At 60.5% G+C, this 104,145-nt stretch carries 91 protein-coding genes and 4 tRNA genes (1 of these 95 running past the window's edge); 22 read left to right on the top strand and 73 right to left on the bottom strand.

Features of this window, described 5'->3' with window-relative positions; genetic code table 11:
* Positions 1-264: 264 nt before the first annotated feature.
* The 3 genes from ACRCJM_RS04670 to ACRCJM_RS04660 all read right to left on the bottom strand — a co-directional run bounded on the left by ACRCJM_RS04670 (position 265) and on the right by ACRCJM_RS04660 (position 2,105).
* Positions 265-564 carry a hypothetical protein gene (locus ACRCJM_RS04670; protein WP_431463981.1) on the bottom strand — a complete coding sequence of 100 codons (300 nt, stop codon included), beginning with the start codon at positions 562-564 and terminating at the stop codon, positions 265-267.
* A gap of 58 nt (positions 565-622) precedes the next feature.
* Positions 623-820 (bottom strand): hypothetical protein, encoded by a 198-nt coding sequence (locus tag ACRCJM_RS04665; RefSeq protein ID WP_431463980.1) that lies wholly within the window; start codon positions 818-820, stop codon positions 623-625.
* Between the two features lie 415 nt (positions 821-1,235).
* A complete protein-coding gene (locus tag ACRCJM_RS04660; RefSeq protein WP_431463979.1) occupies positions 1,236-2,105 on the bottom strand; it encodes a Nif3-like dinuclear metal center hexameric protein in 870 nt (289 codons plus the stop codon).
* A 66-nt stretch (positions 2,106-2,171) separates the two neighbouring features.
* Here ACRCJM_RS04660 and msrA point away from each other — a divergent pair, with 66 nt between their 5' ends.
* From msrA to epsC, 3 genes are all read left to right on the top strand, one after another.
* Positions 2,172-2,696: a peptide-methionine (S)-S-oxide reductase MsrA gene (gene msrA, locus ACRCJM_RS04655; protein WP_431463978.1), complete on the top strand. Its 525-nt coding sequence runs from the start codon at positions 2,172-2,174 to the stop codon at positions 2,694-2,696.
* A 68-nt stretch (positions 2,697-2,764) separates the two neighbouring features.
* Positions 2,765-3,700, top strand: coding sequence for a cysteine synthase A (gene cysK / locus ACRCJM_RS04650; RefSeq protein ID WP_431463977.1), 936 nt, complete (start codon positions 2,765-2,767; stop codon positions 3,698-3,700).
* 206 nt (positions 3,701-3,906) lie between these two features.
* Positions 3,907-4,491 (top strand): serine O-acetyltransferase EpsC, encoded by a 585-nt coding sequence (epsC, locus tag ACRCJM_RS04645; protein ID WP_431463976.1) that lies wholly within the window; start codon positions 3,907-3,909, stop codon positions 4,489-4,491.
* A 35-nt stretch (positions 4,492-4,526) separates the two neighbouring features.
* Here epsC and ACRCJM_RS04640 read toward each other — a convergent pair whose 3' ends face one another.
* The 6 genes from ACRCJM_RS04640 to ACRCJM_RS04615 all read right to left on the bottom strand — a co-directional run bounded on the left by ACRCJM_RS04640 (position 4,527) and on the right by ACRCJM_RS04615 (position 9,027).
* Complete coding sequence (locus ACRCJM_RS04640) at positions 4,527-5,384, bottom strand: glycosyltransferase family 2 protein (RefSeq protein WP_431463975.1); 858 nt, start codon at positions 5,382-5,384, stop codon at positions 4,527-4,529.
* 93 nt (positions 5,385-5,477) lie between these two features.
* Complete coding sequence (gndA, locus tag ACRCJM_RS04635) at positions 5,478-6,956, bottom strand: NADP-dependent phosphogluconate dehydrogenase (protein WP_431463974.1); 1,479 nt, start codon at positions 6,954-6,956, stop codon at positions 5,478-5,480.
* Between the two features lie 105 nt (positions 6,957-7,061).
* Positions 7,062-7,247: a hypothetical protein gene (locus ACRCJM_RS04630; RefSeq protein ID WP_431463973.1), complete on the bottom strand. Its 186-nt coding sequence runs from the start codon at positions 7,245-7,247 to the stop codon at positions 7,062-7,064.
* Between the two features lie 153 nt (positions 7,248-7,400).
* Positions 7,401-8,078, bottom strand: coding sequence for a hypothetical protein (locus tag ACRCJM_RS04625; protein WP_431463972.1), 678 nt, complete (start codon positions 8,076-8,078; stop codon positions 7,401-7,403).
* A 195-nt stretch (positions 8,079-8,273) separates the two neighbouring features.
* Positions 8,274-8,346, bottom strand: a tRNA-Val gene (locus tag ACRCJM_RS04620).
* A 264-nt stretch (positions 8,347-8,610) separates the two neighbouring features.
* Positions 8,611-9,027, bottom strand: a complete 417-nt coding sequence (locus ACRCJM_RS04615) for a DUF3052 domain-containing protein (protein WP_237186112.1) — start codon at positions 9,025-9,027, stop codon at positions 8,611-8,613.
* A 389-nt stretch (positions 9,028-9,416) separates the two neighbouring features.
* Between ACRCJM_RS04615 and aceE the strand changes: the two genes are divergently transcribed.
* The 5 genes from aceE to fabF all read left to right on the top strand — a co-directional run bounded on the left by aceE (position 9,417) and on the right by fabF (position 16,255).
* Positions 9,417-12,158: a pyruvate dehydrogenase (acetyl-transferring), homodimeric type gene (gene aceE / locus ACRCJM_RS04610; protein ID WP_237186111.1), complete on the top strand. Its 2,742-nt coding sequence runs from the start codon at positions 9,417-9,419 to the stop codon at positions 12,156-12,158.
* Positions 12,159-12,456: 298 nt separating this feature from the next.
* Positions 12,457-13,368: an ACP S-malonyltransferase gene (locus tag ACRCJM_RS04605; protein WP_431463971.1), complete on the top strand. Its 912-nt coding sequence runs from the start codon at positions 12,457-12,459 to the stop codon at positions 13,366-13,368.
* Between the two features lie 23 nt (positions 13,369-13,391).
* Complete coding sequence (locus ACRCJM_RS04600; RefSeq protein WP_431463970.1) at positions 13,392-14,417, top strand: beta-ketoacyl-ACP synthase III; 1,026 nt, start codon at positions 13,392-13,394, stop codon at positions 14,415-14,417.
* 234 nt (positions 14,418-14,651) lie between these two features.
* A complete protein-coding gene (locus ACRCJM_RS04595; protein WP_185174557.1) occupies positions 14,652-14,891 on the top strand; it encodes an acyl carrier protein in 240 nt (79 codons plus the stop codon).
* 92 nt (positions 14,892-14,983) lie between these two features.
* Positions 14,984-16,255 carry a beta-ketoacyl-ACP synthase II gene (gene fabF / locus ACRCJM_RS04590; RefSeq protein ID WP_237205793.1) on the top strand — a complete coding sequence of 424 codons (1,272 nt, stop codon included), beginning with the start codon at positions 14,984-14,986 and terminating at the stop codon, positions 16,253-16,255.
* A 100-nt stretch (positions 16,256-16,355) separates the two neighbouring features.
* Here fabF and ACRCJM_RS04585 read toward each other — a convergent pair whose 3' ends face one another.
* The 32 genes from ACRCJM_RS04585 to ftsY form a co-directional block, all read right to left on the bottom strand.
* The gene (locus ACRCJM_RS04585; RefSeq protein WP_237205794.1) at positions 16,356-16,907 is read right to left on the bottom strand and encodes a DUF3145 family protein; all 552 of its coding nucleotides are present in this window, start codon (positions 16,905-16,907) and stop codon (positions 16,356-16,358) included.
* A 32-nt stretch (positions 16,908-16,939) separates the two neighbouring features.
* Positions 16,940-17,935 (bottom strand): tyrosine recombinase XerC, encoded by a 996-nt coding sequence (locus tag ACRCJM_RS04580; protein WP_431463969.1) that lies wholly within the window; start codon positions 17,933-17,935, stop codon positions 16,940-16,942.
* A 43-nt stretch (positions 17,936-17,978) separates the two neighbouring features.
* Positions 17,979-19,223, bottom strand: coding sequence for a DNA-processing protein DprA (gene dprA / locus ACRCJM_RS04575; protein WP_431463968.1), 1,245 nt, complete (start codon positions 19,221-19,223; stop codon positions 17,979-17,981).
* The gene (locus ACRCJM_RS04570; protein ID WP_431463967.1) at positions 19,220-20,770 is read right to left on the bottom strand and encodes a YifB family Mg chelatase-like AAA ATPase; all 1,551 of its coding nucleotides are present in this window, start codon (positions 20,768-20,770) and stop codon (positions 19,220-19,222) included. Before ACRCJM_RS04570 ends, dprA begins: the two co-directional genes overlap by 4 nt.
* A gap of 2 nt (positions 20,771-20,772) precedes the next feature.
* Positions 20,773-21,189: a YraN family protein gene (locus ACRCJM_RS04565; RefSeq protein ID WP_431463966.1), complete on the bottom strand. Its 417-nt coding sequence runs from the start codon at positions 21,187-21,189 to the stop codon at positions 20,773-20,775.
* Between the two features lie 281 nt (positions 21,190-21,470).
* A complete protein-coding gene (locus ACRCJM_RS04560) occupies positions 21,471-21,806 on the bottom strand; it encodes a DUF2469 family protein (protein WP_185174550.1) in 336 nt (111 codons plus the stop codon).
* The gene (locus ACRCJM_RS04555; RefSeq protein WP_431463965.1) at positions 21,803-22,585 is read right to left on the bottom strand and encodes a ribonuclease HII; all 783 of its coding nucleotides are present in this window, start codon (positions 22,583-22,585) and stop codon (positions 21,803-21,805) included. Before ACRCJM_RS04555 ends, ACRCJM_RS04560 begins: the two co-directional genes overlap by 4 nt.
* Before the next feature lie 4 nt (positions 22,586-22,589).
* Positions 22,590-23,327, bottom strand: a complete 738-nt coding sequence (gene lepB, locus ACRCJM_RS04550; RefSeq protein WP_431463964.1) for a signal peptidase I — start codon at positions 23,325-23,327, stop codon at positions 22,590-22,592.
* A 50-nt stretch (positions 23,328-23,377) separates the two neighbouring features.
* Complete coding sequence (gene lepB, locus ACRCJM_RS04545) at positions 23,378-24,034, bottom strand: signal peptidase I (RefSeq protein WP_431463963.1); 657 nt, start codon at positions 24,032-24,034, stop codon at positions 23,378-23,380.
* A gap of 23 nt (positions 24,035-24,057) precedes the next feature.
* Entirely contained in the window at positions 24,058-24,405 is a 348-nt protein-coding gene (gene rplS, locus ACRCJM_RS04540) for a 50S ribosomal protein L19 (RefSeq protein ID WP_135011098.1), read from the bottom strand.
* Between the two features lie 289 nt (positions 24,406-24,694).
* Positions 24,695-25,519: a tRNA (guanosine(37)-N1)-methyltransferase TrmD gene (gene trmD, locus ACRCJM_RS04535; RefSeq protein ID WP_431463962.1), complete on the bottom strand. Its 825-nt coding sequence runs from the start codon at positions 25,517-25,519 to the stop codon at positions 24,695-24,697.
* 5 nt (positions 25,520-25,524) lie between these two features.
* The gene (rimM, locus tag ACRCJM_RS04530; RefSeq protein ID WP_431463961.1) at positions 25,525-26,142 is read right to left on the bottom strand and encodes a ribosome maturation factor RimM; all 618 of its coding nucleotides are present in this window, start codon (positions 26,140-26,142) and stop codon (positions 25,525-25,527) included.
* Between the two features lie 121 nt (positions 26,143-26,263).
* Positions 26,264-26,452: a hypothetical protein gene (locus ACRCJM_RS04525; RefSeq protein ID WP_237194130.1), complete on the bottom strand. Its 189-nt coding sequence runs from the start codon at positions 26,450-26,452 to the stop codon at positions 26,264-26,266.
* A complete protein-coding gene (locus ACRCJM_RS04520; RefSeq protein WP_237194132.1) occupies positions 26,433-26,720 on the bottom strand; it encodes a hypothetical protein in 288 nt (95 codons plus the stop codon). Before ACRCJM_RS04520 ends, ACRCJM_RS04525 begins: the two co-directional genes overlap by 20 nt.
* 207 nt (positions 26,721-26,927) lie before the next feature.
* Positions 26,928-27,170 carry an RNA-binding protein gene (locus ACRCJM_RS04515; RefSeq protein WP_135011094.1) on the bottom strand — a complete coding sequence of 81 codons (243 nt, stop codon included), beginning with the start codon at positions 27,168-27,170 and terminating at the stop codon, positions 26,928-26,930.
* A 2-nt stretch (positions 27,171-27,172) separates the two neighbouring features.
* Positions 27,173-27,601, bottom strand: coding sequence for a 30S ribosomal protein S16 (gene rpsP / locus ACRCJM_RS04510; RefSeq protein ID WP_185174544.1), 429 nt, complete (start codon positions 27,599-27,601; stop codon positions 27,173-27,175).
* Positions 27,602-27,847: 246 nt separating this feature from the next.
* Positions 27,848-29,029 (bottom strand): ABC transporter permease, encoded by a 1,182-nt coding sequence (locus tag ACRCJM_RS04505; protein ID WP_431463960.1) that lies wholly within the window; start codon positions 29,027-29,029, stop codon positions 27,848-27,850.
* Positions 29,026-29,943, bottom strand: a complete 918-nt coding sequence (locus ACRCJM_RS04500) for an ABC transporter ATP-binding protein (RefSeq protein WP_431463959.1) — start codon at positions 29,941-29,943, stop codon at positions 29,026-29,028. The genes ACRCJM_RS04505 and ACRCJM_RS04500 overlap by 4 nt, the downstream gene beginning before the upstream one ends.
* Positions 29,944-30,060: 117 nt before the next feature.
* Entirely contained in the window at positions 30,061-30,783 is a 723-nt protein-coding gene (locus tag ACRCJM_RS04495) for a response regulator (protein ID WP_431463958.1), read from the bottom strand.
* Positions 30,780-32,171, bottom strand: coding sequence for a histidine kinase (locus ACRCJM_RS04490; protein ID WP_431463957.1), 1,392 nt, complete (start codon positions 32,169-32,171; stop codon positions 30,780-30,782). The genes ACRCJM_RS04495 and ACRCJM_RS04490 overlap by 4 nt, the downstream gene beginning before the upstream one ends.
* Positions 32,172-32,227: 56 nt before the next feature.
* Complete coding sequence (locus tag ACRCJM_RS04485) at positions 32,228-34,165, bottom strand: hypothetical protein (protein ID WP_431463956.1); 1,938 nt, start codon at positions 34,163-34,165, stop codon at positions 32,228-32,230.
* Between the two features lie 72 nt (positions 34,166-34,237).
* Entirely contained in the window at positions 34,238-34,732 is a 495-nt protein-coding gene (locus tag ACRCJM_RS04480) for an NUDIX domain-containing protein (protein ID WP_431463955.1), read from the bottom strand.
* 175 nt (positions 34,733-34,907) lie between these two features.
* Complete coding sequence (gene ffh, locus ACRCJM_RS04475; RefSeq protein WP_237186088.1) at positions 34,908-36,482, bottom strand: signal recognition particle protein; 1,575 nt, start codon at positions 36,480-36,482, stop codon at positions 34,908-34,910.
* A gap of 215 nt (positions 36,483-36,697) precedes the next feature.
* On the bottom strand, positions 36,698-38,413 hold the full coding sequence (locus ACRCJM_RS04470; protein WP_431463954.1) for an ABC transporter family substrate-binding protein: 1,716 nt from the start codon (positions 38,411-38,413) through the stop codon (positions 36,698-36,700).
* A gap of 337 nt (positions 38,414-38,750) precedes the next feature.
* Positions 38,751-40,466, bottom strand: coding sequence for an ABC transporter family substrate-binding protein (locus ACRCJM_RS04465; RefSeq protein WP_431463953.1), 1,716 nt, complete (start codon positions 40,464-40,466; stop codon positions 38,751-38,753).
* Between the two features lie 75 nt (positions 40,467-40,541).
* Complete coding sequence (locus ACRCJM_RS04460) at positions 40,542-42,617, bottom strand: dipeptide ABC transporter ATP-binding protein (protein WP_431463952.1); 2,076 nt, start codon at positions 42,615-42,617, stop codon at positions 40,542-40,544.
* Positions 42,618-43,592, bottom strand: coding sequence for an ABC transporter permease (locus ACRCJM_RS04455; protein ID WP_237186084.1), 975 nt, complete (start codon positions 43,590-43,592; stop codon positions 42,618-42,620).
* Positions 43,589-44,575, bottom strand: coding sequence for an ABC transporter permease (locus ACRCJM_RS04450; RefSeq protein ID WP_237186083.1), 987 nt, complete (start codon positions 44,573-44,575; stop codon positions 43,589-43,591). Before ACRCJM_RS04450 ends, ACRCJM_RS04455 begins: the two co-directional genes overlap by 4 nt.
* Before the next feature lie 428 nt (positions 44,576-45,003).
* On the bottom strand, positions 45,004-45,834 hold the full coding sequence (locus tag ACRCJM_RS04445) for an exodeoxyribonuclease III (RefSeq protein ID WP_431463951.1): 831 nt from the start codon (positions 45,832-45,834) through the stop codon (positions 45,004-45,006).
* Between the two features lie 143 nt (positions 45,835-45,977).
* A complete protein-coding gene (locus ACRCJM_RS04440; protein ID WP_431463950.1) occupies positions 45,978-46,316 on the bottom strand; it encodes a P-II family nitrogen regulator in 339 nt (112 codons plus the stop codon).
* Positions 46,317-46,330: 14 nt separating this feature from the next.
* On the bottom strand, positions 46,331-47,587 hold the full coding sequence (locus ACRCJM_RS04435) for an ammonium transporter (protein WP_431463949.1): 1,257 nt from the start codon (positions 47,585-47,587) through the stop codon (positions 46,331-46,333).
* 285 nt (positions 47,588-47,872) lie between these two features.
* Positions 47,873-48,976: a signal recognition particle-docking protein FtsY gene (ftsY, locus tag ACRCJM_RS04430; protein ID WP_237236124.1), complete on the bottom strand. Its 1,104-nt coding sequence runs from the start codon at positions 48,974-48,976 to the stop codon at positions 47,873-47,875.
* A 155-nt stretch (positions 48,977-49,131) separates the two neighbouring features.
* Between ftsY and ACRCJM_RS04425 the strand changes: the two genes are divergently transcribed.
* Positions 49,132-50,490 (top strand): MFS transporter, encoded by a 1,359-nt coding sequence (locus ACRCJM_RS04425; protein ID WP_431463948.1) that lies wholly within the window; start codon positions 49,132-49,134, stop codon positions 50,488-50,490.
* Positions 50,491-50,496: 6 nt separating this feature from the next.
* Here ACRCJM_RS04425 and smc read toward each other — a convergent pair whose 3' ends face one another.
* Entirely contained in the window at positions 50,497-53,973 is a 3,477-nt protein-coding gene (gene smc / locus ACRCJM_RS04420; protein ID WP_431463947.1) for a chromosome segregation protein SMC, read from the bottom strand.
* A gap of 200 nt (positions 53,974-54,173) precedes the next feature.
* Between smc and ACRCJM_RS04415 the strand changes: the two genes are divergently transcribed.
* The 3 genes from ACRCJM_RS04415 to ACRCJM_RS04405 are packed head-to-tail and all read left to right on the top strand — an operon-like array spanning position 54,174 to position 58,992.
* Positions 54,174-55,205: a 3-oxoacyl-ACP synthase III gene (locus ACRCJM_RS04415; RefSeq protein WP_431463946.1), complete on the top strand. Its 1,032-nt coding sequence runs from the start codon at positions 54,174-54,176 to the stop codon at positions 55,203-55,205.
* Between the two features lie 8 nt (positions 55,206-55,213).
* The gene (locus ACRCJM_RS04410) at positions 55,214-57,931 is read left to right on the top strand and encodes an alpha/beta fold hydrolase (protein WP_431463945.1); all 2,718 of its coding nucleotides are present in this window, start codon (positions 55,214-55,216) and stop codon (positions 57,929-57,931) included.
* Entirely contained in the window at positions 57,925-58,992 is a 1,068-nt protein-coding gene (locus ACRCJM_RS04405; RefSeq protein WP_431463944.1) for an NAD-dependent epimerase/dehydratase family protein, read from the top strand. The genes ACRCJM_RS04410 and ACRCJM_RS04405 overlap by 7 nt, the downstream gene beginning before the upstream one ends.
* A gap of 139 nt (positions 58,993-59,131) precedes the next feature.
* On the opposite strand, the gene mutM is transcribed toward ACRCJM_RS04405, so the two are convergent.
* The gene (mutM, locus tag ACRCJM_RS04400) at positions 59,132-60,085 is read right to left on the bottom strand and encodes a bifunctional DNA-formamidopyrimidine glycosylase/DNA-(apurinic or apyrimidinic site) lyase (protein ID WP_431463943.1); all 954 of its coding nucleotides are present in this window, start codon (positions 60,083-60,085) and stop codon (positions 59,132-59,134) included.
* Positions 60,086-60,250: 165 nt separating this feature from the next.
* Here mutM and ACRCJM_RS04395 point away from each other — a divergent pair, with 165 nt between their 5' ends.
* Positions 60,251-61,759 (top strand): amino acid permease, encoded by a 1,509-nt coding sequence (locus ACRCJM_RS04395; RefSeq protein ID WP_431463942.1) that lies wholly within the window; start codon positions 60,251-60,253, stop codon positions 61,757-61,759.
* Positions 61,760-61,860: 101 nt separating this feature from the next.
* Here the strand turns inward: ACRCJM_RS04395 and rnc are convergent, their stop codons facing one another.
* From rnc to coaD, 4 genes are all read right to left on the bottom strand, one after another.
* Positions 61,861-62,544: a ribonuclease III gene (gene rnc, locus ACRCJM_RS04390; protein ID WP_431463941.1), complete on the bottom strand. Its 684-nt coding sequence runs from the start codon at positions 62,542-62,544 to the stop codon at positions 61,861-61,863.
* A gap of 10 nt (positions 62,545-62,554) precedes the next feature.
* Complete coding sequence (gene rpmF / locus ACRCJM_RS04385) at positions 62,555-62,758, bottom strand: 50S ribosomal protein L32 (RefSeq protein ID WP_135011069.1); 204 nt, start codon at positions 62,756-62,758, stop codon at positions 62,555-62,557.
* A gap of 33 nt (positions 62,759-62,791) precedes the next feature.
* Positions 62,792-63,274, bottom strand: a complete 483-nt coding sequence (locus ACRCJM_RS04380; protein WP_185174525.1) for a YceD family protein — start codon at positions 63,272-63,274, stop codon at positions 62,792-62,794.
* Positions 63,275-63,443: 169 nt separating this feature from the next.
* Positions 63,444-63,920: a pantetheine-phosphate adenylyltransferase gene (gene coaD, locus ACRCJM_RS04375; RefSeq protein ID WP_135011067.1), complete on the bottom strand. Its 477-nt coding sequence runs from the start codon at positions 63,918-63,920 to the stop codon at positions 63,444-63,446.
* 155 nt (positions 63,921-64,075) lie between these two features.
* Between coaD and ACRCJM_RS04370 the strand changes: the two genes are divergently transcribed.
* Complete coding sequence (locus tag ACRCJM_RS04370) at positions 64,076-65,293, top strand: aminotransferase class I/II-fold pyridoxal phosphate-dependent enzyme (RefSeq protein WP_431463940.1); 1,218 nt, start codon at positions 64,076-64,078, stop codon at positions 65,291-65,293.
* A gap of 3 nt (positions 65,294-65,296) precedes the next feature.
* On the opposite strand, the gene ACRCJM_RS04365 is transcribed toward ACRCJM_RS04370, so the two are convergent.
* From ACRCJM_RS04365 to ACRCJM_RS04340, 6 genes are all read right to left on the bottom strand, one after another.
* The gene (locus ACRCJM_RS04365; protein WP_431463939.1) at positions 65,297-65,914 is read right to left on the bottom strand and encodes an LURP-one-related/scramblase family protein; all 618 of its coding nucleotides are present in this window, start codon (positions 65,912-65,914) and stop codon (positions 65,297-65,299) included.
* A 14-nt stretch (positions 65,915-65,928) separates the two neighbouring features.
* Positions 65,929-66,489, bottom strand: a complete 561-nt coding sequence (gene rsmD, locus ACRCJM_RS04360; RefSeq protein WP_431463938.1) for a 16S rRNA (guanine(966)-N(2))-methyltransferase RsmD — start codon at positions 66,487-66,489, stop codon at positions 65,929-65,931.
* 206 nt (positions 66,490-66,695) lie between these two features.
* On the bottom strand, positions 66,696-69,260 hold the full coding sequence (locus ACRCJM_RS04355; RefSeq protein WP_431463937.1) for an ATP-dependent DNA helicase RecG: 2,565 nt from the start codon (positions 69,258-69,260) through the stop codon (positions 66,696-66,698).
* Positions 69,260-70,231, bottom strand: a complete 972-nt coding sequence (locus ACRCJM_RS04350) for a DAK2 domain-containing protein (RefSeq protein ID WP_431463936.1) — start codon at positions 70,229-70,231, stop codon at positions 69,260-69,262. Before ACRCJM_RS04350 ends, ACRCJM_RS04355 begins: the two co-directional genes overlap by 1 nt.
* Positions 70,212-71,252, bottom strand: coding sequence for a thiamine-phosphate kinase (gene thiL / locus ACRCJM_RS04345; RefSeq protein WP_431463935.1), 1,041 nt, complete (start codon positions 71,250-71,252; stop codon positions 70,212-70,214). The genes ACRCJM_RS04350 and thiL overlap by 20 nt, the downstream gene beginning before the upstream one ends.
* 7 nt (positions 71,253-71,259) lie before the next feature.
* Positions 71,260-72,255, bottom strand: a complete 996-nt coding sequence (locus ACRCJM_RS04340; protein WP_431463934.1) for a hypothetical protein — start codon at positions 72,253-72,255, stop codon at positions 71,260-71,262.
* A gap of 149 nt (positions 72,256-72,404) precedes the next feature.
* On the opposite strand from ACRCJM_RS04340, the gene ACRCJM_RS04335 reads away from it, so the two are divergent.
* Entirely contained in the window at positions 72,405-72,932 is a 528-nt protein-coding gene (locus tag ACRCJM_RS04335) for a DUF3515 family protein (RefSeq protein ID WP_237204476.1), read from the top strand.
* A gap of 104 nt (positions 72,933-73,036) precedes the next feature.
* Here ACRCJM_RS04335 and ACRCJM_RS04330 read toward each other — a convergent pair whose 3' ends face one another.
* From ACRCJM_RS04330 to leuC, 6 genes are all read right to left on the bottom strand, one after another.
* Positions 73,037-74,164 carry a D-alanine--D-alanine ligase family protein gene (locus ACRCJM_RS04330; protein ID WP_431463933.1) on the bottom strand — a complete coding sequence of 376 codons (1,128 nt, stop codon included), beginning with the start codon at positions 74,162-74,164 and terminating at the stop codon, positions 73,037-73,039.
* Between the two features lie 40 nt (positions 74,165-74,204).
* The gene (locus ACRCJM_RS04325) at positions 74,205-75,293 is read right to left on the bottom strand and encodes an NAD(P)H-dependent glycerol-3-phosphate dehydrogenase (protein ID WP_431463932.1); all 1,089 of its coding nucleotides are present in this window, start codon (positions 75,291-75,293) and stop codon (positions 74,205-74,207) included.
* Between the two features lie 22 nt (positions 75,294-75,315).
* Positions 75,316-76,089 carry a lysophospholipid acyltransferase family protein gene (locus ACRCJM_RS04320; protein WP_431463931.1) on the bottom strand — a complete coding sequence of 258 codons (774 nt, stop codon included), beginning with the start codon at positions 76,087-76,089 and terminating at the stop codon, positions 75,316-75,318.
* 1 nt (position 76,090) lies between these two features.
* A complete protein-coding gene (gene murA, locus ACRCJM_RS04315) occupies positions 76,091-77,413 on the bottom strand; it encodes a UDP-N-acetylglucosamine 1-carboxyvinyltransferase (RefSeq protein WP_431463930.1) in 1,323 nt (440 codons plus the stop codon).
* A 219-nt stretch (positions 77,414-77,632) separates the two neighbouring features.
* On the bottom strand, positions 77,633-78,226 hold the full coding sequence (gene leuD / locus ACRCJM_RS04310; protein WP_237185921.1) for a 3-isopropylmalate dehydratase small subunit: 594 nt from the start codon (positions 78,224-78,226) through the stop codon (positions 77,633-77,635).
* A 47-nt stretch (positions 78,227-78,273) separates the two neighbouring features.
* A complete protein-coding gene (leuC, locus tag ACRCJM_RS04305) occupies positions 78,274-79,695 on the bottom strand; it encodes a 3-isopropylmalate dehydratase large subunit (RefSeq protein WP_431463929.1) in 1,422 nt (473 codons plus the stop codon).
* A gap of 219 nt (positions 79,696-79,914) precedes the next feature.
* Between leuC and ACRCJM_RS04300 the strand changes: the two genes are divergently transcribed.
* Positions 79,915-80,631 carry an IclR family transcriptional regulator gene (locus ACRCJM_RS04300; protein ID WP_135013841.1) on the top strand — a complete coding sequence of 239 codons (717 nt, stop codon included), beginning with the start codon at positions 79,915-79,917 and terminating at the stop codon, positions 80,629-80,631.
* Positions 80,632-80,698: 67 nt separating this feature from the next.
* On the opposite strand, the gene ACRCJM_RS04295 is transcribed toward ACRCJM_RS04300, so the two are convergent.
* The 7 genes from ACRCJM_RS04295 to ACRCJM_RS04265 form a co-directional block, all read right to left on the bottom strand.
* On the bottom strand, positions 80,699-82,414 hold the full coding sequence (locus ACRCJM_RS04295; protein ID WP_431463928.1) for a dynamin family protein: 1,716 nt from the start codon (positions 82,412-82,414) through the stop codon (positions 80,699-80,701).
* Positions 82,415-82,429: 15 nt separating this feature from the next.
* Entirely contained in the window at positions 82,430-84,223 is a 1,794-nt protein-coding gene (locus ACRCJM_RS04290) for a dynamin family protein (RefSeq protein WP_431463927.1), read from the bottom strand.
* A 107-nt stretch (positions 84,224-84,330) separates the two neighbouring features.
* Positions 84,331-84,403 (bottom strand) — tRNA-Glu (locus tag ACRCJM_RS04285).
* A 244-nt stretch (positions 84,404-84,647) separates the two neighbouring features.
* Positions 84,648-84,720, bottom strand: a tRNA-Glu gene (locus ACRCJM_RS04280).
* Between the two features lie 25 nt (positions 84,721-84,745).
* Positions 84,746-84,817 (bottom strand) — tRNA-Gln (locus ACRCJM_RS04275).
* 309 nt (positions 84,818-85,126) lie between these two features.
* On the bottom strand, positions 85,127-86,641 hold the full coding sequence (gene gltX, locus ACRCJM_RS04270) for a glutamate--tRNA ligase (protein ID WP_431463926.1): 1,515 nt from the start codon (positions 86,639-86,641) through the stop codon (positions 85,127-85,129).
* Between the two features lie 96 nt (positions 86,642-86,737).
* Positions 86,738-87,514 (bottom strand): fumarylacetoacetate hydrolase family protein, encoded by a 777-nt coding sequence (locus ACRCJM_RS04265; RefSeq protein ID WP_237185915.1) that lies wholly within the window; start codon positions 87,512-87,514, stop codon positions 86,738-86,740.
* 270 nt (positions 87,515-87,784) lie between these two features.
* Here ACRCJM_RS04265 and ACRCJM_RS04260 point away from each other — a divergent pair, with 270 nt between their 5' ends.
* Positions 87,785-89,467: an ATP-binding cassette domain-containing protein gene (locus ACRCJM_RS04260; protein WP_431463925.1), complete on the top strand. Its 1,683-nt coding sequence runs from the start codon at positions 87,785-87,787 to the stop codon at positions 89,465-89,467.
* 86 nt (positions 89,468-89,553) lie between these two features.
* Here the strand turns inward: ACRCJM_RS04260 and ACRCJM_RS04255 are convergent, their stop codons facing one another.
* The 4 genes from ACRCJM_RS04255 to thrC form a co-directional block, all read right to left on the bottom strand.
* Positions 89,554-90,651 (bottom strand): branched-chain amino acid aminotransferase, encoded by a 1,098-nt coding sequence (locus ACRCJM_RS04255; RefSeq protein ID WP_431463924.1) that lies wholly within the window; start codon positions 90,649-90,651, stop codon positions 89,554-89,556.
* 113 nt (positions 90,652-90,764) lie between these two features.
* Positions 90,765-91,823, bottom strand: coding sequence for a 3-isopropylmalate dehydrogenase (locus tag ACRCJM_RS04250; protein ID WP_431463923.1), 1,059 nt, complete (start codon positions 91,821-91,823; stop codon positions 90,765-90,767).
* Between the two features lie 65 nt (positions 91,824-91,888).
* Complete coding sequence (locus ACRCJM_RS04245) at positions 91,889-92,239, bottom strand: hypothetical protein (protein ID WP_431463922.1); 351 nt, start codon at positions 92,237-92,239, stop codon at positions 91,889-91,891.
* Positions 92,240-92,335: 96 nt separating this feature from the next.
* A complete protein-coding gene (gene thrC, locus ACRCJM_RS04240; RefSeq protein ID WP_431463921.1) occupies positions 92,336-93,763 on the bottom strand; it encodes a threonine synthase in 1,428 nt (475 codons plus the stop codon).
* 123 nt (positions 93,764-93,886) lie between these two features.
* Between thrC and ACRCJM_RS04235 the strand changes: the two genes are divergently transcribed.
* The 4 genes from ACRCJM_RS04235 (at position 93,887) to ACRCJM_RS04220 (ending at position 99,371) form a co-directional block, all read left to right on the top strand.
* Complete coding sequence (locus ACRCJM_RS04235; protein ID WP_431463920.1) at positions 93,887-95,134, top strand: sensor histidine kinase; 1,248 nt, start codon at positions 93,887-93,889, stop codon at positions 95,132-95,134.
* Positions 95,135-95,245: 111 nt separating this feature from the next.
* A complete protein-coding gene (locus ACRCJM_RS04230) occupies positions 95,246-95,872 on the top strand; it encodes a response regulator (RefSeq protein WP_431463985.1) in 627 nt (208 codons plus the stop codon).
* Between the two features lie 156 nt (positions 95,873-96,028).
* Positions 96,029-96,778 carry an ABC transporter ATP-binding protein gene (locus ACRCJM_RS04225; protein WP_431463919.1) on the top strand — a complete coding sequence of 250 codons (750 nt, stop codon included), beginning with the start codon at positions 96,029-96,031 and terminating at the stop codon, positions 96,776-96,778.
* Position 96,779: 1 nt separating this feature from the next.
* Complete coding sequence (locus ACRCJM_RS04220) at positions 96,780-99,371, top strand: FtsX-like permease family protein (RefSeq protein WP_431463918.1); 2,592 nt, start codon at positions 96,780-96,782, stop codon at positions 99,369-99,371.
* Positions 99,372-99,423: 52 nt separating this feature from the next.
* On the opposite strand, the gene ACRCJM_RS04215 is transcribed toward ACRCJM_RS04220, so the two are convergent.
* Positions 99,424-100,239 carry a hypothetical protein gene (locus ACRCJM_RS04215; RefSeq protein ID WP_431463917.1) on the bottom strand — a complete coding sequence of 272 codons (816 nt, stop codon included), beginning with the start codon at positions 100,237-100,239 and terminating at the stop codon, positions 99,424-99,426.
* A 219-nt stretch (positions 100,240-100,458) separates the two neighbouring features.
* On the opposite strand from ACRCJM_RS04215, the gene ACRCJM_RS04210 reads away from it, so the two are divergent.
* The gene (locus ACRCJM_RS04210) at positions 100,459-101,526 is read left to right on the top strand and encodes a hypothetical protein (RefSeq protein WP_431463916.1); all 1,068 of its coding nucleotides are present in this window, start codon (positions 100,459-100,461) and stop codon (positions 101,524-101,526) included.
* 98 nt (positions 101,527-101,624) lie between these two features.
* Here the strand turns inward: ACRCJM_RS04210 and metG are convergent, their stop codons facing one another.
* Positions 101,625-103,166 carry a methionine--tRNA ligase gene (gene metG, locus ACRCJM_RS04205; RefSeq protein ID WP_431463915.1) on the bottom strand — a complete coding sequence of 514 codons (1,542 nt, stop codon included), beginning with the start codon at positions 103,164-103,166 and terminating at the stop codon, positions 101,625-101,627.
* Positions 103,167-103,242: 76 nt separating this feature from the next.
* On the bottom strand, positions 103,243-104,145 hold the 3' portion of the coding sequence (serA, locus tag ACRCJM_RS04200; RefSeq protein ID WP_431463914.1) for a phosphoglycerate dehydrogenase. The gene runs 693 nt beyond the window's last position; only the last 903 of its 1,596 coding nucleotides appear in the window; the start codon falls outside the window, past its right edge — the gene reads right to left on this strand; it ends in the stop codon at positions 103,243-103,245.

Genomic DNA, 104,145 nt, shown 5'->3' with positions numbered 1-104,145 from the left:
AACTCCTAAGAAATTAATAACCAACTAGATTTTCTACTCTCAACATTTGTGCAAACAGGAAGATTTCCATTCGGATATAATGAGGCTTATTCATAAGGGGTGCCGCAGGCTCACGCTCGCTACCGCTCCTCTCACCCAGTTCGCTTCGACCACAAGGGCGGTTCACGCCAGCAGCCGAGCCAGCAGCTTCACTGTAAGCCTGCTCCACCTACCCTATTGAATAAACTTCAATGATATCCAACCGAAATTTTATTTTATTGAAATTTAAACGAGGTCATCAAAACTTATTCCACATCCCGAAATAAAATCGTCCAAGTCACTCTGAAATCGATCTTCCTCGGGACCTTCTCCAAAATCTGAAAAATTTACACCATAATCCTGCCAAAATGTGGAAACACGATAACCTCGTTGCTCGCTATCCCACTCAATATCTGCAGACCAAGCCACCTCCCCTTCCAAAATTTTAGCGCCATCTACACCTTCTGCAGTCGCACCTTCAAATGGAACTTCAATACAGTATTGGTAAACCTTTGAAAATTCAAAATAATCACCTTTATAAGACACCACAAAACCTTTCACTTGAAAAATAAAATTGTAATATATTTAATTTATCTGATTGAATTTAAAGGAAATCACCACAGCTCAAACAAACTTCCTCCCCTTCCTCATAGATATTTCCGCAACAATACTTAGCAAAACCATCCACAGAACCCGCAAGCTCTTCCTCACAATCCCAACAAATCTCCCTCCCACTACCATCGCAAGCATAGACAATATCTTCTACACCCATTCCACAAATTTCACATTTTTCCATCTCCATTTTGTCCTCCAAATAAATTTATAATATATTTAATCAGTATCGATTATTAGAATAGTTAACTTACCAGCACCCAATCGCTCAGATACTGGAACATTGATCACTTTCAACGGCTGGTACAGAAAATCTCCCAGCAAGTCAAAAATACAATATATTTAAAGTAATAATAAAATTTTGCATAACCAGCAATTAGTTTACTGCCTCGGTGTATTTTTATCAAAACCTGGTCGTTCACTCAGATGAGATGTTGGTTGCAACAGCAACTAGGAATATACAAACCCAATGGTAAGCGAATGTGCATCACATTAGATTTACCAAAAATAAGTGGAGAGAATCTATAAGCAAATGCAAGTATTAGGAATCAATTTGAATAAGCAATCCCTTGTCAATCTTAAGCTGTTGATACTGATCCCATAACCTACCCGGTTGAAACAGTGAAGTCCCAGGGGTCGGTGTTGAGGGTTGAGACGTAGGTGTCGATAGCGAAGCCCTGGTCTTCAAGCTTTTCGGTAAGTAGTCGGGCTGCTCCGTCCATCCAGAGCCATTCGCTGGCATAGTGGGAGCAGTCAATCAGAGCCGGGGTGCCACCGCTGATGAGGGCCTGTTCCCTAGCTTCTGAGGCCGGGTGGTGGCGTAGGTCAGCGGTGATATAGACATCCGCACCAGATGCACGAGCTTCACCGAAGAGGGAGTCACCGGCGCCGGTGCAGAGGGCAATTTTTTGGACCTTTTGGTCAGATCGACCGGCGATGCGTAGCCCGCCGGCTGTTGCAGGTAGGAAGTCAGCAATCATTTCTGCCAGTTCCTTGAGGCTGACGGGGGCAGGTAGGCTGCCGACGCGCCCAATGCCGACGCAGGCGTCCTTACCTTCAATCTGGGTGGACTCTTCATCTGCCAGAATCTCGGTATCGGTGATACCCAGCTTGTTCATAAAGGCCTCGTTGGTGCCGTGCGGGGCTGAGTCCACGTTGGTGTGAGCCCCCAGCAAGCCGCACCTTCCCTCAATGAGGGTGTGAACAATCTCGCCCTTGTAGTCGGTGTCAGGCAGGAAAGAGGCACCGCGCATGAGCAGGGGGTGGTGGGTGATGAGTAGCCCTGCGCCTTTTTCTACAGCTTCGCGGGCAGTTGCCACGGTGGCGTCCACGGCAAACCCAAGGGTGGTCACAGGAGCGTCAGCCCGTCCAACTACCAGGCCAGCAGCATCCCATTTCTCGGCAAGATCGGGTGGGAAAATCTCGTGGAAGGCACGGGTTACGTCGCTTAGGGTGGGTGTTTTCAGTTCAGTCATGCCCTCTATTGTGTCATGCGCTCTTGCACTGGGAATAAGAGTTACCCCTGCCGGGTTACAGGAAGTATGCAAAGTTTTGTCGTTGGCGGCGGGTGCTTCTGGTGCATCGACGCCGTATACCGCCAGTTTGAAGGAATAACCGCTAGCATCTGTGGCTACACCGGTGGGCACGTCGATAACCCCACTTACCGGGAGGTCTGTTCAGGTAGCACCGGCCACGTTGAGGTGGTCAAGGTCGAGTTCGATGAGACCGTCATTCCGGCCGAAACCGTGCTCGATATCTTCTTCACTTCGCACGACCCCACCAGCTGGGATCGTCAGGGAGCGGACATCGGCCCCCAGTACCGCTCGGCCCTCTACTACGAGAACGAGGAGCAGAAGAATCTCTTTGAAGCAGCCATTGGCAGGGCACAGAAGCTGTGGGATCAGCCCATCGTCACGGTGGTAGAACCCCTGGGCACTTTCTACGAGGCTGAGGCGTACCATCAGAACTACTACGCCCTGAACCCCTACCAGGGCTACTGTATGGCCGTCATCAATCCCAAGCTGGCTAAGACAAGGCAACATTACGCCAGGTTTCTTAGAAGTTAAGCCCCTCCCCCTTTGTTACGTACACTAGAGGGCGAACCATCAAACTCCTCCACCTGAAAGGTGCACTCATGTCAAAGATGTACAACAACATCACCGAGGTTGTCGGCCGCACCCCTATCGTCCGTCTCAACCGCCTGGATGCAGACCTGCCCGGCAACGTCGCAGTCAAGCTGGAATTCTACAACCCCGCCAACTCCGTTAAGGACCGTATTGGCGTAGCCATCATCGATGCCGCTGAGAAGTCAGGTGCCCTCAAGCCCGGTGGCACCATCGTTGAGGGCACCTCTGGCAACACCGGTATTGCCCTGGCCATGGTGGGTGCAGCCCGAGGTTACAAGGTCATCCTGACCATGCCCGAAACCATGAGCAACGAGCGTCGTGTCATGCTGCGCGCCTACGGGGCAGAGATCGTGCTGACCCCCGGTTCTGAGGGTATGCGCGGCGCTGTAGAGAAGGCCAAGGAAATCGTAGCTTCTACCGAGAACGCTATTCTGGCCTCCCAGTTCTCCAACGAAGCTAACCCCGAAATTCACTACAAGACCACCGGCCCCGAGGTCTGGGAGGCAACCGAGGGCAAGGTTGATATCTTCGTAGCCGGTGTTGGCACTGGCGGCACCGTTTCCGGTGCTGGCAAGTACCTCAAGGAACAGAACTCTGACATCAAGGTCATTGCTGTTGAGCCCAAGGACTCACCCCTGCTGACCGAGGGCAAGGCTGGCCCCCACAAGATTCAGGGTCTGGGCGCTAACTTCGTTCCCGATACTCTGAACCGCGACATCTACGATGCCGTTACCGACGTCGCTATCGACGACGCCGTTGCTACTGCCCGCAAGCTGGGCGCCGAAGAGGGTATCCTGGGCGGTATCTCCTCCGGTGCAGCCGTTTGGGCAGCCCTGGAAGAGGCTAAGAAGAGCGAAAACGCAGGCAAGCTGATCGTCGCTGTTGTTCCTGACTTCGGCGAGCGCTACATCTCAACCCTGCTCTACGAAGACATCCGCGGCTAAAGATTTAGCTCCGAGATAAGATTGGGCACCCCGTTGCTTGCTAGCGGGGTGCCCACCTTTTTGTGGGGCAGGAGCCCCGGTGCGGACGTCTACCCCGGCTTTCCAGATTTTATGTGGGTGAGTTGGAATTTTGTTCTGGTGGTGACTGTTATAGAGTTCAGCAAGAGCGTTGTTAGCGCTCCCCTGCCGAGATGTTGAGGAGAAGCATGAGTTTCCGAGCGCGCCTGCGTGAAGACTTAGACACTGTCAAAGCCCACGACCCCGCAGCCCGCGGTGATCTGGAAATCATGATTAACTATTCGGGCATGCACGCTATCTGGGCGCACCGTTTGGCCCATAAGCTCTGGCAGAAGGAATCTACCCGCACCCTTGCGCGAACCCTCAGCCAGTTTGCCCGTTTTATGACGGGGGTTGAGATTCACCCGGGTGCGACCATTGGTCGCCGTTTCTTCATTGACCACGGCATGGGTGTGGTGATTGGTGAGACCGCTGACATCGGTGAGGACGTCATGCTCTACCACGGGGTTACCCTGGGTGGGCGTTCCCTTGAAAAGGGCAAGCGCCACCCCACCATTGGTGACCGGGTAACGATCGGTGCAGGTGCAAAAGTGCTGGGGCCGGTGCACATCGGCGCAGACTCAGCAATTGGTGGTAATTCAGTGGTGGTGCACGACCACCCCGAGGACTCTATCATTACCGGCATCCCTGCCCGCTCGCGTCCGCGCACCCCCGACAACAAAAAACCCTTGGTTGACGCCGTCGAGTACGTGGACCCGACCATGTGGATTTAAAAAAGCCCCAGCCTGTGTGAGAGGCTGGGACTTTTTTATTCTCCCCATTTTTTGGTAATTAATTGCCGAGAAACAGAATTATCATGGCGATACTTCTGATATTTCTTATTCCAAGGGGTACGAGCATGGAAGGCAATTATCTCAGGGTCTTGAACGAATACAAGCTTTCCACTTGCACGGGAGAAGAAATCACGGTGTTCGTTGAGTCTAAGTTCATCGTCCCAGCCACCAATAGAACGGATTGACTCAGTACGTGCTAGAAAATCATTAGACGTCATTAACCGGAAGGGAAGGCCATGAACTAGCTGCCCGGGTTCGTGTATCGGGTCAGCGGATTTAGCGTATAGGGTATCAGCCTTTGAACCATAAATATGTGTGCGGAAGGTAGGTACCTCAATCAAGGTGCAGGCGACTGCATCCACATCAGGATGAGCTTCTAAGTATTCGTAGGCCTTCTGCCAGTTGCTGGCACGAGTGTGCACAGCATCATCATCTGTAAATAGAACGTATTTAGTCTTGACGTGGTCTAGAGCCGCGTTACGCCCCCGCGAAATACCCACGTTGAAGGGCAGCTTCACGACCTGAACAGCCGGGTCTGTTGTTGACCAATGTTTTTCGGAGTCATCTGCTACCACTACACGCCCAGCAAACGTTGTTTGACGAATACCAGAAAGACAGCGATTCATAGTTTTAGGCCGCAAAAAGGTCTTTACCGCAAAGGTCACGTTCTCATTGAAATCTGCGCTGATGGGGGTTTCTTTACGGAACGCAAAACGAGCGGTTAGGCTGTAATACTTTACGATAACCCCTACGACCAGACCATAACCAAAGGTGGTGAATAGGTTCCCCTGATCGCTAATTAGCACTTTCTTAATCTTTGAACCAAACGGCATCAAGTTTCTCAATTCTCTTAGACAAAATATGCTTTGCACCCTGAACAGTGAAGTATCAGGGCACAGAGCATATCGGTTGTAGGCTCTTGTCGCCTAGTGAGTGTGGGAGTCCTCAGCGTTGATTTCGCTGCGGTCGCCGCTCCACTCGGTGTGCCACATGCCCTCGGAGTCGATTCGACCGTAGGTGTGGGCACCGAAGAAGTCACGCTGGCCCTGAATCAGGGCAGCGGGCAGGCGCTTGCGGCGCAGACCGTCGTAGTAGCTCAGGGATGAGGCGAAGACGGGGACGGGCACGCCCTCAGCGGTTGCCTTGGCAACCACACGACGCCAGGAGGGAACGAGTTCTTCCATGAGCTTCTTGAAGCCGGGAGCCAGCAGCATGTTGGCGGGGGTTTCGTTCTTGTAGGCTTCCATGATTTCACCCAGCAGTTCTGCACGGATAATGCAGCCTGCGCGCCAGAGACCTGCGATGACGTCGAGCTTGAGGTCCCAACCGTACTCGTCGCCAGCCTTAGCCAGCATGTCCAGGCCCTGGGCGTAGGAAACCAGCTTGGAGGCGAAGAGGGCCTTGCGGACGTCCTCAATGAACTCTTCATCGCCGTTAGCAACGGCGGTGGTTGCGATGAGGCCTGCGGGTAGCTCTTCCTGGGCCTGTTTGCGGGCATCAGAGTTGCTAGAAGACAGGGCACGGGCAAATACTGACTCCGCAATACCGGAGACTGGTGCCCCCAGATCCAGGGCTGCCTGGACAGTCCAGCGGCCGGTACCCTTCTGGCCGGCCTCATCGACGATCACGTCGACCAGGGGCTTGCCGGTCTTAGCATCGACCTGGGCCAGAACCTCAGCGGTGATTTCAATGAGGTAGGAGTTGAGGTCGGTGGTGTTCCACTGCTTGAAGATTTCAGCCTGGGCTGCGGGCTCAAGCCCAGCAACGGTGCGCAGCAGGTCGTAGGCCTCGCCGATGACCTGCATGTCTGCGTACTCGATACCGTTGTGGACCATCTTAACGAAGTGGCCAGCGCCGTCGGTTGAGATCCAGGCGCAGCAGGGATCGCCGTTGGGTGCTTTGGCTGAAATCTTTTCGAGCAGGGGGCCGAGGGATTCGTAGGACTTAGCAGAACCGCCGGGCATGATGGAGGGGCCGTTGAGGGCGCCCTCTTCACCGCCGGAGACGCCGATACCTACGAAGTGCAGGCCCTTTCCTGCCAGGGCACGCTCGCGGCGGATGGTATCGGGGAAGTGGGAGTTACCGCCGTCGATGATGACATCGCCTTCATCGAGCAGGGGTTCGAGCTGCTCAATGACAGCATCAACGGGGCCGCCTGCCTTAACCATGATGAGGATGCGGCGGGGAGCTTCGAGAGAGTCAACCAGTTCCTGCAGGGTCTCGGTGCGGATGAAGTCGCCTTCATCGCCGTGGGCTTCGAGCAGGGCGTCGGTTTTTTCAACGGAGCGGTTGTGCAGGGCTACGGTGTAGCCGTTACGGGCCAGGTTGCGGGCCAGGTTTGCACCCATGACGGCTAGGCCGGTTACACCAATTTGTGCCTTACGAGCAGTATTGTTTTCAGTCATGTCTTTAAGACTACGCTGGTCTGCTCTGTTTATGCTTCAGCACCGGGTGAGATGAAGCAAACTCTCATATTCTGGGAGGCTGAAAGCAGCCGGTGGTGGTCTTTGCTATGAATCGTAGGTATCGGTGAAGAGTACCCACACTGCTACAGCTCCGATGATCAGAGCTACACAGGCGAAGATTGACCAGAGCGTCACCAGGGCCCCCTGCGTGATGAAAAAGATGGATATGAGCAGCCAGGTTACCGACAGGAATACGGCGGTAAAGTTGCGAGGTTTAAAGTTACGGTTCATCAAGAGCGCTACTCCTTCTCGGTATTGACGCATCGCGACCATTAGTTCAGCTATTATCCCTCACAGACTACTTCATGGTTTGGGGTCGAACAGAAAAGGGAAGAGCCCGGCAAGGAGCTCTCCCCTCTTCAATGTAGGTCGTACAAATTGACCTTATGAAGTTTTAGTAGACGGTGCAACGGTAGACGAGGTCGTGCTGGCTACGCCGTTAACTGAATAGGTCGCGATGTAACCGGTGTAGAGGCCTGCTATCTCGCTGGGAATCATCGCGTTACCACCGTCTGTGAATTTGCCAGCGATATTGGTGGAAATATCGGTACCTGAGACTGCCTGTGAAGTGGTTTCAGGCCCTACAGTGATGGTGGTTGGCCCTGCCTTATAAGTTGCAGCGTAGATCAGGTAATCAGCTGAGGACAGCACGTTACCGTTGGATAGGGCTACTGTTGCCTGAGCTGAAAGAGCCATCGGGTCCCAGACGGTCGCAACCGGACCGTAGTTAATATTGACTGAATCGATGGTGTAGGCATCATTGCGGGGAATCAGCACATAGTAGGTCAGGGCTGTGAGGACGGCGGTGGTATCGGCACCGGTGGTCTGGTACAGGCGGAAGCCGGTAGAGCCATCTGTCATAGGTGACTGGGTGGTTTGGCCAGTGAAGTTCACCAAATCTGTTGAGTCCACGCTCTGGAAGCCAAAGGAGTCTACAGACCCTTGAGCAACCACACTGGTGATTGGTGTTGAAGCTGCATACGCAGGGATAGCTGCAGTAGCGAGGACGGCAGGTGCCGCCCAGGCAGTCCCCTCAAGTAGAGCACGGCGTGAGGTAGTCACGATAGGTTTCCCCTCTAAAGGTATGTGTGTGAGTCAAACTGAAGTTTTCAGTCTACCTATCGGCGCCTTCTGCCGGTGCGACTTTCACCCTGATAAGAAGCCCACATATAAGCCCACATTTTCTCTCGCCCCACCCGACCTACAGCTAGTCGTAGAAAAACAAAAAGCCCCACACCGAGGTGTGGGGCTTATCTGTGGGTCCTACCGGGATCGAACCGATGACATCCACGGTGTAAACGTGGCGCTCTACCAGCTGAGCTAAAGACCCTTGTTGTCCCTTCCGCGTTATCTCTCGCGGCGACATGTAATACTTTACGCAGACCCAAACGGTCTTGCAAATCGAAACCGCCCCTCAGGGTGCAAAAAGCCCGATTTTCTGACTATTTTACACAGACAAATATCAGAAAATGCCGGCTTGACAAGCACTTATATTTTTTCAAAAAATTTCTAATTTTTTTCTGAACCACCGCTCTCCATGGCTAAAACCCATGAAAAAGGGCCCCCTGTCTACCCTGACAGAAGGCCCTCACACTTATTTCCCCTGTTTCATGACCAGGCGAAAAGCAGCCCAATCCTGAGCTAGCGACTCAGATGTGGTCACATGCAGCCCCGCCAGCGGGGCAGCTTCTTGAATCTCCACCGGAGGAATATGCCCATCCCGACCAGACTTGGGGGTCAGCAGCCATACCACCCCACCCTCGTCAAGAGTAGCTAGCACATCCATCAGACCATCGACCAGGTCGCCGTCCTCAGCACGCCACCACAGCAGGATGCCATCGACAACTTCTTGGTCATCCTCATCAAGAAGCTCTGTTCCCAGAAAATCCTCCAAGGCATCGCGCAGGTCGAAGTCGACGTCCTCATCGTAGCCAAACTCCTGCATCAGGCTGCCAACAGGCAATCCTAGCTTCTGACCAACAGTCTCTTTAGCAGCACCGGTGGCGCTCACGTACATCCTCCAAGATTCAAATGACAATGGCGGGCTAGCAATTCAACAAAGCCCCGCACACCCACCTTCACCGCTTCCATTACGAAAGTAAACGAGACCGGGCATGCCTTTAGTTCCTACTGAACACGCTTCATGCCCCCAAATCAACAGAACACGACCAAAATAGGCCAGCTAATTTCACCCTCAGAAAAAGTAGGGGCAAGTGACGGCTATTTCACACCCCCAAACTCCTGAAACCACAACCTTAAAAGAAGCAATTTGTGACAACATAGAAGGGAAGTTGTCTTAGCGCCTGCCCACCGGCCGCGCAAGGCATACACCCAAGGCTCACCGGGCACATAGGCTGCCGCTGGTGAACACATACCCCTACAACAAAGAGAGGTTGACTAGTGGGACCCTCAGAAACGAACGATCACGTTTTGAGTGCACTGACCAACAGCTTCACCGACATCGACCCCGAAGAGACCAACGAGTGGATTGAGTCCTTCGACGACCTGGTAGAAGCCCACGGCACCGAACGTGCACAGTTCATCGTGCGCTCACTTATGCAGCGCGCAGGCCAGAAGTCGATCACCGTACCTATGGTGACCACCACTGACTACGTCAACACCATTCCTGTCGACCAGGAACCCGAATACCCCGGCGACGAGCAGATTGAACGCCGCTACCGCGCCATGCTCCGCTGGAACGCTGCCATGATGGTACAGCGTGCCCAGAAAGCCACCATCGGCGTAGGTGGCCACATTTCCTCCTACGCAGGTGTAGCCACCCTCTACGAAGTAGGTTTCAACCACTTCTTCCGTGGCCGCAACCACCCCGGTGGCGGCGACCAGATTTTCTTCCAGGGCCACTCCTCCCCCGGTAACTATGCACGTGCCTTCCTGGAAGGTCGCATCACCGAAGAGCAGCTCGATGGCTTCCGCCAGGAAAAGACCAAGCAGGGCACCCATCTGCCCTCCTACCCCCACCCCCGCAACCTGCCTGATTTCTGGCAGTTCCCCACGGTATCCATGGGTCTTGGTCCCCTCAACGCTATCCACCAGGCTCAGTTCAACAAATACCTGCACAACCGCGGTATCAAGGACACCTCAGACCAGCATGTCTGGGCCTTCCTGGGCGACGGCGAAATGGACGAGCCCGAGTCACGCGGTGCCCTGCAGCTAGCTGCCAACGACAAGCTCGACAACCTCACCTTCGTTGTTAACTGCAACCTGCAGCGTCTGGACGGCCCCGTCCGCGGTAACGGCAAGATTGTTCAGGAACTTGAAGCCTTCTTCCGCGGCGCAGGCTGGAACGTCATCAAGGTCCTCTGGGGCCGCGAATGGGATTCCCTGCTCGAAAAGGATAAGTCCGGCGAGCTCGTCCGCATCATGAACGAAACCCGCGACGGTGACTACCAGACCTACAAGGCTGAGTCCGGCGGCTTTATCCGTGAACACTTCTTCGGTCAGACCCCTGAAACCAAGGAACTCGTTGCGGACATGACCGACGACGAGATCTGGGCCATGAAGCGCGGCGCCCACGACTACCACAAGGTTTACTCAGCCTTCAAGGCAGCTGTTGAGCACAAGGGCCAGCCCACCGTCGTCCTTGCTCAGTCTGTTAAGGGCTACGGCCTGGGTGCTTCCTTCGAGGCTCGCAACGCCACCCACCAGATGAAGAAACTGTCGATGGAAGACCTGAAGCAGTTCCGCGACCACCTGCGCATCCCCATCTCCGACGAGGAGCTGGAGAAGGACCTCTACAACCCGCCCTACTACCACCCCGGTAAGGACTCCGAAGAGTACAAGTACCTCATGGCCCGCCGTGAGGAACTGGGCGGCTTCGTCCCCTCCCGCAAGAATGTTCAGCCCAAGATTACCCTGCCTTCAGACAAGGCCTACAAGGGTGCATTCAAGGGCACCGGTAAGCAGATGGCTGCAACCACCATGACCTTTGTGCGCCTGCTCAAGGACCTCATGCGCGAGAAGGACTTCGGCCACCGTATCGTGCCCATCATCCCCGATGAGGCTCGTACTTTCGGCATGGACTCCTACTTCCCCACCGCCAAGATTTACAACCCCAACGGCCAGAACTACCTGGCTGTTGACCGTGAACTCATGCTGGCCTACAAGGAATCACCCGAGGGCAAGATCATTCACGTAGGTATCAACGAGGCCGGTGGCACCTCAGCCTTCACCGCCGTAGGTACTTCCTACGACACCCATGGCGAGCCCATGATTCCCGTCTACATCTTCTACTCGATGTTCGGTTTCCAGCGCACCGGCGACTCCTTCTGGGCTGCTGCTGACCAGCTGACCCGTGGCTTCATCATGGGTGCAACCGCAGGTCGCACCACCCTGACCGGTGAAGGCCTGCAGCACGCAGACGGCCACTCACCGATCCTGGCCGGCACCAACCCCGCAGTGATTCACTACGACCCTGCCTACGGTTACGAAATCGGTCACATCGTCAAGCGCGGCATCGAGCACATGTACGGTGACAAGGACGAAGACCACAACGTCATGTACTACATCACCGTCTACAACGAGCCCATTCAGCACCCCGCTGAACCCGAAAACCTCGACGTTGACGGCCTGATTGGTGGTATCTACCGCCTGCACGAGGCAAAGAATGACGGCCCCCGTGCCCAGCTTCTGGCCTCAGGCGTTGCAGTTCCCTGGGCTGAAAAGGCCCAGCAGATTCTTGCCGAAGACTGGGGAGTCTCAGCAGATGTTTGGTCAGTTACCTCCTGGACCAACCTGCGCCGCGACGGCCTTGAGACCGAACGTGAGCTGCTGAACAACCCCTCAGCTAGCCCCCGCACCCCCTTCGTTGCCCAGCAGCTTGAGGGTGCCACCGGTCCCATCGTTGCCGTGTCTGACTACCAGACCGACCTGATGGACGGTATCCGCCAGTTCGTTCCCAACGAATTTGCAACCCTGGGTGCAGATGGCTTCGGTTTCTCTGACACCCGTGCCGGTGCCCGCCGCTTCTTCAAGATCGACGCCGAGTCCATCGTCGTCCGTACCCTGCAGATGCTGGCTAAGCGAGGCGAGGTCCCCGCAGACGCACCTGCTAAGGCCTTCGAGAAGTACGACCTGAACAACATCAATGCAGGCACCTCAGGTACCGCCGGTGGCGACGCCTAAGCCCCTGTGCTGATTAGTTCCTAGCTCACAGCGAGTCATAGATTCGCGCTGAGTGTAAGGGCGGCCCCCACGATCATCGTGGGGGCCGCTTTTTGTTCTGGGCAGTCTTTGGGCTAGTCAGTCTTACCCTCTAGCTTTCTTGGGCCGAAGCCCTTAGCTGTGAGTTTTCTTGGCTTTTGAGATTGAACAGCTGTGCCGTCCCAGCTGGCCTGCCAACAGGAGTAGGATAGTTATTTGAACAAAGCGCTAGAAACTTTCAAGTTCTAGGTCTCACACTCTATTTTCAAGGCGGTTACGCGTGATAGCACTGGTGTGCCCCGGCCAGGGGTCGCAGAAGCCCGGGTTCCTCTCAAGCTGGTTAGACCTCGACGGGGTACGCCCCCACCTCGAGCGGCTCTCTGAGGCTGTAGAGCTCGACTTGGTTCATTACGGCACCGAGGCCGATGAGGAAACCATCAAGGACACCGCTATTGCCCAGCCCCTGATTGTGGCAGCTGGTCTTGTCACCGGTCGCCTAGCCCAGAAGACCCTGGAGGGCCAGAAGCTTGTTTTTGCCGGTCACTCAGTGGGTGAGATTACCGCTTCAGCCCTAGCCGGTGTGCTCACCGAAGAGGACGCCATGCGGTTTATCAAGGTGCGGGCCGACGGCATGGCTCAGGCAGCTGCCGCTACCCCCACCGGCATGGCCGCTGTGCTCGGCGGAGTTGAGGACGACGTCCGCGCCGCTATCGCCGAAGCCAACCTCACCGCCGCTAACTCGAACGGCGGCGGGCAGATTGTAGCCGCGGGTTCCCTCGACGCTCTTGCAGCTTTCGCCGAGAACCCGCCCGCCAAGACCCGCGTGATTCCGCTGAAGGTAGCCGGTGCCTTCCATACCGACTACATGGCGGCAGCCCAGGGGCCCCTGGCAGACTTTGCGGCAGGCCTCTCCCCCGCAGAACCGACTGCTGAGCTGCTCTCAAACTTCGATGGCCAGCCCGTTGCCTCGGGGACAGCGGCTCTTGAATCGCTGGTTGCCCAGGTGATCCGCCCCGTCCGCTGGGACCTGTGTATGGCCACCCTCGCGGAGCGGGAAGTTACCCGCCTGGTTGAGGTTGCTCCCGCAGGCACCCTCGTAGGTCTGGCCAAGCGCGGTATGCGCGGCACACCGGCGTCCGCTATCAACACCCCCGACGACCTTGCCGCCCTAGCCCAGGCTCTTCAGGCCTAAAGTTTTCCCGAAAGGACTTCACGATGCCTACTCTCAAGCAGGTTGAGCCCAACCGCTACTCCCGTATTCTGGGCTACGGGGCTGCCCGCCCCGACCTGATCGTCACCAACGACGATATTGCCGGCCCGATTGACTCCTCAGATGAATGGATCGTTCAGCGCACCGGCATTAAGACCCGCCACCGTGCCTCAGAAAAGATTTCTGTAACAGATCTTGCTGTGGGGGCTGCTAAGGACGCCCTGACCGCCTCAGGTGTGCAGGGTGAAGAGCTGGATGCCGTCATCGTCGCCACCATCTCCCACCCCTACGCAACCCCCGCCCTCGCGACCCTGGTAGCTGAAGCTGTGGGGTCCAAGGCTCCCGCTTACGATATCTCAGCAGCCTGCGCAGGCTTCTGCTACGGCATCGCCCAGGCGGACGCCCTGGTACGCTCCGGTACCGCCCAGAAGGTTCTGGTCATCGGCGTTGAAAAGCTCTCAGACTTCATCGACAACACCGAACGCACCATTTCCTTCCTGCTCGGTGACGGTGCTGGTGCGGCGGTCGTAGGTGCCTCCGATGAGCCCGGCATCGGCCCCACTATCTGGGGTTCAGACGGCGAGCGCTGGGGCGCTGTGGGCATGACCCATTCCATGCTTGAGATCCGCAACCGTGATTTTGTGGCTAACCCGGTGCAGGAGGGCGAGAAGATTTGGCCGACCCTGCGTCAGGACGGCCAGACGGTCTTCCGTTGGGCTGTCTGGGAGATGGCTAAGGTTGCTCAGAAGGCTCTCGATGCTGCCGGTATTACCGCAGATGACCTGGGGGCGCTGGTGACCCACCAGGCCAATATGCGCATTATCGACCAGATGGTGAAAACCCTGAAGCTGCCCGAGAGCGTTGTGGTGGCCCGCGATATCGAGTGTGCGGGTAACACCTCTGCTGCCTCTGTTCCGCTAGCTGCCCACCAGCTGCTCCAGGATAACCCCGATCTTTCTGGCAAGTTTGCCCTGCAGATTGGTTTCGGTGCGGGTCTGGCCTACGCGGCCCAGGTTGTTGTGCTCCCCTAATCTGCCCTGTGCCGGGTCGGCGGGGCGGGCGTCCGCACCGTATTTTGACAAAATGTTAGATTTATTTCAAAAATTAGGTGGCGTCACAGCTTAGCTTTGTGCGGGCTAAGGGCTACACTCAATTTTGGAAGCTAAAGTGGGCTCTGCCCGCTTATCCCTCAACCGCTGCGCACCCCTGCGCGGTGAGTTACATCAGTGGCCCCACGCCACTCATACTAAGACGAAGGAGCCATCATGGCAGATCAGAACGAAATCCTCGCAGGTCTTGCAGAAATCGTGAACGAAGAGACCGGTGTAGAGGTTGAGGACGTCCAGCTCGAGAAGTCCTTCACCGAGGACCTGGACATCGACTCCATCTCAATGATGACCATCGTTGTGAACGCTGAGGAAAAGTTCGGCGTTACCATTCCCGACGAAGAGGTCAAGAACCTGAAGACCGTCGGCGACGCTGTTAACTTCATCGCTAACGCCTAAGTCGCGTTGACCAGGTTGGGCACGGTCTGATCGTGCCCAACCTGCTTTTTATTCTTTACCCCAACCCAAGACTGTATTCGAAGGAATCAAGCATGACTCGTAAAGTTGTGGTCACCGGCCTCGGCGCCACCACCCCCATCGGTGGGGATGTTCCGACGACCTGGGAAAATGCGCTTGCAGGTGTCTCAGGCATCACCACTATTGAAGAGCCCTGGGTTGAGGAATTCGACCTGCCGGTTTCGATTGCTGGCCGTGTGGCTGTAGACGCTGTTGAGTCGGGCCGCCTGACCAAGGTTGAGGCTAAGCGCCTGGACCCCTCGGGCCAGCTGGCTTTGGTTGCGGCGCGCGAGGCCTGGGAGGACGCCGGTTTTAGCGGCCCTGACGCTGAGGCTGCTGAAGAGTGCGATCCGCTGCGGACCGCGGTTGCTTTTGGTACCGGTATCGGTGGTGTGTGGACTCTGCTTGATGCCTGGGATACTCTGCGCGAGAAGGGCCCGCGCCGTATGCTGCCCATGACGGTTCCCATGCTGATGCCCAACTCAAATGCTGCTGCCGTCTCGATGAACCTGAAGGCCCGTGGCGCTGCCCAGACCGTGGTGTCCGCCTGCGCTTCGTCGACCGAAGCTCTCGAGCTCGGCCTGATGCTGATTCGCTCGGGTAAGGCCGATGTGGTGATTGCCGGTGGTTCTGAGGCTGCAATCCACCCCATGACGATTGGCGCCTTTGCAAAGATGCAGGCCCTATCGACCCGCAACGATGACCCTGCTGGTGCTTCCCGCCCCTACGATACCGACCGCGACGGTTTTGTGATGGGTGAGGGCGGTGCTGCGCTAATTCTTGAATCTGAGGAGCATGCGCTGGCCCGCGGTGCCCGTATCTACGCGGAGCTGGCTGGCACCGGCGTCTCAGCGGACGCCCACCACATCACCGCTCCCGACCCGGATGCTCTGGGTGCTACCCGCGCCCTGCAGGAAGCTCTGACCGATGGCGGTATTTCTCCTGAGCAGGTAGTGCACGTCAATGCGCACGCAACCTCTACTCCCGTGGGTGATATCCCCGAGTCCCTGGCTTTGCGTGAGGTCTTCGGGGAGCACACCGGCAAGGTGGCTGTATCTGCAACCAAGTCAATGACCGGTCACCTGCTCGGCGGTGCCGGTGCTCTTGAAGCTGTACTGACTGTTCTTGCGGTTTACCACCGTAAGGCTCCCTGCACCATTAACCTGGAGAACAAGGACCCCGAGATTGACCTCGATGTTGTCACCAAGGCTCGGGACCTTCCTGCCGGTGAGATTGTTGCTGTCTCGAACTCCTTCGGCTTTGGTGGTCACAACGCTGTAGCGGCTTTCCGTAGCGTCAGCAACTAACACCGTGCTGGTCTAGCTTGTGAGAGAGGGCCCTTCTACGCGAACTCTAGTTCGGGCAGAAGGGCCCTTTTCTGTGCTCTGGGGCGGGGGTGCTCTTGCCTTAGGCCCGGAGCCTGACGGTGGCGCTGGCCGATGAGGCGTTAGGACGCAGGGGCTCAAGTTCGTCGTCCCAGGGCTGGCCAACGGCCGCAGAGAACTGCCGGTAGAGTTCATCGAAATTACCGGCTGCCTTTTCGAAGGCGTAGCGGATGCGGTCTTCGGTTACGGTGAAGTTGCCCTGTAGGTCTACCGGTAGGGTACAGATGCCGAGTTCGGGGGTGTGCATGATGCGTAAGGCATCGGAGGATGCGGTGCGGCGCTCGGTGACTTCAAAATAGCTGTCCTTGAAGTGACGGAGGGTGGAAGCGATGAGGGCTGCTCCCCCGCTGTTGCCCTGCCAGCTGATATCTGCACGGTGGTAGCCCGGTTTCTGGGGTTGGGCTTGCCAGGTGGGGGTCAGCCGGTGGGCAGTGAGATTTTCAAGAGCCCAGGTCACGTGGCTTGTGAGGGCTGAGGGGACAGCCAGCAGAAAGATAAAGCCACCGGTAGGGTTGCCGGTTGTCTCTGATGGAAGGGGGACGGGCTGGCCGGTCTTTTCTGCTGGTGAAAACATGGTCTTCCCATCCTATACCTTCTGCCTTACCTTTAGGCCCGGGGGTGAGCCCTGCTATAGGCCTGGGCAAGGCGGTCTACCGAGACGTGAGTGTAGACCTGGGTGGTTGCTAAAGAACTGTGCCCAAGAAACTCTTGGACGGCTCTGATATCTGCTCCCCCATCGACCATGTGGGTTGCAGCTGTATGGCGGAAGACGTGGGCGCCTGTGGCTTCGGTATCGCCCAAAGTACCCAGCAGGGTGGTAAGGTCTTGGCGAATCTGCCGGGGGTTGGCGCGTTTACCCTGGGGGCCGATGAAGAGGGCGTGTTGAGCCGGGGCGCTTTTAGCTTCTTCTATCTCTGGAAGCCACTGCGGGCGTCCTGCCACAACCCACCGGTTGAGGGCCTGCATAGCCTGAGCCCCGAAGGGCACGACCCGCTCTTTATTGCCCTTACCCAGCACGCGCAGGGTTCGCTGGTGACGGTCAATGCTTGCTAGGTCGAGACCGGTGAGCTCTGAGATGCGCAACCCGCTGGCATAGAGTAGCTCCACTACCGCCTGAAGTCGCAGGAGTCGGGCGTCCCGCGGGGTCTGCTCTAGAGCTGCTGTGAGGGTTGTGGTGAGGGCCTGCATCTGGCCTTCGCTGAGTACCGAGGGCAGGTGGTTGCTCTTCTTGGGGGTCGTGAGTTTGAGTGCCGGGTTGGCTTGGATGAGTTCTTCTTCCTCCGCCCAGGTGAAGAAGGTCCGCAAGGACGAAGTCCGCCGGGCCATAGAGCTCCGGGCAGCTTGTTTGCGGTGATGGTAGGCTAGCCAGCCTCGAATGACTTCAAGGGTGATGTGGGATAGATGGGTGGTACCGTGTCTGCGGGCGTGGGCAAAGAAATCGGTGAGGTCAGAGACGTAGGCCCGAATTGTTTGAGGTGAGCGGTGGAGCTCGTAGGTGAGGTAGCGTTCAAAAGCTTCAAGGGCTCGTACGAACTCTCGGTCTTCGTCGACCGTGGAGGCCCCGATTTTGAGGGTGGTGGGTAGCTGGTCTGCAGGGTGCACCGTACCGCTCCTTCCTACCGGTGACTGAGGTCAGGTCTTCATTCTATCCCCCGGAGCTTTCCGCCGATGGTTTGGTTTTTCGCCAGCCCATGCCTTCCTGCTCTGCAAGGTTGAGTCGGTTGAGTTGAGATAGGGCAATCATGACCGTTCGGGTAGGTAGCGCAAGGTCAGCACTGAGCTGTTCGACAGTAGCCGGAGTGCGGAGAGGCAGTACGTCCCACACCCGTCTTTGAGTTTCTGTGAGCGAATCCAGGAGCTGCTGGTGGGCAGAAGGGGCAGAGAAAAGGCTGGCAGGCTCTGCTCCAAGTTCCGTGGTCCTGTCTTCCAGTATGTGGCGGGTATCGGTGACAAGCTGGGCCAGGCCGTCGCGAATGAGCCGGTGGCAGCCTTCTGAGGTTGGTGAAAAGATAGGGCCGGGTACAGCATAGAGTGGGCGCCCTAGTTCCAGGGCATGGTGGGCTGTGTTGAGCGCGCCGCTGCGCCAGCGGGCTTCGATAACTATGCTGGCCCCGGTGAGAGCGGCGATGAGCCGATTACGCTGGAGGAACCTGTAACGGGTGGGATTCTGCCCCAGGGGAACCTCGCTCAGCAGCAGGCCCCGTTCAATAATCTCGTGCAGCAGGCGTTCATTGGGCTTGGGGTAAAGACGGTCAAGACCTCCCGCCATCAATGCTACGGTGGGCAGGGAAGATGTTGCTGTAGCGAGTGCAGCTCGATGGGCGGTGGCATCTACGCCAAAGGCCCCACCTGAGACCACCGTATAGCCCCGGTTTGCTAGTTCACCGGCCAGGTGGCTGGTTGCTGAGTTACCGTAGGAGCTGACATCGCGGGACCCCACGACCGCATAACTCTTTTCGGTGGTGAGCTGGGCCAGTAGCTGGCGGTCTCCCCTGCCCCAGAGGCCGACCGGAGTTTTTTCTGCGAGGTCATTCAAGGCCTGTGGCCAGTCTGGGTCTTCGGGTATACACAGCCAGCTGCCGCTGGCCCGGGCTAAAGCCATATCCTGTTGGACGCTGATACCTGCCCGCCTGCTCTTCCACCGCTGCGTCCGTTCACCGATGGCACTAGCGAGGGCAGGTGCCGCAGAGACATCGTGTGCTCCTGCTTCCTCAAGGTGGCGGGCTAGAAGACGCGGGGTGAGTTCCTGACGGCCGGTGAGGTAGTCTGCGGCACGGACCGGTCCCACAAGCCGAAGCAGGGTGTAGGTGGCGACGTCCTCGGGGTCGGTAATGCGCAGGATCTCGGTGCGGGCTCTACGAATATCGTGGTGGGGGTCGTGATGTGTCATGTCTGGTAGCTTTCAGTGGCGTGGTTGCGGAAGTAGAGGGCAAGGTCAAGGTGGTCTCGGCTGGGGCTGGTGGCTCCATCTAAGTCGGCTAAGGTCCAGGCTGTCCGTAGCACTCGGTCATAGCCGCGGGCTGTGAGGGTGCCGTGGTCCAGGGCGGTGGAGAGGGACGAGGTCAGTTGGGCTGAAAGCTTGAGAGGGCCTCGCAGAATCTTGCCGTTCGTCTCAGCATTGGTGGTCACGCCCAGCGGGCTCAGTCTTTCCGCCTGGGCTTTGCGGGCTTGACTGACTCGGTAACGGATTTCCTCTGAGCTTTCGTTGGTGCCGCTTGTAGCGAGGTCGGCGGCCGTTACTTTAGGAACACTGATATGAAGATCGATACGGTCAAGCAGGGGCCCCGATAGCCGGCTGAAGTAGGACCTTCGCTCTCGACTGGTACAGGTGCAGTCTAGACCGCGACCCACGTTATAGCCGCAGGGGCAGGGGTTGGCAGCTAGTACGAGTTGAAACCTAGCCGGGTACCGGGCTGAAGCAGCTGAGCGACTAATAATGACTTCGCCGCTTTCGAGGGGCTGGCGCAGAGAATCTAAAACGCTGCGCTTAAATTCCGGGGCTTCATCGAGAAAAAGGACGCCCCGGTGCGCCTTTGAGATGCACCCCGGCTTGGGCAGCCCGGCACCACCTCCCATAATCGCAGGTGCGCTGGCAGTATGATGGGGCGCTTCGAAAGGCGGTCTGGTCATCAGTTCTGTAAGCGGCTCACCCGAACGGCAGAGCGAGTGCACCGCGGTGACATCCAGCGCTTCTTGCGGTGTGAGCGGAGGAAGAATACCGGAGAGACGTTCAGCCAGCATGGTCTTGCCAGAACCGGGTGGGCCGGTCAGCAACAGGTGATGGCCCCCTGCAGCCGCTATTTCAAGGGCTAGGCGCCCCTCCGCCTGCCCGGCGACATCTGCCATATCAGCGCTCTGCTGCGGGCTGCTGTGTTCCACCCCCGTCCTCTGACTCCCCACCAGAACTGGTCTTTTGAGCTTTTCTGGTTCGGGGCAGCCCAGAAGTTCAAACACTTCAGCAAGACAGCTGACCCCGGTCACTTCAACTCCCTCTATGAGGCCTGCTTCTTGGGCATTACCCTCGGGTACAACTACCCGCTCATGCCCGGCATCGCGGGCGGCTTTGACAGCAGGTAGTATTCCGGGAACCTGTCGCACACTCCCATCGAGACCGACTTCGCCCAGGAAGACCGTGCGGCCTGATGAACCTAGCTGCCCCGCCGCCTGCTGGGCTGCAACCAACATGGCCATATCAAATGCCGAGCCGCGCTTGGGAAGGGTAGGCGGGGTGAGGTTGATGGTGAGTTTCTGGGGTGGCAGGGGCAGCCCGGAATTCTTCGCGGCAGACCGCACCCGGTCTTTGGCCTCGTTCAAAGAACTATCGGGCAAGCCCAGCAGGACGAAGCCGGGTAGGGCAGATGAGATATCGGCTTCTACTTCAACGAGGTAGCCAGTGACACCCACCAGGGCAACCGAATAGGTTCGTGCGAAGGCCACGGCTACACCACCGCCTGCCGGTGCTCAAAGGTGAAATCAGTGGGGCTCCCGCACAGGGCAATAGCGTCTACTCTCATGGTGGAATAGGGAGCCCGGTTTTCTGCTAACCAGGCGTAGGCCAGGTGTCGTAGCATCTGGCGTTTCCGAGTAGTAATGGATTCAAGAGGGTGCCCGTAGCCCGCAGCAGAACGGGTTTTAACCTCGATAAAGACCAGGGTCTGGTCGCTATCGCGCATAATCAAATCAAGTTCGCCACTCCACCGCGGCCGCTCTTCAGTTCGTGCGGGCCGCCAGTTACGAGCTAAGAGGGTATAGCCTTGTTGCTCTAAGACTGCCAGGGCGATATCTTCACCCCAGCGCCCCACTTCTTTGGGCCGCAAGGACGCATGGGGTGAGGATGGTTGTAGTGCGGGGTTCATGGGGGTCTCCTTCAAGTATCAGGGTTAGCCCCATCATGACCTACCGGGTCTGGTTCTACCTACCTCTGTGCTGTCTGTGGATATCCCCGGCTCCCCTATACCACCAGGTCAGCGCCAGATAGCTCCCGTATTCACGCTCATAAACGGTACAGCCGTGACGCAACCATGACGCCCCGCGCATCCTTATCCCCAGGCAGCTGCACCGGGCGTCCGCGCATCTCTGCATACGAAAAACCCGCCCCCTTCCCTCACGGGAAGGAGGCGGGCTCACACGCTAGCTTTTAGGCCGAACCGGGGTCGAAATCACTCATAGTCGGCACTACCAGGTCTTCAGCGGCAGCGCGTTCTTCAACGTTCACATCGCGCACCGAATACACCTTCACGTTCTTAACAAACCGAGACTGGCGGAAAATATCCCACACCCACACGTCCTGCATCTCAACCTCAAAATACAGAGACCCATCAGCAGTTCGCGGGGTCACCTGCACCTGGTTGGCCAGGTAAAAACGGCGGTCGGTCTCAACGATATAGGTAAAGAGCTCAGCTACATTCTTGTACTCTTCATACAGGGCTAGCTGGGCACCTGACTCGTAGCTCTCAAGATCCTCTTGGCTCATACTTCTTCCTTCTCTCGTTCCACCATAGCCTGCTGGATTTGTGCCTCGGTAGCCGGCAGCGACCAGCTCAGCCGATGCAGGGGGGTGGGCCCCATCGTTGCTATCGCGGTGCGGTGGGCGCCCGACCCGTAGCCCTTATTTTTTGCCCAGCCGTAGCCGGGGTAGCGCACGTCTAACTCGTCCATGAGGGTATCGCGCTCCACCTTAGCCACCACCGAGGCAGCCGCGATAGAAGCACAGCGGTAGTCACCCTTAATCTCCATCTGCACCGGCCCGAACCAGCCACCGGACTCCCCCGCCAGACCTGCCCAGGCTTCAGCCACCAGCCCACGGTAGAGGGAGGTTGCCGGATCAAGGTCGGCAAAAAGGTCAGCCTCGGGGGCAGAAAGCCAGTTATGCTTGCCGTCCAAGAGGACGGCGTCAGGGTAGGCCCCAGCCCGAGCCACCTGGGCAAGAACCCGCTGCCCCGCTAAACGCAGGGCCGTGGTGATACCCAGAGCATCAATTTCAGCAGGGCTGGCGTGCCCCACTGCGGTCACGGCCCACTGCTTCACCTGCGGAACCATCGCCACCCGCTTTTTCTCGGTCAGGGCCTTTGAATCGATGAGCCCCTCGATACTGAGCTGGGCGCTCGCCTCAATCACGGCAACCCCAACGGTTACCGGCCCGGCCAGCGGACCGCGCCCCACCTCGTCCATACCCGCCACCAGGGTCTTGCCCGCTGCAAAAAGCTCGGTTTCGACGCTCAGGTCAGCGGACGCGGTTTCTTTAGTTGGCACGGTCTTACTCGGTATCGGGTACGTCGGCAAAGACATCGCTAGCCCCACCGACGAACGTGAAGTTAGACAGGGGCCAGGCGACGACGAAGACTTCGCCCACAACATCGGCATCGTTGATGAACTCGGTGCCGGTCTGAATATGGTAGCGGGAGTCAGCAGAGTTAGAGCGGTTATCGCCCATGACGAAGTAGGAGTTCTGGGGAACGATCACGTCGAAGGGAAGCTCGGTGGGGCTTACACCGGGCTTGAGATAGGTCTCGTCAATTTCTACGCCGTTGACGGTGATGCGACCATCGGCGGTACCTACGATGTGGTCACCGCCCACCCCAATCACACGCTTGACCAGGTAGTTTGATGAGCTATCGGGCATAACCCCCACAAAGGCTAGGGCATCGCGTACGGGGTTAGAGCTGGTAGAGACAGGCATCCAGCCCTGAGTGTCTTTGAAGACCACGATGTCGCCGCGCTCGGCTTCGGTGAAGAGCCCACCTGCCACGTTCACAAAAACGCGGTCGTTAATCTGCAGGGTATCTTCCATGGAGCTAGAAGGAATGTAAAACCCGCGAACCACAAAGGTCTTCAGCAGGAAGGCGATGAGCACCGCGTAGAGGATAATCAGGGCGTACTCTTTGACCGCGCTGTTTTCGCGGCGGCGCTTACCGCCGCGGGGCTTGTCGGTCGAGGCTGTGGTGGCGTCCTGTGCCGTTGCCTCGATGCTGTCTGAGTTCTTCTGCTGCTCCATGAGCCCGCACCCTTCTGCTGTGAACGTGTTTAGAGGATAGTTTAGTGGTTTTAGCTGGGAGCTTGACCAAAGCGGTGGGCCGGCCAGGCGATGAAGACCGGGGTGCCGATGATTTTCTCGGTGCGGATCATACCGCCGCCGGGTGCCCCTAGCAGGGCCCGGGAGTCAGCGGACGCCGAGCGGTGGTCGCCCATCACCCACATGCGTCCTTCGGGCACCTGTACGCTAAAGCTCACCTCGCTGGCGCTGTCGCCGGGGTAAAGATAGGGCTCTTCGGAGCGCTGCCCATTGATGAGAAGATAGCCCTCGGCATCGCAGCACTCGACGGTATCGCCAGCTACTCCGATGACGCGCTTGATGTAGACCGTATCTGATCCCACCAACCCGAGCCACTGCCCCGCGGTTGTGAGCGGGTCACGTACCCAGGGGCTGCCGGGTACATAGGGGGCGAAGGAGCCGGTACCGTCAAAAACGACCACATCGCCACGCTGGGACTCGGTAGCTAGTTTTGAGACTAGAATACGGTCGCCCGGTTCATAGGTGGGTTCCATAGAACTTGAGGGTATGTAGAACACATCAATGAAAAAGGAACGAACCACCAGGAGCACGGTAAAGGCGAGGGTCGCAGCGACAGCAACAAGGCGCCAGCCCTGTAGAAAGGGTTGGCGCCTTGCCTCAGAAGAGTCGGCGTTTACGCCAGTCTCCATAAATCTGATGAAACCTAAATGGCTTAGGCTTCGCGCTTCTCGCGGATACGAGCAGCCTTACCGTGACGGTCGCGCATGTAGTAGAGCTTTGCACGGCGGACGTCACCGCGGGTGACAACCTCGATCTTTTCAATGACGGGAGAGTGTACGGGGAAGGTACGCTCTACACCAACACCGAAGGAAACCTTGCGGACGGTGAAGGTTTCGCGGACGCCAGCGCCCTGACGACCAACGACGAAGCCCTTGAAGACCTGGACACGACTGCGGTTACCTTCAACAATGTTGACGTGTACGTTCAGGGTGTCGCCGGGGCCGAACTCGGGGATGTCGGTGCGAAGTGACTTGTTGTCAATGAAGTCAAGAGTCTGCATTGAGTTTCTCCGTGAATATCTCTGCCGCAGGTCAAACATATTCGGTGTATGTCGCAGGCAGTGTCTAGGGGTCACCGGGTGGTGCCAGACTGATGCTGTCTGCGATGAATTCTTGTCTCACCGGCACTGAACGGTCAGAGCCGGTGGTTCATGCTGTTATAGGTCGCTCTTCCCCCTGCGGCAGGGGCGTGCCCAGCATGAACACAAAGAAAAATTATCCCACAGAAAACCCGCCTGCACCAGGGGTGCCGGGGCGGGCGTCCGCGTGTTGCTTGTGAGCTTACCTACTTTACCGACCTTCGCTCGAAAGCTCGGCCTCACGCTCAGCTTTTTGGGCAGCTTTCTGCTCGGTGTGAAGCTCCTGCAGGAGCTTGCGGTCTTTCTTGTCCCAGTTCTCTGCGGGGTAGGCCTTGACCATGTCGGGGCGGCGGGCGAAGGTGCGCTTGATTTGCTCGTCACGGCGCCAGCGGGCAATGGCACCATGGTTGCCAGAGAGCAGGACGGGCGGCACCTGCTGGTTTCGCCAGGTAGCGGGCTTGGTGTAGACCGGGTACTCCAGCAGCCCGCCGGTGTGGGACTCTTCAGCCAGGGATTCGGGGTTGCCCATAGCACCGGGAATCAGGCGGGTAATGGCCTCAATCATCACCATCACGGCCACTTCACCCCCGTAGAGCACGTAGTCGCCGATGGAAACAGGCAGCACCCTAAATTCCTGCTCAGCCCAGTCCAGTACACGCTCGTCAATACCTTCGTAGCGGGCCGGGGCGAACACGATGTGCTCTTCTTCTGCCAGGTCGTAGGCCAGCTGCTGGTTGAAGACGGTGCCGGCCGGTGAGGGCACGATCAGCAGGGGTTTGCTCCCGTCCGCCCGTGCGGACGCCGGTGAGGCGGCAAGCGTCTGATCCAGGGCAAGGCCCCAGGGCTCGGGTTTCATAACCATGCCAGCTCCCCCGCCGTAGGGGGTATCGTCGACGGTCTTGTGCCGGTCGAAGGCGAAGTCACGCAGGTTGGTCAGGTGCAGGTCGACCTTGCCCGATTCACGGGCTTTGCCCATGAGGGAGAGCTCTAGCGGGGCCAGGTATTCGGGGAAGATGGTGATGACGTCAAAGCGCATGAGCGTTAGTTGTGCTCACTCTCGGTCTCGGGTTCTGCTTCTTCATCGTCGCTGTTGAGTTCGAGCAGGCCGGCTGGAGGGTTGATGATGATGTAGCCCTCTTCGGTGTCGATAGCGGGGATGAGTTCTTCGACGAAGGGGATCATGACCTCTTCACCGTCTGCGGTGTTTTCGAGAATCAGCAGATCCTGGGTAGGCATGGTCTGCAGGCCGGTGACGATGGCGATGGGCTCTTCGGGTAGGTAGCCGTCCTTGAGGTCGGCGGCCAGGTAGACGGGCAGGTCGAGCAGTTCGTGCTCGTAGTAGCCTTCGTCGTCGCTGTCGGTGTCGGTTTCTGCGGAGGAGTCGAAGGTGAGGCGGGTGTCGCGGAGTTCTTCGGCCTGGTTGCGGTTGGTGACTTCTTCGAAGGCTACGACCAGGATTTTTTTGTTCCAGCGGGATTTTTTGACGGTGAGGGTGCCTGCGGGGGCGATGGTGCCTGCGGGGCTTGCGGGGTTGAAGTTTTCGATGTCGAGTACGGCCCCGGGAGCGAAGCGTTCTTCGGGGGCGTCGGTGAAGAGCTGGACGGTGACTTCGCCGCGGATGCCGTGGGGTTTGCCGATGCGGGCGACCTGTACCTGCACGCGTATCTCCTTGGGGGTAAAGGTGTTGTGGGGTTTGGGTCTAACTTTACCGGGTTTTGCGGACACCGGTGGGTAGATAAAAGCCCCGTACCAGCGAGATGCTAGCCCGGGGCTTGTGTAGTTAGTTTGAAGGGGTGTTGTGTGCTGTTGCTTCTATACCGAAGGTAGCTGCAGCGTGAAGTTGGGCCGCTTTGCCGGTAAGGGGTTCTTCTTCACGCGGGGTGTTGAGCCCGAGCTCAGCAGCGTGGGAGAGTAGCTCCCAGTATTCTTCGTTATGAAGGAGCATGTTTTCAGCGGAGGTGCTGGTCATTATTGGCCCTCTCTCCTGTTCTCATAGCATGGAAAATTACCATGATGGTGTCGTTCTGAATTGGTTTGACGAGAACTTCGATAAGGTCTCGTGTGTAGGGGTCGGGGTGCCCAATATAGCGGTAGATTGGTTCCTTGCTAATGTCGTATTCGCGATACATCCATTGCGCATGGATGATTGCGTTCCATATCTCAGCTTCGGTATAGCCGTGTTTGAAGGCTGAGCGTGTGTAGTGCTTTCGAGGCACTTTAGTAGGGTCGAAAGTCATGGGAAGCTTCCTGTAGCTTATTCCCCTTTACCCGTTTTCTTTCTCACTCATTATTTTAGAACGCAGGTTACTTGGAGGCAATGGGGGTTCTGAGGCCCAGGCCAGCAGGAGGTATGGCAAGGGCACCAAGGACGCGGACGCCGGTGGGTAGGTACAAGAAAGCCCCTACAGCTGATAAGCGGTAGGGGCTTCTTGAGAAGTATTCAGTTAGCGTCGTCGGTCGGTGTCGATGACGTCTACACGCACGTGGTCGCCGTCGTTGATGGCGTTGACCACGGTGCGGATGCTCTTGGCGGTGCGGCCGGAGCGGCCAATCACACGGCCAAGGTCATCAGGGTTCACGCGAACCTCCAGGGTTTCGCCCCGGCGGCCGGTTTTGGCGCGTACCTGGACGTCGTCTGGGTTGTCGACGATACCCCGAACGAGGTGTTCGAGAGCGTCAGCCAACATGATTACTCAGCTGCTTCCTCAGAAGCTGCTTCTTCAGCAGCCTCTTCTGCGGGAGCTTCTTCAGCCTTGTCCTCGCCCTTGGGGGTGATTGCCTCGGGAAGGATGACGGAACCCTTTTCGGGAACAACGAACTCGGGCTTTGCGTCAACGGGCTTTACGGTTGACTCAGCCTTTTCGCCCTTGGCAGCAGCCAGGTCGCCGGTCAGCTTCAGCAGAGCAGCTACCTGCTCGGTGGGCTGGGCGCCAACTGACAGCCAGTACTGGGCACGCTCTGAGTTGATCTCGATGCGTGAGGGGTTCTCGGTCGGGTGGTAAATGCCGATTTCCTCGATAGCCTTACCGTCACGCTTGGTGCGTGAGTCAGCTACTACAACACGGTAGCGGGGATCGCGGATTTTACCGAAACGCTTCAGACGAATTTTAACAGCCACTGTAGTGGTTTCTCCTGTTTTCTATAACTGTTCGAGGTCAGGGGTCAGCTCGTGGGGCGGGCTTCGTCAAGACCTCTGCGGACACAATTTCTCCCGGATGAGAGGGGCCGGGAAAAATCGAGTACCCGTCAAGTATGCCAGCTCCGCCCCGCTTAATCTAGGGTTACGCCTGGGGTGTCTATGTGTTGTTGAAAACGAACTCAAAAGAAGCACGATGCGTAGCCCACCGTCCCTCCCACTTCAGATTTATTTTTTGAGCGCCTGCTTCCAGCTGACCGAGGTGCCGCCGCGCATAATGTTGGCCCGGTAGATGCGGGCGCCGAGGCGGGTGAGGAGGGCTGCTGTTGCCAGGGTGAGGGTAAGAGCGAGCAGGGGTTCCCAGAGGGCTACATCGTCGGTGAGTAGGCGGCGGGGCATGGCGATGGAGGACAGGATTGGCATAAAGGAGATGACCTTGAGCCAGGTCCCTGAGAGGTAGATGCCGGCGAAGAGGGCGGCAATCAGCACCATGGTGATGGGGTTGGAGAGGTTGGCGATGTCTTCGGTGCGGGCTGCCATGGCACCTACTGCGGCCCAGATGGTGGCGATGGCTGCGAAGCCGGCGATGTAGAAGAGGGCGAACCAGCTAGCTGAGGGGAGGATCCAGCCGAATTCTGCGGCGGCTCCGGTGATTTGCATGCCTGTGAGGCCGGTGACTGCATAAACGGCTACCTGAAGGATGGCGAGCACGATGTTGCCCACGATTTTTCCGGTGAGTAGCTGCCCCAGGGGTATGGCGGTGGCAATAATTTCGACGATGCGGTTTTGTTTTTCTTCGACAACTGAGTTGGCGATGGCTACGCCGAAGAGCACGGTGGTCATGTAGAAGATCATGGCGAAGACCATGGCGATGAGAAAGGCCAGGCCGGTGTTTTGGTTACCGGAGAGGACGCTGGTGCTCACCTGGGTGCCTGCGGCCAGGGCTTGCAGGTCAACGCCTGCTTGGGCGGCGTTTTCGGCGGTGATGGTGGAGGTGATAACGGCGCTCAGTTCAGTGACCAGGCTGTTGTCAGGAGATGAGTCGAAAATGAGTTCCCAGCCTTCTTCGGTGGGGGCTAGGTAGGCGTCCGCGTCCCCGTCGGCAACGAGGGTGCGGGCGGCGTCCGCGCTGTCGACCTGGGTGGCGGTGTAGCTGGTGTTCTCGTCGCTGCTGGCTTCAGCGGCAGCGACCAGGGAGGTGGCTCGGTCGTCGCTGGTGGCTACGGTGTAGTCGGTTGACCCTGAGCTCATAAAGTAAGGGATGAGGATTGCGGCCAGGATAATGACGAGGGAGAAGATGGTTCCGCCGATGAAGGATTTGTCGCGCAGCTTGACCATGATTTCGCGGGTAGCGACGATTTGCCAGGCGTTTTTGGGGGCGGTGCTGGGGCGGGTGGGTGCGGTGTTCATTGGCCGGTGACCTTTCGGTAGATGTCGCCGAGGGTGGGGAGCTGGCGGGAGAACTCGTGTATGTCGTGGTGGAGGCCGGTGCTCAGGATCTGATGGCGGACGCTGGCCAGGTCAGCGCCGGGGGCCAGTTCGAGGACGGCATCGGTACCGGAGACGTCGAGGACGTTCACCCCGGCCAGGTCGCGGAGCCAGGCGGCGTCTGAACCACCCCGGTAGAGGTAGCGGGAGGCGCCTGATTCGCGCAGCTCAGTGGCGCTACCGGCCGCCCGCACGGTACCACCGTGCAGAATGACGACGCGGTCGCAGAGGCGGTCGACCAGGTCGAGCTGGTGGGATGAGAAGAGGATGGGGACGCCGGTGCGCATGAGCTCCCGCATCATGGAAACCATGGTATCTACGGCTCTGGGGTCCAGACCGGAGAAGGGCTCATCGAGAATCAGGGCGGTGGGCTGGTGCAGGATTGAGGCTACAATCTGTACCCGCTGCTGGTTGCCCAGAGAGAGGGATTCAAGTTTGTCGTTCAGACGTTCTCCCAGCCCCAGTTCAGTCAGATGCTCGGTGGCGACGGACCGGGCAGTGCTGGCGCTCATGCCGCGTAACTGCCCCATGTAAACCACCTGGGCCAAGATAGCCTGCTTGGGGTACAGGCCGCGTTCTTCGGGCATGTAGCCAAAGTTTGCGCGGTCTTCGGCGGTGATGGCATGCCCGCCGTAAAGTACCTGCCCGGCAGTCGGTTCGAGCAAACCCATAATCATGCGCATGGTGGTGGTCTTGCCAGCAGCGTTTGCGCCAAGAAAACCGGTCATGGAGCCGGGTTCAACGGTAAAGCTCACCTTTTCTACGGCGGCTGTGGCGGTGGGGCCATTGCCGTAGACCTTGGTGAGGTCGCGGACTTCTATCGTACGGTCATTCATAAGGGCACTTCCTGTGGCTTGCTTGTACCCCCAAGTCTAGAAAGTCCACGCGAAGAAGAACTCCCCCATGGGGCGGAGCTTCACTGGGGAGTTCTTTTGGGATGCCAACAGGCGGAGTTAGCCAGCTAGCCCTACCCGGTGGGCAAAAATTACGGCGCCAACCCGGTCACGGCTGTGAGTCTTGGCCAGGATGTTCGATACGTGAGTTTTGACGGTTGCAGCTCCCAGAAAGAGTTGTTCTGCAATTTCCGCGTTGGTCAGCCCCTGGGCGAGCAGTTCCAGGGTCTCTTTCTCGCGCGGTGTCAAGGCTGCAAGAGCAAAGGCATCGTCGGGGCTCAGGTCGCTGGTGGCCTGCACTCCCCCAGCCTGTCCCTGCCCGGCGCGTCCTGCCGGGGTGGTGGCGTCCTGCCCCTTAGTCTGCTCCACAAAACGGGCGATGAGCGGCAGGGTCATTTCGGGTGAGAGCAGAGCTAGACCCCCGGCGACCTTACGGATAGCAGCAACCAGCTCATCAGCGTCTGAGGTTTTGAGCAGGAAACCGCTGGCGCCGGCTTGCAGGGCTGAGAAGAGGTAGTCTTCGCGGTCAAAGGTCGTGAGAATAAGGACGGCTGTGCCCGGCAGCTGCTCGGTCAAGGCGGCGGTGGCGGTGATTCCGTCCATCACGGGCATTTGAACGTCCATGAGCACTACATCGGGGCGGACGCTTGCGGCAAGTTCCAGGGCCTCTTTGCCGTTGCGGGCCTGGCCGACTACCTCGATGTCGTCCTCCATGGAGAGAATGAGGGCGAAACCGGATCGCACCATGTCTTGGTCATCAGCTAACAGTACTTTGAGGGTCATGAGGCGCTCCTAGAGGCGTCGGGGTCGTGGGTTTCGTCAATGTCTATAGGGAAACGCACCTGCACCTTCCAGCCGGGGGCACCCTGCCTCCGGCCTGCCCAGCAGGTACCACCCAAGGCGGCAGCTCGTTCCCGGATGCCTTGCAGACCGTAACCGTGGTGGCTGGAATCGGGTATGTACTCTTGGCCTTCTCCCCGCTCTAGGCCGGTGGCAGGGCCGTCATCGGTGACCTCTAATTCAGCCCAGTAGGCACCGGTGCTGCCGCCGGTACGCAGGGCCAGCACCGCGTTTTGGGCCGCTGAATGTTTGCGCACATTGGTCAGGGCTTCTTGGGCCATGCGGTAGATAGAGAGCTGCGTTCCCTGCTGCAAGCTGGATAGCCGGGTCAGGTCCTGTTCACTGACCTGCACTCGGGTTGTCACACCTACCGTCGTCATATGCTCCACCAGGTCAAAGATTTCGGTTACCTGGGGCTCTTTGGCTGCCCCGCTCCCCTGCTCCGATTCCCCGGCAGCCCGCATCACGCGAATCAGGTTCTTCATCTCAGCAACCGAGGACCGGGCCAACTTTTCAATATTTGTCAGGGGCTCAGCCGCCAGTTCCGGCTTCTTTTCTAGAGCTCGACGGGCAGCAGCTGCCTGGATCCCCATAGAAGAAACATGGTGCCCCACCGAGTCGTGAAGCTCCCTGGCAATACGCAGGCGGTCGCGGGTGACGGCGTCCTGGGCCATCTGCTCGGCCTGCTGCTCTAGCTGCCGGGCCTGGGCAGCAAGGACGGTCCGCTGGTAGGCCTGGTTCCAGGCGGTTCGCCCCATGAGGGCTGCGCACCCGTAGTAGAAAAGGTTCGTGACGAAAGCCATCACGTAGCCAGCCGTTGCCTGGCTAAAAGGCCCCCCGGAATACTCTTCAACACCCGCCATGCTGTAGGCCGAGTCGGTTACCACCCAGGCAATCACGATCCAGACGAGGGCAGCAGCACAGACCAGGGCGTAGACAATCCAGGTCAAGGTGCGGTTTTTGCCCCAGGCTATGCCGGCAAAAAGCACCGCGAAATAGCAGAGCTGGTAGCTCAGGGTGGCGGGCGCTATTTCGGACACATAACTCAGAGCAAAGAAAAGGGCGGTGGCTACCAGCATCATGCTCAGCGGGTAGATACGGCGCAAAATCAAGGGCAGGGTCATAGCAGCAGCTGCCCCATAGGAATAGCGAATCTGCTCGGTATCGTCCCCCAGAAAACCCGCAGAATGGTAGGCGGCATTCAAGAAAAGAGTAGCTGCAAGCACCACGCCCCACACCAAAACATCTTTACGTAAGGACGCCGCCGGTGGGGTGGGCCGCTCCCAGTCGGGGTCTATCTGTGAGAAGGAAAAACGGGTGGCAGTGTTCACCTGTCCACTGTATCAAGACCTAGCACGGAGCAACTCCCCCGCTAGAGGGAAAGTACCTACTGTTGGTCGCGCACCCCGAAGAAACGCCCCAGCTGCTGGCGGGCAAGCTGCCCAGCCTGCCGACCCAGTTTTTGGGTATTGCGCACAACCTTGGGAGCCTTGGGCTCAGGACTTCTCTCTTCCTCTTGCTGAGCCTGGGCCCGTAGCTCTTCGGTCAGTGAGAGGGGGCGGGTCTGATGATGCTCCATCGGGGGGAGCTTTTCTGCGGCTACAACCCGCTGGTAGACCCGGGCGATTAGCATCTCAGCAGCACCGGTAGCTCCTAGAGTCGCTGCTGCAATCAGCGCTGCTCGGGGTGAACGCCCCTGTGTCGCACGTCGGGCTGCCCACAGAGCCAGAGCCCCTGAGGCACCCAGCTGAGCTGCGGCGTCCGCGGTCAGAAGCCAGGGGCGCTGGCGGATTTCGCGGCTGACAGTGCTGAGCGTATCGGTACCGTTAGGGTAAGCGGTGACGCTTTCCTTGAAACGGTCAAGACCGTTCATATCGGCGGTGAAGCGGCGATAGCCCACGAACTCGTCCAGGCCTACGGCCCCGGTGAGCACTTTGAGGAGCTCTTCAGGTAGTTCCAGGGCGTGAATGGTGGACTCGAGCCCGTCGCTGCTTTCGCAGTCCAGCACGTAGTTGGTTAGGCGGTTAGCGGTTTGTTCATCAAGCCCATAAAGCCAGATGAGCTGTTCAAGCTGGTCGCGGGCGGCTAGTTCCCTGAACGGTGCGGGGAGTAGACCGGGCAGACTCCAGACCAGGTTGCCCACTTCGCTGGAGGTTCGTTCCAGAGACGAACCAATCTTGGTGTAGGGTGACCAGCTAAAGGTGAGCACGGAACCCACCAGTCCGGAATCGGGTGTACCCATGACCTGGTTGACCCAGTCGGTGACGCTACCGGTTTCGGGGCCGGTGGAATCAGCAGGTAGGACGAAGGTCAGGTTCTGCCCGAAGAGGGTTTGTTCAGCCACAATTGAGGGCACGTCCATGGCTTCAAGCAGGCTGGCTAGAGTCTGGGGGTCAGCGGTGATAAGAGACCAGCCCTTATCGGCAGGTGCCGCCTCAACCTCACCTGCCATGAGCTCAGGCTGCATGTAAGTGGCAAGGTCAGCCATCGACAGTTCCACCAGCGCAGCACTCACCCCGTACGGGTCAAGGCTCAGGGAATCGATGCCATGGGAGAAGGACGCCAGGTGGTAGTCCTCCTCCGGCTTCTGGGGTAGTAAGTCGGTAGCCCCTGGGAAGGTCTGCTCCAGCTGGGTCAGAAAATCAGCCAGAGGTTGGCCCGGTAGGAGTACCCCGGTGCCATCGGTCTGCACGGTACGCAAGGACGCCTGCCCCGGCACCCGCTCGCACAGCACGAAGAGCTGGGCGCGGCGTCCGTCCGTCTCAAGGGCCGTCACCGTCGCCACCGACTCTAAATAGCCCGCTAGCTGAGGGGTGATCTCCCAGTTCAGCAGTTCCATCGCTGCCAGAGCCTCTGGGGTGGGGTCGCCGGTCATTGCCTGAAGTTCCTCTGCGGTAACTTCAGTAGGAATATCTTCAGGCTCTGCCACAAGCTCTTCGCTCCCCTGCTCTGCCTGCATAATCTGCTGAATCAGATCATCAAACTTATCGGGGTCGGCTGCGAGCTCCTCAACGCTTTTGATGTCTTCATCGGTGTACTCGTAGCTCTGGTCAGCTCCCTGAGCCTGATCCCGAATCATGCCGATGATGCTCTCTAGCTGATCCCGAACCTGCTGCTCAACGTCAGCAGGCAGGGCAAGCTGCTCACCGGCGTCCGTCCCCTGCTGAGTATCAGACGTACCGCTGTACAGGGCGGGCACTAGCTCCCGCCAGCTCCCCCAGGGCTGGGCACGATCAATGCGCAGACGCACCCACAGCACATCAGAACCCACAACCTCCCCGCGGGAGGCACCCTGCTGGGCGGGGTCACGGTGTGATTCAGTCATATGCTTACAATCCTTATCAACGCTTCATCAAACGGGCAGAACTCTGCCCCGGGCTACATGGCGCAGGGGTAACTAACGCGCAGGTGAATCGCTAGAGAACTCGTACACAGCCCCGGTCTGCAAGGCACGGAAAGCCTGCTGCAAACGGTAGGCCTGCCCCTGATCAAAGTAGTTACCCAAATCTTCGGGCGCTACCCATTCATAAGCGGTCAGCTCTTCTTCCTGCAGGGTAATCACCGCATCGGCAGGAAGTACACCGGCGTCATAAATATAGCTGGTTGAATCGCCCCAAATGCCCATCTGCAGGCCGTGGAAGATTACCAGAAGACGGCCCGGTTCAAGGGTAAGGCCAACTTCCTCAGCCACCTCACGGAAGCAGGCTGGCTGCGGAGCTTCGCCCGCCTCAACGGTGCCACCCGGGATAGTCCAGCCGTCCTTATAGTTAGGCTTGACCAGCAGCATCTGCCCCTCTTCATTCCGAATCACAGCACCGGCCGCCAGACGACGGGTGGGCAGACTTTCAATAAAAGCCTTCAGCTCTTCTTCAGGAAGATAGGAATCAACCACGGCACTGCTCCTTCTCGGCTGGCGGTTACTACACCCAATGTACCGCGCCTGACCACAGCGTGAAAGGTAGAGGGGCCCTTGCACTCTCTCAGCAGAACTTCCCCGCCCGCCTCGCGTCCTTAATGACTAAAGGGGCGGGGGAAGCTGACCGCTTACCCCCGCCCCTAGAGCAGGTTTACTTGAGGAACTTCTCAAAGCCCTTGGGCAGGTTCAGGTCCTCGGGCTTGACATCCTGGGCCTGCTGGCCGAAAGCTGACCCCAGAGCAGCCTGCTGCTTAGCTGCCGCTGCCTGCTCCTGCTGAGCACGCTTAGCCGGGTTGCCGGAACGAGCCTTCTGCTTGCCCTTACCCTTGCCCTTGTTCTTGCGAGCGGCGCCACCGGCAGCAGCCATACCGGGCATCTGCATGCCACCGGGCATACCTGCCATATTACCGCTGGCAAGCTTCTTCATCATCTTCTGGGCCTGGGCAAAACGCTCCATGAGCATGTTGACCTCAGAGACGGTGACACCTGCACCCTTGGCGATACGGGCACGGCGGGAGCCGTTGATAATCTTGGGGGCAACTCGCTCGTGAGGGGTCATGGAGCGCACGATTGCTTCGACGCGGTCGATTTCCTTCTCATCGAAGTTCTCTAGCTGCTGACGGATCTGGGCGGCACCCGGCATCATCATGAGCAGCTTCTTCATGGACCCCATCTTGCGAATCTGCTGCATCTGGGCCAGGAAGTCCTCGAAGGTGAAGTCCTCCTGGTCAACGAACTTCTTGGCCATGCGGTCAGCTTCGGCCTTGTCCCAGGTCTGCTCGGCCTGCTCAATCAGGGTGAGGACGTCACCCATGTCGAGAATACGGCTGGCCATGCGGTCGGGGTGGAACTGCTCAAAGTCGGTGACGTTTTCACCGGTTGAGGCAAACATGATGGGCTTGCCGGTTACCGAGGCAACGGACAGGGCGGCACCACCGCGGGCGTCACCGTCCAGCTTGGAGAGCACGACGCCGGTGAAGTCGACGCCCTCGTTGAAGGCGTTAGCGGTGTTGACGGCGTCCTGACCGATCATGGCGTCGATAACGAAGAGGACTTCGTTGGGTTCAATGGCGTCGCGGATATTGCGGGCCTGCTGCATGAGCTCAGCATCTACACCCAGGCGGCCTGCGGTATCGACGATGACCACATCGTGCAGCTTGGCACGGGCCTCAGCGACACCGTCGCGGGCGACCTGTACGGGGTCGCCGGTGGGCACGTCGAATTCACTGGTGACACCGGGGTGCGGGGCGTAAACGGGCACGCCAGCGCGTTCACCCACCACCTTGAGCTGGTTAACAGCGTTGGGGCGCTGCAGGTCAGAGGCCACCAGCATGGGGGTGTGGCCCTGCTTCTTGAGCCAGTGGGAAAGCTTACCGGCCAGGGTGGTCTTACCGGCGCCCTGCAGACCGGCCAGCATGATGATGGTGGGGCCGGTCTTGGCCATATTGATACGGCGGGTCTGGCCACCCAGAATGTTGACCAGCTCTTCGTTGACGATTTTGACGATCTGCTGGGAGGGGTTGAGGGCTTCGGAGACCTCGGCGCCCAGGGCGCGTTCCTTGATGTGGGAGGTAAATTCGCGGACGACGGGTACGGCCACGTCGGCATCCAGCAGGGCACGGCGAATCTCGCGTACTGTAGCGTCAATATCTGCTTCAGTCAGCTTGCCTTTGCCGCGCAGGTTTTTGAAGGTTGCTGTCAACCGGTCTGAGAGTGAATTAAACACGGGCTGTGCACTACTTTCGTGGCTGGATGGGCGTCGCGGGCTTAGAGGAGCCCGCTAACAAATTTAAGAATCAGCTATTAAGAATAACGTATATAGGCAAGGAGCCGCCGGGTTTGCGCGTTTGAGAGTCAGAATCCCTGTTTCGACACTTTCGCCGGTTTTCAACGGCTAAACCGTCGAAAACCGGCGAAAGGGTGGAAACTTAGGCGTTGAGCCTATTCCTTGACCCAACCAACGTTGATGTAGACATCAGGGTTAGCGTAGGGGCGAGCAAAGAGGAAAGCACCGTAGTTGGCCAGCTTAGTCTTGCAGAACCAGATTTCAGGGCCATTGAAGATGGGAGCCATAGTCGCAACTTCAGCCATGTGCTTCTTTTCAATTTCGTTGGACAGGGCGTTACGCTCCTCCATCGACTCGATGGTCCGCAGACGATCTACCATCTCATCGATTTCAGGGGTGCCAATGCCGTTGTAGGTTGAAGAGTGGTAGAAGTACTCAGCAGCCCCAGAGGCATCCTCACCCAGAATGCCGTAGCCCGAGACAGTTACGTCGTATTCCTTGTTGCCGATGACGGTGGAGAAGTTCGCGTCGGGCTGGTTATCGATAGTGCATTCGATGCCGGCGGCCTTCATCTGCTGCACAATGGTCTGGGCAGTGGCTGACGCTACCGGGTCATCACCAAAGGTGGTGATGGCAAACTTAGCGTTGCCTGATGAGTTTGCGAGGTACTCGCCACTTTCGCTGTAGCCTGCGTCGGTCAGAATCTTCTTAGCTGCCTCTGCACCGGTTTCGGTCGGGTAGTTGTCCTGGTAGTCAGTGGCGAAGGGCATGAGCATCATAGAACCGGGTACTTCTTCAGTCCAGTTCAGACCGTTGAAGCGGACGGCTGCAATGGCCTGGCGGTCAATTGCGGCGAAGATAGCGCGGCGCAGGGCGGTATCGGTGAGTCGCTCAGGGTTGATGACCAGGCCACCGGCGTAGAGGTTCTGACCGCGGCGGGGCTCAGCGCCGCTGGTACCGTCAATGTCGTTGTAGGCGGTCAGGCTGTTAGCGGTCACCGCATCGATTTCACCGTTGCGGAAGGCTGCGCGGGCTGCTGAGGCTTCCATCTGGCGGAAGGTGATGCGGTCGAGCAGGGGCTTTTCGCCCCACCAGTTCTCGTTGGGCACAACGGTGAGCATCTTCTGGGCGGAGTCCCAGTTATCGACCTTGTAGGGGCCGGAGAGGTAGTCGTTGTTGACGGTATCGAGCAGGCCGTCGTTGAAGATTGCGGGGTCTTCCATAGCGGGGTGTACCAGGCCGGTGCCGAAGAGACCCTCGATGGGGTAGTAGGGTTCGGTCATGGTGATCTTAACCGAGAAGGCGTCGCCGTCTTCTTCGATGGATGCAATGTGGGCGTAGACGCCGGGGTCTACGATGTTATAGCCCTCTTCGGTGAGGGTCTTGTGGGTTGCCTGCAGGGCCTTGATGTCGACGGGGGTGCCGTCGTTGAACTTAGCCTGGGGGTTGAGCTTGATGGAGATGGTCTGTACGCCGTCGGTTTCGCTAGCTTCGTAGGCGGTGCAGTAGTCGGTGTTGATGCTGTACTCGCCCAGGGCGTTGGTTTTCCAGAGGCCGCTGACGGTGGCGGTGTTGACGGCCGCCATGACGTTGAGATTGCTGGTGGTGTAACCGGTTTGGGTTGCGACGTTGAAGTTGGGGCCCAGGGTGGCTACGGCAAGGTTAAGGACGCCGCCAGTCTGCAGGTCTGCGCGATCATGTTCGTTGATAGCCACGAGCTTTGAGATGTCGTCTCCGCTGGTGAGGGCTGAGCCGGTTTCGGCGCTTGAGGTATTGCTATTGCCACCACAGGCTGCGAGCAGACCGGTCATACCGGCGACGCCCGAGACAATGAAAAAGGACCTGCGGTTAAGGTTAATACGTGCAGTCATGATGCCATCCTTAGATAAGCAGAACTTAATGTTCGCCACACCTTTTGTGTGATTGAGACTACCCTAGCAGGTAATTCACGCCACTGTAACCCTTTCTCAACCCGCATTTCACATAATGGCCCCGTAAGTGCTGAGTATTTTTATCAGAAATAGATTAGCTTCTCTAAATTTTTCTGATGTTTTCAACATCTTCAGAGCTCCTCCCCCGGCCACCAACCTACAGGCCTGACAGCATGCGGAGATAACGCCCCAGATTAAACAAACAACTTGCCCCACCACCTGCATTAGGTGATGGGGCAAGTCAGGGTTTACCAGGAGATTTCTAGACTCGAGGAGCTTAGTCCTTCATCCAGCCAAGGCGGGCCCAGAGATGGGGGTTGGCAGAGTGGCCACCAAACATAGCGGCACCGTAGTTAGCCAGCTTGGTCTTGCAGTAGTGGATATCGGGACCGTTGAAGACAGTACCGAGGGTTGCAAACTCGGCCATGAACTTCTTTTCAATCTCGTTGCACTTTGCGTTACGCTCAGCGTCGTCCTCAATCTTTTCCATCTCGGCGATCATGGCATCGATTTCCTCAGAGCCTGCGGCACCATCGAGGTTAGATGAGTGGTAGAACTGACGGGTTACTGAGGTTGCATCGGAGCCAACAGCGAAGCCTGAGAAGGTCATGTCGTATTCCTTGTTACCAACCACCGAGGCGAAGTTAGCGTCGGGCTGCTGGTCGATGGAGCACTCAATGCCGATGGTCTTCATCTGTTCAACCATGGTCTGAGCCAGGGCAGCTGAGCCAGGGTCGTCACCGAAGTTGGTCACGCGGAAGCTAGCGTTAGCGCCGTCCTTAGCGTAGTAGTCGCCGTTCTTGGTGTAACCGGCATCTTCCAGAATCTTCTGGGCAACCTCAACGCCACGATCGGCGGGGAAGTTGTCCTGGTAGTACTCAGAGATGGGCAACAGAAGCATGGAGCCCGGGGTCTCTTCGGTCCAATTCAGGCCCTGGAAACGGATATCTGAGAGGGCCTTGCGGTCGGTGCCTGCAAAGATTGCGCGGCGCAGGGCGGCGTCCTGGATACGGGCGGGGTTGAGGTTCAAACCGCCGGAGAAGAGGCGCAGAGCGCGACGGGGCTCAGCATCGGGGGTTCCCTCAACGTCCTTGTAGGCCGCCAGGGTACGAGCACCCACTGCATCGATTTCGCCGTTGCGGAAGGCTGCGCGGGCTGCGGCAGCTTCCATCTGGCGGAAGGTGATGCGGTCCAGGATGGGCTTAGTACCCCACCAGTTTTCGTTGGGAACAACGGAAAGGCGCTTTTCTGCTGAGTTCCATTCTTCCAGCTTGAAGGGGCCTACGCCGTAGTCGGGGTTGGGGTTGTCGGTCCAGCCCTCGTTGAAGACTGCCGGGTCTGCCATGGCAGGGTGTAGCAGGGTACCAAAGAGGTTATCTGCTGGGTAGTAGGGCTGCTTCATCGTCACAACAGCAGAGAAGGCGTCGCCGTCCTCTTCAATAGAATCGATGAACTCGTACATACCGGAGGTCACGATATTGTAGTCGCCCTCGGTGGACTTGAAGACGTTCCAGGAGGTGCGCAGAGACTCGATATCGATGGGGGTGCCATCATTGAACTTAGCGTTGGGGTTGAGCTTCACGCGGATGGTCTGTACACCGTCAACGGTTTCAGACTCGTAGGACTCACAGAAATCGGGGTTAACGCTGGGATTACCCTGGAAGTCTGACTGCCAGATACCGCTGGTCATCGAGGTGTGGAAGGTGGAGAGAACGAAGCTGTTGTCTGCTGAGTTGCCGTTCTGAGATGATCTGTTGAAGTCAGGGCCCAGGGAGCTCACCGGCAGGTTGACGACGCCACCGGTCTGCAGGTTAGCGACGTCCTGCTCGTTGATTTCAACCTTAACTTCGTCGCCGGCTGCTGCCATGCTGGCTGTTGCAGCACTGGTGGTGTTGCCGCCAGAACCACCACAGGCAGTGAGCAGACCAGTGGTTCCCAGAATACCGGTGCCCCAGAGCAGGGTACGGCGGTTCAGAACTACGTTCTTGTTCATTCTCTCTTCTCCTTTGTAAAGAGGATGGGCAAAAATGGGTTTGAAGTGATTTCGATTACATACTATACATGTAATTTAACTCATAGCAACTTCGTGTTCAGGATAATGACAGGCGTACTGGTGGTCCTCGCTCGCCCGGCTTAGAACAGGCACATTCTCGGTGCAGTTCTTCTGCTTATCTTCAGGAAGAAGCTTGAAGATGGGGCAACGAGTTGCAAAAGCACAGCCCTCCGGTGCATTCACTGGGGTGGGCAGGTCGCCTTCGAGCACAATGCGCTGGCGGTTGGCCTCTACCTCGGGGTCGGGCACAGGGATGGCAGAGAGCAGAGCCCGGGTGTAGGGGTGCACGGGGTTATCAAAGACCTCGTCCACATTTCCAATCTCAACCACCCGGCCCAGGTACATAACGGCCACACGGTCAGAGGCATGACGCACCACAGCCAAATCGTGTGCCACCATCAGGTAGCTCAGCCCCAGCTCGACACGCAGCTTCTCCAGCAGGTTAATGACGCCTGCCTGAACAGAAACGTCAAGAGCAGAGACCGGCTCGTCGAGAGCCACCAGCTTGGGGTTGACAGCGAGCGCACGGGCGATACCGATACGCTGGCGCTGGCCACCGGAGAACTGGTTGGGGAAGCGGTTTACGTGGTCGGGCTGCAGCCCGACGGTCTTCATCAGTTCAAGCACGCGCTTCTTGATGTCTTTGACGGCCCAACCCTGGTTTTGCAGGGGCTCAGCCAGAATTTCGTAGACGGTAAAGCGGGGGTCTAGTGCACCCGTTGGATCCTGGAAGACCATCTGCTGATTCTTGCGCAGGGCGTTGAGTTCGGAGCCGCGCAGGCCCTGCTTGTTGGAGACACCGGCGATAACGATTTCGCCGTCGATATCCTTGGAGAATTCCATGATTTCAAGCAGGGTGGTGGTCTTACCGCAGCCGGACTCACCTACAATCGAGAAGCACTCGCCTTCACGGATATCGAAGCTAACGCCATTGACTGCCTTGACGGTGCCCACGCGGCGCTTGATGAGGGCGCCCTTGGTGAGGGGGAAGAACTTTTTGACGTCCTTTACCTCAAGCACGCTGGCGCGCTCCTCGCGAGGTACGCTATCGAGGGCAGAGACGGGGATGGGGGGAACGGGGAACATCTGCTCAGGACGTTCGTTGACGAACTTCTCTGCGTACAGACAGGCTGAGCGGTGGTTCTCGCCGGTACCGGCAATCAGCTTGAGCTCCGGCTCCTGGGTGAGGCAGGCGTCCGTAGCCACCGGGCAGCGGGCTGCGAAGGAGCAGCCCACCACGGGCTTGAGCAGGTTGGGCGGGGTTCCCTCAATCGGCACCAGGGAGGTCTTTTCCTTGCGGTCCACGCGGGGTACAGCGCCCAGCAGGCCGATGGTGTAGGGCATGGAGGGCTTCTTGTAGAGGTCGGTGGCAGCGGCATGCTCTACAGCCTTGCCCGCGTACATGACCATGATTTCATCGGCCATACCGGCCACGATTCCCAGGTCGTGGGTAATCATGATGGTAGCCGCTCCGGTCTCTTCCTGGGCCTTCTGCATCACCTCAAGCACCTGAGCCTGGATGGTGACATCCAGCGCGGTGGTGGGTTCGTCGGCAATCAGTACGCGCGGCTCGTTCGCAATGGCCATAGCAATCATGACGCGCTGACGCATGCCGCCCGAGAACTCGTGGGGGAAGGACTTGAGACGGCTCTCGGGTGAGGGAATGCCTACCAGACGCAAGAGCTCCACGGAGCGAGCCTGAATAGCCTTATCACTCATACCCTTGTTGTGGGCCTTGAGTACCTCAGCCAGCTGGTGGCCGATGGTGAATACCGGGGTGAGTGATGACAGCGGATCCTGGAAGACCATGGAAATCTCTTTGCCACGGTAGTCGCACATCTGCTTATCGGTCAGACCCAGCAGTTCGGTGCCGTTGTACTTGATGGAACCGGTGATGTCTGCGGTGGTGGGGTGCAGGCCCATAATCGCCATAGAGGCAACCGACTTACCCGAGCCGGATTCACCCACGATGCCCAGCGTCTTGCCCGCGTACAGGTCGAAGTCAATGCCGCGCACCGCGTGCACAATACCGTTTTCGGTATTGAACTTTACGTTGAGGTCTCGGACGCTCAGTACTGGTGTAGTGCTCATTTACTTCTTCTTTTTCTTAACTTTGCCAACGGACAGGGAGGTGGGATCGAAGGCGTCGCGCAAGCCGTCATTCATCAGGGCCAGGGGGCCAACCAGCAGGAAGAAGAACAGCAGCGGAATCCAGAACATCCAGGGCAGGGTGTTGATCTGGCTTGAAGCCTGGGCGATGAGTGACCCCAATGAGAAGTTGGGGTATTTCACGCCAATACCGATGAAGGTGTAAGACACCTCAGCCAGAATTGCAGCGGTGATACCGCGGGTGAATTCAAGCACCATCAGGGAGCCGATGTTGGGAACCAGGTGACGCCAGACAATCTTGAGGGGGTGCACACCCATGTAGCGGGCGGCTTTGACGTAGTCACGGGAGATGAGCGACATGGCCATAGCTCGAATCACACGGGCGGTGTACATCCAGCTGAAGATTAGGAGCACGATGGTCAGGATGAGCCAGCCGGGCAGGTTATCGCGGATGGCCTGGCCGCCAGCACCGTTGATGACAATCGCTACAACCAGCAGGCTGGGCGCCATAATCAGGGTCTCAAGGACGAACAGCATGGTCTTGTCGATCTTGCCGCCGAAGTAGGCCATGACGCAGCCGTAGATAGCTGCAAAGATGACGGAGACACCGCCCACGATCAGACCGATGAAGACCGAGGTACGGACAGCTTCAACCATCTGGGCGTAGAGGTCGGTACCTGCACTGGTAGTGCCGAACCAGTGCTCGGCGCTGGGGCCGGTGGAGATATAGAAGGGGTCGATGGTGGTGGTGTCCCACTTGGAGAGGAAGCCGCCAAAGAGACCGAAAGCTATCACCAGCAGCAGGACGACCAAGCCAAAGACCGCGGTCTTGTTACGCATAAAGCGGCGGAAGATAATCTTCTTCTTGCTGATGATGTCGAAGTCAGCGTTAGTCTGATCGACCCTCGTGATAATACCGGTGAGGTTGTTGTGGTCGATGGAAGGTGAATTGCTCATGAGATCCTCACTCGGGGATCGACGATGGTGGTGGCGATATCAGCGATGATGGCGCCAACTGCGAAGATGAAGGAGCCGTAGGCCAGGGTTGCTACTGCCGCATTGACGTCCTGGGCACCGATTGCCTGGATTGACCAGAGACCAATACCGGGCCAGGCGAAGATGGCCTCGGCGAAGAAGCCGCCGGTGAAGATCGAGGGAACGGTAAAGGCGATGGACTGGGCTACCGGGATGAAGGAGACTCGCAGGGCGTGGCGGCGGATGGCCTGGTTGCGGGTGAGGCCCTTAGCGCGAGCGGTGCGCACAAAGTCGGCGTTGACGCTGTCGAGCAGGTACTGGCGCTGGGAAATCTGGTAGCCGCCCCAGCTCATAATCGTGATACAGAAGGTGGGCACGATGTAGTGGGCTGCCAAGTCTACCCAGTATTCGAAGCTACCCGGGGTGAGGCCTGGCGAGGAAATACCGGTCACGAAGAAGATACGCTCCCCCGCTGCACTGTTGATAGCTACAGCTCCCAGCTGGACCAGGAAGTAGGCAATGGGGGCGGGCAGGATGTAGACCAGGTAGGAGTAGCCGGTAATCACACGGTCAGAGAACTTGTACTGACGAGCTGCTGAGTAAACGCCCAGGGCTACACCGATGATGAGGGAGAGAATCACAGCCACCAGGTAGAGGCGGGTTGATACCCACACGCGCTGACCGAATTCAGCGTTGATGTAGGCGCCGTTGGGGCTGCGGCCCCAGTCCCAGTGCAGAACAACGTTGGTCAGCCACTGGACGTAGCGGTCCCAGGCACTCATGGTGGGGTCGAGGTTCAGGGCAGCGAAGTTGCGCTGAACCTGCTCCGGTGAGGGGCGGGGAATGCGTTCCTGTTCAAGCAGGGCGGGGTTCAGCGAGGTAACGGCGAGGAAGTAGCCACCGGTCGTCGTTAAGAAGATCATGACGGCGTAGGTAGCTGCTCGCCTCAGCAGATACTTAATCATGAGGCGAACTCTTTCTGGGTAACGAACATTGTGTGTGAGCCTTTACAGATACTGCCAGGCTTGTGATGCCCAACATATACTGACGTGTTGAGTTGAGTATATTTAGTCGCACCCGTCACATCAAGTTGGGCAACACACCGCTCGTCCGCAGCAAAGAGTCGGCGAAACGTAGCCGAAATAATCCACGCATTAAAAAGCCCGAGAATACACGGGCGCAGCCTTCGCCGCTCCCCCGCTTAAGCCTGATTCTGCAGTTTCTACCGCTCTAAAACTTTAAAAACATTAAACATTTACCCCGGTTTTTCTCACATATCAGTTCACCCTTGTTGAACGACCGTCCTGCCCCCATCACCCGGACACAGCAAAGCCCGAGGGCCCCTGGCGGTACAGGGGCCCTCGGGCTTCTAACCGATTAGATTAGGTTTTACCTAGCCCAGGTCGATATCGAGGAGAATCGGGGTATGGTCCTGGCGCGGGCCTGAATCAATCATTTCTGAGGCTCGTACCTTCTCAGCGACCCGGTCTGATACCAACCAGTAGTCAATGCGCCAGCCGGTGTTGTTGATCTTTGAGGTACGGGAGCGCTGGGCCCACCAGGTGTAGGCTCCGGTGACGTCCCCGTGCAGGTGGCGGAAGGTGTCGGTAAAGCCCCGGGAGAGAATCTGGGTGAAGCCCTCGCGCTCTTCGTCGGTGAAGCCGGGTGAACGGCGGTTAGCCTTGGGGTTGGCCAGGTCAATTTCGGTGTGAGCAACGTTGAAGTCGCCGGTTGCAAGCACAGGTTTAGTGGCGTCCAGGCCGGCGAGGTAGTCGGCGTAGAGGCGGTCCCAGACCTGGCGGTCAGGCAGGCGGCGCAGGCCGTCCGAAGCGTTGGGGGTGTAGACCTGGGTGACGTAGAAGTCCTCAAATTCCAGGGTAATCATGCGCCCTTCGGCATCCATGGTGGTGGGGGCAGAGAGGCGGGGATAGGTGACGGTGGGTTCTAGCTCCTGTTTGTAGAGGAACATGGTGCCCGCGTACCCCTTGCGGGCGGGTTCGTCGGAAGATACCCAGGCAATCTTGTAGTCGGGGAAGTAGGCATGCAGGGCTTCGAGATGCTTCTTGGTGGGCCCCTTGGCCGAGAGCTTGGTTTCTTGCAGGGCAAGGACGTCGGGTTTCAGCAGGGCGATGGAGGCAAAGACATCGCGGGAGAGCAGGGCACGGGCCGACTCACTGGTGAGTGCAGCATTGAGTGAATCAACATTCCAGGAGACAAGTTTCATGCCCCATAGTCTACCCGGCGCTCCCCCGCCGCCGCCCTGACCCACGTCCGCCCCTCCCTGCCAGCTCTCCTACCCAGACTGCAAAAAGTAAGGGCAGACCCACGAAACCGTGGATCTGCCCTAAATTTGTATGTCGCTTGTGTTTAGATGGCGGAGACGCCGCGTTCTCCGGTGCGGACTCGAACTACCTCGTCCACGCTGCTCACCCAGATTTTGCCGTCCCCGGCGCTACCGGTATTGGCGGTGGCGATAATGAGGTCGATGATGTCCTCGGCCCGGTCAACGTCCGCCAGGATTTCCAGGCGAACCTTAGGGATCAGGCGAATGTCGTATTCCTTGCCGCGGTAGACCTCTACGTGCCCGTGCTGGCGTCCGTAGCCCTGGGCTTCTGAGACCGTCATCCCGTCGACCCCAAAGTTTTCGAGGGCCTGGCGGATGTCGTCAAATTTTTCGGGCTGAATCAAAGCGGTAATGAGTTTCATGGCGTGAACTCCCTCTAGTTTTTAGCGAAGGCACCGGAGGTGCCGCTCGACATGGCGTAGGCGGTTTCAGCGTGCTGAGCCAGGTCGATACCCTGGATCTCCTGCTTCTCGCTGACCCGGAAGCCCATGGTGCGGTGAATCGGGATCACAATCAGCAGGGTCACAACCGCGCAGTAGGCCATAGAAATCAGGGTTGCTACGGTCTGGGTGACCAGCAGGCCTAGACCGCCACCGTAGAAGAGACCGGCGGTTCCGGTGGCCGGGGTTGCGATAAAACCGAGGGCCAGGGTGCCGATGAGGCCGGAGACCAGGTGTACACCCACTACGTCAAGAGAATCGTCGTAGCCGAAGCGGTACTTGAGGCCCACAGCCCAGCCTGAGGCGATACCCGAGATAAAGCCCAGGGCCAGAGCTCCGATCGGATCGACGTTTGCGCAGGCCGGGGTGATAGCGACCAGACCCGAGACCAGGCCGGACGCCGCACCCAGGGAAGTCACATGACCGTCGCGGATTCGTTCAAGCAGGGCCCAGCCCAACATGGCAGCCGCCGGGGCAGCAAGGGTATTGACCCAGATCAGACCTGCCTGGGCGCCGTCCGCAGCAGCCCCCACGTTGAAACCGAACCAACCAAACCAGAGGATAGCTGCACCCAGCATGACCAGGGGCAGGGAGTGGGGGCGCTGGTTGGGGTCTTCCCCAAAGCCCTTGCGAGCGCCCAGTACCAGGGCCAGGATTAGACCGGCGACGCCGGCGTTGATGTGGATGACCAGGCCGCCTGCAAAGTCGATGGCTTCGCCGAACATAGCCCCGATGAAGCCCTCTTCACCGAAAAGGCCGCCGCCCCACACCATGAAGGCCAGGGGGCAGTAGACCAGGGTGAGCCAGAGGGGCACAAAGATGCACCAGGCCCCGAAGCGGGCGCGGTCTGCAATAGACCCTGAGATGATAGCCACCGCGACGATAGCGAAGGTGGAGCTGAAGGCTACCGAGAGGAGGTTGGTGCCGCCGTCCGCAAGCGTAGCTGATAGGCCAAAATCGTTGAAGGGTGAGCCGACGATGTCGTGGATGAGGGCATCTCCCCCGCTCATGCTGTAGCCCCACAGCACCCAGCACACGCCGACAAGGCCCATTGAGATGACCGACATCATCATCATGTTGAGTGCTGACTTGGCTCGCGTCATACCGCTGTAGAAGAGAGCGAGACCCGGTGTCATGAACAGAACAAGTGCCGCGGCGACCACGGTCCAAACATCACTGGCGGTGAGTTCCATGCCTGTTACCCCTTTCAAAACCCGTATAGAAAACCTGTGTGCCGGTAGACCGGCTCTTGGTGTGTTGACAGGTTCTATTGTTCTCTGCGCGTGTTTCGGTTGCTTGCGCGTGGAGTTTCGCTCCGGTTACAGGTGTCCTCCCCGTGTTGCGGGTATGAAAACAGGGGTTACGGGGGTGTTTCGGGCAGTAACGGGCAGGTTACCGGCGCTCTAGGTGGACATGAAAAAACCGGGGGAACTGTTTGAAACAGTTCCCCCGGCTCCTCGATGAACTCGGGCTGCGCCTTAGTCGAGGAGGGCGTCAACGAAGGCACCGGGCTCGAAGGGTGCCAGGTCGTCGGGGCCTTCGCCCAGGCCGATGAGCTTGACGGGCACGCCCAGCTCTTCCTGGATAGCGACCACGATGCCGCCCTTGGCTGAGCCGTCGAGCTTGGTCAGCACGATGCCGGTAATCTGAACGACCTCGGAGAAAACCTTGGCCTGGATCATGCCGTTCTGGCCGGTGGTGGCGTCAATGACCAGGAGCACCTCGGTGACCGGGGCTTCTTTCTCGACCACGCGCTTGATTTTGCCCAGCTGGTCCATCAGGCCGGCCTTGTTTTGCAGGCGTCCGGCGGTGTCAATCATGACGGTATCAACGCCGCGGGCCTTGCCCTCGCGGATAGCTTCGAAGGCAACGGAAGCAGGGTCGGCGCCGTCCTTCTCTGAGCGGACGGTATCAACGCCTACCCGATCGCCCCAGGTCTGGAGCTGGTCGGCCGCTGCAGCGCGGAAGGTATCAGCCGCGCCCAGTAGCAGGTTCTTCTCTTCAGCGACCATCACGCGGGCCAGCTTACCCACTGTAGTGGTCTTGCCGACGCCGTTGACGCCCACTACGAGAACGACACCGGGGTTGCCATCGGCTCCATCGAGGGCCAGGGAACGGTCGGTATCTTCACCCACGATTGAAAGAAGCTCCTCACGCAGCATCTGCTTGACGTGGGCGGGATTCTCAGTGCCCTCCACGCGCACACGCTGCTGCAGGGCCTCCACCAGGCGGGCTGAGGGCTCAGCACCCAGGTCTGCCAGGAGCAGGGTCTCTTCAACCTCATCCCAGACGTCCTGGTCGATCTTGTCGCGGGACAGCAGGGCCAGCAGGCCCTTACCCAGCAGGTTATTGGAACGTGAGAGGCGGGCGCGCAGGCGCACCAGACGGCCCTGGGCGGACGCCGGACGCTCGATAGTAGTGACCGGCCCGTCAGCGCTATCTGCGGGGAGGTCATCGGCATCGCGGGTGCCCTCGTAGCCTTCCTTAGGGGCCTTAGGGCCGCGGAGCAGAACCGCAAGCACGCCACCTAGAATCAGCACACCGAGAAGTATGTACACAATGAGAGTTAGAGAATCATTCACCCTTCTAGCTTGCCATATTCTCCCCGCCCCATACAGCCCCAGCGATGGGAGTAGAATGCACTTCTGCACACTGCCACCCCACACTGGCGGGCATTGTGAGCTAAGATACTTTTCAGACAGATACACGCAGCATAGAAGCAGCAGAGCACAAGCGCATGAGCAACCACATCCCCACCCCCTCCATGGACACCGGGGCCATCCCCATCATCCCCGAATCCGTACGGCAGGAAAGCCGCAACCAAAAGCCCCACACCAAAGAAACCGTCAAGGTGCCGACCCAAATCAAGGTCCTGATTGCGGCCTCATTCCTCATTGCCCTCGGCTACGGCCTGGTCGCCCCCGTGCTCCCCGGCTTTGCCCGTAGCTTCGATGTGGGAGCCATGGCTGCGACCTTCGTTGTCTCAGCCTTCGCCCTCTCGCGCTTGGCCTTCGCACCGGCGTCCGGGCGCCTCATTTCCCGCTTCGGAGAGCGCCGTATCTACTCGGCGGGCCTCATTATTGTGGGGCTGGGTTCCATCGGGGCTGGACTATCGGTCAATTACCCCATGCTGATTGCTTCCCGTATTGTAGGCGGAACCGGTTCGGTCATGTTTACCGTAGCGGCCATGGGTATTCTGGTGCGCAACTCACCCCCCACTATTCGGGGTAAGGTATCGGGCTACTTTGCCACTTCATTTTTGCTGGGCAATATCTTGGGGCCGGTCCTGGGCGCAGCGGCTTCCTCTCTGGGCATGCGGATGCCTTTCTTCGTTTATGCCGCGATGCTCCTGTGCGCAGCTTTGGTGGTTCTTACCCAGCTCAAGGACGAGCCCCGGGAGATCAACCTCAACACCCAGGGCATTGCTATTCCCAAGCCCGAGCTCAAACTGGCTGACGCTCTCAAGTTCACCAACTTCAAAGCCGCCCTGGTCACTAATCTGGCGGCAGGGTGGAGTGTCTTCGGGCTACAGTCCACCGTGGTTCCTCTTGCCGCGGTAGCCCTCCTGGCCAACCTGCATGCCGGGGAGGCTGGCTACGATGCCGCTGTTGCCGGGGCCAAGCTGGCAGGGCTTACCCTCGCTACCTACGCAGCGGGCAACGCCCTGGTACAGATTTATTCAGGCAAGATGGGCGATAAAATCGGCCGCCGTCCCATGGTCTTTTCCGGGCTGATTCTGGCAGGTATCGTCACCATCGTCTTTGGCCTGATCACTAACCCGGTTGTCTTTGTGGGGGCAGCTGTACTTCTGGGCATTGCCTCGGCCCTGCTCGGCCCCTCCCTGCAGGCTGCTGTATCAGACATTGTGGGCAACAAGCGCTCAGGCGGTCAGCCCCTGGCCTACTACCAAATGGTCTCAGACATCGGCCTGATCGTCGGCCCGCTCGTAGCTGGCTTTATCATCGACGCCTGGGGCTTCTTCCCCGCCTTTATCGTGGCAGGTGCCCTGCTTCTTCTTGCGGCTATTGGCTGGTTCCCCGGCTACCGCCCCAAGTTCCCGGCAGACATAGCTGACGAAGGCTACACCGGCAAGTAGCTTGCCCTAGTCCGCCAGGCGGTGCGAGAGCACGCTTGAAATCCCCTGCCGCATGGTGATGCCGTAGAGGGTATCGGCCTGGGCCATGGTGCGCTGGTGGTGGGTAATCATCAGCAGCTGGGACTTCTCCCGCAGCTGCCCTAGCACCTCCAGCAGACGGCCCAGGTTACGGTCATCAAGCGCAGCTTCTACCTCATCCAGCACATAGAAGGGGGCAGGCCGGGCCATAAAAACCGCCAGGAGCAGGGCCAGAGAGGCCAGGGTGCGCTCGCCGCCAGAGAGCAGGGAAAGACGGGTGACCTTCTTACCGGCTGGCTTGACCCTAATATCAAGGCCGCTGTGTTCCAGGTCGTTGGGGTCAGCCAGCACCAGTTCTGCCTGGCCGCCGGGAAAGAGCAGAGCAAAAATACGACTAAACTCCACCTGCACATCGGCCAGTGCCCGACTGAAAGAGGTTTCAATCTGGCCGGTCACGTCCTTCATCACGGCCCGCAGGTCTGCCCGCGAGGTCTTGATGTCTTTAATCTGCTGGCGCAGGTAGCTATGGCGCTGTTCGAGGGCCTCGTATTCTTCGAGGGCCAGGGGGTTGATAACCCCCAGGCGGGCCAGCTCTGCCTCGGCTGCCACCAGGTCAGTCTCGATATCCTCCCGGGGTAGGCCACTGGCCTTGTGGCTCTCTAGCAGGGCCTCAAGGCTGAGCCCCAATTCGCTATCTATCCGCTGGGTTAGGGCTTCCCAGCGGGCTTCAACGCGGGCGCCCTGGGCCGACGATTCAGCCTGCAGGGTCAGGGCAGCAGCCAGCGATGTCTGGGCCCCGGCCAGTTCTTCGCGGGTGGCAGTGAGGGTCTGCTGGGCCTGCTCAGCACGGGCCAGGGCCTTACTGTGTTCCTCGTACTCCTGGCTCTCCACCTGCGCGAGGGCCAGTGCCAGAGCCTTGGCGCAGGCAGCTACCCTGCGGGCACGATGCCCGGCGTCAGCGGCCTCTTGTTGACGCAGCTGACGAGCTTCCTCAGCCTTTTCGAGGGCGGCCAGGGCTTCTTGGGCCTGAGTGAGACGGGCCTGGGCAGCTTCCTCTTTTTCGCGGGCGTAGATTGCTGTAGCCTCGGCGAGGGTTTTAGCCTCCTGGGCTGCGACCAGGGTTTTTTCTGCGGTGCGGACGGCCTCGCGCAGGGTAGCACTGTCGGCTTGGGGCTCCGTGCTGCGAGCCCGAGCCAAGGCCTCTTGGGCGGCCTCCACGTGCCTTTGGGTCTCTTTCTGAGCTTCTTCGGCGCGGGTGGCAGCTTCTTGCAGACGGTCAAGGGCCGCCTGTGAGCTTTCTGCCCGGCCGGTGAGGGTAGCAAGGTCTGCCCGGGCGGCAGCTAGCTGAGCCGTGAGTGAACCGGTGGTGCGGGCCTGGGCTTTTTCAGCCTCCTGGGCAGTCTTTAGTGCTTCTTCGGCCTGCTGGTGGGCTCTCTCTGCCTGCTCCTGTTGCTGGGCAAGCTCCCGGTGGGTCTGTTGAGCTCGGGTGAGTTCAGCGTAGCGTTCAGTCAGGGGCCGCTCTTGGGAGGGGTAGAGGGTTGAGCCTGCGGTCAGCACGGTACCGTCGGGGGTTACAGCGCGGACGCCCGGGTGGGCAGCTACCAGGGCACGGGCTGCTTCTTGATCGGGAGTCAGGTAGGTATCGGCGGTGAGCACGGCGAGGGCGCGGCTGAGGGCCTGCGGTGCGGTCAGGACGTCCGCTAGCGGGTGTGCTTGATAAACCTCAGCTTGAGATGTAGATAGTTCGCGCAGGTCAATCTGTTGAACGCCACCCTCAAAGGAATAAAGCTGGGTTACTCCATTAGGTAGGGACTCACCGTTTGCCAGGGTGAGGGCCCTCAGATAGGGGCCCAGGGTAGCAGCCACAGCAGCCTGCCAGGTATCTTCAACCTCAAGTAGAGAAATAAGCTCCTGCGCTCCCTGCTCCAGGGCCTGCTGGCGGAGACCTTCACTATCGCCACTTTCGGCATCGTCATGCTGCCAGGCCGCCTCAAGGGCCTCGCAGCGAGCTTGAGCAGCATGAAGCTTTACCTGAGCTTGATGCAGTTCTTTGCGGCTGGACTCCACCGCTTCGCTCGCCCGCTGCCGCGCCCAACGTAGGTTTTCTTCTTCAGTTTCGGCCCGCTCTAGCTGCTCCCGGTAGCCGTTCACGGCGGCCTGGGCCCGCTCGGTATCATCACCGGCTGAAGCCCCCTGCTCTTTAGCCTCGGCATACTCAGCCACCCGACGGGCGGCCTCTTCACCGGCTCGCTCAAAAGCTACGCGGGCGGTAGCCAGCTGGGCGGTGAGCTGCGACAGGTTCTCCTTATAGTCCCGCACCTGCTGGTCGGCCGTAGCCAGGGCCTGCCGAGCTGTGCCCTGCTCCACCCGAGCCTTTTCTAAGGCAGAGTGGGCAGCGGTAAGTTCTTCTTCAGCCGCTTTCCCCGCCTCCCGGGCCCGTTCAAGATTTTCTTCCTCCCGGGCACAGGCCTGCTGGGCCGAAACCAGGCGGGTGGCGGCGTCCTGGTCTTCTTCCTGGTGGTGGGAGGCGGACAAACGTTCAGCAGCCACCAGCTGAACCGTCTCCACCAGGTGGGCAACCTCTTTCAAGGAGGTACGGCGCTGGGTGGCCTCATCAAGTGCCTGCTGGGCTACCTGCCGGGCCTTGGCCAACTCCCCCAGCTGCCCCTCGAGGGTGCGGCTGCGCTCCTGCGCCCGTAGGCGGGCAGCCTCAGCCTGTTGGCCAGCGGCATGCTCGGCCTCCCGCTCCTGCATCATGGCACGCGCGTCATGAGCCAGAAGATCAGCGGTCAAGCTACGAACACGGCCCGCCACCTCGCTAGCTGCCCGGGCCGCATCAGCCTGCTCCCGGCGTCCTTCCAGCTGCTCAGCCAGCTCACCGGCTAGATCCTCCAGCCGGTCAAGATTGGTCTTCAAATCATCAAGCTTGCTCGCGGTCTTCGCCTGGCGCTTACGATGCTTGAGCAAGCCGGCAGCCTGCTCAATCAGCTCGCGGCGGTCATCAGCGGTACCGTGCAAAATCTTATCGACCTGCCCCTGCCCCACCAGGGTGTAGAGCTCCCGGCCCACACCGGCGTCCGCCAGTAGGTCCTGCACATCAGCCAGGCGGGCAGGCTCCCCGTTGATCTCGTACTCAGAACCGCCTGCAGAAAACATGGTGCGTGAAAGACGAATCTCAGCGTGGGGAAGCGGCAGGGCGCCGTCCTCGTTATCAATCACCAGCTCAACCTTGGCGCGCCCCAGCGCACCGCGGGAACCACCGCCAGCAAAAATGACATCCTTCATGGCACCACCGCGCAGCTGCTTAGCCCCCTGGGCACCCATCACCCAGGCAAGGGCATCCACCACGTTCGACTTACCCGACCCGTTCGGCCCCACCAGCACATTCAAGCCCGGCTCAAACTCAAAGACGGTGGCCGACGCAAAAGACTTAAAGCCGCGCACGGTCAAAGATTTTAGGTACATAGTGGTAGGCCCCATCGGTTGGGTAAAAACGGGTTTGGGTCGGCTTACCACTTTACCGCAGGCCCGCGCCCCTGTTCGGTGTGAGATGAACCCGCACCATCAATCACCGCACCTGCCCCGCCGGGGCATATTATTGAAAAAGTGCCCTGTTTCTTCAAATAAGGGCTTACCCAAATCCGCACTAAGGCTAGAAGAGTAGATTGACCGCTAATTCAGATATTCGCCACAAGAACGCCTCCCTGCTATCGGTAACCAGGGTGCTACCGCCGGAGGTCGTCACCAGCTCCTACTTTGACGAGCAACTAGCGGCCACCTACAAGCGACTGAGGATGCCCAAGGGTCTACTCGAGCGCCTCGCCGGTATTAGCGAGCGCCGCTCCTGGGGCACTTCCATGCATTTTGAGGACGGCGCGGTGCAGGCTGCTGAGCAGGCTATCGCCCAGGCCGGTATCAGCAAGGAACAAATCGGGCTGATTATTAACACCTCGGTCACCCGCGATAATTTTGAACCGGCCGTGGCCGTGGGTATTCACGACCGCCTGGGCCTGCCCCGCCAGGCCCTGAACTTCGATATCACCAACGCCTGCCTGGGCTTCGTCAACGGCATTACGGTTGCCGCCACCATGATTGATGCCGGGGCTATCGACTACGCCCTCATCGTCGACGGCGAAGACCCCTCCCCCTGGCATGCCACCGCCCTGCGCCAGCTCAACCGCCCCGATTCAACCCGAGACGACGTGCTGGCCCAGTTCGCCACCCTGACCCTGGGCTCGGGAGCCGCAGCCGCCGTCATTGGCCGCTCCGACCTGCACCCCGCTGGCCACAAGATTGTCGGTTCGGTTTCCCGCGCGGGAACCGAGCACCGCAACCTCTGCATTGGCGGTGAAGCCGACCAGGGGATGAATACGGACGCCGCGGGTCTGCTCAAGCACGGCCTGCAGCTGGTCGCTGAGGCCTGGGAAGAAGCCCACCAAAACGGCTGGGACTGGGGCAACATGCGCTCCTACGTAACCCACCAAATTTCTAACGCCCACACCAACGCCATTATTGAGGCCGTGGGTATCGACCGCGAGCGCATCCCCATGACTTTCCCGGTCTGGGGTAACGTGGCGGCAGCCGCCCTTCCCATGACCCTGGCTGAGGAAAGCGCCCACTTCGTAGCCGGTGACCGTATTCTCTGCATGGGTGTGGGTTCCGGCCTGAATACCGCGCTCATGGAAATCACCTGGTAGGAGCCGCTATGACGTTTTCTCAGCTCACTCCTGTTCCTGCTCTCTGGCCCGGCGTTGACCCTGCCTGGTCCCAGCAGGTGCAGGTGCCCGCGTCCGCCCCGGTAGAAGAAGCCGGGGCTAGCCGCCGCTGGCACTACCTCGATAATGGCCCGGCGCTCGAGGCCGCCGGGCGCACTCCGGTCGGTACCGTACTGGCGGTACACGGTAACCCCACCTGGTCCTATCTCTGGCGGTCGGTCATCGCTGCCGCCACTGTTGCCGAGCAGCCCTGGCGCATTGTAGCGGTAGACCAGCTCGATATGGGCTATTCGGAGCGCACCGGCCTAACCCGCTCGCTCTCAGACCGTATCGCTGACCTCGGTGATTTTACCGCCGCGCTTGGGCTTGACACTACCGACCTGCCCCTTGTCACGCTGGCCCATGACTGGGGCGGGCTGATCTCGCTGGGGTGGGCCCTGCGCCACCGTGAGATTGTCTCGGGTGTCGTGCTGACCAACACCGCTGTTTTTCATGACGCCGGTGAGAAGATCCCGGTAGCCCTGCAGGCAGCCCTCAACCCGGCTCTACATTCCTGGGCGACCGAAAAATCAACCGCCTTTATCGACGTGACTCTGGGTCTGGCCCAGGGCGGGCTTGATGCTGCGGTCAAGAAGGCCTACAAGCTGCCCTACACCACCGCCGAGCACCGGGTGGGCGTGCGGAATTTCGTGGCCGACATACCGGCAACCGAGGCGGCTGCCAGCTACCGCCCCATGGTCTCTGTTGCCGAAGGTATTACAGACCTTAACCTGCCTGCCCTGATGCTCTGGGGTACTAAAGACCCGGTCTTCCAGCGCCGTTACATGGCCGACCTGGCTACCCGCCTGCCGCAGGCCGACATCCACCGTTTTGAAACCGCCAGCCACCTGGTTGCCGAAGATGAAGACATCGCCACCCCCATTCTGGCCTGGCTCACCGAGCGCTTCGTCACCGGCACCACCCAGAGGGACCTCCACCTCACCGCACGCGCTGCCCGGGTACCGGCGTCCGCTCATTACCGCCCCATGGGAGCCGAGCTGGCAGACCGGGCTGACGACACCACCCTAGCTATCGTTGATATGAGCAGCAAGGGGGACGGCACCGAGGTAGCCGCCCAGCTCTCGTGGGCTGAACTAGCTGCCGAAGTAGACCGGGTTGCCTCTGGCCTGCACCGGCTCGGGGTGAAGCCCGGCGACCGGGTCAATCTGCTGGTGCCACCCGGCATTAAGCTCACCACCCTCATCTATGCTTGCCTCAAAATTGGGGCCGTGATTGTTGTGGCCGATACCGGCCTGGGCGCTGCGGGGCTGACGCGCGCGCTCAAGGGGGCCCGCCCGTCCTGGCTCATCGGTATTCCGGCTGCCCTCACCTTGGCCCGTACCCTGGGCTGGCCCGGCCAGCGTATTGCAGCCGGTTCCCTTCCCGCTGCCGCTGCCCGGGCCCTGGGCGTGGTGGGTGCGGTCGATGACTTTGCAGCCCCTGAGATTTTTGCGGTAGCCGACCCTGACCCCGATGCGGACGCTGCCATCCTCTACACGTCAGGCTCCACCGGCCCGGCTAAGGGCGTGGTCTACACCCACCGCCAGCTGGCGGCTATGCGGGATACCATCGCAGCCACCTACGATCTGGCTGCCGGCAGCGGTCTGGTGGCGGGCTTTGCCCCCTTCGCCCTGCTGGGCCCGGCCCTGGGAGCTACCTCTGTCACCCCGGCCATGGACGTCACTAAACCTAAGACCCTCACCGCCGCAGCCCTGGCATCGGCAGCTTCGGCAATTGGGGCAACCACGGTCTTTGCTTCACCGGCAGCCCTGATGAACGTGCTCGAGACCGTCGATGGCCTGAGCAGCCAGCAGCGCTCTGCCCTGGGGCAGGTCACCACCCTGCTCTCCGCCGGGGCTCCCATTACCTCTCCCCTGCTGGCCCGCCTGCAGACCCTGCTACCGGCTGCCTCCCTACACACCCCCTACGGTATGACCGAGGCCCTGCCCACCACCGACGTCTCCTACGCCCAGATTCAGCAGGCCGAGCAGGACGCGGCAGCCGGGCTTCTCGGTGCTGGCGGCGGCGTCTGCGTTGGTACCCCCGTCCACGGGGCAGCCCTGCAGATCGCTCCCCTGTTGCCTGATGGAACCGCCTCGACCGAGGTCACCACCGAGCCCGGTATCACCGGTGAGATTCTGGTGGCAGCCCCGCACATCAAGGACCGCTACGACACCCTCTGGATCACCGAACGCGCGTCCAGCGCCACCCCCGGCTGGCACCGCACCGGCGATGTGGGGCATTTCGATGCCAGCGGACGCCTCTGGGTTGAGGGCCGTCTTGCCCACGTGCTGGTGACCGCCCAGGGTGTGCTCACCCCGGTTGCCCTGGAACAGGCTGCCGAGCTCGATGCTGAGGTGCGCCGGGCAGCCGCTGTTGCTACCGGCCCGGCCGGGGCGGCGTCCGTCCTCATCGTGGCCGAGGTTGGCCCCACCTTCCGGGGCAAGAAGACCCGCAACGGCCTGGCTCCGGCTGACCTGGCCCAGCGGGTGCGGGAGCGGGTACTGGCTGAGACCGGTGTAGAGGTATCGGCTGTGCTGGTTGTTGCTGAGCACCCCACCGATGTGCGACACAACTCGAAGATTGACCGCCCGGTTCTTGCTGCCTGGGCTGAGCAACTCCTCCAGGGGAAAAAGGCCCGTCTGGGAAAGGGGGTTATCGCGTGGTAGTTTCGCTGCGTCCGCTCACCCCCGAGGTCTGCCAGCCTGCCCGTTCTGAGCGGGTGCTGGTCACCGGCGCCTCTGGGCTTCTGGGCCGTGAGGTTGTCTTTGCCCTGCTGAGGGCAGGGTATGCTGTGCGGGCCTTCCAGCGCGGGGACTCCGGTATCGCCCAGATGCTCCCCACCCACCTGGCCGACCGCTTCGACCAGGTGCAGGGTTCTCTCACCGACCAGCTGGCGGTGCGCCGGGCTGTTACCGGTGTTCAGGGGATTATCCATCTGGCCGCTAAGGTGTCTGTGGTCGGGGACTGGGAGGACTACCGGCAGGTCAACGTCGAGGGCACCCGCACCCTGCTTGAGGCTGCCCGCACAGTCGGTATCGGCAAGTTCCTGCACACCTCTTCGCCCTCGGTAGCTCACACCGGAGCCTCTATCGTGGGTGAAGGCAACCCGCCCGCCAGCCCCGACCAGGCCCGCGGTAACTATGCCCGGTCTAAGGCCGAGTCTGAGCTGTTGGCCCTGAGCTACGATGCGGACGACTTCTGGGTGGGTGTGCTACGCCCCCACATTGTTTGGGGCCCCGGCGATACCCAGCTGGTGGAGCGCGTCCTAGAACGCGCCGCCGCAGGGCGCCTGCCCCTGCTCAACCAGGGCACCGCCATGATTGACACCCTCTACATCGATAACGGGGCGGACGCTTTTGTGCGCGGCTACCAGCGCCTCGAGGCGATTCGCGGGGTGCCCCTGGTGGTCACCAACGGCCAGCCCCGCCCGGTCGGCGAGATTATCGCCGGCATGTGTACCGCCTGCGGCGTCAAGCCCCCGGCCTACTCGTTGCCGGCGTCCGTGGCCTATGGGCTGGGTTTGGTGATGGAAAAGGCCTGGGCCCGTTGTGCCCCCGGGCAGATTCCCCCGCTGACCTCTTTCTTAGCCGAGCAGCTGTCCACCGCCCACTGGTTCGACCAGCGCACCACCCGGGAACTCCTGGACTGGTCCCCCGCTGTTTCCCTAGAGGAAGGGTACGAGCGGCTGGGCGACTACTACGGGCGCAGATTTCGTAGGAATCACTAACTAGCTCATCTCCAATAGGCAGGCAGAGTGCCGACAGCCAGCTGGACCGGGGCTGGCGGTGAATTGGGCGAGCGCCCCGCGCGAGACCAAGAGGGTTGCTGGCCTAGGCGCTCTGCCTGTCTTTCTGCTCCATGCGCAGTTACACTCCACGGGGCTTTCTCTGGCAATGGGGGCACCGGTAGGAGCTCCTTCCTCCGAAGGGCTCCCGCACCATCAGCGAGGTGCGCCCCGCCTCTAGGCAGCGGGGGCAGGGTTTTCCTGCCTGCCCGTAGGCATTGAGGGACCTGTCGAAGTAGCCCGATTCCCCGTTGACATTGACGTAGAGGGCATCGAAGCTGGTGCCGCCCTGGGCTAGGGCATCCCGCATGACGGTGCGCGCGGCGTCCACCAGTTCGCGGGCGGTTGAGGCGGGGATGCTCTTGGCGGGTTTGGCGTAGTGCAGTCTGGCCCGCCATAGGGCTTCGTCGGCGTAGATATTGCCTACCCCGGAAATGGCGCTTTGGTCGAGCAGGAGCTTCTTGATGCCGGTGGACGTACCCAGCATGGTGCGTCTGAACTGCCCGAAGTCGAAGTGGGGGTCGAGCGGGTCGCGGGCGATGTGGGCAACGGCCTGCGGGATGAGGGGCAGGCCCAGGGCGGACGCGGACGCCCCCGGCACCGGCTCCCCGGCGGCGTTGCGGGTGGGCAGCAGGGGGCTTACAAACATGCCACCGAAGATGCGCTGGTCCACAAAGCGCAGGGTGAGCGGGGCTTCGCGCCCGCTCTCGTCGGTGGCTCCTGCTAAGTCTATGAGCACCTTGAGGTGTTTTTCTGCCGGTAGCTCGGGGGCTTTGAGCAGAACCTGCCCGCTCATGCCCAGGTGAATGACCAGGGCGAACTCTTCGTTGCCTTCAAAGAGTAGCCAGAGGTACTTGCCGCGTCTGGCCACATCCGCCACGCGCAGGCCCGTCAGCAGCCGCTCGAAATCCACCGGCCCGGCCTCGTGGCGCCGCACCGAGCGTCCGTCTACTACCTGCACGCGCTCCAGCACTGCGCCGAGGATGTGCCCGGCTAGGCCCCGGCGGACCACTTCGACCTCGGGTAACTCCGGCATATTCACTCCGCCTTTCCAAAAATGAAAAAATATGCACCGCGTGGTGCCCACATATTGAACATATCAGGTGCAGAATAGACCCTGTGCATTCTCACCTGTCACCAGCCTACTGATATATGGCGGGCGGCAGGGGCAGAACCAACCCTTCTGTAAAAGGAGAGACTTTTGTCGACACCCCCAACCCCCACGGGGCAGCACGCTGATGCGCCGTCCTTCGCCCACGAGCAAGAGGGCTTCCAGCAGGGCCTCAAGCCCCGGCAGATTCAGATGATTGCCATGGGCGGGTCCATCGGAACCGGCCTCTTTCTCGGCGCGGGCGGACGCCTGCACGACGCCGGCCCCTCCCTCATCTTCCTCTACGCGATCGCAGGTTTTTTCGGCTACCTGATTCTGCGGCAGCTGGGTGAGCTGGTCAGCTACCGCCCCTCGTCCGGCTCCTTCGTGAGCTACACCCGCGAATTCTACGGCGAAAAATGGGCATTCTTCGTGGGCTGGATGTACTGGTTCTCCTGGGCAGCCACCGCCATCGTCGATGCCACCGCTATCGCTATCTACTTCAACTGGTTCGGCCAGTACATACCGGCTATTGAGCAGATAGACCAGTGGGTTGTGGCCCTGGTCGTCATCGTCGTAGTGGTCTCAATGAACCTGATTTCGGTCAAGATCTTTGGTGAGCTCGAGTTCTGGTTTGCCCTTATCAAGGTGGGCTCCCTGCTGCTTTTCATGGTGATCGGCATCTTCTTCGTCATCTTCGGTACCCCCACAGGTTCCCCCGTGGGCTTTACCCATATCGCCGAGTCCGGCTTCCTCCCCAACGGCCTGCTGGCTGCCCTGGTGGTCTCCCAGGGCGTTATCTTCGCCTACTCCGGTATTGAGCTGGTTGGCACAGCCTCGGGTGAAATCAAGGACCCCCGCAAGGCTATCCCCAAGGCCATCAATACCGTGGTCTGGCGTATCGCCCTCTTCTACGTCGGCTCTGTACTGCTGCTCTCCCTGCTGCTGCCCTACGACGCTTACTCAGCTGACGAGTCCCCCTTCGTCACCTTCTTCGGTTCCATCGGGGTCGACTACGCTGCCCCCATCATGCAGCTGGTGGTCATTACCGCAGCGGCCTCATCGCTGAACGCGGGTCTCTACTCCACCGGCCGTATCACCCACTCCATGGCCATGAACGGCTCAGCTCCCCGCTTCACCGGGGCTATGAGCAAGTCGGGTGTGCCCATCGGAGGTATCCTGCTCACCGGTGCCGTGGCCCTGCTCGGTGTGGTCATCAACTATTGGAAGCCCTCAGAGGCCTTCGAGATCGTCCTCAACATCTCAGCCGTCTGTATCGTGATTGGCTGGATGGCCATCACCCTACCCCACCAGCGCTTTGTGGCCATGGCCCGCCGGGGTGAGCGCGTCCGCCCCGAGTATCAGGCTCCCCTAGCGCCCGTCACCAACTGGCTCACCATGGCCTTCCTGGTGGGTGTACTGGTGCTCATCGCCTTCGACTACCCCATCGGCACCTACGCCCTGGCGGCCATGCTTCTGGTGGTGCCCGTGCTGGTGGTTGGCTGGCTGGCCGTCCGCAAGCGAGTACGGGCTCTGGCAGCCGAGCGTTTAGAGCAGGTTCCCACCCAGACCACCTCTATCAACATTGTGGGTAGGGATGACGAAATCAGCCTGCCCTAGCCGCAGCAAGGCATCAGCCTGATAGCACGACAAGAGGGGCGGCCCCACCGATATCTTTCGGTGGGGCCGCCCCTCTTTGTGTAGGTAAAGTCTTGCCTGCCCTAGCCGTAGACCCTGTAGTAGGCCTGTTCGGCAGCCATACGCTCGGCTTCCTTCTTGCTGGTGCCCTTGCCCTGCCCCATGACCTTACCGGCCAGGAGAACCTTGGCGGTGTAGCGGCGGGCGTGGTCGGGGCCGGTGCCCTCAACCTCGTAGACGGGCTCGCCGGTACCCTGGGCGGCAGCGTATTCCTGGATTTCGGTCTTCCAGTCGCGCCCGATGTTCAGGGTCTTGTTATCATCCAGCAGGTGGGAGGTGTGGGCCAGCACCAGCTGGTGGGCGGCCTCAGGGCCGTACTTCATGTACACGGCACCGAAGACAGCCTCCATGGTGTCAGCCAGAATGGAGTCCTTATCGGCACCACCGGTTTTCTTCTCCCCCTTACCCAGTCGGACGCAGGGCCCCAGCTTGAGACTGCGGGCCAGGTTGGCCAGGGTTCGGGTAGAAACAATCACGTGGTGGCGCTTGACCAGCTCGCCCTCGGGCAGGTCAGGGAACTTCTTGTAGAGCTCTGAGGCGACGGCCAGAGACAGCACGGAGTCACCCAGGAATTCTAGGCGCTCGTTGTGGGGTATGCCGCCGTTTTCAAAGGAGTAGGAGCGGTGAGTCATTGCAAGCTGAAACGTCTCGGTATCGAGGTCGATACCGAGACGTTTCAGAAACTCTTGTGATGCAGAGTTAGTCATAAGGCGCGAATTAGGCGTCAGCTACCTTGCGGCCCTTGTACTCGTAGAAGAGTTCGTTGCCAGCTGAGTCAGTCACGAGCTTTGCCTGGTGGGGCAGGGAGTATGTGACGCGACCGTTTTCTACGGTCTTGACCAGCTGAGGAACGGAAGCCTTCCACTGGGAACGGCGGGCGCGGGTGTTAGCACGGGACATTTTCCGCTTGGGAACAGCCACAGCTATCTCTTTTCTCTTGTTGCTTTATAAGTTTTATTTGTCGTTCGCATCGAGCAGCGCTGATAGCGCGTTCCACCGGGGGTCGATGACCTCATGGTGGTGCTCAGGGTCGTCCTCTAGGCGTGCGCCGCATTCGGAGCACAGGCCCTGACAGGAGTCACTGCAAACAGGTTGGAACGGCAGTTGAAGAATCACTGCGTCCCGCAGCGCCGGTTCGAGATCAATTTCATCGTTCTCTACGGCGTACTGCTCATCTACTTCATCTTCGGGGCCGCCTTCGGGGGCCTTCTCGAAAACAAAAAGCTCTTGAACATCGGCTGTAACATCAAAGTCAACCGGGTCTAGGCAGAGGCTGCATTCACCGGAAACGGTGACAGTTGCAGTACCAGTTACCAAGATACCATCTGAAACGGATTCCAGGCGAACATTGAGGTCAATGTCGCTGCCTTCTTCCGCCTCAATCAGAGCGTTGCCAAAGTCGCTTGGCGCTGGCAGAACTTCATCAAGGGTCTCCATTGCGCCCGGGCGATGAGCTAGATCTCGAACCGAGATCTTAAGGGGCGATGAATCTTTTCGTGAAATGACGAACTCCCTATCGAATGTTTTAAACCAAGTACCTATTTTAGGGGCTTAAGACCGGCCGAATCAAGCGCTCTAGGTTTAACCTCTTGTTTGGCTGACCACATTAATGCTCGGGGTAGAGGGCCCGCTGCACCGCGCGCGGGACGAAAGCCCGCACGTCCCCACCGAAGCCTGCGACCTCTTTAACGATGGTCGATGAGATGTGGTTGTACTTGGGGTCCCCGGCGATAAAGCTGGTTTCAACCCCGGCGATGTGCCGGTTCATCGAGGCCATGGGAGCCTCGTATTCATAGTCGGCGGTATTGCGCAGCCCCTTCACGATGAGCACGGACCCCTGGTCGCGCACGAAGTTAGCCAGTAGCTCCCCCTCGGGTAGCACCTTGGCGCTCACCCCGTCGAAAAGGGCGAAGGTTTCCTCAACCATGGCGACGCGCTCTTCGAGGGTGAAGCGGTACTTTTTCTTAGAGTTGTGGGAGACCGCGACGATGACGTTACCGTAGATTTTTGCGGCGCGGGTGATGATTTCGACGTGACCGTTGTGGATGGGGTCAAAGGATCCGGGGCAGACAACCAATTGCATGTCTCTAGGCTACAGCAGGTTGGTTAGGTATGACACACTAAGTCATGCTCTCTTGGGCAGCAGGGGTAGGCCGGTAATCTTGGGTTCAGACAAAGATACGGACGCCCGCCCTGCACGTACGGCGGTGGGCTAGACGAGAGCGGGGCGGGCACCAGATGGCCACTGAGAAGAAGCAACGGGCCTTTGAACGGGTTGGGCTAGCGGCCGGGCTGATGGGGGCGGACGGCCACTGGCGCTCAACCATCTTCGAAGAGATGTCGGCCCTTGCCCACCGATACGATGCCCTGAACCTGGGGCAGGGTTTTCCAGATACGGACGGCCCTGCAGAGATGCTTGATGCCGCAGCGCAGGCCCTAGCGGGCGGGGTCAACCAGTACGCTACCATTGCGGGCAACCCCGCCCTGCGGCAGGCCATTGCCGAGCACCAGCAGCGTTTCTACGGGCTCACCCTCAACCCCGATACCCAGGTCACGGTAACCGCCGGCGCCTCTGAAGCCCTGGCAGCTACCATTGCGGCCCTAGTAGAACCTGGCGACGAGGTTGTTCTCTTCGAACCCTACTACGACCTCTACCCTGCCGCTGCCGCCCTAGCCGGGGCGCGCGTCCGCACCGTTCCGCTTGTGCCGCCCACCTTTGAACCCGATCTGGACGCCCTCGAAGCAGCTTTTTCTGATCTCACAGCCCTGGTGGTGGTCAACGATCCGCACAACCCCACAGGTATGGTCTTCTCAACCGAAGCAAAGACTAAGATCGTGGAGCTGGCGACCAGGTTCGACGCTGTGATTCTGGCTGACCAGGTCTACGAGCACCTGGTCTTTACCGGCCCCTACCAGCCCATTCAAACCCTGCCAGGGGCGGCGGAGCGCACGGTGGCGGTTTCAGCGATTTCGAAGACCCATTCGGCCACCGGCTGGCGGGTGGGGTGGATGACCGGACCAGAAAACCTTATACTCCCCATCCGCCTGGTGAAGGGCTATTTCACGCACTCTGCGGCCGCTCCCCTGCAGGCAGCTGCGGCTGTTGGCGTGGGCCTGGGTGATGACTTCTATACCGGTGTGCAGGCCCGGTACGCCCAGCAGCGGCGCATTTTGGTGGAGAACCTAGCGGGCTCACCGTGGGAGGTAACTCCCCCGGCAGGTACCTTCTTCGCGGTAGCCGATGTGTCGCGGGTCCTGGCTGAGCGGGGCCTGACCTCAGCAGAAGAGCTCTGCCACCTGCTTCCCGAACAGGCCGGGGTCGCGCTGATTCCGCTGACCGCCTTTGCGACCGAGGTCTACCGGCAGCGGGTGCAGACCTATGTGCGGTTTGCCTTCTGCAAACGCCCGGAGGTTCTCCAGGACGCCGCCACCCGTCTGCGTGCCTATAGCGGCTAAGCCCTAGTTGCGGGCGTCCTTTGCCCGGATGAGGTCAAGGGCAACCAAACCGCCCAGTATGGCCAGGCGTACGGGTTCGGGGGCACCGGGGTCGAAGTTCACCCCGTAGCGGCTCTTACCGCGCAGCCCCGCCACCAGGCCACCCCATTCGCGGGCAACGCGGGCAGCTACATGGCCGTTAACCGTGATGTTGAAGTCGTACTCGAAGAGGCTACCTTCGAGCTCCAGGGTGAGGCCCGGTAGCTCGATGGTGAGGCGCTTGCGCATGAAAGAGAACTGCTTTTGCACGTGGGCGAAGAGGGAGCCATCGGGGTTTAGCAGTTCGTAGCGGTCCAGGCCAAAGTCAAAGGGGTCAACGATCTTGAGAAGAAGGTTCCCGTTACTGTCGACCAGGTCAAAGGTGCGGTTGCCCTTGAGCAGGCGGCCTGCGGTTGAGCCGGTGGTGAGCACCCGGCCGAGCACACGCCCGTCCTGACTCTGCATCTCAAAGTCATTGCTCATGAAGCTGCGGGTTTGCTGCACCACCAGGGTGTTTTCGGTCAGCAGGGGCGCGGATGCCCCCTGGCTCGTTTCTGGGGTCGGCTGGGGCTGATAACCGGGGTCGTTTGTGTTCTCACTCATAGTTCTACCCTAAACTAGACGGCGGGCTCCACATAGTAGAGCACGGTCTCACCGTATTTTTTCTCGGCAAACTTTTCAAGACCTTCGGGCCAGGTGGGCTCGTCGGTGCGGGATGCCCGTTCAACCACCACCACTGCCCCCTCGGTCAGGCGGGGTGCCAGCAGGACCAGCAGGTCTTCGAGCTCGCTGTTGGTCACGGCGTAGGGCGGGTCAATAAAGACCAGGTCCCAGGCGGACGCCCCCGCCGAAAGGTAGGTGCGGGCCGTCATCTTATGTACGCGGGCAGTACCCCCGGCGGTCTTGCCCACGGCGGCAATGTTTTTTTCAATGACGGTAACGGCCTTGGGGTAGTGGTCTACGAAGTCCACGTGGGCAGCCCCGCGCGAGAGAGCTTCGCAGCCCAGGGCACCCGAGCCGCCGAAAAGGTCGAGGGCGCGCACGCCGTCCAACATGTTGTAGGTATCCAGGCGGGAAAAAAGGGCTTCTTTGACCCGGTCGGTGGTGGGGCGGGTGTTATCACCGGGGACGTTGGCTAGGCGCAGGCCGCCTGCGGCTCCTGCAATGATGCGGCTCATTCGGCTGCGCTCCGCTCGTAGTGGTAGAGGGTGGGACTGTTATAAGGGTACCGGTAGGGCTGGTGAGAACAAAGAGAAGGTTAGGTATGGGTGACCGGTGACGGAGGGCCCGCCGGGCACTTGAGTTGACCGCACTTATTCTGGTTTACCCGCAACCAGTTGCGGGTAAACCAGAATAAATGCGGGGCCTACGTCTTTGGCCGAACCTAACCACGCCCCAGGAAGGCCTCGCGGTCGGCGTCGAGGGCCCGGTCGATGGTACGGGCCAGGTCGGGGTGTTTAGCCAGGGTGGGGTCAGCCTCAATAATTCCGAAGGCGTCCTGCCGGGCCCGCTCGATAAGTTTGGCATCGGTCAGGGCACGCAGCAGCTTGAGGGTGGACTTCTTCCCTGACTGGGCAGCGCCGAGAATATCGCCTTCGCGCCGCTGTTCCAGGTCAACCCGCGAAAGCTCGAAGCCGTCGGTGGTGGCCGCTACCGCTGCCAGTCGCTCCCGGCTGACGCCGTCCGCCGGCTGCCTGGTGACCAGTAGGCAGGTGCCGGGCAGGGAGCCGCGGCCAATGCGTCCGCGCAGCTGGTGGAGGCCAGAAATACCAAAGCGGTCGGCGTCCATAATGATCATGAGGGTTGCGTTGGGCACGTTGACGCCCACCTCAATCACGGTGGTAGACACCAGAAGGTCAATGCGACCGGCGGAGAATTCGGTCATGACCCGGTTCTTCTCGGCAGTATCCATACGCCCGTGGAGCCCCTCGATGCGCACCCCGGCCAGGGCGGGAACGTCCTCGAGCTCCTCCAGGGTGCTCTCGACCGAGGACAGCGAACCGCGGGCGCTCTCCCCCGCCGCAGCCTGGGAGCCCAGCCCCTTACCGGTGAGGCCATCTGCCCCGAAGAGGGTCTGGCCCGCCTCGGCGTCACCGGGGGTATCGGCCCCGCCGATTTTGGGCACCACCACATAAACCTGGTGCCCGGCGTCGATTTCTTCGCGGGCGCGGGCCCAGATGCGGTCGGCCCAGCGGGGGTGCTCTGCCAGCGGCACCACGTGGGTGGTAATTTTTTGGCGGCCGGCCGGTAGCTGATCAAGCACCGAGGTATCGAGATCGCCAAAGACGGTCATTGCGACGGTACGGGGTATGGGGGTGGCGGTCATGACCAGCCGGTGGGGCAGCTCCCCGCCGGGCCCGCGCAGGGCATCGCGCTGTTCAACACCGAAGCGGTGCTGCTCATCGACCACGACCAGCCCGAGGTCGGCGAAGGTCACCGAGTCTCCGAGCAGGGCATGAGTGCCAATGACGATGTCTGCCTCGCCCGAGGCGATAGCCAGCAGGGCTTCCCGTTTGGCCTTGGTTTTGAGGGAGGCGGTGAGCAGCACGACGCGGACGCCCACCCCGGCACTCCCGGAACTGTCCTGCGGGGCCAGCATATCCCCCAGAATCTCGCAGACCGACCGGTAGTGCTGTTCGGCCAGCACCTCGGTGGGGGCCAGCATTGCCGACTGGGCACCGTTATCTGCCACCTGTAGCATGGCGCGCAGGGCCACCACGGTTTTACCCGAGCCTACATCCCCCTGGAGCAGGCGGTTCATGGGGGAAGAGCTGGCCAGGTCAGAGCGGATTTCTGCGCCAACGGCCTGCTGGCCCTCGGTCAGCTGATAGGGCAGGGCCTCCAGCAGGGCGTCCGCGAAACCGCCCTCTACATAGGGGCGGGCAACGGTCTGGTGGGCGGCGCGGGCTGCACGAATACGGGCAAGAGCGGCCTGTAGCACGAAGGCCTCGCGGTAGCGCAGGGAGTGGTGGGCTGCCCGCCAGGTTTCTTCGGTATCGGGGGTGTGCACGGCCCGGTAGGTCCACTCGAGGGAGGGGATCTTGCGGCTCTTGCGCACGGTAAAGGGGACGGGGTCTTCGAGCTCCTTGAGGTTGATGCGCTCAATCAGGGTCTCGATGGCTGCGGCCACCTTATCGGTGGGGAACTTGGGGCTGGCCTTATAGACCGGTATGGGGGCGGACGCCCGCGCGGCGGCCCGCTCTATCGCTTCGGCGCTGGCGCCGGGGGCGGCGGCCAATTCTTTCCCGGCGATGACGGCATAGTGGGGGTTGGTCAGGGTGATTTCGCCCCGGTAGGAGCCCACCTTGCCCGAGAACATGACCTGGTCGCCCTCGTGAATGTCGCGGGCTGCTGTCCAGGCGTTGAAGAAGCTCAGGGTCATGGTGCCGCTGGCTGTCAGCGAGTAGGGTTCGGGGGCGTAGCCGCCAAAGATGTCTCCCAGCTGGTAGCTGGGCTGGGTGCCCGGTAGCTGGGTGTCGGTGGAGTCCCCTGCGCTACCGTGCAGACGGGGGTTGGTGTAGCCCCGGGTGTAGGACGCCGGTGGGGCCGCTCCCCGGTAGGCGTTGGGGTTAGGGGGTTGCCAGGCGGGCTCGGGCTGACCAACCGGATCTAGCTGGTCGGTGATGGTGATTTCTGTGATGGACCCGCGGCGCGATGCCATCTGGCGGGTTGTCACCCGCACTACCCTGGCGACGATGGTAGCTTCGGTACCTTCTACCAGGGATGAGAAGGGGGTCAGTTCCCCGCGCGGCAGGTACTTGCGGGGGTAGTAGTCCAGGGCCTGCCCCACGGTTTCTAGCCCCAGGTGGGTCTTAAAGGACTTGGCCAGGGTCGCTCCCAGGTAGTCGGCCAGAGGGGCGTTATCGAGGCGGTCTTCTGCTGCGTAGCGGGCTAGGGCGTCCTTTGCCTGCTCGCTCAGTTCCGGGGTCTTGCGTTTACGGGCTGCCATTAGGGGGTGGGCTCCCGGTGGGCTTCCTGGTGGGCGGGGTCATCCAGGGAGGTGGTTCGCACGTTGAGGGGGTTGCCCGCAGCGCGGAGGAGGGCCAGGGCGTCCTCGGCCTCGGGGACGTGCACGTGGATAGCCCACAGGGCCTCATTCCCTGCTTCGACCTGGGCGATGGAGACCGAGTCCCCGACCGTCTCCAGGGCGCTGCGCAGCTGGGTTACTTCGAGCACCGGCAGGTAAATCTCGCACATAACCTCGATGCGGGGCTCCCCTGCCGATCGCTGCCGCGTGCTTCGGGGCGGTAAGGACGCCGCCCCCACCTGGAGCAGGTCGCGGTAGGTGGCCTGCGGGGCGGCCCCCAGCAGCTCTGTTGCCAGGGCTACTAAGACCAGGTGCAGGCCCAGAGCTCCGGAATCAACCCAACCGTTACGGGCGTGGGCTGCTTTAGCGGTAGCTCGCAGAGCAGCCTCTGAAGCAGCCAGCAGGGTCGTGAGGTAGACCTGCCAGGGGTTCTCTTCATCGGTAGGATCTGGCAGCGGGCAGGTAGCAAGAGCCTGCATGAGGGTGAGCATGGTGCCGCCGGTGGGCTTGCTCAGAGCGGCGGACGCCTGCTGGGCCCCTCGTTCCCAGGCAGCGGCGAGCGCCTGCGGGGTCAGAACTTGAACAGTAGAAGGCGGCAGCTGCCCGGCCTCCCCCAGTTCCTCAGCTAGACCCAGGAGCCAGACAGCTAGCAGGGTTCCAGAGTTTCCCCTGGCCCCGCGCAGGGCTGCCCGGGCGGCGAGGGCGAGGGTGGGCTCGTCCGCCATGCCAGCGGTGTCGGCGGCCCGCCCGAGGGTGGCGACCATGTTGGCCCCGGTGTCGGCATCGGCCACGGGGAAGACGTTAATGCGGTTGAGAAGGGATCGGTGCTCCACCAGCTGGGTGCGAGCGCGCAGCAGCCAGTTCAGCCACCAGTCAGCGGGAGCCTGCCTCAAAGTGATCCCATCCTTTCGCGGTGTAGGTGCGGCCGTCGACGGTGACTCCGTCGCCTGCCTGTACCGTACCAATTCTAGTAAATCCGGGCGGTATCTGTGCGGGTGGGCAGGTGCCTAGTAGGCCGTGGTCTTCCCCGCCGGTTAGTACCCAGCGTAGGGCTTGGGCGTCCGCCTGTTCGGGGGTGCCTGCGGTGAGCAGGGCTGCAGGGCCTACCCTGTTGACCCATGGGGCCAGGGCCGTCGAGTCAAGGTCAAGAGCCACACCGGAGGCCGCTGCGATACGGCCGCCGTCACGCACTAACCCGTCGGAGACATCCATGAGGGAGGTCAGGTGGGGGGCGCCCTCCGGCCCCAGGTGAAGGGGCGAGCGGGGGCGCTGCTGGGCGCGGACGCAGGTGCTCAGCTCTTCGGTAGCGGTGAAGGGGGCTGAGTCGAGCAGGGCTAGGCCGGCAGCTGCGGTGCCCAGAGCACCGGCAAAGACTACGGCGTCCCCGGGGCAGGCTCCGCTTCGGGTGATAGGCCGGTCGGTCAGGCCCACGGCGGTAACAGTTACCGAGATTTCGCTGCCTGAGCCCATATCGCCCCCGGCAATCGTGCAGGTGGTAGCCCCCTGGGCAGTACAGGATTCAGTGAGACCCCGGGCAAAATCCTGCACCCAGCTCACGGGGGTATCAGAGGTCAGGGTAAGGGACACCAGCAGGGTGACCGGGGTAGCCCCCATAGCTGCGATATCGGCCAGGTTCTGGGTGGCGGCCTTCCAGCCCACCTCATACCCGCCGGTTGTGTAGCCCGAAGGCCAGCTGCGGCGGAAGTCCTGGTTTTCGGTTTGAGTATCGGTGCTCATGACGGTCAGCCCGCCCCGCACATCGAGGACAGCAGAGTCGTCCCCCGGCCCCAGGACCAGGGCGCCGGGGGCACCCAGCTCGGCGCGGACATCCGCCGCCCGCTCATTGTACTCGGCCAGCACGGGCATAAACAGGGCAAGAAGCTGGCCCTCACTCACCTGGGCAACGGTCTGCATAGGGCTCCTAGTTCCTGGGCGCACGGTTACGCCACACAAAGTTAAAGACCACCAGGGCCAGGCCCGCCGTGGCGATACCCGTAAAAATCAGCAGGGGGCGGGCACCGTTCATAATGGTGTTGCCGCGCTGGAAGATACTCCCCCCGGTCACCGCCCCGGCCTGGTGCCCCTGGGCTTCTGCCCCGGCAACACCGGCGGCCTGGTTGGGGTCGGCAGATGAAGATCTGTTCCCCTGGGCCCCCGACACGTTCAAGAAGCCCTCCACCCACTCAGGTGCCCCCGCGTACCCGGGGTTCTGCTGGCTACTTGAGAAAATGCCCAGCACGGTTCCATCTACCGGTGAGGTTTCCAGCTGGCTGGTATCGGCGTCCATGCGCCCGGGAGCCTGGGCGCCAGCAACGCTACTGCCCAGGGTAGAGGGCACAGGCGAGCCCTGAACCGGTATCGAACCTTGGCTAGTGTCGGTTTGACCGATACCCGCAGAAGGCTGCCCCGTAGGTTGGGGGGCTGGCAGGCTAGGGAGCCCGGCAGCTCCACCGGTCACATCAGGGTCAGCAGTTTCCCCTGGAGGAAGGAGAATCTCAATCGCCGATTGGCTGGGGGCAGGCTCAGGGTCAGCCGAAGGCACCGGGTCGCTGGTGGGTTCTGGTGCCGGGCTAGATGGCGCAGGTGAGCTAGGTTCAGGCGCGGGGCTTGTCGGCTCTGCACTCGTAGGCTCAGGGCTAGGAGTCTCCGGTGTGGGAGTCCCAGGTGTTGGTGTTTCGGGGCTGGGTGATTCAGTAGCGCTAGGGGCGACTGTGATCTCCAGGCTAGGGCTCTCGCTCGGGATCTCGCCCACCAACGGTGTGCTGGTGGGCGTGGAGCTTGTCGGGGCGGGGCTTTCTGTCGGGTCAGCGGCAAAAGCGCTCTGGGGGCCGGTGAGAACCTGCCCGGCGAGCAGGGCAAGGGGGGCTACCGTCACGGCAAGAGCCGTCCCCGCCGCATAATAGGTCTTCTGCTTCACGGCCCCTCCTTCCATCGCTCATATCCAGGTAGTCTTGTTCGGCTACCTGCCCCGGCTAACTCTACCCCTACCCTACCGAATCTGCTCTCCCCCGGCTAGCGCCCCTCACCACCGGCGTCCTGCCACAGCGAAAGTTATACAATAGCCAGGTGAGAACACCGCGCAAACCCCTCGTCCTCGTCCTGACCGCTCTAGGCCTGACCGGCTGCGGGGCAGGTGCCGTCAACCTCGAACCGGCCCCAGACGCCGCTAACCCCACCTGCGCCTACGCCCTGGTTGCTATGCCCGATACCGTGAGCGGCCTGGCCCAGCGCGAAACCACCGCCCAGGCCACCACCGCCTGGGGCGACCCCAGCGCCGTCATCCTCAAGTGCGGGGTCGAACTCGGCACAGCCCCCGTCTCCGATACCTGTGTCTCGGTCAACGGCGTTGACTGGATCGTTAAGCCCGCCGACGAAGAACTCGCTACTGCCGCCGAGCAAACTGCCACAGGCACCTGGGTTGCCGAAACCTTCGGCCGCGACCCCGCCGTGCAGGTAACCTTCGACGCTGACCGGGTCTCGTCCTCCACCGTCCTTGCAGAAGTATCGTCGGCCGTTGCCCAGATACCCCAGCAGATGCAGTGCACCAATGTCGATGACACCCTTACCGGTGTCGACAGCGGCACCGGCAGCTAAACGAGAAACCGTGTAAGCGAAAACCCCCGTTACCGTCTCAGGTAGCGGGGGTTTCGTTGGCATCTAGAGGCAGGGGGCTTGCCCCAGTGCCGCGGTGAGGGCTCCTAACGCAGGCCCAGGGGACGCTCCAGGGCCAGAGAAATCAGCTCATCGATCAAATCGCCATAGGCCAGGCCGGTGTTCTCCCACATGGTCTTATACATAGAAATCGGGGTAAAGCCGGGCATGGTGTTCACCTCGTTAATCACCAGGCGGCCGTCCTCGGTGTAGAAGAAGTCAGCGCGGCACAGGCCCTCACCGTCAACGGCCAGGAAGGCCTCAACAGCTAACTGACGCATCCGCTCAGAAACCTCAGCGGGCAGGTCGGCCGGGCAGCGGGTCTCAGCGGAAGTCTTCGACACGTACTTGGCCTCAAAATCATAGAAACCGTGCTGCTCATCAACGACCACAATCTCACCGGGGTAGGACGCCCGGGGCAGCTCAGAGCGGTGCCCGTCAAGTACAGCGCACTCAATCTCACGGCCCACAATACCGGCCTCAATCACCAGCTTGGGGTCGTGGGCCTGGGCCTCGGCAATCGCCGCATCGAGCTGGTCCGCCGAATCAACCTTGGTAATACCGAAGGACGAACCCGCACGAGCAGGCTTCACAAAGACCGGGTAGCCCAGCTTTTCGATGCGCTCGCGGGCACCGGCCTGGTCAAGCACCCACTGGCGGTGGGTCACAACCTCGTAGGGCCCAACCTCTAGGCCAGCGGCCTCGAAGGCCACCTTCATAAAGTGCTTATCCATGCCGATAGCAGATGAAGCTACGCCGCAGCCCACGTACTTCAAATCTGCCATTTCCAGCAGGCCCTGCACGGTGCCGTCCTCGCCGAAGGGGCCGTGGAGCAGGGGGAAGACCACATCAATTGCCGGACCCATCTCAACGCTGGTGGCATCGGCGGAGTCAATCAGGCGCAGGCGGTTATCGCCGCCACCCAGGGGCAGGAAGACCTGCTTGCCCTCAGCGGGGAACTCTGCCAGAGCGGTAGCCTCGGTCAGCTCGATTAGGGCCGCCTCGTCGGTCAGGTACCAGCGGCCGTCCTTAGTGATACCGATAGTGACCACGTCGTACTTGTCGTGGTCGATAGCCCCGAGGACGCCTCGGGCGGTAATAAGTGAGATGGAGTGCTCGGACGAGCGCCCACCGCACAGCAGGGCGACGGTAGGTTTGGTGCTGGTTTCGGTCATAACGTCCTTTGGTATCGTGCGGGGCAAAGCCCCGTCTGCCCTAGCCTGCCGGGGTGCTATCCTCAGATTTGAGGGTGCGGCCCAGCAGGGCGGGGGCTAATTCTTCAACTGATATTCTACGGTCGAGCACAGCGGTGACAGCCTCGGTAATGGGCATTTCTACCCCTACTTTTCGCGCGAGTTCTGCCACAACGGGAGCTGATTTGATGGACTCAGCGGTCTGGGTCATGACGGTGTGCAGCTGGTCAGGGGCAATCCCCTCAGCCAGGAGCCGACCGGCGGTATGGTTACGGGAGAGGGGCGAAGCGCAGGTGGCAATCAGGTCGCCCATTCCTGCCAGGCCACTCATAGTTTCGCTCTTACCGCCAAGGGCCAGAGCGAGGCGGGTCGTCTCAGCCAAGCCACGGGTCATGACCGAGGCTTTGGAGTTATCACCGTACTGCTTGCCCTCGCACATGCCTACGCACAGGGCAATCACGTTTTTGACCAGGCCACCAATTTCAACGCCAACGATATCGGTGTTGGTGTAGGGGCGGAAGTAGTCGGCAGCGCAGACGGCGGCAATCTCCCGGGCGATATCCTGACTCAGGGCCGCCACCACACTGGTGGTGGGCTGTTCGGCAATAATTTCTTTAGCCAGGTTGGGGCCAGAGAGCACAGCAACCCGACCGGGCACAGCCTCAATCGCTTCCGGCTCAGCGCCGCTGGCAATAAGGTGCCCCTGAAGTACCTCGACCATGACCTCGCTCATGCGCAGGCCCGTGCCCATTTCTAGGCCCTTGGCGAGAGACACCAGCAGGGCGTCCTCTTCCATCAGGGGGGCAAAGACCTCAAGCTGGGAGCGCAGCACCTGGGCCGGAATAGCCAGCACCACAATGCTGGCCCCGGTTAGAGCTTCAGCGGCATCGGCCGTCATGACCATGCTGTCGGGGAGCTTCACCCCGGGGAAGTAGCCCTCGTTAGTGCGGCTCTGCTGCATGGCTTCCATCGTGGTGGGGTTACGCCCCCACAGCACAACCTGCCGGTCGGCGCCTGAGCTGGCGGCGGCGTCCGCAAGAACCTTGGCAAAAGCGGTGCCCCAGCTACCCGCTCCAAGAACAGCGATTTTCTGGTGCTTCACATCGGTCATGGGTGCGTGCCTCCCCTAGCGGTTACTGGTCAGGTGACTGGCGGACGTCCAAAACGGCGTTCCAGCGCCCGGCAGGGGCTTTCTCGCCGCGCAGGCCCTCAAGCAGGGCGGTGACGTCGTCGAGCATGCGGTTGGTGACGGCAGCCAGCTCGTCGTGGGTGTAGTGGGCACCGTCTTCGCGGTGCTGAACCAGGTCGCTAAAATCGACCGGGTCGCCCACCACAATCTTGACTTTCTTACGGGGCCAGCTGAAGCGGGGCTTGCCGCGGCGGGGCCAGAAGTCCTGGTCGCCCCAGTGGGCTACCGGGTAGACCGGGGCGCCGGTGGCCAGGGCCAGGCGGGCTGCCCCCGATTTACCGGTCATGGGCCACATGTCGGGGTCCTTGGTCAGGGTGCCCTCGGGGAAGATAATGACCGCTCCCCCGGCGTCCAGAACATTCTGGGCAACTTCAAGAGACTGTCCGGCCCGCGCTGAGCCGCGCGCAACCGGAATATGGGCACACTGGCGCATGAGCCAGCCCAGCAGCGGCACCCTAAACAGCGCTTCTTTGGCCAAGAACCTGGGTAGGACCCCCTCCAGGAAGAGGGGGTAGGCTGCGGTAATCGGGTCAACCACGGTCAGGTGGTTTGAGACCACGATAAACCCACCGCTCTTGGGTAGCTTCTCCCGCCCCTCAATCTGCGCCTTCATGGGCAGATTGTAGAGGGGGCGTAAGAGCGTACCGGCTACGGTGTAGACCGCGTCCCCCAGCTTGGTGGGCTTGATATCACTCAAAGAAGCGCTGTTCTTGCTCATCTTAGGCAGTGACCTCGAAGTTAGCGCCCAGGGCGGTGAGCTTATCAACGAAGTGCTCATAGCCGCGGGAGATGACCGAAACGCCGGTGACGTTTGAGGTGCCTTCAGCGGTCAGGGCAGCAATCACGTGGGAGAAGCCACCGCGCAGATCGGGCACGTTGATGTCGGCGCCGTGCAGGGGGGTCTTACCGGTGATGATGGCTGAGTGCTTGAAGTTCTGGTGGCCGAAGCGGCAGGGGGTGGGGCCCAGGCAGTCCTTGTGAAGCTGCACGGTAGCACCCATGCGCACCAGGGCGTCGGTGAAGCCAAAGCGGTTCTCGTACACGGTCTCGTGAACGACGGAGACGCCCTTAGCCTGGGTCATAGCAACAACCAGGGGCTGCTGCCAGTCGGTCATGAAGCCGGGGTGGACGTTGGTTTCAACAAAGAGGGGGTTGAGGTCGCCACCCTGGTGGAAGAAGCGGATGCCCTCATCGGTGATGTCCAGGCCGCCGCCCAGCTTGCGGTAGACGTTGATGAAGGTGGAAAGATCCTTCTGGTTGGCGTTACGCACGAAGATGTCGCCACCGGTGGCCAGGGCCGCGGAAGCCCAGGAGGCTGATTCATTACGGTCGGGCATCGCCACGTGATTAAAGCCGGTCAGCTCGTCGACGCCCTCGATGATAATCTGGCGATCTGTTTCAACGGTGATGATGGCACCCATCTTCTGCAAGATGGCGATGAGGTCCATGATTTCAGGCTCAATGGCAGCACCGGTCAACTCGGTCTTGCCCTTGGCACGGGAGGCCGCCAGCAGAACCTGCTCGGTGGCACCGACGGAGGGGTATTCCAGGTTAATCTGGGCACCCTTGAGACCATCAGCGGGAGCCTTCATGGAGATACCGGTAGGCAGCTTCTCAATCTTGGCGCCAAACTTTTCCAGCACACGCAGGTGCCAGTTGATGGGGCGGTCACCAATCTTGCAACCACCCAGGTCGGGAATGAAGGCTTCCCCGATAGTGTGCAACAGGGGGCCGCAGAGCAGAATCGGAATACGGGAGTCGCCTGCGTGTACCTCAATGTCGGTGTGGTTAGCTACGGAGACATTAGAGGGGTCCATGCGCAGTTCGCCAGCCTGCATGTTGTAGTCCACCGACACACCGTGCAGCTCTACCAGGTCGGTAACAACCTGCACGTCCTTGATTTGGGGAACGTTGCGAAGCACCGAGGGGGTGGAGCCCAACAGGGCAGCAACCATGGCTTTGGGGACCAGGTTCTTAGCACCGCGGACGTTTACCTCGCCCTTCAGAGGGGTGCCACCTTCAATACGCAGTGCGCTGACCATGTATGTCCAATCGTCAAAACTGTTAGGGTGTTGATTCGCGTTACTTTCCGCGTCAATTCTCGTTTACCAACTTTACCCCACTTAGGTGCACTGGTTGTTGTACAGGCGGTGTTCTTAGCCATAACACAGCTTTTACTTATCTAGACGGGCCAGGCAGAACACCAAAAGGACGCCGGTGCTCGGGGCACGGCGTCCTTATGGTTAAGCTGTGGGCTGGTTTTACAGCTGCTGGGTGCGGGGCAGCCAGGCGGGGCGCTTGGCTTCGTAGGCGGTAATGGCGTCCTCGTGTTGTAGGGTCAGGCCAATGTCGTCCAGGCCTTCCATCAGGCGCCAGCGCACATAGTCATCAATCTGGAAGGGTACGGTCAGCGCACCAACGGTAACGGTCTTTTCTTCCAGGTCAACGGTGACCTCGGTACCGGGTTCGGTTTCCAGCTGCTTCCAGATCAGTTCGATGTTGTCCTGGTCTACCTGGGCAGCGACCAGACCCTGCTTGCCGGAGTTACCGCGGAAGATGTCAGCGAAACGGGCTGAGATAACCACGCGGAAACCGTAGTCCTTGAGGGCCCAGACCGCGTGCTCGCGAGATGAGCCGGTGCCGAAATCGGGGCCAGCGACCAGCACTGTACCGTGCTTGTAGGGCTCCTGGTTGAGGATGAAGTTTTCATCCTTGCGCCAGCCAGCGAACAGGGCGTCGTCGAAGCCGGTCTTGGTCACGCGCTTGAGGTAGACGGCGGGGATAATCTGGTCGGTGTCGACGTTGGAGGCACGCAGGGGCACGCCAATGCCGGTGTGCTTCTTAATGGGTTCCATGAAAAATCCGTTCCACCCGGGCTTGACCGGGTTTATTCAAAGAGGGTCTACAGGTCTGCCGGTGATGAGAGAGTGCCGCGAATGGCGGTAGCGGCGGCGACCAGAGGGGAAACCAGGTGGGTGCGTCCGCCCTTACCCTGGCGTCCTTCAAAGTTGCGGTTGGAGGTCGAAGCGCAGCGTTCGCCGGGGGCCAACTGGTCGGGGTTCATGCCCAGGCACATGGAGCAGCCGGCAAAACGCCAGTCGGCGCCGAAGTCCTTGAAAATCTGGTCCAGGCCCTCTTCTTCAGCCTGGGCTCGTACCTTCTGGGAGCCGGGGACGACCATCATGCGGACGCCCTCAGCCAGCTTCTGGCCCTTGACGATCTCGGCGGCAGCCCGCAGATCCTCGATGCGGGAGTTAGTGCAGGAGCCCAGGAAGACTACGTCCACGGGGATGTCCTTCATGGGGGTACCTGCGGTCAGGTCCATGTATTCCAGGGCGCGGGCGGCTGCCTTCTGCTCGTTTTCGTCCTCGAAGTCCTCGGGGAAGGGTACGGCCTGGGAGAGGGGGACGCCCTGGCCCGGGTTGGTACCCCAGGTGACGAAGGGTTCAAGCTCGTCGGCATTGATGAAGACCTCGCGGTCGAAGGTAGCACCCTCGTCGGTGGGCAGGGTCTTCCAGTATTCGACGGCGGCGTCCCAGTTCTCACCGGTCGGTGCGTGGGGGCGGCCCTTGACGTACTCAAAGGTGGTCTCGTCGGGAGCGACCATGCCGGCGCGGGCACCGGCTTCAATGGACATGTTGCAGATGGTCATGCGGCCTTCCATGGAGAGAGCACGGATAGCCGAGCCGCGGTATTCCAGCACGTAGCCCTGGCCACCGCCGGTACCGATTTCGGCGATAACAGCCAGGATGATGTCCTTGGCGGTGACGCCGGGCTTAAGGGTACCCTCAACGTTGATGGCCATGGTCTTGAAGGGGGCCAGGGGCAGGGTCTGGGTAGCCATCACGTGCTCCACCTCAGAGGTACCGATGCCGAAGGCAAGGGCGCCGAAAGCGCCGTGGGTTGAGGTATGGGAGTCACCGCAGACCACGGTCATGCCGGGCATGGTCAGACCCAGCTGGGGGCCCACCACGTGCACGATACCCTGCTCTTTATCACCCAGGGAGTGAATACGCACGCCAAACTCCTCAGCATTGCGACGCAGGGTTTCGATCTGGGTGCGGGAGGTCAGGTCAGCGATGGTGGAGAAGATGTTCTCGGTGGGAGTGTTGTGATCCTCGGTTGCGATGGTGAGGTCGAGGCGACGCAGGGGGCGGCCCTCAAGGCGCAGGCCCTCGAAAGCCTGGGGTGAGGTCACTTCGTGGACCAGGTGCAGGTCGATGTAGAGCAGGTCGGGCTTGCCGTCTTCGCCGGGCACTACAGTGTGCGCGTCCCAGACCTTCTCTGCCAAGGTTCGCGGGGTATGGTCGGTAATACCAGCCATGTCGTCCTCCAAAAAATTTTCTCGTGATGCTTTAACAAGTGTGACGCGCCGAAGAAAATCTTTCCAATAAATGAACTTGCATATCAGCATATGAGAAGTCATGATAGGTTATACGGACACAATCCTCTTAGCTCTCAATCTTTCACACCCGAAAGGCCCCCACCGCACCATTCACCTGGGCCGCTGCCCGGCCCACGACCACAGGCGAAAGTTACTACCATGCAAGATAACCGCAGCTCAGGCGTCGGCGTCCTCGACAAAGCCGCCCACATTCTTGACTGCCTCGAAGCAGGCCCCGCCACCCTGTCTCAGCTCGTTGAAGCCACCGGACTTGCCCGCCCCACGGCCCACCGACTGGCTGTTGCCCTCACCCACCACCGCCTGGTAGCCCGCGACGTTCAGGGCCGCTTCATGCTCGGCCCCCGCCTAGGCGAACTGTCCAGCGCCGCCGGTGAAGACCGCCTAATCGCAGCCGCAGGCCCCGTACTCAACAACCTGCGCAATGTCACCGGCGAGTCCTCCCAGGTCTTCCGCCGCCAGGGCGACTGGCGCGTCTGCGTGGCCTCCGCCGAGCGTCCTATCGGCCTGCGCGACACCATCCCGGTGGGCACCCAGCTTTCCATGAAGGCAGGCTCAGCCGCCCAGATTCTTACCGCCTGGGAAGACCACGCCCGCCTAGTCGAGGGCCTGCACAACGCCCGTTTCTCAGCCACCATGTTGGCAGCCGTCCGCCGCCGCGGCTGGGCCCAGTCCGTCGGTGAACGCGAGCGCGGTACCGCCTCCGTTTCAGCACCAGTGCGCTCCCCCTCTGGCAAGGTCATTGCGGCTGTTTCCATCTCGGGCCCCATCGAGCGCCTAACCCGCCAGCCCGGCCGCCTGCACGCCGAAGTAGTGTGCGAGGCTGCAGCCGCCCTGACTGAGGCGCTGCGTAGCTAGAGCTGCTAAGACGCTGAAATACAGAAACTCCCCGTTCACCAGTTTCGGTGGGCGGGGAGTTTTTGTTTTATCGGGCCTCGTGCAGGGCCTGGCGGTAGCCCTGGAGGCGGGCCAGTTCGTCCTGCACGGGGGCGGTGACGCAGCGGGCTGCCACATCTGCCAGGTTTGTTTCGAGCTGGCGGCGGATGTTCTTGGCGTAGATGCGGTGCCCCACTGCCGCTAGCCCTCGGCCCAGGGCCGCGGTGAGTATGCCCAGTAAGATGCCGGTGGCTACGAGCAGGGTGGGCACGGGCAGGGGGAAGCCCTCGATGGTGGGCGGGTCGGGCAGCACAATCTGGAAGTAGCCTGCCACGGCCAGGCCGGTGAGCCAGAGCAGGCCCACAAGAGCCGTTGCCAGCCCGACCCATTGCAGGGCGTTGAGCAGGTGCCACCACCAGCGCTTCTTCTGGGCGTCGTAGTGCACGGTAGCGGCGGCCCGCTCAATTTCGCCGGGGAGCTGGCCCTCGAAGGTGCGGGCTGCTGCCCTGATGGAGTGGCTCCAGGGCTCTTCAACGCCGTCTGAGACGCTCGTGGCGAAGGTGCGCAGGGAGGTTGAGAGGGCCGCTTTCTGGGGAGCTCCCAGCGGCGGCAGGGAGGACTTAGAGATAGGCGCCCCGTCGTGGTCCTTGTGCAGGCCCAGGCGTTTGAGGGGGTCGCGTTTGATTTTGAGCAGCCAGCGGGTTGCAATCCAGCCGGTGGACGAGGCCGCGTGCAGCTTGTAGGAGTCCGCTGCAGCCTTGACCAGGGCTTCTGCACCCGAGGCGGTGTAGAAGTCGTCCTCAAGCCGGGTGGTTGCTGCGGCGGTGATGCCGGCGGGCTCTCCCCCGCCGTCCTGGGCAGCAAGGTCTGAGCGAACGCCCGCCAAGTCGGCTTCGAGACGGGCAACCGCGGCGCTCTTGGCGACGGCAACCTGCCCGAGGATCTCGCGGAGGCGGGGTATCTGGTAGCCGGTGCGGGCTGAGACGCCCAGGGGGTCAGCGAGCAGGGTGGAACTCAGCCCGTCCTGGGCCAGCAGGAGCTTGAGGGAGTCGAGCACTGCCGGGACCTCGGCTTCATCGAGCCTATCCACCTGGTTGAGCACGGCCAGGGTTACTGCCCCGTGGGCAGCCAGGGGCTGGATAAAGTCCTGGTGAATCACAGCGTCGGCGTACTTTTGCGGATCCATAACCCAGACCAGCACGTCCACGCACTCGGCCATTTTTTCAACGATAGCCCGGTTAGAGGCTTCTACCGAGTCGAAGTCGGGTAGGTCGAGCAAGATGAGCCCGCCGCTGGCCTGTTCGGTCTTACCGGCTCCTACCGAGCGGCGAATCTTGTTCCACATACCCACGGTGACCGGAACGTCGGCGCGATTGAGGGCTTCTGCGGCCTGGGCAGGGTCTTCGTCCATATAGGTACGGTTGGTTACGCCCAGCCAGTCCAGCAGGGGTTCTGCCCCTTCCTTACCCCAGATGGCTGCCTGGGCGGTGGAGGTGGTGGGGCGGCGCGCTGCGCTCTTGGCGATGTCTTTACCGACTACCGCGTTAAAGAGGGTGGACTTACCCGAGCCGGTGGCACCAAAGAAGCCGATGACGGTGTGCTCGGCAGACAGTTCCCGGCGGGCCGCTGCCCGGCCCAGGGTTACGCGGGCGGCTTCGAGGGTTTCGGGGGCTACTCGCCCTTCGCCCAGGTCAAGTGCCTCGGTGAGGGCGTCCAGTCGGGTAGCCAGGGCGGTGGTGGCGAAAGCTGTATCTGTGCTGGTCACGGTGGGTACTCTCGCTTACTTGGTCTCAGTTGTGGGTGCGGGGGTAGGTGCGGTGGAGGCGGACGCCAGCTGCTCCCCCGCGCGGGCCAGGATCTGGGCCGCTTCGGTTAGGTCGGCAGCTGAGGGGGTTTCGGGATCGGTGCTGCCGCTTGCCTCGTCCAGGCGCTGGGTAAAGCGTTCCTGCTGACTGACAAGGAGCTCTCGCATACGCTCTTCGAGGCGGGTACGGGCTCCTGCTGCCATGCGGCGGACGGCGTCCTCACCAAAAATTGCTTCGAGCAGTTTCTGGCCCACTACGCCCGATCCACCTGCGATACCCACTTCCAGGCCGGTGAGACCGCCGGTCATGGAGAAGACCGCGACCATCAGAATCACGGCGGTGACGTTGACGCCCAGCAACATGAAGCGGGCCCGCTGGCGCTTACCGGCGCCTTCGGCGGCGATGATGTCCATGACGTCCTGCTGCCAGGCTCGAATTGACTCGGCGACCTCTTCGGAGAAGTTCTCACCCAGGGCTGCCAGGTCGTCCCCGGCTAGCAGGGCGCGCCCAGCTCGGTCTTCGAGCCAGCGGCGCTGGGCGGTTTCGGCAGCGGCAGCAGCCTCTTCCATAATGACCGAGTGCAGGCCCACTTCAAGGGCCTGTTCTACCTCTACGGCACGGGTGGGCGGGGTGCCCCTGAAGAAGCCGGCGACGCGGTCGCGCACCTTGCCGATAGTGGTTTCTACCTGGCGGAAAAATTCACCGGTACCCACAAAGTCCTGCCAGCGGGTCAGCACCTCGCCGCGGAGCATCTGCCCGTCCTGGGTGGCCTCGTTCAGGTTGGCCAGGGCTCGCTCAAAGGCTGAGGTGACGTCCGCGCGCAGGCGGGCTTCGGCGTCCTGCTGTTCGCCGGCAGCCTGGGCGAGAATAGTTGCCTGCTGCCCTACCGCCCGCACCGCACCTTCTAGGGTGCGGCGGGCGATATCGGAGCGGGCGTCCACGTCAGCGCCCAGGGAGCGCAGCCAGAAAATCAGGGGGGTGAGGGCGACGGAGGGCAGTAGGCCGTGTTCGTCGCGTTCCTGCTCGGTCACAGAGTGAATCAGGGCGGGAGTGATGCCCGCTTCGGTCAGCATGCGGGTGAGGTCGGCTTCAATTTCGTCCTCGGCGCCCTCGGGCACGCGGTTGAGCACCACGGCGATGGTGATATCGCGGGCAGCGGCCTGGCGCAGAATCTCCCAGGGCACGGCGTCGGCGTAGCGGTTGGCGGTGGTGACAAACAGCCAGAGGTCGGCAGCGCGCAAAAGCTGCTGGGCCAGGCGGCGGTTCTCGTCTGAGACCGAGTCGAAGTCGGGGGCGTCAATCAGGGCGATTCCGGCAGGCAAGGAGTCGACGGGTACGGTGACCAGTTCATCCTGGCCCTTGTGGGGGTTAGCACCGGGTAGGGTTTCGCCGGGGGCTACCGGAACTCGCACCAGGTGGGGCAGCATGCGCTCGGGGGTGAAGGCATCAGCGTCTTCGGGGCGGTGCAGAAGGACGGGCTGGCGGGTGGTGGGTCGGATCGCGCCGGAGCGGGTGACGGGCTCCCCCATTAGGGTGTTGACCAGGGTGGACTTGCCGGCGCCGGTAGAGCCACCCACCACGACGGTCAGCGGGGCGTCGAGGGTAGCCATCTTAGGCAGGATGTAATCATCAAGCTGGGTGACGGCGGTACGCGCCTCCTTGCGCGCTGCGTCGGCTGAGCCGGTAACCAGGGGGAAGGACGCCGCAGCGAGGGTATTGCGGGCATCGCGAACTGCGGTGAGAGCGGGAGTGATTGATTCGTTGTGCACGTACCCTATTCTCGCATGTTTAGCGAAAGACGCGGGGCTTGGCAGCCAATGACGCTGTGGGCAAAAGAAAAGCTCCACACCCTAGTGGATGTGGAGCTTTTAGCCCGTGACCCCAACCGGATTTGAACCGGTGTTGCCGCCGTGAGAGGGCGGAGTACTAGGCCGCTATACGATGGGGCCGAAACTCTTTCGAGTCGCTACCGTTTCCGGCAACAGATAAAACTATACACACACCGTTTACCCGCGCGCAAGCTGGAAGGGTGTAATCTGTGCCATTTCTAAGAACACAGGCGCACGGGGCACATGTGGCGCCTACCGCCATATGTGGCGATGGCGCTGCCACATTTGGCGGCCACCGCAACATGTTGCATTCAGACACACGAAAAAATCCCCCGCTTCAACAGAAGCGAGGGATTTTAGCCTGTGACCCCAACCGGATTTGAACCGGTGTTGCCGCCGTGAGAGGGCGGAGTACTAGGCCGCTATACGATGGGGCCGTAACATCTTGAATCAAGATGTTCGCTGGGATACCAGGACTCGAACCTAGAATGACGGTACCAGAAACCGTAGTGTTGCCAATTACACCATATCCCATTATTATTTGCTCCGGCTTGTTTTCCTTTCGGAATTCATCGCCGCAACGAGTAATAACTCTATACGAGCTTTTGAGGGCGTGCAACTTGAAATCTGTAGAGCTGGCTCACACTCAAGTAGTTCACCCCGCGTTTACCCTTATTTCTAGCGGTTTTTGACCCCAAAATTTTTGTAAAAATTCCTGAAAAAGCCGCTGCGGGCGTCCTACTTCCCCACTTTTCCATCTTCCTAGGTCTTATAAAAAGCACCACCCCGCTCCCCCACTAGGCGGGGTCACGGGGCGGTGCGTGAGCTAAACCTCGAAATTTTTTAGGCCAGCGAAGCGCGGAGCTTCTTCAGGCGGGCAAGAGAGGAATCCTTGCCCAGAATCTCCATGGACTCGAAGAGCGGCGGGGAGATGCGCTGGCCGCTCATGGCGGTGCGCACCGGGCCGAAGGCCAGGCGGGGCTTGATCTCAAGACCGTCGACGATAGCTTCGCGCAGGGCAGCTTCGATGGTGGCGGCGGTGAAATCGGTCAGGCCCTCAACAGCGGTGATAGCCGCGTCGAGAACTGCCGGTGCTGACTCCTTGAGCTGCTTGGCGGCGTCCTCAGCAACCTCGATGTTCTCGTCGGCGGTGAAGAGGAAGCCCAGCAGGCCGGGGGCCTCACCCAGAAGCTGCATGCGCTCCTGTACCAGGGGTGCGGCCTCAGTCAGAATAGTCTGCTCGCGCTCGGTCAGCTGCTCAAAGCTCTCGGCTGAGACCAATTCAGCCTTGTGCAGGAAGGGAACCAGGCGGTTGCGGAAGTCCTCTGCTTCCAGCAGGCGGATGTGGGTGCCGTTGATGGCCTCAGCCTTCTTGACGTCAAAGCGGGCGGGGTTGGCCAGCACGTCCTTGATGTCGAAGGCAGCCACCATCTGGTCCATGGTGAAGATGTCTTCGTCGTGGGAGAGGGACCAGCCCAGCAGGGAGAGGTAGTTGAGCAGGCCCTCCTTGATGAAACCGGCATCCAGCAGGTTGTAGAGGCTGGATTCGGGGTCGCGCTTGGAGAGCTTCTTGTTGCCCTGGCCCATGACGTAGGGCAGGTGGCCGAATTCGGGGATGAAGCTGGTGACGCCCACCTCAACCAGGGCCCGATAGAGGGCGATCTGGCGGGGGGTCGATGACAGCAGGTCTTCACCGCGCAGCACGTGGGTGATGCCCATCAGGGCGTCGTCCACGGGATTGACCAGGGTGTAGAGGGGCTTGCCGTTGGCGCGGACGACCACGAAGTCGGGTACAGAACCGGCCTTGAAGGTGATGTCGCCGCGCACCAGGTCGTGGAAGGTGATGTCCTCATCGGGCATGCGCAGGCGCAGGACGGGCTGGCGACCCTCGGCCCGGTAGGCGGCCTTCTGCTCTTCGGTCAGGTCGCGGTCAAAGTTGTCGTAGCCCAGCTTGGGGTCTTCGCCCTTGGCCTTGTGGCGCTCTTCAACTTCTTCGGGGGTTGAGAAGTCTTCGTAAACGAAGCCGCCGGCCTTGAGCTTCTCTACTACCTCAGCGTAGATGTCCATACGTTCTGACTGGCGGTAGGGCTCGTGGGGGCCGCCGATACCGACGCCTTCGTCCCAGTTGATGCCCAGCCACTGCAGGGATTCGAGCACCTGGTTGAAGGATTCTTCGGAGTCGCGGGCAGCGTCGGTGTCTTCAATACGGAAGACCATGGTGCCGCCGGTGTGCTTGGCGTAGGCCCAGTTGAAGAGGGCGGTGCGCACCATGCCGACGTGCGGGGTGCCGGTGGGTGAGGGGCAGAAGCGGACGCGGGTTTCGCTGGGGTCGTTAAGTTTCAGAGCGTAATCACTCATGGATGTTGGCACATCCCTTTCTTCTTGAAAGCTGGTGGTGGGTTCTAGTTTACTCGCCGCTTTTCTTCAGCGCGGAACTTTGCTGAGGGCGGTAGTTTACTCCGCGCGGACGGTATTGATCAGGGAGCCGATGCCCTCAACCTCAATCTCGACCTCGTTACCTGCGCTCAGGCGTCCTACCCCTGCGGGGGTACCGGTGAGAATCACGTCGCCGGGCAGCAGGGTGAAGTATTCACTGGCGGCGGCGACAAGTTCGGCAACGGAGAAGACCATGTCGGCGGTGGTGCCGTCCTGCTTGAGGTCGCCGTCAACCCAGGTTTGGATGGTGAGGTCGTCGGTGTCCAGGTCGGTTTCGATCCAGGGGCCGAGGGGGCAGGCGCCGTCGAAGCCTTTGGCGCGGGCCCACTGGATGTCGGTTTTTTGGGCGTCGCGGGCGGTCAGGTCGTTGGCGACGGTGAAGCCGTAAATAACTTCGGGCACGCGGTCCAGGGGCACAGACTTAGCGATGCGGCCGATGACGACGGCAAGCTCACCTTCGAAGGAGACGTTATCTGACCATTCGGGCAGGGCGATGGGGTCGCCAGGGCCGATGACGGAAGTGTTGGGCTTGAAGAAGAACTGGGGGGTGGTGGGGGTTTCGTTGCCCAGTTCGGACGCGTGGTCGCGCCAGTTGCGGGCCACACCAATAACCTTGGAGCGGGGGATGATGGGGGCAAGCAGGCGGACGTCGGCGATGGGATATCGCTTATCGGTTGGGTTGATGCCGGTGTAGAAGGGGTCGCCGGAGAGGACAGTGATGGTCTCCTCGCCGGGCTCACCTTCAACCAGGCCAAAGTGCAGGGTATCGTCTACAGTAAATCGGGCAATGCGCATGGTTCTAGACTACCGGACTCGCCTCCCCCGCCCCAGAAGGTACCAGGTAAATCAAAAATGACCACCTGGTTCGTGGTCTTTTTTGACTTAGATGGTACCTACCTCTATAGGTTGACATCGTCCGCCCCGCTCCCCTACAATAATCACCAGTTCATGTTCCCTACGGAAGGCTCCCCAGTGGATTTTTCAGCGGCTCTCTAGACCACGCTGAAACCCCTCACCGCGGTTTTCAGCACTTCACCTTTTTGACGCTGAATGGATCGCACCCTCATGCCTATTTCCGTACCTGAACCCCACCTTTCTTTTAACAGCCTCAGCCTGATTTGGCCCGACGGTACCCCCTGTTTTGAAAACCTCACTGGCGCTGTCAGTGCCCCGGTCACAGCTCTCATTGGCGATAACGGCTCCGGCAAATCAACCCTGCTCAAGCTCCTAGCTGGCACCCTAGAACCAACGAGTGGCAGCATCAGCCGGCCCGGTACCGTGGCCTACCTGCCCCAGGATTTAGGACTCACCCCGCAGACCACCATCGCCGACCTCTTTGCTATCACCGACGTCCTCGACGCCCTCACCGCGCTAGAAGCCGGCGACTACTCAGAAGAGCTCTACGACCGGATCGGTGATAACTGGGACGCCGCCGAGCAAGCCCAGGCTGCCCTGGCCGCGTCCGGCTTCTCTCCTGCTCTAACCGCTACCGACGCCCGGGCCCTCATGCGACGCACCATCGGCACGCTCTCGGGCGGCGAGGCCGTCACCGCAGCCCTCACGGCACTGGTTGCCTCACACCCCGGCGTCCTACTATTGGATGAGCCCACCAACAACCTCGACGCCGACGCCCGCGCCACCCTCTACCGACTCCTAGATACTCTGCCTTGCCCCGTGCTCGTGGTCAGTCACGACCGCGACCTGCTCGAGCGGGTCGGTGAAGTGCTGGAACTCAGGCAGGGAACCCTGCGCTCTTTCACCGGCAACTACAGCGCCTACCGGCAGGCCATCGACAGCGAGCAGGACGCCGCCGCCCGCCACCTGCGCGAAGCCAAGCAGGTTGAGCGGCAGGAAAACCGGGAGCGTATCGAGGCTGAAACCAAGCTGGCCCGCGCAGCCCGGGCTGGGGCGACCGCCCAGGCTAACCGGCGGGGCTCGCGTATGTCGATGGGGCTGGCTGCTTCCTCAGCCCAGCGGTCAGCCGCTAAGGTTCGGCAGACCCACCAGGGCAGACTTGACGCTGCTACTGCAACCCGGAAGGCCCGGGAACGGGATATCCGCGAGGACCAGGCCATCTATCTTGACCTGCCCGGCACCCGGGTGCCAGCAGGTAAGAGGGTGCTGGAGCTAACCCTACGGCAGGCTGATAGGCAGGACGCCGGCACCCAGCCCGGTGCCCAGGAGCAGGCGGGCGACGGGGCGGCTGCTACTCCTCCCCTGCCTGAGCGGCTGATTGTCCAGGGCCCAGAGCGCCTACGGCTAGCCGGGGCTAACGGGTCAGGTAAGAGCACCCTTCTGAGGGCAATTATGGGAGATGCCCAGGCAGCCGACACTGCCCACTACACCTGCGACTACCGGGTAGCGAACACCGGCTACCTGCCCCAACGGCTGGCCCTCCCCCAGGACCAAAGCATGCTGCAGCTGGTCATGGACGCCAACCCAACGCTGACTGAGCAGCAGGTCCGCGATGATCTGGCCCGGCTGCTCTTCCGCCGGGAACGGGTGCACCTCCCCGTGGGTGTTCTCTCCGGCGGGGAGCGATTCCGCGTGGCCCTGGCAACCGTCCTTTTGGCCAGCCCGGCGCCCCAGCTGCTGATTCTGGACGAACCCACCAACAACCTCGATATGGCCTCGGTGGACTGGCTGGTGCAGGCGTTAGCCTCCTATGAGGGTGCGCTCCTGGTGGTCAGCCACGACGAAGCCTTCTGTGCGCAACTGGGCCTGACGGGCGTCCTGACCTTGCCCTAGAACAACTAGAAAAGACCATTTAAATCAGAAAAACCCACCTAGTTGGTGGGTTTTTCTGATTTAGGTGGTACCTACCAGAAGAGAGACTAGACCAGCTTCACGTTCCAGCCCAGGCGATCCTCAACCTTACCGGTCTGAATGCCTACCAGCTCTTCGCGCAGGGCCATGGTGACCTCACCGCCGTCCGAGCCAGAAGCCGAGGGGATCTCAAAGTCAGCGGCCTTGAGCTTACCCACGGGGGTAATGACGGCAGCGGTACCGCAGGCAAAAATCTCGGTGATCTCGCCAGAAGCTACGCCCTCGCGCCACTCGCTCAGGGTAATCTTGCGTTCCTCAACGGTGTGACCACGGTCCTCAGCCAGCTTAATGATGGACTTGCGGGTCACACCGCGCAAGATTGTGCCGGTCAGCTCGGGGGTGACGATGCGTCCGTCCTTGTAGACGAAGAAAACGTTCATGCCGCCCAGCTCTTCGATGGCGTCATCGCGGTTGGGGTCCTTGAAGATGACCTGCTTGCAGCCCTGGGCCTCGCCCTCCAGCTGGGCAGCCAGAGAAGCCGCGTAGTTGCCACCGCATTTAGCCTCGCCGGTGCCGCCCACACCAGCGCGGGCGTAGGTGGTTGAGAGCCAGATATCGACGGGCTTGGGGGTGCCGAAGTAGTTACCGGCGGGGGACGCAATGATGTAGAAGGAGACCTCGTGCGCCGGGCGAATACCCAAGAAAGCCTCGGTGGCAATCATGAAGGGGCGCAGGTAGAGGGATTCGCCCTCACCGGAGGGAACCCAGTCAGCGTCGATAGTCACCAGCTGGCGGATTGCCTCAACGAAGAGCTCTTCGGGCAGGTTAGGCAGCACCAGGCGGTCAGCTGACTTGTTCAGACGAGAAGCGTTTTCTTCGGGGCGGAAGGTGGTGATGGATCCGTCCGCCTGGCGGTAGGCCTTGATGCCCTCGAAGATTTCCTGGCCGTAGTGGAAGACGGACGCCGCAGGGTCCAGGCTCAGGGGGCCGTAGGGCAGAACCTGGGCGTTAGTCCATTCGCCGCCGTCGGTGTGGGTGCCGCGCCAGTCAATGCGCACCATGTGGTCGGTGAAGAAGTTGCCGAAGCCGGGGTTGGCGAGAATTTCGGCGCGGCGCTCGTCGCTGGCGGGGTTGGGGTTGCGGTTGATGGTGAATTCGAGTGACATGCTCATCCTTCAAACGGTGTCGTGGGGTCTGTTATCTAGGGTACCCCAGGGGCTTGTGCTCTGTTAGATAGCTTACGCAAGACCCCACCGGGTTTCGGTGGGGTACTGGCGTTTTAGTGGAGCTGGGCGAGGATTGCATCGCCTATTTCGTCGGTGGCGCGGGTTGCGCCGGGGTTGGCTGCGAGGTCTGCTTCTACTGCCTGTTCGATGCGGGTGGCGCTGGTCTCGTGGCCCAGGTGGCGCAGGAGCATGGCAGCGGCCAGGACGGTTGCGGTCGGGTTGGCCTTGTTCTGCCCGGCGATGTCGGGGGCTGAGCCGTGCACGGGTTCGAACATGGAGGGGTAGGTGCCGTCGGCGTTGATGTTGCCGCAGGCTGCGTAGCCGATGCCGCCGGTGATGGCGCCTGCCTGGTCGGTAAGGATGTCGCCGAAGAGGTTATCGGTGACGATCACGTCGAAGCGGGCGGGGTCGGTGGTGAAGAAGATGGTGGCTGCGTCGATGTGCAGGTAGTCGGTGGTGACTTGGGGGTATTCTTCAGCGACCTTGTTGAAGATGCGGGTGTAGAGGGCACCGGCGTTGACCAGCACGTTGGTCTTGTGTATCAGGGTCAGCTTTTTCTTCTCGCGGCTGGCTGCCAGCTCGAAGGCGTAGCGCACCAGGCGCTCGATGCCGTAGGCGGTGTTGACCGAGACTTCGGTGGCGATTTCGGCGTCGGTTCCGGCGCGGAGCACGCCGCCGTTACCGGCATAGGGGCCTTCGGTACCTTCGCGGACGACGACGAAGTCGATGTCACCGGGGTTGGTCAGGGGTGAGACAGCGCCGGGGAAGAGGCGGGAGGGGCGCAGGTTGATGTAGTGGTCGAAGGAGAAACGCAGGTTGAGCAGGATTTCTCGTTCGATTAGGCCGCTGGGCACGGCGGACGAGCGCGGGTCGGCTCCCACAGCGCCGAAGAGGATGGCGTCGTGCTGGGCGAGCGCGGTCTTGGTCTCTTCGGTGAGGGTCTGACCGGTTGCAAGCCAGTGTTCTGCACCGAGGGGGTATTCGGTGGAGGTGACTGTGATGTTGTCGAGTTCGGCGGCGCGGGTAAGGACGCGGTAGGCTTGGGCTACTACTTCGGGGCCGATGCCGTCGCCGGGGATGACGGCCAGGTTGATGGAGCTGTTTTCAGTCATGGTTTAAGGCTAGTCCTGCGAGCGCAGCTTTGCCCATATTTTGACTGGTGGTTTCATATATTGATCTAGGGTGTGAGGTGGTCGGTAGCTGGTAGGGTCGCTACCGGCTTATTGCCTGTGGGGGCTACTTCTAGAGTGGTGAGTCTGCCGCCTGCTAGATGGGCGAGGACGAGAGCGTCCCCGTCCTGGGTACCTACGGATAGGTAGGTGCGGGGCAGGTCCTGGTCGATGGGATCGCCCGGGTAAAGCAGGTTGTAGGTGAGGCAGGTGCCGCAGTCGCAGGTTTGCTCTATCTGAGCTTCTTCAAGGGCAGCAATCGCAGTCTTACGTTCTACTCTACTGAGCTCACGGTCGCTTGGGGTGAGGGGCTTGGCCAGGTGTAACACCGCCGCAAAGAAATTTTTTTCTTGTTCCATAGCCACACTATAAAACTGAACCACATGCCTTGTCACCAGCCCCAGAATTCAACTGGGGCTCAACAAGGCATGTGGTTCTATAGGTGGTGAGAACGGTTAGACGTTCTTCTCAATCAGCTCCTTGACCGCCTCAACATCGTTGGGCAGGTCGATGACGTGGCGGTCGGCGTCCATAATGCCGGCAAAACGCTCAGGGATAGCGGGCTCGGCGCCGGTAGCTTCAAGGATGGTTTCAGCGAACTTAACCGGCAGGGCGGTTTCCAGGCAGATAATGGGGGTATCCACCTTCTCTGCCCAGTCGCGGGCGACCTTAACGCCGTCCGCGGTGTGGGGGTCAAGCAGCACGCCCAGGCGCTCGTTGGCATCGCGGATGGTGGCGACGCGGTCAGCGTGGGTTGAGCGGCCCGAGGCAAAGCCGTAGCGCTCAGCCGCCTCTGCAAAGGCAGGGTCATCGGTCAGAGAGAACCCGCCCTGACGCACCTTGAGACCAAAGAGATCGGCGGTACGCTCAGCGTCACGACCTAGCAGGTCGTAGATGAAGCGCTCAAAGTTAGAGGCACGGGAGATATCCATGGAAGGGCTGGAGGTCTCGTAGGTATCAGCCGAGGAACGCACCCGGTAGTCGCCGGTGCGGAAGAATTCGTCGAGCACGTCGTTCTCGTTGGTGGCAACAATCAGACGGTCAATGGGCAGGCCCATCTGGCGGGCGATATGGCCGGCGCAGATATCACCGAAGTTACCGGTGGGCACGCAGAAGGAAACCTGCTGGTCGTTGCTTTCGGTAGCGCGAATCCAGGATGAAACATAGTACACAATCTGAGCCATCAGGCGGGCCCAGTTGATGGAGTTCACCGCACCAATGCGCTTATCAGCCTTAAAAGCGGCGTCAGCAGAAATAGCCTTGACCACATCCTGGCAGTCATCAAAGACGCCGTCGAGGGCAACATTGAAGATGTTTTCATCATCCAGACCGAACATCTGGGCCTGCTGGAAGGGGGTCATACGGCCAGCCGGGGTCAGCATGAAAACCTTGATACCGGGGCGGCCGCGCATAGCGTATTCGGCAGATGAGCCGGTATCGCCCGAGGTTGCACCCACAATATTGAGAGTCTCACCCCGGCGGCCCAATTCGTACTCAAAGAGCTCACCCAGCAGCTGCATGGCCATGTCCTTGAAGGCAGCGGTGGGGCCCTCAGACAGGTGGCCGATCAAAATACCGGGTTCCAGTTCGGTCACCGGAACGATCTCTTCTGAGGCGAACTTGGGGTAGGAGTAGGCCCGGGCGGTCATAGCCTTGATGTCTTCAGCCGGAATATCGTCGATGAAGAGCTGCAGTACTTCTGCGGCCAGGGCTGCGTAGCCTTCCTCAGCAAGCACAGCACGCCAGCGGGTCAGAGTGGCATCGTCGAGGGTGGGGTAGGTTTCGGGCAGGTAGAGGCCGCCGTCGGGGGCAAGGCCACCGAGCAGAATATCGGTGAACTTAGCTGGGGTGCGGGTGGTGTCGCGTGTTGAGATGTACTGCATGGGTATAAGCCTACCGAAACTGCCCGGCCAGTGGTGCTAGGCGCTCATAGTGCGGTATGAATTTGGGGTGCGGACGCCCGCCGCCGCCTTCCCGGGGCCGGGGCGGCTTTTAGACTTAGGAGGGTGGATACCCTACAGATAGAACTGGCTACTACCCAGCGCCGGAAGAAGCTGGTCAATGCGCTTGCTGTTGCCCTGGGGCAGATACTGACCCTGGTGATAACGCTTGCCTTTGGTCTTGCCATGGTGGAGGGCACCTGGGCGCTGGTTTATATAGCGGCCTGGCTGGTTGCTACGTCGAGTCTCTATTTCAGGTATTCCCGGCCGGTTCTGGTGGTGGTTCTGGTGGTGGTATCGCTGCTGGTTACCATACCCGCCCAGTACCCGGCGGTGGGTTCCTGGTGGGCTGCCCCGGTGATGGTTTACCACCTGGTGCGGTATTTTTCGAAGCCGGTGCGTATTGGAATTTTTGTCGCAGCTCTCTTAGCTTCAGTCGTCGGCGGGTTTGTTTTCGCCCGCCCCTTTCTGGTCTATAACCCCAGTTCCTTCGAGTTCTACGCCACCGCCCTGACCGCTGCTTTTATCTGCGCGGCGATTGTCACGATTGCCTGGTTCTTTGGCGACTCCCGGCGGCTTCGCGAGAACCGCCACCGGGCCCTGATTGAGCGCAACCGCCAGCTGGAACACGAGCGGGAGCAGGAGCGAGCCCTTGCCGCCCTCGATGAGCGGGCCCGCATTGCCCGGGAAATGCACGATATTGTGGCTCATTCGCTGTCTGTCATCATTGCCCAGGCGGACGGCGCCCGCTACGCTGCCGCTGCCCAGCAGGCTGGGAGCGGGGCGGGGGCGTCCGCGCAGAATGAACCCGTGGAGCTAGCCGCCCTGGGCACGATTTCTGAGGCGGCGCGGTCGTCCCTGCAACAGATGCGTACCCTGCTGGGGGTTCTGCGCACCGATGAGGGTACCACCGTTGAGCCCCTCCCGGCCCTGCACAACGTCCCCCAGCTCATTGAGCAAACCCAGAAACTGGGTATACCGGTGCGCTTTAGCACGGTATCGGGGGTTGAGGAGAAACTACCGCAGGGCGCCGACCTGACCATCTACCGTATTGTGCAAGAGGCCCTGACCAACGTGGCCAAGCACTGCCCGGGCACTCCCCTGGTGACCGTCACCATTAGCGAGGGTAAGCAGACCCTGGATATCGACATCACCAACCTGCCCCAGGCCGAGCCCACCGAGCCCCTGCCCGGTGCCCGTCGGGGGCTGCTGGGCATGCGCGAGCGCGTCGATATGTACCACGGCACCCTGCACTACGGCCGCCTAGCCGACGGGTCTTTTAGGGTGTTTGCCCAGATTCCCTTCGTGCCCTAGACCCGCTTAAATAAGAACCATCCAACCGACGATGACCAGGAGCGATAGAGTAAAACCGTGATTAGAGTTCTTCTTGTAGATGACCAGCAGCTTGTACGTTCTGGCCTGGCTATGCTGATTGGGTCGCAGGCCGATATGCAGGTGGTGGCCCAGGCCGGGGACGGCCAGCAGGCTATCGAGCTGGTCGCCGAGCTGCAGGCTGCAGGGCTGGGGCCTGATGTGGTGCTCATGGACGTGCGTATGCCGGTGCTCGATGGCATCGAAGCCACCGGAGCTATCATCGCAGCCCACCCCGAGGTCAAGGTGGTCATGCTGACCACCTTCGATATCGACGACTACGTCTATGCCGCGGTGCAACGCGGAGCCAGCGGCTTCCTGCTCAAGGACGCCCCACCCGAGCAGCTTCTCGGAGCCATTCGGACGGTGCAGCGCGGGGACGCCGTCATCGCCCCCAGCGCCACCAAGCGGCTCCTTGAGCAGATGATTCCCCACCTGGCAGGGGGCGCACCTACCCAGCAGGTACCTCAGAAACACGCTGAAAAGATTGCCAGCCTGACCAACCGCGAGCGCGAGCTCTTCTTACTCATTGCCCAGGGCCTATCGAACGGTGAGATGGCCCAGCAGCTCTTTGTTTCTGAGGCGACCGTCAAAACCCATGTCTCGCATATTCTGGCTAAGCTTGAGGCCCGCGACCGCGTGCAGGCAGTGATTATTGCCTACGAGGCAGGGCTGGTTTAACCTTCGATACTGAAAATTATTAGGGTCGGCAGCGAGCGTGAGTTTGCGGAACCTGTTTCATACGAGCCTATTTCATACCTAGGTATGAGGCCCGGCTCTTTCCAATCACTCCCTAGTGCGATGTGCCCTGCCCCACTGTCTTGCCATACTGGGTATATGAGCACCTCACACACTATTCCTATAGCAGTTTCTGCCCGGAACCTTTCGAAAACCTACGCAGGCGAGTCCCCCGTCCACGCCCTGCGCGATATTTCAATTGATTTTGAGCGGGGTAAGTTCACCGCCATCATGGGCCCTTCTGGCTCGGGCAAGTCCACCCTCTTGCACACCCTGGCAACTCTTGATTCTCCCGACCCTGACCCGCAAACATCACTTCAGGTTAAGGGAGTGGAGCTCACTGGACTTAAGGACGCTGCCCTAGCTGAGTTTCGGGCCCGTAATATCGGCTTTATTTTTCAGGCCTTCAATCTGATTCCCACGCTCACAGCGGCCCAGAATATGGAGCTTCCCCTGGGGCTGGCCAAGATGGCGGTTGATACCATCTGGCACGATGAGCTGGTACGTACCCTGGGCCTTGAGGACCGCCTCAAGCACCTGCCTTCGCAGCTCTCCGGTGGGCAGCAGCAGCGGGTGGCTATCGCCCGGGCCCTGCTCCCGCGCCCGGCCGTCATTTTTGCGGACGAACCCACCGGCGCCCTCGACTCGGCGACCAGTACCGAGGTGCTGGGGCTCCTGCAGCAGGCCAGCAGGGAACAGGGGCAGACCATTTTGATGGTGACCCATGACCCGCTCGCGGCCTCTTACGCTGATCGGGTGCTCTTGCTCAAGGACGGCCAGCTAGCCGGTGGTCTCGAAGCCCCCACCCAGACCAGTGTGCTCTCAGCCCTGGCAAGGCTAGGTGATTAAGATGGCTACCACCCTAAGTACCGTCGCTTTCTCTAACCTGGGCAAGCACCGCCTGCGTTTTGCCCTCACCTCTATCGGCATCGCGATTTCAGCCTTCTTTCTCACCGCTGTGCTACTGATTAATACCACCTTCTATGACGAGGTGAGACAGACAGCAGGCCAGAAGTACTCCACCGCCGATGCCGTTGTTGAAACCACCAACAAATTCACTCAAGGGGGCGCCACCGACTTCCTTCTCAGCAAGGAGCAGGCCGACCGGGTACTGAGTCTTCCCGCAGTTGAATCTGCCTGGGCAGTGGCCTCTACCTACTCCGTTATCCATACACCGGCTGAAGGAGAGCAGGCAGAGAGCACCTACAGCATCGTTCAAGCCGATATGCCAACCGATGCCTTCTTCCCCTACCCCCTGAAAGAGGGCAGCCTACCAGCGTCCACCCATCAGATAGTGATTACCGACCGGGCAGCAGAAGCTCTCTCTGTAGGGGTGGGCGGAGCGGTCGTCCTCGATGATCTTTCTACCGTAACCGAGCAAACCGACCTGGCAGAGCCCCTCCCCCAGGCGGCCTACACCGTCACCGGTATCTACGAACGCCCCACAGGCTACAGAGCGGGACCAGATATGGTCTTTACACCGGGTAACGGTGTAGCAAACTACATTGAACGCAGCCACGCCTATTGGGGTAACACCCCCGACGGCATCTACGAGCAGGTTCTTCTGAAGCTCAAAGACCCCACCTCCACGTCCTTAATGGAGCTCAAGCAGACTCTTACCAACTCTCCCGGCCTTACCGTCTCGTCGGTTGAGGAACAGATTAGAAACGACGTCGGCAAGGGAATGGGCAGCTACACTGCCCTGCTCTCTATTCTTTTCGGCTTTGGGGCTCTCTCGCTCCTTATGAGCTCCTTCATCATCGCCAGCACCTACAAGGTGCATGCGGCAGCCCGCTCCCGTGAACTGGCCCTGCTCCGCACCCTGGGCGCTACCCGCCTAGCGGTGGTGCGCATGCTCCTGGTTGAGGCAGCGGCTCTCGGCGCGCTCTCCTCCCTCGCAGGTATCATCACCGCCTACCTTGCCGCTCTAGTTTTCAACGAAAGTGGCCGCATCACCTTTAACCCGCTAGCGGGTGCTCTCGCCATGCTGGTCTGCACGCTCATTACCCTCGCCGCCGTGCTCAAGCCGGTCTGGGCAACCCGGGCTATACCGCCGGTGGCGGCGCTCAACGGCTACCAGGAGCTTCCGAACGCTCCCCGCACCAGGCACACCTGGGCTTATATCGGCCTCTGCCTTGTACTCACCCTGGCTACAGTAGTCTGCGCCCTAGCCGGGCTTCAGGAGAGCCATGCGGGTCTCATCATGCTGGCTACGGTTCTGGCCGCCCTTACCTTCGTGGTGGCAGCTCCCCTGCTCGTCGCACCGGGCCTCGCCCTGCTCCGAGTCTTTGCCCGCCCCTACTCCACCGCGGCCCTGGCCCACAGCAATATCGCCCAATCACGGGCGTCCGCCTCTGTGACCGTGCGTATGGTCTTTATCTGTGCCGCCTTCGTCAGCGCAGCCCTCACCGGTTATTCCACCATGCAGCAGAGCTTCATGGCAGAACTAGACCGCAACTACCCCTACGACGTTGAAGCGGTACTTACCGAACCAGACATCGCCCGCCTGCAGGAGATACAGCGCCAGGTCTCCCAGCTCGACGGTGTGGACGCCGCCCTTGTGGCCCTGCCCCAGGGTAGTGTGCTGACCTCGTCCGATAGCCGATTCAGCACAACGGTCTATTCCGTAGACCCCGAAACCTTCACCCGCCTGCACGGTGACCAGACCGGCCAAAAGCTGACTGAGCAGACGGTGCTGCTGAGCCAGGCCTACGCAGACTCCTTCGGGGTACAGGAGGGCCAGCAGCTCTACATCGAAGGAACCCGTGACGCTGTAGAACTCACCGTCAGCATCACCCCCGATACGCTGCGCGGCTTCCTCATCACCACGCAGAACGGCACCCTCATCAGCGGCACGGACCTAGTAGACCCCACCGGAGAGAACACCGAGGCTGGCCTGCTCCAGGCTAATTTTGACCCCGGTATCAGCTGGGGCGACCGCTTCTCGATGCTCAATCCCATCGCCGAAATCACCGGCCTCGACGCGGGTGAACTTTCGGGCGTAGCAACCGAAAAAGCCCGCTTACAGGATGATATGCGCTCAGTTCTCTGGGTCCTAGGGCTTCTATCGGCCTCACTACTGGTCTCGCTCGTGGGGCTTGCCAACACCCAGCTCCTGAGCACCCAGCAGCGGCGCAGGTCCTACGCCCTACTGCGTATCAACGGCCTCTCTAGCCGTCGATTGCAGGCTGCCGTCAGCTACGAAACCCTGCTATTGGCTGTCTTCGCCCTCATCTGGGGTAGCGTAGCCGGTGCGCTCACAGCCCTACTCCTGCTCCAGGTTTTTGCTGTCAACAATTTCACCCTGGTTTACAGCGTGCAGCCCTGGCACTACCTAGCGGTTATCGCAGGCGGCCTTGCCCTGGCCTGGGCCACGGTCTTTTTCCCGGCCAGGTCAGCCTCCCATATACCGCCGGTTGCTGCCCTGCAGGAGGTGAACTAGCAGGGCGGGGGCGGGCGTCCGCCCCTCAGAGAAGCGGACGCCCGCCCCTACCCTAGCTGGCAGAGGGGCTAGCGGTGGGGGTGGGTACCGTCACCGATGAGGTGTTCTTGGGGTCGGTCTTATCAGCGGCAACCCGCTCCCCGGCTGTAGCGTGAATCGCTTCGAGCTCTTCAGAGAACTGCTCAAGACGCTGGTAGACAGCCTCATAGTAGGAGTTCTTTAGGTCGGTGATAGAAGAGTCAAAGGAAATGCTCTCACGGCAGGAAATATCGGCCTGCAGCATCTTCTCGGCGCTATCGGCCCCCAGCAGGCTCGCGCTGTAGGCCGCCTGGTCGGTGCTCGATGCCTGGCCGAACCCCGCGTCCTTCATGCAGGTAGCCCACGACTCCTGCAGGGCCAGGTAGTTCTCATCGGCCCGCAGGCTGGTCTCAATAGCCTGGGCGAACTCGGGGGCCAGCAGGGCCGCCTTCACACCGCGCTCTACAGAGCCGTAGATGTACTCGTAGCTCTGGGCCATGCAGCCAGCCGAGTTCAGCTCACCGCTGGAGTACTCCATGAAGGTCACAGTGAAGGCTTCGCCGTCCTTACCCAGGTAGGCATCCAGCCCCGCCTGGTCAAAGCTAGCGGTCGCCCGCCCCTCAGCGGCAGGCAGCTGGCCGTAACCAGAGGTCTTTAGCTCCTCGGTGGTGCGACCCGTGTAGACAGCCGAATCCAGGGTCAGCCCAACCTCGGGCTCCTTGTAGCTACCGCCGGCCTCAGCCACACAGCGCTCCACAAAAGCCCGGCGGGCAGACTCAGCCTCAGCAGGCGGGAAAATCCAGGACTGCAAGCTGTCAATGTGCTCGGTCTTGGCAGTCTCTGCGGTCAACTCATCAAAGTTCTGAGGCTGCGAAGAACACCCGGCCAACCCTAAAGCTGTGAAACAACCAAGCACAGCGAGCCCTTTTACACAACGGTTCGTAAGTAATGACACGGCGTCCTCCCTAGATAATCAGCCTCAATTCTAACTACTATGAAGAAGCAGCATCACCACAATCATCGAATGAATCCACGACGACCTCGTCACAGAAAGCAGACTACTACCGTTATGACCTCCCTTGACCAGCAAGGACTTCAGACCAGCCGCCGTGGCCTCATGCGCTTTGCCGCACTCACAGGTGTGGCCGGTGTTGCCACCGCAGCAGGAACCGCAGCCATCAACGCTACCGCCCACGCAGCAGACGCAACCGCCAGCGTCTTCCCCTCAGATTTCACCTACCCCACCGTCACCGGCCCCTCCCTGGCCCTGTGGGGTAGCTCCTCCTTCGAAGGTGCCCAAGCCGACCAGGGCGTGCCTGCGGGGTTCAATGCGAGCATGGAAGCCCTGCTCAGCAGCTACCTTTCAGCACCGATTCTAGAATTCGGCCGCGGTGGCGAAACCTCCACCATGATCGCAGCCCGCCGAGGCGTAGCAACCAACATCTATAAGCTCTCCTTCCCCAACGACCGTATCCCGGCCAGCGGAAGCGTCAACATCACCCTGTCAGACTCTACATATGTTGCCTGGGGTGTAAGTGCCTATGTACCCGGCTACGTTGGCGGTGTAGCGGGTGTGCTCAAGGCAGGGACTACAGAGGGTACCTATACCTTCACCCGCGTTGTTCCCGGTGAAGAAATCTACGCTCCCGCCAATACTGAGGCTGCCTGGTTCTACTCCTACCAGGAGATGATTAGCCGCTCTTCCTACCATGTACTCCAAATCGGCCGTAATAATATCAGCGACTACGACCGCATCACTCAAGATACCCAGCGTTGCTTTGACTTAGCACCGGAGCGCACGATCGTTATGGGCCACTTCGCGTCAAAGGGTGATGCCCTGGACTCTGACCGTGTCAAGAAGGTCAAAGCCTATAATGAGTGGGCAGCAAGCACCTATGGCACTAAGTTCATGAACCCCGAAACCTATCTGCGCGAAACGACCCAGGAGTCTTGGCTGCGCTACGGTGCCCTTTCTGGCTCAGGTGTCTGGTCTTCAGACGAAGACCGCAAGGCTTACGAGGCCGGGCAGATTCCCCCGTCTCTGTATTCCTCCGACGGCCTGCACCTGAACGGCTGGGGTTACATTGCCCTGTCTCAGATGGTCTACTACAAGGTCACTGAGCTCGGCTGGTTCTAGCCTCTCGGGTGTAAGCATAAGGACGCGTCCCCCCACCTTTCCTGCGAAAGGTGGGGGACGCGTCCTTTAATGCATTGATAGGAAACGCCGCTAGTAGCCTAGGCGCTCTTGGGCTCCTCGTAACGGGGGAAAATGGGGGCCGGGGCGGGCAGCTCGGTGCCGGGGATGAGGGCCTGCCCCAGGGCCGCAAAGACGCGGTTCTCGGGAGCAACCGCCAGCAGGTCGAGCATCTTCCCCATGGAGGTGGGCATAACCGGCTGGGTGAGGGTTGCGACGATGCGTAGCACCTCCGCGGTCACGTAGAGCACGGTGTTCATGCGCTCCAGGTCGGTCTTGCGCAGCTTCCAGGGCTCCTGGGCGGTGAAGTAGCGGTTAGCTTCACCCACAACCTGCCAGATGCGCTCCAGGGCGCGGTGAAAGGCCTGCTCATCGAAGTCAGCGCGGACTGGCTCGTACAGGGCCGCTGCCATCTCAAGCATGGCGGTATCTTCTGCGGTGAAGGCACCGTGGACAGGAACCTTACCGTCGCAGTTCTTAGCGACCATGGAGAGGGAGCGCTGGGCCAGGTTACCCAGGTCATTGGCGAGGTCTGAGTTGATACGGTTCTTGATACCTTCAGCTGAGTAGGAGCCGTCCTGGCCGAAAGAGACATCGCGCAGCAGGAAGAAGCGCAGCTGATCCAGGCCGAAGCTGGCGACCAGGTCGGCAGGGTCAACCACATTGCCGATGGACTTGCTCATCTTCTCACCGTCCACCAGCAGGAAGCCGTGGCCAAAGACCCGCTTGGGTAGGTCCAGACCGGCTGACCAGAGGAAGGCGGGCCAGTAGATGGCGTGGAAGCGGGTGATGTCCTTGCCAATCATGTGCAGGTCGGCAGGCCAGAACTTGGTGAACAGTTCGCCCTCGGTATCGGGGTAGCCCAGGCCGGTGAGGTAGTTGGTGAGGGCGTCCACCCACACGTACATGACGTGCTTTTCATTGCCTGGCACGGGTACACCCCAGTCGAAGGTGGTGCGGGAGATAGAAAGGTCGGTCAGGCCGTTCTTGATGAAGGCCGCCAGCTCGTTGCGGCGGGATTCGGGGTAGACAAAACCCTCAGTGGAGTAGAGTTCCAGCAGACGGTCGCCATACTTGGAGAGACGGAAGAAGTAGGATTCCTCTTCGGTCCATTCAACCTCGGTGCCGGTTGAGGTGGCGTAGCGGACGCCGTCCCGCACCTCGGTTTCGTCCTCGGTGTAGTAGGCCTCATCGCGCACCGAGTACCAGCCGGCGTACTTATCCAGGTAGATATCGCCGTTCTCTTCCATCTTTGTCCAGATGGCCTGAGAAGCAGCGTAGTGGTCGGTATCGGTGGTGCGGATAAAGCGGTCGAAGTCAGCACCGACCAGCTCAGCCATAGCCCGGAAGCGGGCGGAGTTTTCGTCCGCTAGTTCCTTGGGGGTCTTGCCCTGTTTTTCGGCTGTGGTCTGCATCTTCTGCCCGTGCTCATCGGTACCGGTCATGAAGCGCACATCGAAGCCGTCCAGCTTCTTGAAGCGGGCCATGGTATCGGCGGCAATAACCTCGTAGGCATGCCCGATATGGGGGGCACCGTTGGGGTAAGAAATCGCAGTGGTGATGTAGTACGGGGTAGAAGTCATAGGTACCACTTTACCCGCTTACACCAACCACTGCGAACGCTATTTCACACGGGAAAAAGCCCACCCGCGCTTCTTACTAGTCGGCCAGATTGATAACCGCTGCGCGAGAAGCATTGACTACCCGCTTGATGGATTCGAGCACTTCAAGGGAGAGGGCTGAGTCCAGGGCAAGGACGCAGAGGGCTTCAGCATTCTTGTCGTTGCGGGAGACCTGCATACCGGCGATGTTGATGGAGGCGGTGCCCAGCAGGGTACCGATAGCGGCAATAACGCCCGGGCGGTCTTCGTATTCGAGCACCAGCATGTGGTCGGTAATGGGGATCTCGATATCGTAACCGTTGACGTTGGTCAGTTTCTCGATGAGCTTAGGACCGGTAACGGTACCGGCTACGGAGACAACCTCGCCGTTGGCTAGGGCGCCGGTGAGCACGGTTTCGTTGCGGAAGTAGTCGGTTTCGGTGGTGGTGACCAGTTCGACCTCTACGCCGCGCTGTTCAGCCAGCACGGGGGCGTTGACGTAAGACACCTTGTCGGAGACGACGTCGGTGAAGACACCCTTGAGGGCTGAGAGTTTGAGGGAGGTGACGTCCTTGGTGGCGATTTCACCGGCGATCTTGACCTCGACGCGGGTGAGGGCTTCGTCGCCGCCGATGGCGGTGAGGATGCGGCCGACCTTCTCTGCCAGGGGGACGCCGGGGCGGACGTCCTTGTCAATGGCGCCGCCTGGGACGTTGACGGCGTCGGGCACCAGGTCGCCCTCAAGGGCCAGACGCACAGACTTAGCAACCGAGATACCGGCCTTTTCCTGGGCTTCAAAGGTGGAGGCACCCAGGTGGGGGGTGGCAACGACGTTGGGCAGCTCAACGAAGGGCACGTTCTTGGCGGGTTCCTTGACGTAAACGTCAATGGCGGCACCAGCAATTTCGCCCGAGCGCAGGGCTGCGTCGAGGTCTGCTTCGTCGATGAGGCCACCGCGGGC

Source organism: Rothia sp. L_38, assembly GCF_050689125.1.
GTDB lineage: Bacteria > Actinomycetota > Actinomycetes > Actinomycetales > Micrococcaceae > Rothia.
Note: the sequence above shows the minus strand (reverse complement) of the source record. Positions and strands in the feature narration are given on the sequence as shown.

Coding starts and splice junctions, on each gene's coding strand:
- ACRCJM_RS04250 (WP_431463923.1), bottom strand. CDS start 91,823: ATGACTGAAAACAGCTCCATCAACCTGGCCGTCATCCCCGGCGACGGC.
- msrA (WP_431463978.1), top strand. CDS start 2,172: ATGCAAAGTTTTGTCGTTGGCGGCGGGTGCTTCTGGTGCATCGACGCC.
- ACRCJM_RS04265 (WP_237185915.1), bottom strand. CDS start 87,514: ATGCGCATTGCCCGATTTACTGTAGACGATACCCTGCACTTTGGCCTG.
- trmD (WP_431463962.1), bottom strand. CDS start 25,519: ATGCGCTTTGACGTCATCACCATCTTCCCCGAATACCTGGCCCCGCTA.
- ACRCJM_RS04460 (WP_431463952.1), bottom strand. CDS start 42,617: ATGAGCACTACACCAGTACTGAGCGTCCGAGACCTCAACGTAAAGTTC.
- ACRCJM_RS04410 (WP_431463945.1), top strand. CDS start 55,214: ATGACGTTTTCTCAGCTCACTCCTGTTCCTGCTCTCTGGCCCGGCGTT.
- thrC (WP_431463921.1), bottom strand. CDS start 93,763: ATGCAGTACATCTCAACACGCGACACCACCCGCACCCCAGCTAAGTTC.
- smc (WP_431463947.1), bottom strand. CDS start 53,973: ATGTACCTAAAATCTTTGACCGTGCGCGGCTTTAAGTCTTTTGCGTCG.
- ACRCJM_RS04485 (WP_431463956.1), bottom strand. CDS start 34,165: ATGACTGAATCACACCGTGACCCCGCCCAGCAGGGTGCCTCCCGCGGG.
- gndA (WP_431463974.1), bottom strand. CDS start 6,956: ATGACTGAAAACAATACTGCTCGTAAGGCACAAATTGGTGTAACCGGC.
- ACRCJM_RS04225 (WP_431463919.1), top strand. CDS start 96,029: ATGAGCACCTCACACACTATTCCTATAGCAGTTTCTGCCCGGAACCTT.
- ACRCJM_RS04565 (WP_431463966.1), bottom strand. CDS start 21,189: ATGAACCCCGCACTACAACCATCCTCACCCCATGCGTCCTTGCGGCCC.
- ACRCJM_RS04370 (WP_431463940.1), top strand. CDS start 64,076: ATGGCCACTGAGAAGAAGCAACGGGCCTTTGAACGGGTTGGGCTAGCG.
- ACRCJM_RS04520 (WP_237194132.1), bottom strand. CDS start 26,720: ATGACTTTCGACCCTACTAAAGTGCCTCGAAAGCACTACACACGCTCA.
- ACRCJM_RS04450 (WP_237186083.1), bottom strand. CDS start 44,575: ATGATTAAGTATCTGCTGAGGCGAGCAGCTACCTACGCCGTCATGATC.
- ACRCJM_RS04260 (WP_431463925.1), top strand. CDS start 87,785: ATGCCTATTTCCGTACCTGAACCCCACCTTTCTTTTAACAGCCTCAGC.
- ACRCJM_RS04300 (WP_135013841.1), top strand. CDS start 79,915: ATGCAAGATAACCGCAGCTCAGGCGTCGGCGTCCTCGACAAAGCCGCC.
- ACRCJM_RS04640 (WP_431463975.1), bottom strand. CDS start 5,384: ATGCCGTTTGGTTCAAAGATTAAGAAAGTGCTAATTAGCGATCAGGGG.
- rsmD (WP_431463938.1), bottom strand. CDS start 66,489: ATGAGCCGCATCATTGCAGGAGCCGCAGGCGGCCTGCGCCTAGCCAAC.
- ACRCJM_RS04255 (WP_431463924.1), bottom strand. CDS start 90,651: ATGTCACTCGAATTCACCATCAACCGCAACCCCAACCCCGCCAGCGAC.
- metG (WP_431463915.1), bottom strand. CDS start 103,166: ATGACTTCTACCCCGTACTACATCACCACTGCGATTTCTTACCCCAAC.
- lepB (WP_431463964.1), bottom strand. CDS start 23,327: ATGGAGCAGCAGAAGAACTCAGACAGCATCGAGGCAACGGCACAGGAC.
- ACRCJM_RS04525 (WP_237194130.1), bottom strand. CDS start 26,452: ATGACCAGCACCTCCGCTGAAAACATGCTCCTTCATAACGAAGAATAC.
- ACRCJM_RS04440 (WP_431463950.1), bottom strand. CDS start 46,316: ATGAAACTCATTACCGCTTTGATTCAGCCCGAAAAATTTGACGACATC.
- ACRCJM_RS04435 (WP_431463949.1), bottom strand. CDS start 47,587: ATGGAACTCACCGCCAGTGATGTTTGGACCGTGGTCGCCGCGGCACTT.
- thiL (WP_431463935.1), bottom strand. CDS start 71,252: ATGCAGACCGTTGCCCAGGTGAGTGAGGGCCAGCTTCTTGCCCTGTTT.
- ACRCJM_RS04330 (WP_431463933.1), bottom strand. CDS start 74,164: ATGACCGAAACCAGCACCAAACCTACCGTCGCCCTGCTGTGCGGTGGG.
- ACRCJM_RS04630 (WP_431463973.1), bottom strand. CDS start 7,247: ATGAACCGTAACTTTAAACCTCGCAACTTTACCGCCGTATTCCTGTCG.
- ACRCJM_RS04585 (WP_237205794.1), bottom strand. CDS start 16,907: ATGTTTTCACCAGCAGAAAAGACCGGCCAGCCCGTCCCCCTTCCATCA.
- ACRCJM_RS04380 (WP_185174525.1), bottom strand. CDS start 63,274: ATGGAGACCCTTGATGAAGTTCTGCCAGCGCCAAGCGACTTTGGCAAC.
- ACRCJM_RS04455 (WP_237186084.1), bottom strand. CDS start 43,592: ATGAGCAATTCACCTTCCATCGACCACAACAACCTCACCGGTATTATC.
- dprA (WP_431463968.1), bottom strand. CDS start 19,223: ATGACACATCACGACCCCCACCACGATATTCGTAGAGCCCGCACCGAG.
- fabF (WP_237205793.1), top strand. CDS start 14,984: ATGACTCGTAAAGTTGTGGTCACCGGCCTCGGCGCCACCACCCCCATC.
- ACRCJM_RS04445 (WP_431463951.1), bottom strand. CDS start 45,834: ATGAAACTTGTCTCCTGGAATGTTGATTCACTCAATGCTGCACTCACC.
- ACRCJM_RS04465 (WP_431463953.1), bottom strand. CDS start 40,466: ATGAACAAGAACGTAGTTCTGAACCGCCGTACCCTGCTCTGGGGCACC.
- mutM (WP_431463943.1), bottom strand. CDS start 60,085: ATGCCGGAGTTACCCGAGGTCGAAGTGGTCCGCCGGGGCCTAGCCGGG.
- ACRCJM_RS04665 (WP_431463980.1), bottom strand. CDS start 820: ATGGAGATGGAAAAATGTGAAATTTGTGGAATGGGTGTAGAAGATATT.
- ACRCJM_RS04560 (WP_185174550.1), bottom strand. CDS start 21,806: ATGAGCCAAGAGGATCTTGAGAGCTACGAGTCAGGTGCCCAGCTAGCC.
- ACRCJM_RS04325 (WP_431463932.1), bottom strand. CDS start 75,293: ATGACCGATGTGAAGCACCAGAAAATCGCTGTTCTTGGAGCGGGTAGC.
- coaD (WP_135011067.1), bottom strand. CDS start 63,920: ATGCAATTGGTTGTCTGCCCCGGATCCTTTGACCCCATCCACAACGGT.
- rnc (WP_431463941.1), bottom strand. CDS start 62,544: ATGACTAACTCTGCATCACAAGAGTTTCTGAAACGTCTCGGTATCGAC.
- ACRCJM_RS04320 (WP_431463931.1), bottom strand. CDS start 76,089: ATGAGCAAGAACAGCGCTTCTTTGAGTGATATCAAGCCCACCAAGCTG.
- ACRCJM_RS04230 (WP_431463985.1), top strand. CDS start 95,246: ATGCTGATTGGGTCGCAGGCCGATATGCAGGTGGTGGCCCAGGCCGGG.
- ACRCJM_RS04495 (WP_431463958.1), bottom strand. CDS start 30,783: ATGACCCTCAAAGTACTGTTAGCTGATGACCAAGACATGGTGCGATCC.
- ACRCJM_RS04515 (WP_135011094.1), bottom strand. CDS start 27,170: ATGTTGGCTGACGCTCTCGAACACCTCGTTCGGGGTATCGTCGACAAC.
- ACRCJM_RS04600 (WP_431463970.1), top strand. CDS start 13,392: ATGCCTACTCTCAAGCAGGTTGAGCCCAACCGCTACTCCCGTATTCTG.
- lepB (WP_431463963.1), bottom strand. CDS start 24,034: ATGGAGACTGGCGTAAACGCCGACTCTTCTGAGGCAAGGCGCCAACCC.
- ACRCJM_RS04355 (WP_431463937.1), bottom strand. CDS start 69,260: ATGGCAGCCCGTAAACGCAAGACCCCGGAACTGAGCGAGCAGGCAAAG.
- rplS (WP_135011098.1), bottom strand. CDS start 24,405: ATGCAGACTCTTGACTTCATTGACAACAAGTCACTTCGCACCGACATC.
- ACRCJM_RS04470 (WP_431463954.1), bottom strand. CDS start 38,413: ATGACTGCACGTATTAACCTTAACCGCAGGTCCTTTTTCATTGTCTCG.
- cysK (WP_431463977.1), top strand. CDS start 2,765: ATGTCAAAGATGTACAACAACATCACCGAGGTTGTCGGCCGCACCCCT.
- ACRCJM_RS04425 (WP_431463948.1), top strand. CDS start 49,132: ATGAGCAACCACATCCCCACCCCCTCCATGGACACCGGGGCCATCCCC.
- murA (WP_431463930.1), bottom strand. CDS start 77,413: ATGGTCAGCGCACTGCGTATTGAAGGTGGCACCCCTCTGAAGGGCGAG.
- ACRCJM_RS04660 (WP_431463979.1), bottom strand. CDS start 2,105: ATGACTGAACTGAAAACACCCACCCTAAGCGACGTAACCCGTGCCTTC.
- ACRCJM_RS04595 (WP_185174557.1), top strand. CDS start 14,652: ATGGCAGATCAGAACGAAATCCTCGCAGGTCTTGCAGAAATCGTGAAC.
- leuD (WP_237185921.1), bottom strand. CDS start 78,226: ATGGAACCCATTAAGAAGCACACCGGCATTGGCGTGCCCCTGCGTGCC.
- leuC (WP_431463929.1), bottom strand. CDS start 79,695: ATGGCTGGTATTACCGACCATACCCCGCGAACCTTGGCAGAGAAGGTC.
- ACRCJM_RS04245 (WP_431463922.1), bottom strand. CDS start 92,239: ATGGAACAAGAAAAAAATTTCTTTGCGGCGGTGTTACACCTGGCCAAG.
- epsC (WP_431463976.1), top strand. CDS start 3,907: ATGAGTTTCCGAGCGCGCCTGCGTGAAGACTTAGACACTGTCAAAGCC.
- ACRCJM_RS04505 (WP_431463960.1), bottom strand. CDS start 29,029: ATGAACACCGCACCCACCCGCCCCAGCACCGCCCCCAAAAACGCCTGG.
- ACRCJM_RS04500 (WP_431463959.1), bottom strand. CDS start 29,943: ATGAATGACCGTACGATAGAAGTCCGCGACCTCACCAAGGTCTACGGC.
- ACRCJM_RS04220 (WP_431463918.1), top strand. CDS start 96,780: ATGGCTACCACCCTAAGTACCGTCGCTTTCTCTAACCTGGGCAAGCAC.
- ACRCJM_RS04365 (WP_431463939.1), bottom strand. CDS start 65,914: ATGAGTGAGAACACAAACGACCCCGGTTATCAGCCCCAGCCGACCCCA.
- gltX (WP_431463926.1), bottom strand. CDS start 86,641: ATGAGTGATTACGCTCTGAAACTTAACGACCCCAGCGAAACCCGCGTC.
- ACRCJM_RS04210 (WP_431463916.1), top strand. CDS start 100,459: ATGACCTCCCTTGACCAGCAAGGACTTCAGACCAGCCGCCGTGGCCTC.